This is a genomic window from Proteus sp. STS61-E (genome assembly GCF_040932335.1).
Classification (GTDB): Bacteria; Pseudomonadota; Gammaproteobacteria; order Enterobacterales; family Enterobacteriaceae; genus Proteus; species Proteus mirabilis_B.
On the sequence record NZ_JBFQGE010000007.1, the window covers coordinates 1 to 115,343 of the forward strand.

Here is a 115,343-nt window from a genome sequence, read left to right on the forward strand (position 1 = left end):
GCATTAAATAAGACGAGAAAGCCAACCCAATGGGTTGGCTTTTTTGCGTTTGGAAGTTTAGGTACTCTGAATAAAAAACTATTTTAATTGCTGATAAAGCAATGAACCCGCCGCTACTCCTGTAACATCGTAAGCAAAATCATGTTATAGAGAACAAATAAAGCTAAAACTGTTGTTACATTCCTCAATAAAATAACCACTCTTAACGTTGTTAAATCCTATTTATGGTACTCCATTGGTACGATCATCCTCTTCTAACATCACCTAATACCTAACATTCTGCTTTTTCAGCTATTGTTATCTTAGACATATCTTATTAGAAATAGATAATGAGGATATAAATACACTTTTTATTATTAAGTGTATTTCGTATTTAGATATTTTTGACGAGGATATTATTGTGGTTCCTGCTCTTCTGAACTTAATAAATCATAGTTTAAGAGGTTTTTATTCCCATCAATAACAGTTATTGATGATTTAGGCTGATAGCATTCATTTAATGGTGAATGGCACTTTTTGGGGGAATTATGTTCTATCCCAAGCCAGCTACTTAATAGCCAATAGTTATTTACTGTTGAATAAGGCTTATTTACTGCATCATCATTAATAATAGGTTTAATAGATGATGGGCTATACCAAATAAATAGGGGTATATCATAAGCTTCTTTTCGTGGTGTATTTACACCATGATGATAACGGATCTCTCTATTTTTATCGAGACGCTGTAAAGCGTGATCTGCAAAGTAGAGAATAGAAGCTGGTTTATCTTTGACTCTCTCGATGATGTCATTAATTAATTTATCAGTATAAGCGATAGAGCTGTCATAGCAGTTATCATCATCTTCTTGCGTGAATTTCTTTAAATATTGATTTGGAAATCGATTACATGCTGGTTCATGGCTACCATATGTATGTAAGATAATGAGTTTTTTCTGTGTAGAAGGCTCATTGAGAGCCTGATCTAAATAAGGAAGTAGCTCTTCATCATATCCGATAAACTCATTCCACTTTTTATTTTGAGCCATATTAGCAATAACAGAAATAACACTGGTTTTTTGATTACCTTCACCTTGGTTACTTAGCCAATATGTTTTAAATCCGGCGTGATTAGCGAGAGAAACAATATTATCAGCATAATGATTTTTATCCTGTAACTGCTCTAACCCTATATTTGAGAGTGAAATGGGTACAGAGAGAATAGTTACTGGTGCGGGAGAATAAACCTGATTGAATAGAATAAGATTACTCTTTTCTTTCATTAGGTTAGGTGTTGTATCATGCTGATAGCCATAAATTCCTAGATGATCTCTGCGAACGGACTCACCAAGGATAAGAATATAGATTTCTGTATTATCACTGTTTTTATTATATTGATACTCAACTTTCTGAGCAGCAATTTTTCTAATTTGGCGATTTTCATGAAAGGTTCGGACAAGTGCTGCGGCATTATAAAAAGGGGTATTTAGAAGAGTATATTCTGCAAGTAATTTACTTTTGTTATCGTTTCTTAATGCTAAGTTTTTATATATTGGAATAATGGCGATTAATATAACAAATGCAATCACACTTTTTTTTGTTGTTTTTAGATCAGAGACTCGAGCTGCTTTATGGATGAGAAAATAGTAAATGGCAAAAGCACATAGATAAAATAAGACATAGTACTTATTATAAGAGAGCATACCGACAGTTTCACTGCCGTTAGTATTAATAAAAGTTTCAGCAATAGATGATGAAAAAGCAATATCGTGTTCACGATAAAAAAACAGAGAAATAGAAAGGTTTAAAGCCCATAATGCACTAATAATGAAGGTTATTATTTTTCCAAAAACAGAACGATAAATACCACTACACATCAGCATAAGTAGCCAACCAATAAGAACAATATAGATTTTTTGTTCTATATGCAGCGTTGAACCACCTAATATTGCAGGTGCCATAGATAAGAAAAATAAAAGTGCGTAATGAGTTAACCGAGACATAATCTATTTAAAAACTACCACCTCTTCTTATGTAGAATAAAAAGTTAACCATTTACTTTTTGACAATACAAGCCTTGTTTGGCTGAAGTGTGTCTGAAATTGCTATTATTATGGCTATCCCTCACTATTTTGGGCTTTTTGAGTTTATTAATAAGCGATATAGCAAATAAGTTATGTTTGTTTTTGTTTGTAATTTATTGATTTTAATTTAATTTATCTTTCTATTTTTAATAATGAAATAACTAATAATAAGTTATTTAAATAATCGTATAGATATGTAGTTAAAGCTTAAAATTATTCTAAATAAGTAGATGATAGAAATATCATCGAGATTTTTATGACGATTGATGAAAATGTTGAAAATGAATAACCCCAAAGTTGAAAATTACTTTGGGGTTACTTTTATTTAGAAAGATAACATTATTTCAAGCTGTTAGTGTTGTTTACCTTGTTCAATGCCTAAGCCAATTTGAGAACGAATAAACTGTGCTTGGAATTTTGCTTTCTCCTGCTCACCTAAAGATGATTTATCTGTAATAGAGAAAAGCCATGAGACAACAAAAGCAATAATTATTGAGAATAATGCTGGATATTCATAAGGATAGATGGGTTTTTCATGACCTAAAATACTCACCCAAATTGTTGGTCCTAAAATCATCAACGTGACCGCAACTAATAGTCCAGACCATCCTCCTGCTACAGCACCTCGTGTTGTCAATCCTTTCCAATACATAGATAACAATATGATTGGGAAGTTACAGCTTGCTGCAATAGAGAAAGCTAACCCCACCATGAAGGCAATATTTTGCTTTTCAAATAAAATACCTAAACCAATAGCGACGATGCCTAAGATAACTACAGTAATTTTAGATACTTTTAGCTCTTGTTTTTCATCGGCGTGACCATTTTTAATTACATTGGCGTAGAGATCATGTGACACCGCAGATGCACCCGCTAAAGTTAGTCCTGCAACAACGGCTAAAATAGTGGCGAAGGCGACAGCTGAAATAAAGCCTAAGAAGAAATTACCCCCAACAGCATCTGCTAAGTGAACAGCCGCCATATTGGTTCCGCCAATTAAAGCGCCAGCGGCATCTTTGAACATAGGATTAGGGCTAACGAGTAAGATAGCGCCGAAACCAATGATAAAAGTAAGGATATAGAAATAACCGATAAAACCTGTTGCATAGAAAACACTCTTACGGGCTTCTTTTGCATCGCTAACAGTAAAGAAGCGCATGATGATATGAGGAAGTCCTGCAGTACCAAACATAAGTGCAAGACCTAAAGAGAGAGCAGATATAGGATCAGAAACCAAACCACCTGGGCTCATGATAGAGAACCCTTTTGAGTGAACACTAACGGCTTCTTTAAATAATGTGTTGAAATTAAAATCGACAGCTTTCATAACCATAACAGCCATAAAACTTGCACCTGCAAGTAATAAAATGGCTTTAATGATTTGAACCCATGTGGTGGCTAGCATGCCCCCGAATAGAACATATAGCACCATTAGAATACCGACGAGTACAACGGCAATATGATAATTTAAGCCGAAAAGGAGTTCGATTAATTTTCCGGCACCTACCATTTGTGCAATCAGATAAAGTGCAACAACAACTAGTGATCCAACAGCTGAAAGTGTTCTAACGGGTTTAGGGCTTAAGCGATAGGAGACAACATCAGCAAAGGTATAACGCCCTAAATTACGTAAGCGTTCAGCAATGATAAAAAGAATGATAGGCCAACCAATCAGAAATCCAATTGAATAGATAAGTCCATCATAACCCGAGGTATAAACTAGCGCAGAGATCCCTAAGAAGGATGCTGCAGACATAAAGTCACCGGCAATTGCCATACCGTTTTGAAAACCCGTAATTTTCCCTCCGGCAGTATAGTAATCAGCACGAGAGCGGGTACGTTTAGAAGCCCAATAAGTGATGTAAAGTGTTAATCCTACGAATATTAGGAACATTATAATGGCCTGAATATTCATAGGTTGTTTCTCACCTCCTTCTGTTATTGCGGTAGCGTAAGCAACCGTTGAGGAGAGGAAAAATAAGCTTATTGCATAGAGTAACTTTCTCATTTTTCTACCTCTTCAATAATTTCAGCGGTAAGTTTGTCGAACTCTGTATTGGCTTTAATAACGTAAATGCCTGTTAATAAAAATGAGGCGATGATTAAGCCCATACCAATAGGAATACCTCGAGTAATGTAGCTTCCTTCATACAGTGGCGTACCTAACCATTGTGGATAGAACGCAATAAGTAAGATAAATGAGACATACATAACGAGCGTAATAATTGAAAGTGTCCATGAAAAACGACTACGTTTATTAACCAGTTCTTTAAAGCGAGGGTTGTTTTCTATCTCTTGATAAATATTGGCATTCATCAGAGTTCTCCTCTATATAATTGTTTGGTTTATCACTTGATTTAGAGGCTTCAATCCCCCGCATTTCATGATTTTTAGGTAAGAGAGCCCAGCAAAGACATTTTCATGCCTTTGCTTTGTCGTATTACGTTTTTTAAATGACAGCTATTTGTTGTGTATTAAGCAGTGAGTGATAGAGACTGTTTTTCTTCTAACAGTTTCTCTACAACACCCGGATCAGCGAGTGTTGAGGTATCCCCGAGGTTAGTTGTGTCGCCAGAGGCAATTTTACGCAAGATGCGGCGCATAATTTTCCCTGATCGTGTTTTGGGTAAGGAATCTGTCCAATGTAGGATATCTGGTGTGGCTATTGGTCCAATTTCTTTACGTACCCAGTTGCGAACTTCAGTGTAAAGTTCAGGTGTTGGCTCTTCACCGTGATTTAAAGTGACATAAGCATAAATAGCTTGCCCTTTAATATTGTGAGGAATACCAACTACTGCGGCTTCTGCAATTTTAGGGTGTGCAACAAGAGCGGATTCAATCTCTGCTGTTCCTAAACGGTGACCTGAAATATTCAAGACATCATCAACACGTCCTGTTATCCAATAGTCACCATCTTCATCACGGCGAGCACCATCACCAGAGAAATACATACCTTTAAAGGTTGAGAAGTAAGTTTGTTCAAAACGCTCATGATCACCAAAAAGTGTTCTTGCTTGACCCGGCCAAGAATCAGTAATCACTAAGTTGCCTTCACAAGCCCCTTGTTGTACTTCTCCCATATTATCGACAATTGCTGGCTGAACACCGAAGAAAGGGCGTGTTGCTGAACCAGGTTTTAGATCCATGGCACCCGGTAATGGGGTTATCATGAAACCACCGGTTTCTGTTTGCCACCATGTATCAACGATAGGGCATTGGCTACGCCCCATCTTCTGATAGAACCATTCCCATGCTTCTGGGTTAATAGGTTCACCTACAGAGCCTAGAATACGCAGAGAGGTGCGTTGAGTGCCCTCAATCGCCTTATCACCTTCAGCCATTAATGCTCGTATTGCGGTAGGTGCAGTGTATAAAATATTGATTTGGTGCTTATCAACGACCTGAGCCATACGATTAACTGATGGATAATTAGGAACACCTTCAAACATAACGGTAGTGGCACCATTTGAAAGAGGACCATACAGTAAGTAGCTGTGTCCTGTTACCCAACCTACATCAGCGGTACACCAATAAATATCGCCTTCGTGATAATCAAAGGTGTATTTAAAGGTCATTGAAGCATAAACGAGATAGCCCCCAGTTGTGTGTAGTACACCTTTAGGTTTACCTGTTGAACCAGAGGTATACAGAATAAAGAGAGGATCTTCTGCATCCATAACTTCAACATCACATTCTGTGCTGACACCTTGAATGATTTCATCCCACCAAACATCACGTCCTTCAATCCATTGTTCGGTATGTCCTGTTCGACGAAATACCACTACATGATTAATAGGAGGGATATCGGCATGATTTAAAGCATCATCAACATTTTTCTTTAACGGGATAGCGCGACCCGCACGTAATCCTTCATCAGCTGTGATCACTAATTTAGCTTTTGAATCGATGATCCGACCTGCAACAGCTTCAGGAGAGAAACCGCCAAAAATGACAGAATGGATGGCTCCAATACGAGTACAAGCGAGCATAGCAACCGCGGCTTCTGGCACCATCGGCATATAAATCGCCACAACATCGCCTTTTTTAATACCTAAGTTTTTTAATACGTTAGCGAACTGGCAAACATCTTGATGGAGTTGTCGGTAAGTGATTTTTTTCGACTCATTCGGTGAGTCACCTTCCCAAATAATGGCGACTTGATCTCCTCGTGTTTTAAGGTGGCGATCAAGACAGTTTTGACTGATATTTAGCTGACCATCTTCAAACCAGCGAATGCGTACATGGCCTGGGTCAAAAGAAGTATTCTTTACCACGGTATATGGTTTTATCCAGTCAATAATTTTCCCTTTATCTGCCCAAAAGGCCTCTGGGTTTTTGATGGATAATTCATAATCTTTTTGGTATTGCTCTTTATTGATCAGGGCGTGTTCTGCAATGCTTGCAGGAATATGATGTTGGTTTATTTTTGTCATAATCGTTCTCCTCACTGTTGTTAATACTATGTCAAAAAGTCGTTAACAAAAGAGGGCAAATAAAGATTGTTTCTTTTTTGCGCAGAAGATCACGAATTAATGGAAATGCTTTTCATGGAATGTTCAATTAGTGCTAAAGCTGGTAGGGAATTATTTATCTACTATTTTCTTGTTTAATAGGATCATCGTTTGATAGAAAGCTTTTAAATTAAAATAATATACTGTGAAAATTAATTTAACCGTGCTGGATAAAAAAACCACAAAAATAATATGGATATGATAATGATTTTCATTAACGTTTTTTTCACTATAATGAAATGAAAAGATAAATCACATGGTGTGATCCAAGATAAAACAGCACTGGAGATTAATATGAGCTATACATTACCTGCACTGCCTTATGCTTATGATGCATTAGAGCCTCACTTTGATGAGCGTACAATGGAAATTCACCATACTAAACATCATCAAACTTATGTGAATAATACCAACACTGCATTAGAAAAGTTACCTGAGCTTGCTGGCTTAGAGATTGATGAGTTAGTTAAAAATCTTCATAAAGTACCAGCGGATCAACGTACTTTTTTACGTAATAACGCAGGTGGTCACTCTAATCACTCATTATTCTGGAAAGGTCTGAAGCTAGGTACTCAATTACAAGGTTCACTAAAAGACGCGATTGAACGTGACTTTGGTAGCGTTGATGCCTTTAAAGAGTTATTTGAAAAAGCTGCGGCTAGCCGTTTCGGTTCTGGTTGGGCTTGGCTAGTATTAAAAGACGATGGCAAACTTGCGGTAGTTTCTACTGCAAACCAAGATAGCCCATTAATGGGTGAAGAGTTAGCTGGTGCATCTGGTTACCCAATTGTAGGGTTAGATGTGTGGGAACATGCTTACTACTTAAAATATCAAAATCGTCGCCCTGATTATATTAAAGCATTCTGGTCAGTAGTTAACTGGGATGAAGCGCAAAAGCGTTTTCAGAGCAAAGCATAATTGAGTAGATAGTTTCCTTTCTCTTTTATATTTTCAATGCCGACAAATGTCGGCATTGTTTCTTTTGAACACTATCTTTACTATGAGTTATTCTTTTCTGTTTAGGTAGTGAGCTATGCGTTATTTTCCTAGTGTTTTTATCGGTAATGTCACAACAACATCTAATGGATTTACCAGTGCTATCACCAAAAGGCTGGTGGATGGTCATATCAAATTGACATCACTGGGATTAGAAGGTGATGAGCAAGCAGAAAAGAGTTTTCACGGTGGTCCTGATCGCGCACTTTGTCACTACCCTAAAGAACATTATCTTTATTGGGCTGAGCAATTTCCACAATTGACAGATTTTTTTCACGCCCCTGCATTTGGTGAAAATATCTCAACAACAGGTATGACAGAAGAGAATGTTTTTATTGGTGATATTTATCAGTGGGGAACAGCATTAATTCAAGTTACTCAACCTCGCTCTCCTTGCTACAAACTTAACACGGTGACAGAAGTCAGTAACTTTTCGCAAATTATGCAAGATAGTGGTTATTGTGGTTGGTTATATCGTGTTGTGAGCACAGGTGAAACAGGCAGTCATCATCCGCTTGTTTTAGTTTCAAGAAACAGTGATGTCTCTGTTAAAGAAGCGATTTCAATTGCTTTTCATATGCCATTCGATGAAGAGCTTTATCATCGTCTATTAAGTGCCGCCGGATTATCAGCTAGTTGGAGTAAAACTATGCAGTTAAGACTACAAAATCAAACCATTGAGAGTTTTAATCGGCGGTTATTTAAGGAATAAATAGTTAACTTATTGATAATTAATGTTGTTTTTAATAAAAATCAGCTTGTGGACTAATTTAACCTTGCATAAAATTAGCTTGTAGGCTAATTTTAAGTTAAGGAAAAGCTTGTGTTTGAGATTTTATACCACCCAAATGCTTGGAATGAAGTATTAGAGTTACCTATTCAAATACGAGTTAAATACGATAAACTTATTACTAAGATAGAGCACGATGCTCGTTTATTAAGAGAGCCTGATACAAAATATTTAGGGAATGGTCTTTTCGAGATCCGTACTATGGGTACTGATATTGCTAGAGGCATATGGATATACCATAAAAGAAATACAATTATTATGCTTCGTGTCTTTATTAAGAAAACACAAAAAATATCAAAGAAAGAGATTGAGATCGCCCAAAAACGATTGATGGAGGTGCTCAATGAAATTGAGAAGTCATAAAGAATTACATAATGAGATGATGGAAGATGAAGAATATCGTGTGGCTTGGGATGATGAAACACGCAAGGAAAAATTGAGAGACACATTGGCCCAATGGCGTAAACGCGATAATCTGACAAAAGCACAAGTTGCTGAGCGAATGGGTGTAACACCACCCGTAATTACCAGAATAGAAAATAATATTACTAAAGCGAGTGTAGATACCTTAGCGAGATATGCGTACGCTTGTGGTATTAAGAACCCAATAATCCCTCTTTACTGAAAAAAACACCTCCCTAAAAATGAACTGCACCCCAAAAGTTGGACACCAACTTTGGGGTGTTTTTTTATGTATTAACGAAAAATTACGGATGTGCAATAAATCCGATTGCGTCATAAACCTTGTCTAAGGTTGCTTGAGCGCGAGCTTTGGCTTTATCAGCACCTTCTTTCATGATTTTATTGAGCAGGGCTTCATCATTACGGAAAGTGTTAAAACGTTCTTGAATGTTGGTTAGCATTTCAGATACTGCATCAGCGACAGCACCTTTTAGATGACCGTACATTTGGCCTTCAAATTCAGCTTCTAATTCAGGAATAGTTTTACCTGTAACACCCGCTAAAATATCGAGTAAGTTAGACACACCTGCTTTGTTTTCAAGATCGTAAATAACACGAGGTGGCTCTTCTGAGTCTGTCATTGCACGTTTGATCTTTTTAGCTGCTGCTTTTGGATCTTCTAGCAATGCGATAACATTATTACGGTTATCATCAGACTTAGACATTTTTTTAGTCGGATCTTGTAATGCCATCACACGAGCACCGCCTTTTGGAATAAAAGGATCAGGTACGGTGAAGATATCGCCATAAATAGCGTTAAAGCGCTGAGCAATATCACGGCTTAATTCAAGGTGTTGTTTCTGGTCGATACCAACAGGCACTTGGTTTGTTTGGTAAATCAGAATATCTGCTGCCATTAATACAGGATAATCGAATAACCCTGCATTGATATTTTCAGAGTGGCGTGCTGATTTATCTTTAAATTGAGTCATTCGGCTCAATTCACCAAAATAGGTATAGCAGTTAAGTGCCCAGCTTAATTGTGCATGTTGTGGAACATGTGACTGAACAAAAATAGTACTTTTTTCTGGATCAATACCACAAGCAAGATACAGAGCCAGTGTATCTAAGGTTCTTTTTCTTAGCTCTTTAGGATCTTGGCGTACTGTAATGGCGTGTTGGTCAACGATACAGTAAATGCAATCATAGTCATCTTGCATTTGTACCCATTGACGTAGTGCACCCATATAGTTTCCGATAGTTAATTCACCAGAAGGTTGTGCACCACTGAATACAATTGGCTTTTGTGCCGTTTTTTCTACTGAAGTCGTCATTTTAATTCTGTTCCACAGTTGTCATTGGCGTGATATCGAGGATAGAAAGCAAGTCAGCAAAATTATCGAGAGTAAAATCAGGTTTACTGTCTGCAATAGATACGCCGTAGTTATAGCCGTAGGTTAAACCTACGCAAGGGCACTCAGCCGCTTGTGCTGCAATAATATCGTTGCGAGAATCCCCAACAAAAAGGAGTTCTTCCTTTTTAACACCAAATGTGCCCATTGTTAAATATAATGGTGCTGGATGTGGTTTTTTTTCTTTCACATCATCGCCACCTAACACTAAGGAAAAGTATTTCTCAATTTCCAGCTGTTGTAGTAATGGTGCAATAAATGGTGTTGGTTTGTTTGTCACGATACCCAGAGGAATATTGTGTGAAGCTAATACTTCAAGGGTTTCTTTAACGTGAGGGAATAAATCACTGCCTGTTTTGACTGAGGTTGCATAATGTTCATCAAAAAGATCACGCATCTCTTTTAACAAGGTATCAGTCACATCCTCGACACCTGCATTGTGTAAAGCGCGTGTTAGTAGCATATCCACGCCGTTTCCAACCCAGATAGTGACATTATGTTTGCCAGCTGGAGGGAAACCTTTTGCTTTTAATGCGTAGTCTGTTGCTTCTGTAAGACCGACAGCGCTGTCGGTGAGAGTGCCATCAAGATCAAAGGCGATAGCACGGATACCTTTGAGTTTTTTATCTGTCATTACGATACCTTTTCTAATTCACGGCGCATATTGTCGATAACATGCTTATAGTCTGGCTGATTGAAAATAGCAGAGCCAGCAACGAACATATCAGCGCCAGCTTGCGCAATTTCAGCAATATTATCGACTTTGACACCGCCATCAATTTCTAAACGAATGTCATAACCACCATCGTCAATCATCTTACGAACTTGGCGTAATTTATCGAGGGTATTAGGAATAAATGATTGTCCACCAAAGCCTGGGTTGACAGACATCAGCAGAATAAGATCCAATTTATCCATAACATAGTCGAGATAGTTTAATGGGGTTGCTGGATTAAGCACTAAACCTGCTTTACAACCACAATCTTTAATTAATTGAATAGTACGATCGACGTGGTCACTGGCTTCAGCGTGAAATGAGATATAAGTTGCACCCGCGTTTGCAAAATCAGGGATGATACGGTCAACGGGTTTAACCATTAGATGAACATCAATAGGTGCTGTAATGCCGTAGTTACGTAGAGCCTTACAAATTGGCGCACCAAATGTCAGATTAGGAACATAGTGGTTATCCATGACATCGAAGTGGACAACATCAGCACCCGCTGCGAGCACTTTTTCAGTATCTTCACCAAGGCGAGCAAAATCAGCAGATAAAATAGAAGGGGCAATCAGAAAATCTTTCATCGCATTCTCCAGACAACACTCCCATTGTCGGGAGGTGTTAACGATTATTTATATAAGGCAAGTAATTCGTTCACTTTGCTACGACCGAGTGTGTTGCTACTGATTGTTCTTCTGACTTTCACACTGTGTAGCTCTTTTGCGTCTACATACCACTCTTTTGTTAACGCAGTCTCATGATTTGATATTAACACGGGTATCTGTCTCTCGTAAGCCAGCATTGAGGCAAGTTGAGCCAGATGTTCCTGCTCTTGAAAACTAAAGCTATTTGTATGGTATGACGTGAAATTTGCAGTCGGTGATAATGGTGCATAAGGAGGATCGCAATAAACGACGGCACCTTTTTCTGCATTGGTCATAGTAGAAGAATAGCTTTGGCAAACAAATTCGGCTTTTTGTGCTTTTTCAGAAAACCAAATTAGCTCTGCTTCAGGAAAATAAGGTTTTTTATAACGACCAAAAGGGACGTTGTATTCGCCTTTTGAATTATAACGACACAGCCCATTGTAGCAATGACGGTTAAGATAGAGAAATAACACACTACGCTGATAAGCGTCCGTTGAACGATTAAATTCTTGTCGTAGTTGATAAAACTCTTCTGCGATATTCATTTGAGGGGTAAATAATAAGCGGGCATCCTTCATAAATTTTTCAGGATGTTGCTTTACCGTATTATAGAGATGAATTAGATCACTATTTATATCAGCAAGAATATATGAATCGTATTCTGTATTCAAAAAAACAGAACCGGCACCCATAAAAGGTTCAATTAAACAATTACCCTCGGGCAGATGACGTTTAATGTCATCTACCAAAGGATATTTACCACCAGCCCATTTTAGGAATGCGCGTTTTTTTTTCATGCCGTCCAAATTTCTCAATCGTTTCAGAGTCGCCGATTGTACTCTGTTTCAGACAGCATATCAGCGGTGAACTTCGTCTTAATTATTTTTTTAGATCCTGATGAACATGTTTCATCGGTCTAACCCAAGGTTGTTTTGCTTGCACTGGCGCTGGTAAAGAAGAAACGGCCTGTTTGGCTTCGCTTATATTACGATAATTTCCATAGATGAGTACATACCATGGATTACCGTTACGCTGTGTTTTGTAAATAGCGTAGTTTCCATTGAGGTTCTTTTTAGCGAAAGCCTCTAAGGTATCTTGGCGGCTTGCACCACTTAATTGCAATGTATAGTTAGTGGCAGGAATAGCACTTAAATTACCTGCTGATAATGAACCTGAAACAACAGGTTTAGCCGTTGTAGGCTTAGGTTGTGTTGTTGCTGGTGGTGTTACCGGTTTTGTCGGTGGTGTTTTTACTTCAGCCGGTTTTTGCACTGGTTGTACAGGTTTGGTAGCGGGTGGCTGTGTAACAGGCTGCACGGGTTTTGGTTGTTGTGCATTTAACTGCTGACTAGTCGCCTGATTAATACCCGCTTGTTGTTGATTTAATGAATCAACGATATCTCCAGGGATCTCAACACGTTGACCTTGTGAATCAATCATTGGAGGTAAATTTTGTGAAGGTGGTGTTGCAGGTTGTATATCTTGCCCAGAAATAGATTGAGGTGTTGATGGCTGATCATTTTCTGAAGGCGTAACGGATGACGGTTGCTGAGACAGATCGATATTTCTTTCTGTGTTGGTCGGAGAGGTAGGTTCAGTTGTTTCTGGTGATTTTAATGCTGAACTTATTGCGATAATTAGCAAAATAAGGACTAAAACACCTACACCAATCATCATCTGTTGACGGGATACAGAGAATCGTGCGTTTTTTAATGGATTGCTACGAGGTCGGTTGGTTCGACGTTCAGGTCTATCCGATGTATCAGGTTTGAGTGAATTATCACCCTTGGTTTCATTATCAGGTTTGAACTCGTCCATTATGCCCTCCGTCAGAGCGTCAAAAAGCGAAAAATATTCTATTCAGCCTTAGCCATTACCTCATAGTATAAGGATGAAACGCTTTTTCTGAAACGTTGCATTTGACAATATTAACCAGAATTTTCCTTAAATGAATATTCTGGTTTGTTTCTTGTCAGGTAATGGGGAGCTTAATTTGCATTAATGCAAGATGTTATCGCTTTGCGGACTTGTTCGCGAGTAATATCGGCACGTAATTCGGATTGACCGATGCCTTTTGGTAAAACAAGGTGTAATTTGCCACCAGATACCTTTTTGTCTCTCATCATATGAGGTAAATAGTCATCAGGTGTCATTTCAATAGGGCCGTTGACGGGAAGATTAGCTTTCTCAAGCAATTGAATAACACGTTGAGTCTCTTCTTCAGTGAATTGACCAAGTGCTTGAGATGTTCTTGCCGCCATTACCATACCTGCGGCAACAGCTTCACCATGCAACCAAACACCATATCCCATATGAGCTTCAATGGCGTGTCCATAAGTATGTCCTAGGTTGAGTAGTGCGCGTAAACCACTTGTTTCTTTTTCATCAGCAGCAACGACGTCAGCTTTTAGTTCACAGCAACGACGGATACAAAATGCCATGGTTTTAGGATCAAGAGCTAAGAGTTTATCAATATTATTTTCAAGCCAGATAAAAAAGTCTTTATCTAAAATGATGCCATATTTAATAACTTCAGCTAAACCCGATGAAAGTTCACGAGGCGGTAATGTGGCAAGACAATCGAGATCGATAACAACAGAAGCGGGCTGATAAAACGCACCAATCATGTTTTTGCCAAGAGGGTGATTAACTGCGGTTTTTCCACCAACAGAAGAGTCAACTTGTGACAATAGTGTTGTTGGTACTTGGATAAAGCGAACACCACGTTGATAGCTTGCTGCGGCAAAACCGGTTAGATCACCAATAACACCACCACCTAATGCGATAAGTGTTGTATCTCGATTGTGATTTTTTTCTAATAATGCAGTAAAGACATCATTCATGATCTCTAGCGATTTATATTGTTCGCCATCAGGCAAAATCACGCTATCAACCAAAACACCCTGTTTTTTTAAGGTGTCTGTTACCTTTTCTAAATAGAGTGGAGCAAGTGTCACGTTTGTGACTATCATAACTTGCTGCCCTGATTTTAAAGGTAAAAAGGTATCTTCTTGATGAAAAAGGCCAGAAGCGATGGTAATGGGATAGCTTCTTTCACCTAATGTGACAGTGATTTTTTCCATAACAGTGGCCTTCTTCTTATTGTCTTTACTTAACCTTATAAATAGCTGAATTTATTAGTTTTGTTCTAATAATTCAATTATTTGATTGGCTACAATTTTTGCACTCTGATCATCAGTATGAATAGTGATGTCAGCAATCTCTTCATAAAGAGGATTACGTTCTTCAGCTAATGTCTCTAGGACATCGCGCACAGGTTCAACACCTTGCAATAAAGGACGCTTTTTATCACGTTGGGTACGAGCGAGTTGTTTTTCAATATTGGTTTCTAAATAAACAACCACACCACGTGCAGATAGTCTGTTACGGGTTTCTCGCGATTTCACCGAGCCACCACCTGTTGCAAGTACAATGCCTTGTTTTTCAGTGAGTTCGTTGATTATTTTCTCTTCTCGTTGACGGAAGCCTTCTTCGCCTTCAACATCAAATACCCAACCTACATCCGCACCTGTACGCCGCTCAATTTCCTGATCGGAATCATAAAACTCCATACTAAGTTGTTGAGCTAACTGACGACCAATAGTGCTTTTGCCGGCACCCATAGGCCCAACCAGAAAGATATTACGTTTCTCTGCCATGTTTTTGGTATTACTAAGATATTCGTTAATGATAACCCGCCCCGCCAAATTCATTCAGCGACGGGACCTAAACTGAAATTTATGAGTGTTTATCTAATTCACACCTGATAACATTTGTTATCTACTCTCATAATAAGACTGAGTTCTTTCAGTAGATCGCTATAAAATAACCACATGCTGTCATAAGCGACAACATAGGATAAAAATCCCTTTGCCCACAGTACATAACAAAAACTACTAAAAAAAGTAATTATCTTTGTTGGCAACGCGGAGATTCTAACACAATTTAGTCGGAAAACCGCATCTGATAATATTGTCTTTTTCGTCATCAATCGATCAATATTACATATAAAAAGCCCTACCTCCAAGAATAGAGGAAGTGCATAAAATGTATCCGTATTTTTATTGTGATGTTTCAGGCTCACTCAAATTAGCTAACCCTTGTAAGCTAAATCGTCCTCATCGTCAAATCTATAAATACTGATTATAAGAAAAAACAATGAATAACTCTCAGTTTAATACTAGTAAAAAACATATAGTGCTTTGTATTTTATAATAAAAGTATTTATTGCATAAAAAATTAGATTAATTTGGGTGTAATAAAAATAACCAATTCATGGCGGCTGTGTTGATCTCTTTTATGACTGAAAAGTACGCCTAGTAATGGAATAGAGGATAAGAAAGGGATCTTTGCCGTGTGTTCTTGTTGTTTTTGCTGAAATATACCGCCTAACATAATGGTTTCTCCATCACGAATAGTCACTTCTGTGCTGATCTCTTGTTTATCAATAGACAGATGTTCACTTCCACCTTGAACAAGTGCAATGCCTGGTGTGTTTTGACTAATTTTAAGTATTAATCTTATCTTTTTATTTCTTTGAATTATGGGTGTTACTTCCATACCTAAGACCGCCTCTTTAAATTGAACTCGTGTAATTTCATTATCTCGACTGACATAGGGGATCTCCGTTCCTTGTTTGATGGAGGCTGTTTTTTCATGAGCGGTCGTTAGCCGTGGACTTGCAATAATAGATAACTGTTTTTCTTGTTCTAATGCGCTTAATTCAAGCTCTAATAGACGCCCATTAATTCTGGCAATATTAAATGCAATATAGTGAAGGGGATTTTTGGTATTTTGATGGAGCGATAATGCAGAAAGTGAAGGGGTTGATAACGCTGAATTAAGCGAAGAGGTTGTTGGAATAGCATTAGGTATTGTAGAGGCGGCTTCGGTTTGTGTTTTTAATGCTTGTAATCCCCATTGAGTGCCTAATTCATTTAAAGCATCCTGACTGCTACTCACAATATGTGCGGTGATATGAACTTGTTGTTGGGGAGTATCTCGTAATTTTAACCAATCCTCAATTTCAGACAGTGTCTTACTATTATCAACGATAGAAAGACTATTTGATTCACTATCTACAATAATGCGTCCCTGCTGACTAAGTAATGGAATAGTATGATTACTTAGTTGTTCACCTAATTTCTTAGCATCAGCATAATTTAATGGATAAAGTTGGTGATGTAATTCTTCTGGTTGTTCTGTAGTTGATGTTCGCTCTTCAATAAAGGTGGATGACATTTTTGCATCATCGATATTCTCAGGAAAGAAGGGATCTCTGGTGTGAGCCAAAATGGTGGTTGTCATACATAATATGACAATTAAAATTCCTATCTTCATGATATATCACCCTGAATTGCGCTAGGATAACTTAGCTCTGTCAGGCCCATTTGTACTGAAATTAAATGGGTTTCTATTGGAACAATATTCAGAGAAATAAGCGCTAAGCTGGTTTGATGAAGGTATTCCAATAGCGTTAAAAACTGAGAATAAGACAAAGTAAACGTAAGTTTATATAAAGAGTTAGGCGTGATTTCCCAAATCTCCGGTATAAAATGATAAGTCATCAATAAGTGTTGTAATTGCTCACTAACTGGAGAGGTATTTAATGGGATGTCATAATCTATTTGTTGTGCGATCAGTGAATTAATAGTAGGCATTGTTTCTAACGTACTTTGATGGTGATTAATGCGCTTTAGTCTTTGTGCCATTTCTACATGCTGTTGGGTTATCTCTTGCTGGTAGTCTGTGTAGATAAAGAGGTAATAAAATAGAAAGGCAATAAAAGGTATAATTAAGCTCAGTAAAGTGAGTTTCCACTTAGGTAAAAATGCAATAAATAACAACCATTGTGCATTTATTTTCATTGGCTTCCCTCATCTTCTTCATTTTCGTATCCTCGATTTTGCTCTTCTGATTTTCCGTTTAAATGTACTTCTGTGTAAGACGGATCAATTTTGCTTTGTTGTAAATAACCCAATGTTAAATAGGCTAAAGCTGGGTGACTTTTAATATTGGTAATAAAGGAGAGTGATTGTGTATTAGGGAGAGTGAGATGCAGTGAGAGTTGATTATCTGCTCCATCATAATGGTTAATCCAACCTGTTGAAGGAAGATGCATTTCGATAGCTCGAAAGAATTGAATGTAATGTAAATATCGCAGCCAGTTTTGATAATAGAGTGAATAGTGTTGATAGCGTAAAAGTGTCTGTTTTTTCTGTTCTTGATATATATCTAGCTGCTTTAGTAATAAATCTTCTTGTTGCTGTGTTTGGCGTTGTTGCGCTGTTATGAGTGTTCGCTTTTGTGTCAAATGGTAAGTGCAATAGCTACAAATAACGAAAGTGATTGTGAGCAATGATAGCGTTTGAGAAAGCCATAACCATGCTTTTTGTCTAAATAACCTGTGGCGCCAAGGTAGATAATTTATTTGATACATAACACCTCTTCAAGGCGTAATGCCAAACCGAGTGCAACAAGTGGAATGAGATCTTTATTTGACGTTGTTTTAAATAAGTCGTGGGAATGATTGGGCCAAATAGGCATTGACTGGCTAAAATATTCCTCATTCTCACCCGTTAAGTAACAGTGCTTTAATGACCAATGATATTTTTCTATTAGCTGGTCAATATATGCTTGTTGTTCTTGTTGGTTTTCATAGGCGATAGAGCCGTAATGGGGCATATTTTCATCAGATGATACCCAAAGTAGCATTTTGTTTTTACAGTATAAAAGTGGATCTTGAGGTGAGATATCAAGGTAAGTTGCTAAATAGCGTAGTGCACACGCAGGGGTATCAATCGCAGTTATTGTTAAGTTTATTCGAGAAAACAAGTCAATATACTTATCTAAAATCGTTTTATGGCACAGATGAATAGCGAGTTTCCCTTTATTTTGCCGATAATCAAAATTAACAGGGATTTTCGTATTTTGTGTGTAAGATGTGGCTCGTAGTTGCGCTAACCGATAACACGCTGCTGATGTGAGGGAAATAGCATGAGGCAGTGGAATAGTTTGATAGTTTTCATAAATATCCGGTAGCGAAAGCGTAACATTATTAATAGAGGGTAATTTTTTACGCCAATCTATTAGGATTTTTCTTAATTTTGTGTCATTTACATCGCCATTAAGAGGTAAAGGGAATTGCCAAAATGCACTGATCTTCCATTGTTTATTCTGCTGAAATACCAAAACTGCATTGATATGATGAGTGTTAATTTCAATACCAATCTGGTAATTGTGTGTTTCCATAAATGATATCCATATCTATTGATGAGTAATTGCCTATTTTCAAAGAGGCGTTACCTTTATACTACGCACTGTTTGTTTATAAACCGCCCAATTCACACTACATGGGAAATTTAAGGTGAAGTTCTTAAAATATTTTTTCATCTTCGTTTTTGCTTGCATAATTTTGGGAGCAGCCTCGATATACGGTATGTATAAGTATGTTGAGCCTCAGTTACCCGATGTCGCGACATTAAAAGATGTTCGTTTACAAACCCCTATGCAGGTATTTAGTGCAGACGGAGAGTTGATCGCGCAATACGGTGAAAAACGTCGTTTACCGCTAACATTGGAGGAGATGCCTCCTCAACTTATTAATGCCTTTATTGCAACAGAAGATACGCGTTTTCGTGAGCATCACGGTATTGACCCTATTGGGATCTCGCGTGCTGTTGTCGTGGCATTAACATCAGGACAGGCCTCTCAAGGTGCAAGTACCATCACGCAACAATTAGCTCGAAATTTCTTTTTAACACCTGAAAAGAAATTAATGCGAAAAATTAAAGAAGCCTTTTTGGCGATCCGCATTGAGAAAGAGCTTACTAAAGATGAAATTTTAGCGCTGTATCTAAATAAAATTTATCTAGGTAACCGTGCTTACGGTGTGGGTGCTGCGGCTTATGTTTACTTTGGTAAGAGTGTTCATGAGCTTAGCCTAAATGAAATGGCAGTGATTGCTGGTTTACCAAAAGCACCGTCAACACTTAACCCGCTCTATTCTTATGATCGTGCTTTAAAACGTCGTAATGTCGTTTTACAGCGTATGTATGAAGAGAACTATATCACTCGTGCACAGTATGAAAGTGCAAGAGCAGAGCCGATAGTTGCTAAATACCATGCACCGCAAATTGATTTCTCCGCACCTTATCTAACAGAGATGGTGAGAATGGAGATGTATGAGCGCTATGGTGAAAATGCTTACACCGATGGCTATAAAATCTACACTACGGTTGTTCGTAAAGATCAACTAGCAGCAGAAAAAGCGTTGCGTGACAATGTTATCGACTACGATATGCGTCATGGTTACCGAGGTGCTCAAGAAGTTTTATGGAGTGAAGGGCAAACGCCATGGGATAATGAAGCTATCACCAAGAAATTAAAAGGAATTCAAACTTATGGTCCTTTAATTCCGGCGGTTGTGTTATCTGCGGATGCTAAAGAAGCCAAAGTTATCTTAAAAACGGGCGACAACATTACGCTAGATTTAAAAGCGGTTCGTTGGGCTCGTAAATTTATTTCTGACACTTCTCAAGGTGCAACACCGACAAAAGTTGATGCCGTTGTCCATGTTGGTGAGCAAATTTGGGTACGTCAAAATAACGAAAACAGTTGGGTATTAGCGCAACTTCCGGGTGTTAATGCAGCATTTGTTGCATTAGATCCAATCAATGGAGGGATTATTGCGCTTGTGGGTGGTTTTGATTTTGAGATCAGTAAATTTAACCGTGTTTCTCAATCTTTACGCCAAGTCGGTTCAAACATTAAACCTTTCTTATATGCTGCGGCGTTAGATAAAGGGTTGACGTTATCGACACTACTTAATGATTTACCTATTAGCCGTTGGGATGCTGGTGCAGGTACAGATTGGCGTCCTAAAAACTCACCGCCAACTTATGCTGGTCCTATTCGTTTACGCCAAGGTTTAGGTCAGTCTAAAAACGTAGTAATGGTACGAGCAATGCGCGCAATGGGGGTGGATTATGCCGCTGATTATCTATTGCGTTTTGGTTTCCCTAATCAAAATATTGATAGAACAGAATCTTTAGCATTAGGTTCACCATCATTTACACCAATGCAAATGGTACGAGGGTTTGCTGTTATGGCAAACGGCGGATATCTCATCGAGCCTTATTATATCCAACGTATTGAAAATGCTGATGGTGAAGAGCTGTTTACTGCAAAACCGAAAGTAGCTTGCCCAGATTGTACGGATATCCCTGTTATTTACGGCGATACAATGCGTTCTATTGCGTTATCAGATGACTATATGGAAAACGTTGCTCAATCTAATAAATCTCAGCCTGAAACAGCTGAGCCTGAAATTGAATTAGAGCAAGCACCATTAGCTGAAACTGTAAAAGAAAGCCCTTATGCACCACACGTTATCAGCACACCACTGGCTTACTTAATGCATGATGCATTAAGAACAAACCTTGTGGGTGAACCAGGATGGTCTGGTACTGGTTGGCGTGCTGTTCGTGATCTTAAACGCCAAGATATAGGTGGTAAGACAGGAACAACAAACAGCTCTAAAGATGCGTGGTTCTCTGGATATGGTGCCAATATTGTTGCCACTGCTTGGATTGGTTTTGATGATAGTAGCCGCAATTTAGGTCGAACTGCTGCTAGTGGCGGTGAAGCGGGTGCTAAAACAGCACAACCTATTTGGAACGACTTTATGAAAGTGGCTCTGGATGGTGTGCCAGTTAATATGATGCCTGCACCAAAAGGTGTCGTCGCTGTTCAAATTGATAGAAGAACAGGAAAGCTGGCAGGTGATGGCTCTTCAATGAAAGAATATTTTATTGATGGGACTCAACCGACAGAAAGAGCAAAAAATGAAGTAGGAACACAGATTTTTGAGGATAATGGCGAGTCTAACGAGTTATTCTAATTAATCGAAAATAAAAACCGGATGTCAAAGTCCGGTTTTTTATTATCTACTTATTTTGTAATAGATAGCGATGGGCTAAGAAGAGAGCACTGACGCTACGAGCTTCTGTGAAGTCAGGATGGTCGAGTAAATCCATCATTTTTGCGATAGGCCAACGTATTTGGAACAGTGGTTCAGGTTCATCACCTTCAAGTTGTTCTGGATAAAGGTCATGCGCAATAACAATGTTCATTTTGCTAGAAAAGTAAGACGGTGCCATAGAAAGCTTTGCAAGTTCTATTAATGAATGGGCACCATAGCCAATTTCTTCTTTTAGTTCGCGGTTTGCGGCTTGCAGGGCATTTTCACCGGGATCAATTGCGCCTTTGGGAAAACCAAAATCGTAATTTTCGATACCAACGGCGTATTCACGAATAAGAATAAGATTGTCATCAATGATAGGAACAATCATAACGGCTTCACGATTAGCCGGTTTCATTCGCTCATAAGTACGTTTTTCTCCGTTACTAAACTCCAGATTAACGGATTGGATCTGAAATAATCGAGAACGGGCGATGTTATCAACGTTTAATATATTGGGTTTTTTAAGTTCTTTCATAACAGTCCCTGGCAGAATAGAGATTAACCTGAATTTAACACATTAATGACAAAATAAATCTAACAATTAGATTTAGCTTTTAAAGGAAAATTGAGTACACTCCGCTATCCAACCTAGTTATTTATTGATTTTTTGAGAATATTATTATTTATTGATTCGCTATTTTACCTGAAGATAGCGTTGTTAGCGGATATAAACTTGATAAGAGATATAAATTATAACGCGACAGCAAAAATATAATCTATTGTATTTAAATAAAAAATAGAACAAAAGAATAGGAATTGCCTTATGTTAGGCAGGGTTTTAAATTTGTTATTGTTACTACGCAGCATCAGTATAAGCATGGGGAAAAAATGAGATTATCAGTCATTATATTGGCTATCTTGATGATAAGCCTATTTATAATGGCCGCCTTTCTATTCTTTAAAAGAAGGCGGCTTGATGGCTCACATCATCTCCCATCCCTCGCTAAACCTACTTATCGCAAGCTCACTTCTGATGACTATGGGCTTATTAGTGATTATTTATCTTATTTTGGTACCTCTGATTTCTCTTCTGGCTATTCATTACAAAACTTCCCCGAGATGCCAGTTAAAGGCGAAGTCGTTACTACATTAAGAAATATCGTTAATCGCTTTGCGGGTTCTAGTGAAGGATTAAATCATTGGCGTTACTATATTGATGCTGTTGAAATTCATATTCCCCCACTGCTTGTTCCTTATCTTCAGCAAGAAAACGTTCTTGATGTTGTCTGCACCCCCTCGATCCCCATCGTTGTGGGTGTGAATGGTCATTTCTTAAAAGATGAAAAAATTCATTTTTCTGCTTTAAGTTTAAAGCAGCTTTCTGAGCCAATATTGGCAAATGGTTCATCAACAATTCAAAAGAATGAAGGTGATGCGGCTCACTTATTACAAATCCGAGAAGAAACAAACGAAGAATATCGATTACATAACTCATCTGGTTTTTGGGATGGCTCTTTTATTTGTATAGGGTTTACGTTGTGCCTAACAGCCTTAATGATGCCTCAAGTTTTTCTTCCTTGGATACTAGCGACCGGTAGTGCTTTTCTTGCTATTGGTGTTTTTCTGATCCACAACCCTTTGATCAAACCTCGTAAACAAGAAATCCACTGCTTTAAAGGACGTTTAAAGCGCTGGGGGCTTTTTGGTAACTTTGATCATGGGCAGGTAAAAAATGTTTCTTTAGGGGGGATTGATCTCATTTATCCGCCTCATTGGGAGCCTTATATTCAAAGCGATATTGATAAGGTGACTTATTTAGAAATGTACCCAAGTCATCATGTTGTAAAGCAAGGAAATTACCTTTCATTGCATGATGAAGAAAAAAATTATCCATATAAACGCTATATTAAAAATATTATCTTCGTTTTCTGGAGCCTGTTTATTATTGGCATGTTGTATCTCTATCAGCCTCTTTCTCTTTCAATGAAGCTCAGTTTTTCATGGCTTAAAGATACAGAACCTCACTTAGTCACCAATTTTACCGAGTTGGAAACAACTGATTTGCATGTCGGAGATATTATTCAAGCGAAAGGGGTTGGGATGTGTTACATGCCACCTAATTTATCAAGTAAGAATAATAAAACGATTTTTGCACCTTTTGATTGTTCGGGAATTTACTGGAATAACAGTAATCCAATGCCAATGCCTGAATCGAGCACGATAGAAAAAGCTGCTGCTTTATTGCATATGGTTGAAGAGCAATTACATCCTGTTTCTAATAACCGAGTTAACCCAAGTTTAGGGCAAGCTATTACTAAATCTGGGATGAACCTATTAGATAATTTTGATGGCATTGTGTTGAAAACACAGGATTTATGCCCAAGAGAAAACGAGTGTATTCGCCTTAAAATGGCGCTAGTAAACTTAAGTAATGTCAATGATTGGGCTGCATTAGTTCAACGAGCTGAAAGTGGTAAATTAACTGGAACCAATGTTTTATTGCGTGCAGTAAGTGCTGAGGCCTTGGAAAAGCTTATCGACACCACCACATCTTCTTTTATCTACCGAGAAATAGATAAAGCCGCAATACTGTTAAACAGTCCTCCTCCGGGTGGTGTGCTGTTAATCAGTGATGAAAGAAAACAGCTTGTTGATTACGCTTCAAGTTCAAACTCTGTGTTTGAACCTACTCCGTTAGAACAGTGGCGAGAACTACAACGTTTATCTGATATTTTATTGCATACACCTTTTGATACAGGTGGGGTAATAACTGGCATGGTTGTTGATGCGAATGGTACGTTACAGATATTTTTACATAGCCTGCCAGATTCAATGACGATGTTATATTACATCGGGAATACGTTATTATTGTTTATCGCTATTGGGTTCTTAATATTGAACCTATTTCTTATCATCCGGCGTCGGCGACAAAACAACCAACGCATGAATAAAATCAGTCTCTACTATGAGCACTGTTTTTATCGCCCTCCTCAGTAAGTCCCTTGTTGTGGAAGGCTATGTGTTTACACTATCGCCTTCATAAAGAAGTTGAAGTTAAGGAGAAAGGGATGAGTCAACCATCGCAAGAAAGTGGCGTCCGTTTAGATAAATGGCTCTGGGCTGCACGTTTCTATAAAACACGCGCTATTGCTCGCACAATGATTGAAGGTGGTAAAGTTCACTACAATGGTGTGAGAGGCAAGCCAAGTAAAACCGTTGAAGAGGGCGCTGAAATACGTCTACGACAAGGTAATGATGAACGGACGGTAACCATTCTTATGGTAAGTTCACAGCGACAAGGTGCTACGCAAGCACAAGCACTTTATTGTGAAACACCAGAGAGTATTGCTAAAAGAGAAAAAATTGCTCTAGCAAGAAAAATGAATGCGTTAACAATGCCTCATCCTGAACGTCGTCCCGATAAAAAGGAAAGACGCACCTTACTTCGCTTCAAACAGACAAATTTACAAGAATCGGATTAACCGATTCCCTGAAATGAGAGAAAATCATGTCTAAAAAAGACTCTTTATCACGTTTTTTATTTGAAAAAAACGCGGTACGTGGCGAATTGGTCAATGTGACTGAAACCTATCAATCAATGCTTGAAAATCACCATTATCCTGAGCCAGTTCAACACCTTCTGGGGGATTTGCTGGTGGCTACCAGTTTGTTAACAGCTACGCTTAAATTTGAAGGCGATATTACGGTTCAAATACAAGGTGATGGTCCTGTGCGACTGGCAGTGATCAATGGAAATAACAATCAACAAATGCGTGGTGTTGCGCGTATTGGGGATGATGTTAAAGCAGGTAGTAGCTTAAAAGAGATGATCGGGAATGGTTTTATGGTTATCACGGTAACACCTGAGAAAGGTGAACGTTATCAAGGGATTGTTGCTCTTGATGGCGAAACTATCGAAGCCTGTATTGATAACTACTTTAAGCAATCAGAACAGTTACCTACACGCGTATTTATTCGCAGTGGTACGCAAGCAGGAAAACCAGCCGCAGCGGGTATGTTATTACAAGTATTGCCAGCATCAGAAGAGTTCACCGCAGAACATACGGCTGAACATTTTGAATTGCTCACACAGTTAACACATACAATCAAGGCTGAAGAGCTATTTACGCTAGATACTAAAGAGATCTTACATCGCTTATATCACGAAGAAGATGTCACTCTTTATGATCCTCAAGTTGTTGAATTCCATTGCACTTGTTCGCGAGAACGTTGTGAAAATACATTAGTAACATTGTCGAAAGAAGATGTGAACCACCTGTTGCAAGAACAGGGGAATATTGATATGGAATGCGAATATTGTGGAATACATTACATCTTCACAGAGAATGATATTAATAATATCAATAAGTTGGGTGAATCTGAATTGCACTGATTCGATTTAGCAAGACCATTTTATCCAAAGGACGCTATTTTGCGTCCTTTTTTATTCAACAATATTTCTTTAGTTTTGTGCATTAGCTCTCGTTCTTAACATAAAAAAATTATAAATTTTCAAAATATTGATAACAATCGCTGTTAATTACTCGTAACACCTTAATATTATTCGTAGAAAGGTCTATTTATCAGGAGCGAAACTATGAGCGTTAAAGGTCTTACCCCTAAGGATCTCCAGCAGTACGGTATTAAGGACACGAGTGAAATCATTTATAACCCAAGCTACGAGCTGTTATTTAATGAAGAAACCAAGCCTGGATTAACAGGTTACGAGCGAGGCACTCTAACCTCGTTAGGCGCTATTGCCGTTGATACAGGTATATTTACTGGACGTTCTCCGAAAGATAAATACATTGTTCGTGATGATGTTACTCGTGACACCGTATGGTGGGCTGATCAGGGTAAAGGTAAGAACGATAATAAGCCACTTTCACAAGAAGTGTGGGCTGACTTAAAATCGTTAGTTACTAATCAGCTATCAGGCAAACGTTTGTTTGTTGTCGATGCGTTTTGTGGTGCGAATGCGGATACACGTTTAAAAGTGCGTTTTATCACAGAAGTTGCTTGGCAAGCGCATTTTGTTAAAAATATGTTTATTCGCCCTGAACAAGAAGAGCTGGAAAATTTCACACCAGACTTCATTGTGATGAACGGAGCGAAATGTACAAATCCAAATTGGAAGGCACAAGGTCTGAATTCAGAGAACTTCGTGGCTTTCAATTTAACTGAACGCATTCAGTTAATTGGTGGTACTTGGTACGGCGGTGAGATGAAGAAAGGTATGTTCTCTATGATGAACTACTTCCTTCCTCTTAAAGGTATGGCTTCTATGCACTGCTCCGCAAACGTTGGCGAAAGTGGTGATGTTGCTATTTTCTTTGGTCTATCTGGTACAGGTAAAACAACTCTTTCAACCGATCCTAAGCGTAAGCTAATTGGTGATGATGAACATGGTTGGGATGATGACGGTGTGTTTAACTTTGAGGGTGGCTGTTACGCAAAAACAATCCACTTATCAAAAGAAGCTGAACCCGATATCTATGGTGCAATTAAACGCGATGCACTATTAGAAAACGTGGTTGTGTTATCTGACGGCTCTGTTGATTTCGATGATGGCTCAAAAACAGAAAATACCCGTGTTTCTTATCCTATTTATCATATCGACAATATCGTTAAACCCGTTTCCAAAGCAGGTCACGCTAAGAAAGTCATTTTCTTAACAGCGGATGCTTTTGGTGTGTTACCTCCTGTTTCACGTTTAACACCAGAACAGACGCAATACCACTTTTTATCAGGTTTCACTGCTAAACTTGCGGGAACTGAACGTGGTGTGACAGAACCAACGCCAACATTCTCTGCTTGTTTTGGTGCAGCATTCTTATCTTTGCATCCAACACAGTACGCTGAAGTATTGGTAAAACGTATGCAAGCATCAGGTGCAAAAGCCTACTTGGTTAATACAGGTTGGAACGGTACAGGTAAGCGTATTTCAATTAAAGATACACGCGCGATTATTGATGCCATCTTAAATGGTGATATTGATAAAGCACCGATGAAAACATTACCAGTGTTTGATTTAGAGATCCCAACAGCATTGCCTGGTGTTAACAGCGAAATCTTAGATCCTCGTGATACTTATGCTGATAAAACACAATGGGATACTAAAGCAGACGATCTTGCCGATCGCTTTGTGAAAAACTTCGATAAGTATACGGATACCCCAGCAGGTCAAGCATTGACTAAAGTTGGGCCAAAACGTTAATTTTTATTAGTATAAAAACATGGTATGAATAAAAACACCAAACTCATAGGATGTGATTTTGGTGTTTTTTTTATTATTGAGATCTTTGAGATAAAAAAAATCCCTGAAATGCGAGAAGATTTCAGGGAATAGAAAAATAAAGTGAAATAGTTTATTAGAGAAAAAGTGGTTTTAGAGGGTGATAGCCCAACTATGCTGTTACAGGAGGTAAGTCAAACAGTAAGATTTCACTATCTTCATCACCAACGAAACGGATCATATCTTCATTAGCAATTGCCACACCATCACTGGTGGTCGCAATAATGTCATTAATCGTTATTTTACCTTTCACAACTTGTAGCCAAACATGGCGACCTGCTTCGGCTTTATATTGTGCTTCTTCACCTTTTTTCAGGTTCCAGCGCCATAACGTCATATCTTGGAAGACTTTTAAAGAGCCATCACGGGCATCTGGCGATAAAATAAGCTGTTTGTTTACTGTCGTATCAAAACGGCGTTGATCGTAACGTGGTGTGATACCGACGGTATTTGGCATAATCCAAATCTGGTAAAAATGCAGTCCTTTATCACTATTCGGATTATATTCTGAGTGAGTAATACCTGTACCTGCACTCATTATTTGAAACTCACCAGCCGGAACATTTTCTTTATTACCCATGCTGTCTTTATGCTCGATATTACCTTCAAGCACATAGGTTAAAATTTCCATATCTTTATGTGGATGAGTACCAAATCCTTCACCGGGTATGACGCGATCTTCATTAATAACTCGTAGTGCAGAAAATCCCATAAAGTCACGATCGTAATAATTTGCGAAAGAGAAGGTATGCCAGCTATCTAGCCAACCATGATTAGCGTGTCCTCTTTCATTTGCTTTGCGTAGATAAATCATAATGTGTTTCCTTCTCTGAAGTTGTTGAACACAGTTTACTCAATAGCGCAAAGTAAAAAAGCGGAGGAATTTAACCTGAGAATTCAAATAATTTGAATAAGAGGAAACAAAAACATCGAATAAGTTCTAGAAAAGAAAAAGCCAGCACCCGGCTGGCTAAAGTAAAACACTGGAAGCAATGTGAGCAATGTCGTTCTTTCATATGACCCTGAAGGTGGTGCATCTGAAAGTGTTATTGATGATAATAGTTCTCAGTATCATTTGTAAAGTCCTTTTTTTAAGCAAATTAGAAAAAAGAGCCAAAAAAGTCATAACTCACTGATTAACGAGTTATTTTATTTTAATAATTTTTTAAAACATTAATATAACCAAATAGTTAACAATATTCTTTATAGGGTCATTTATAGGAAAAAGAAGAGAAAATGCGGCATAAAACCAGAGAAAAGGAAAGGGTATAAGGTATTTTGGATCTCTACCAAGAAATACAAGAAGAAAAAGCCATCACTGATTGATGATGGCTGGTTTTTATTATGTATGACTTATAAGTTTAAAGAATTATAAAACCAATATTTATAACTTTAATATTTACAGATTTATTCATTATTACTCAACAAAAGTCGATTTGGATGTTGAGATAAGGCTCTGCGCACAGGCATAAGCTGAACTCCATGCCCACTGGAAGTTATATCCACCTAACCAACCCGTCACATCAACTACTTCTCCAATAAAATAGAGTCCTTTTACTTTTGTAGCTTCCATTGTTTTAGAGGAGAGGGTTCGAGTATCTACGCCACCCAGTGTGACTTCTGCGGTACGATATCCCTCCGTGCCATTGGGTTGAACTTGCCATTTTTGTAGTAACGTTGCAATTTGCGTAATACGTTCGTTACTAAGTTGAGTCAGAGAAATATCAGGTAACTGTTTATTTTCTATCATTATTTCAATAAAGCGCTTTGGTAATAAGCGAGAAAGCGTATTTTTTAATGATTGATTCGGATGCTCTTGACGTTTTTCTTGTAGAAAGCTTTCAAGATCAGTATTTGGAAGTAAGTTAATACTTACATACTCACCTGGTTGCCAATAACTAGAGATTTGCAAAATAGCCGGACCTGAAAGACCACGGTGAGTAAAAAGAATGTTCTCTTTAAAACTCGTCCCATTCTTTGCCGTCACAATAGCGGGTATAGCCACGCCAGATAGCTGGCTTAATTGCTCAAGTTGAGGTTTATGCAATGTAAAAGGAACCAATCCTGCACGTGTTGGTAAAACTGGAAGCCCAAATTGCTCTGCAACTTTATAGCCAAAAGGGGTGGCACCTAAACCGGGCATAGAAAGTCCGCCACTAGCAATAACCACCGAAGGCGTCGTAATAGTTTTTCCATCAACAAAAACAGCAAAGCCTACATCTGTTTTCTCTATTTGCGTGACTTCACTACGTAAGCGAACACTTACTTTCCCTTTTTGGCATTCAGTGAGTAATAAATCAACAATTTGTTGTGCTGAATCATCACAAAATAGCTGCCCTAGCGTTTTTTCATGGTAGGCAATGTTATGTTTTTGCACTAACTCAATAAAATCCCATTGTGTATAGCGAGCAAGTGCTGACTTACAGAAATGTGGATTCTCTGATAAGTATGCCGAAGGTTCGATATACATATTGGTGAAATTACAACGCCCACCACCTGACATTAGAATTTTACGGCCTGCTTTTTTACCATTATCAAGGACTAAAACAGATAATCCTGCTTGTCCTGCTAAAGACGCACAAAAAAGCCCCGCGGCACCTGCACCTATAATTACTGTATCGTATGATCCCACAATGATGTCTCGTTCTTGGTTTTCTCTGACTACTTAATCAATGATTTTCGCGTAAGATCAGAGTGTTTTTGTAAAATTATATGGAGAAATCTGCATTTTTCACCTAAATTCTTATTAGCAAGGAAAAAATTTGTCAGAAATTTACTTTTTTTTTATTTTTATTAATTAAATGATATATAAGGAATTATCTTAAAAAGGCTCTGATTTTCTTGGTTATCAAATCAAAAAAAGGTTAAATTTCGCTTCCACCGTTCGCATTTGTCGCTGATAATGCGCCGCGTTCATGTCCAACTAACTGGCTTAACGTCTATGCTACATTTGTTTACTGACCTAGAATTTCATACAGGTTTAATGTTGGTTTTAGCACTGTTATTTGTGCTATTTTATGAAGCTATTAACGGCTTCCATGATACCGCAAATGCGGTAGCAACTGTTATCTATACTCGTGCTATGCGTGCGCAATTTGCGGTCGTGATGGCGGGTGTATTTAACTTCCTTGGAGTTTTGCTCGGTGGATTGAGCGTAGCTTATGCTATCGTTCACTTGTTACCGACAGATCTTCTGCTGAATGTGAGCTCGGCTCATGGCCTTGCCATGGTCTTCTCGTTGCTGTTAGCCGCCATTATCTGGAACTTAGGTACATGGTATTTCGGTATTCCAGCATCAAGTTCACATACGCTGATAGGTGCTATCATTGGTATTGGTTTAACAAATGCTATCGTGACAGATTCGTCTATCGTTGACGCATTAAACATACCAAAAATGATCAGTATCTTCCTATCACTCATTCTTTCACCAATTATCGGCTTGGTTATTGCAGGCGCGATGATTTTCTTACTGCGCCGTTACTGGAGTGGTACGAAAAAACGTCGTCGTATTCACCTGACACCAGCTGAACGTGAGAAGCAAGATGGTAAGCGTAAGCCACCATTTTGGACTCGTACTGCACTGATTTTATCTGCAGTTGGGGTAAGTTTCTCTCATGGTGCAAATGATGGGCAGAAAGGTATCGGTCTTATCATGTTGGTATTAATTGGCGTGGCGCCTGCGGGCTTTGTCGTCAATATGAGTGCGAGCGGATACGATATCACCAAAACTCATGATGCAGTTGTACACTTACAACAATATTATGAGAAACACCAGCCAGCACTACAACATGCTATTGAGAATACACCAGTAGTACCAGCACAAGCTGATGCTAGTGATACAGATTTTCATTGTAATAGCGCAAGAACGCCAGTTGTTCTGAATCAAACAGAACAGATGCTTGCAGATATTAGCTCTTATGATGAGCTAACAGCAGACCAGCGTGCTCAAATGCGTCGATTACTTATGTGTATCGCTGATACCGCAACAGAAGTGGCTAAATTACCAGAAACTAGCGCCCAAGATGCACGGTTCTTAAAAACATTGAGTCGTGACCTGCTAAACACAGTAGAATATGCTCCGATTTGGATCATTATCGCAGTGGCATTAGCGCTCTCTATCGGGACAATGGTAGGTTGGAAACGCGTTGCAGTAACAATTGGTGAGAAGATTGGTAAAAAAGGTATGACTTACGCTCAAGGGGTTTCTGCTCAGGTAACAGCAGCAGTTTCCATTGGTGTAGCAAGTTATACGGGTATGCCTGTATCAACAACACAAGTTTTATCATCTGCAGTTGCAGGTACCATGATTGTTGATGGTGGTGGTGTTCAAACGAAGACAGTGAAAAATATTGCACTGGCTTGGATCTTAACATTACCAGTTAGCATTGGTTTATCAGGTTTACTTTATTGGATATCACTGACATTTATTGTGAATAGCTGATAACAGTAACTTACCCAAGTTTGTTTATAAACGGTGACTTTTAGTCACCGTTTTTTTGTTTTTGTCGCTACCAGAAAAGCATCGCAATTAAACTTGCGACAGCCAAAATACAAAAACGGCTAACAAGATAAAATTGCCGATAAATTCGCTCGCAACGCATAATAACTTCAGGATTATGATGGTTGATGTATTGGCGTTGGTTAATATAGCGGATAAGTCGTAACTGTTTTGAAAATTGCCCATGCATAGTAAAAAATCCATTGCCATCTACCGATTGGTAAAGCAAAGGATCAGATTGGCGCAATATGGTGAGTAATACCCGAATAGATGAGAAATAACGCACCATATTAATTAGGCAAAGAATACAGAGTGCCCAAAAGACTACAATGACATTAAACATAATCCCCTCCCTAGAATAATAGATTCTGAGATGAGAAAACCTTTACCAACAAAGGTTACTTTTTTCTCTAATTTAAGTTTAGGCGAAATTAAGCAATAAACAAAAGTGACTTTTTCAAGTTGTTTCCTTTTTCAGAAAAAAAGATAAAAAATAACTCTAAAAGGGTGTTTTTGTTGTTTTTTATACTCAATTCTCATTATTATGATGATATTGTCGGTGAATGACATCGTGCTAATCTAAAATGGTGTATATTGTTATTTATCGATAGATGCTTTCTTGATGAATTTGACATAAGTTGTGATCAAGACGACATCTAACTTTCATCTTAAAACGTTATATTTAATACATAGGATTTAGGCTTAACCGCCTTTCCAACCGATTAATCAGCTTATGGAAGGAGTTCACGATGGCTTATAAGCATATTCTAGTGGCAGTTGATTTATCCCCTGAGAGTAACGTCTTAGTACAGAAAGCTGTATCTATGGCAAAACCCTATAATGCCAAAGTTTCCTTAATTCACGTTGATGTTAACTACTCTGATCTTTATACCGGTCTAATTGATGTCAACCTCGGTGATATGCAACAACGTATTACTGATGAAACCCGTAACGCGTTAAAAGATCTCTCTGATAAATCAGGTTATGAAATTCAGGAAACCCTGAGTGGTAGCGGTGATTTAGGTCAAGTTCTGGTTGATGCGATTAAGAAATACGATATGGATTTAGTCGTTTGTGGCCATCACCAAGACTTCTGGAGCAAATTGATGTCATCAGCACGCCAACTAATTAATACTGTGCATGTTGATATGCTAATTGTTCCTCTGAAAGATGACGAATAATAATCGCTTGCTTGTTTAAGCAAAAAAAATGCCTGCTTATGCAGGTATTTTTTTGCCTAAAATTCCCATTTTTCCTGCTGTTAAATAGAGTCAACCTTTTTTTTTTGTCTAATTATGAAAAAAATGTCTTGAAGTGTGAATGTATTTTAATGATATATTCAAGAAGCAAAACAACATCAACCTCACAAAACCCAAAAATATTCCGAATAAATGAGGTTATGCCAACATCACATTACACAAAAAAGGAATAGCTGAATGAATATATCTGGCTCATTATCTTCGTTTTTAGAAGGGGTAGAAAAATATAACGCTCATCAGCCTGAGTATCATCAGGCGGTTCGTGAAGTTTTTACCACTTTGTGGCCTTTTTTAGAGAAAAATCCACAATATCGTGAACAATCATTACTTGAGCGCTTAGTTGAGCCTGAACGTATTATTCAGTTTCGCGTCTGTTGGTTAGATGATAAAGGGCAAGTGCAAGTTAACCGTGCATGGCGTATCCAATTTAACTCAGCCATTGGTCCTTACAAAGGTGGTATGCGTTTTCACCCATCAGTGAACCTTTCTATCCTAAAATTCTTAGGTTTTGAGCAAACATTTAAGAATGCATTAACTACATTGCCGATGGGAGGAGCCAAAGGGGGTTCTGATTTTAACCCTAAAGGCAAAAGTCATGGGGAAGTGATGCGTTTTTGTCAGGCATTAATGACTGAACTTTATCGCCATTTAGGCGCTAATACGGATGTTCCTGCCGGTGATATTGGTGTGGGTGCACGAGAAGTTGGCTTTATGGCAGGAATGATGAAAAAGCTGTCTAATAGCAATGAATGCGTCTTTACAGGTAAAGGCCTTTCATTCGGTGGTAGTTTAATCCGCCCAGAGGCTACTGGATACGGCTTAGTTTACTTTACTAATGCGATGCTTAAACGTCATGGTATGTCTCTTGAGGGAATGCGTGTGGCGGTTTCTGGTGCAGGTAATGTTGCGCAGTTCACTATCGAAAAATGTTTAGAGTTAGGTGCAAAAGTCATAACCGCATCAGATTCAGGCGGTACTGTGGTTGATGAAGCGGGATTTACTACTGAAAAACTAGCTCGTCTCACTGAAATTAAAAATAATTATGGTCGTGTTGAAGAGTACGCGAAAGAGTTTGGTTTAACGTATCTTGAAGGGCAACAACCTTGGGCTGTTTCTGTTGATATTGCTTTGCCTTGTGCGACACAAAATGAATTAGATTTAGAAGCAGCTAAAGTTCTTATCAAAAATGGTGTTAAAGCTGTTGCTGAAGGTGCGAATATGCCAACAACGATTGCAGCAACAGATGCCTTTATCGAAGCTGGTGTCCTTTTTGCACCAGGTAAAGCGGCTAATGCGGGTGGTGTTGCAACCTCTGGTTTAGAGATGGCGCAGAATGCGGCACGTTTAAGCTGGAAAGCAGAGAAAGTGGATGCTCGCTTACATCACATCATGTTAGATATTCACCATGCTTGTGTTAATTACGGTGGTGAAGGTAAGCAGACTAATTATATTCAAGGCGCAAACATTGCAGGCTTTGTTAAAGTCGCTGATGCAATGCTGGCACAAGGCGTACTGTAAATTTCATTGATTCTGAACGGGTGTTTAACACCCGTCAGATTTCAGACCAAATTCTTTTCCCTTATATGTAAGTGTTTACACACAAGGGTAAATATCAAAACGGTGATTTTTGGTTGTTACATTGGCATGTGCAGGCTGATTATTTAATGGCTCTGCATAATCGGGTCGTTTTACGACGACACGTTTTTTCGCCAAAGTGATTGCGGGTTCGAGTAATGCATCAGCATCTTCATCTGCACCGACTAAAGACTGAAACACTCGCATCTCTTTTTTTACTAATGCGCTTTTCGTCTTATGTGGATACATCGGATCAAGATAGACGACATCTGGAGGCGGTGTGATCTCAGCCAGTGCTTGGGCTGAAGAGGCATGAATTAACGTCATTCTCTCTTGCATCCATTCGCCAATATCCGCATCAAGATAAGCTCGCTTTAGGCCATCTTCAAGTAATGCAGCAACGACGGGATGGCGCTCTACCATTCTAACTTTGCAACCAATAGACGCTAATACAAATGCATCTCGACCAAGTCCTGCTGTCGCATCAACAACATCAGGTAGATAGTCTTTTTTTATCCCGACAGCTTTTGCCACTGCCTCACCTCGACCACCGCCAAATTTACGACGATGTGCCATTGTGCCCTCTACGAAATCCACATAGATGCCACCTAATTTTGGTTCATCTTGTTTGCGTAATTCAAGGTGAGTAGGCGTTAATACTAAAGCCATGATCTGCGTTTCGTCGTGAACTAGTCCCCAACGTTGCGCTAAATCAGATAAGGCGCTGTTATCAGCGCCTTCTTCACAAAGTAAACAGATATTCACATATCATCCTTTAATGCCGTAGCCTTTGAGCATAGCATCAAGTTTTGGCTCACGGCCACGGAAGCGTTTGAACAGCTCCATTGGCTCTTCTGAACCACCACGAGTTAAAATATTATCAAGGAATGATTGACCCGTTTCGCGGTTAAAAATACCTTCTTCAGAGAAGCGAGAGAAGGCATCAGCCGCCAGGACATCCGCCCATAGATAGCTGTAATAACCTGCAGCATAGCCACCGGCAAAGATATGGCTAAAGGCATGAGGGAATCGTGCCCACGGTGTTGAAGGAACAACAGAAACTTGCTCTTTCACACTGGTTAAGGTTTCCATCACGCGAGCTCCCTTAGCGGGATCATATTCAGCATGTAAACGGAAATCAAACAGACCAAATTCTAATTGGCGTAATACAAACATTGCTGACTGATAATTTTTTGCTTTAAGCATATTATCAAGCATTGCCTGTGGTAATGGTTCGCCAGTTTCATAATGACCAGAAATAAAGGCTAACGCTTCTGGCTCCCAGCACCAGTTTTCCATAAATTGGCTTGGTAATTCAACGGCATCCCAAGGCACGCCATTAATACCTGCAACATCAGCGGTATCAATTTGCGTTAACATGTGGTGTAAGCCATGACCAAACTCATGGAACAGTGTGGTGACTTCATTATGAGTAAACAGTGCAGGTTTATCACCTACAGGTTTATTGAAGTTACAAGTGAGATAAGCAACAGGGTTTTGTAGCTTGCCATCTGCATGACGCATTCTTCCCATGCAATCATCCATCCAAGCACCGCCACGTTTGTGTTCACGTGCATATAAATCAAGATAGAAGCTACCGCGTAAGGTGTTGCTTTCATCATAAAGCTCAAAGAAACGGACATCATCATGCCAAGTGTCGATGTCGTTACGCTCTTTGGCTGTTAAACCATAGATACGATGAACAACTTCAAATAAGCCACTTAAAGCACGTTGTTCTGGGAAGTAAGGACGTAGTTGCTCATCATCGATTGAGAATAGGTGTTGTTTCTGTTTTTCGCTGTAGTAAGCCAGATCCCATGACTCTAATTTATCAACGCCATAGTGTTCTTTTGCAAATTGAGTGAGTTCAGCTAACTCTTCTTCACCTTGCGGATGAGCTCGTTGTGCTAAGTCAGTTAAAAAGCTAAGGACTTGCTCTGGAGACTCAGCCATTTTAGTTGCAAGTGACTTTTCAGCGTAATTTTTAAAACCAAGCAATTGAGCGAGTTCGTGGCGTAGTGCGAGGATCTCGGCAATAATTTCGCTATTATCCCACTGACCTGCATTTGGACCTTGATCAGAGGCTCGCGTACTATAAGCGATGCTCATCTCTTTTCTAAGTTCACGATTATCTGCGTATGTCATGACAGGAAGGTAGCTTGGCATATCAAGTGTCAACAGATAGCCGTCTTGCTCTTTTGCTTGTGCGATAGCTTTTGCTGCATCAATAGCACTTTGAGGCATACCTGATAAATCTTTTACATCAGTAATTAATTTAGACCAACCCATTGTGGCATCTAATACATTATTACCGTATTTCGCACCTAATTCAGACATACGTGCGCTGATTTCACCAAAACGCTGTTGTTTCTCTTTTGGTAAACCGATACCCGATAATTCAAAGTCACGTAATGCGTTTTCAACCGCTTTTTTCTGTGGTTGAGTTAACGCATTAAAATCAGCACTTTCTTTAATTGATTTATAAGCTTGATATAAGCCTTCGTGCTGCCCCATCCATGTACTGAATTCAGATAGCAACGGTAAACTCTGCTCATACGCTTCACGTAGTTCAGCACAGTTTTTAACAGAATTTAAATGGCTAACAGGGGACCAAACACGAGAAAGTTTATCACCTGCTTCTGCCAATGGTTGGCAAAGGTTATCCCAGTTAAACTGAGTATTATCAGCCAGTAATTTTTCAACTGTTTCACGATATGCGGTTAAAACTTCTTTTAGTGCAGGAACAACATGTTCTGGTTTGATAAGGGAAAATGCAGGTAATCCCGTTGTGCTAAGTAATGGATTTGACATAAAAAACATCCTGTATTTTGGTTTGCAGTGACGTAAAACACACCACTGAGTTTATTCGTTATAGATAGTAAGATGAGGATGAAACTGTATAAGTTCAATAGTATCGCGGTAATTATCGGAGGTTTTACTCAAAAACGGGATTATTTTATTTGAAAGGGGTTTTATTGATTTGATGCACTTGGGATTAAAAATAATTCAGCGTATAATCATCCCGTTATTTCCTTTTGACCCATTCAAAAATGGAAGATCATCGTCCCCGGTGGGGCGGCTGGACTTCAAATCCAGATGGGGCCGCCAGCGGTCCTTGGCAGGTTCGACTCCTGTGATCTTCCGCCACTTCTTGTTTTTATCACTTCCCAATAAAGCCTCTTGTTATCTCTTTATCATATTGTTTTTTGGAAAAATAATAAGTTTATTCTCTATTTACCGTCACCCTTATTTTTTGGATAAACATGGTATATTGTTAGTCACGGTTTATTTATAACGTATAGAGTGGGGGCAGTGTAATGAGCGAAAATCTTCCTGAAGCACCACAGGGTGAATTTGTTTTATTTCGAAGTGAAGATGGTAAAACTCGCGTCGAATGCCGTTTTGAATCCGATACACTGTGGTTATCTCAATCCTCTATTTGTGAGCTTTACGGTAAAGCTAAAGCCACGATTAGTGAGCATATCAGCAATATTTTTACTGAAGGTGAGTTAGTTGAAGATTCAATTGTTCGGTTTTACCGAACAACTGCGGATGATAGCAAACAATACAATGTAAAGTATTTTAATCTCTCAATGATCCTCGCTTTCAAGCTTTCGTGATACTTTACTTCCTAATCTTTTATTAGGATAACTGACGGTTCATAACAACGAAAAGTATATTAAGAACCTTTCAGTATTAGTCGATCATTACAGGTTTTAGTTGAGCTAATTATCTAACTAGAAATCAGTCTTAGAAAAACCGGTCATTCCCTCTAGACCCATTTCGCGGCCTAATGCCGTCATTGGATGGACAATTACCAAGCCTCGCACAGCTTTCTTCAGCTTACCAATATCAGCCTGTTCTTTCTTAGTGATGAGGCGTTTGAATGGCATATTCTCTAATTTCTGTGCTTCTTTGCTTAGTTTATTGTTACGTACTGCCTTCAGACGAACAATTTCAGCTTCCAGCTCTACTTTTTCTTTCTCAAACTCTGCGTATTTTTCCGCTTCTTCCGTCAGTGAGATACTTGCCATTTTATGACTAATAAGGTCTAAACGGTCGCTAAGGAGTTTAATTTTTGCTTTTTCAATTTCTTTCATTATTAATTAACCGTGAACAAATTTCTTGTTGGCAAGTATACACCATTCTGTGTAAGAGCGTGAAAAGGGGAACCGATTGACTGCTTTACACCAAAGTAGACATTATCTTCACTATTTTTTCTTATTGAGCATCGACTTTAAATCAGCAAAAGGATTATAGGTTGCTGCTCCTACATCATCTTGTGCATCTTCACCAGCGACAACGGTTGTGCCGTATTGGTCTGCTTCTGTGTATTTAGAGTGTTCATGATCATGGCAAAACAGACACAATAACTCCCAGTTACTACCATCCTCTGGGTTATTGGTATGGTCGTGATCAATATGATGAACGGTTAGTTCACGTAAGTTTGAATAGACAAATTCACGCGCACAACGTCCGCATACCCACGGGTAGATTTTCAGTGCTTTTTCACGGTAGCCACTTTCTAACCGTGCATAGTTTTTTGGGATCAGAGCCATTGTTAGTATTACCTGTTATAAGAGAAAGTTTGACGATAGTTTTTCCAATATACTCTGAATGTACGGATAGGTTCAAATGTTGCTAAAACTACTCATCATGTGATTGCGAATACTTAAATATTCTATATTTATTTTTAAATCGAAAACTAGATATAAGTATTTTATTAGGTGCCTTTGTTACACCTAAAACTTATTGATCTAAATATCATTTTTATCTGATGGTTGAGATCGTTATAACGGAGTTTTTCCTTGAAATAAATTGCTCTATATTCAATATAAATTGATTAATTTTGTTGGCTCAACTCGTAGAAGATAAGATTATTAATACCTTATACAAAGTACATGTATTAGAAATCACGGTTATTATCTTAAAGAAAAAATTCAGTTTTCTATAGAAAGGAATTATTTGTGGAACATCACCATCAGCCTTTTGACGAAATAAAAAGAATTAATGAATTTGGTATTGAATATTGGTCTGCTAGAGAGCTTTCTAAGCTTTTGGAATATTCGGAATACCGTCATTTCATGCCTGTTTTAAACAGAGCTAAAGAAGCATGTCTACAGAGTAAACATAGGATAGATGACCATTTCGAGGATATTCTCGGTATGGTGAACATCGGATCTGGTGCACAGCGAAAGATAAAAGACGTCATACTTTCTCGCTATGCTTGTTACCTTGTGGTTCAAAATGGTGATCCAAGTAAGCCTGTAATTGCTTCTGGGCAAACTTATTTTGCTATTCAGACTCGACGACAAGAGCTAGTGGATGATGAAGTTTTTAAACAGTTACGGGAAGATGAAAAGCGTTTATTTCTGCGCAATGAATTGAAAGAACACAATAAGCAACTCGTAGAAGCAGCACAACAGGCAGGAGTTGAAACTAGAATTGATTTTGCGATATTTCAAAATCATGGTTACAAGGGACTATATGGAGGGTTAGATCAAAAAGGTATTCATCAGCGCAAAAATTTAGCTAAGTCTCAAAAAATATTAGATTATATGGGGTCGACAGAATTAGCGGCTAATCTATTTAGAGCAACACAAGCAGATGAAAAACTTAGGCGAGATAATGTGCAAAATAAGACACAGGCAAATAAAACTCACTTTGATGTAGGAAGAAAAGTTCGAGAAACTATTTATGAGCTAGGAGGCACAATGCCTGAAGATTTACCATCTCCTCAAAAAAGTATCAAACAATTAATTTCCACAGAAAAGAAAAAGCTTAAAAAATAGAAGTAAGATAAATATTTTCTCAAGTAGTGAAATTTTTAAATCAGTTTTCTTCAACATCTTTCCAATCTAATGCACTCTTAGAAATTACAGGTATAATTTCAAAAATTATTTAGCAGATTTAGGCATAAAAATGGCAAAACTTACCTTACAAGAGCAAATGTTAAAAGCAGGGCTTGTGACCAGTAAAAAAATGGCAAAAGTCCAAAGAACGGCAAAAAAATCACGTGTTCAGGCGCGAGAAGCAAGAGAAGCCGTAGAAGAAAATAAAAAAGCCCAGCTTGAGCGCGATAAACTGCTGAGTGAGCAACAAAAACAAGCAACGTTATCTAAAGAGTATAAAGCGCAAGTTAAGCAACTTATTGAGATGAATAGAATTACGTCAACAAAAGGCGATATTGATTTTAACTTCACTGACAATAATGTGATTAAAAATATCGTGGTGGATAAACTGACACAATCTCAATTGATTAGTGGACGTCTCGCTATTGCTCGTCTGGATAATGCAGATAAAACGGAATACGCAATTATTCCAGCCAGTGTTGCGGATAAAATTACACAAAGAGACGTGGACTGCATCTTGTTAAATAATGCACTTAGCGAGACAGAACAAGATGAAGACGATCCTTATGCTGATTTTAAAATCCCAGATGATTTGATGTGGTGATCAGTAAAGTAGCTTATTAGTTCAAAGGCATAGTCTGTATAAGCATTGTGCTTTATACTGCATCTGGAAATTTTTGTAGATAAACGATTAAGTAGGCGATAATGGCAATGAACGGAATAATCACAAAGTGGTTTGAAGATAAAGGTTTTGGATTTATTAAAGATGAAAACGGTGATAACCGTTATTTTCATGTGATTAAAGTTGCCAATCCTGCTTTGATAAAAACAGATGCAAATGTCACGTTTGAACCAACCACAAATACCAAAGGCTTGTCTGCTTACGCGGTTAAAGTGATCCCAGACAGCAAATACGTTTATATTGCAGGTGAGCGAGTTAAACTGACATCCATTAAATCATTTCGAATTTTTAGTGAAGATGTGCCCGCAGATACGCATATCAATAAAGAAAACACCGTACTTTCTGTCGGTACTTTAATGAATAGTATCAGACCAAAATCAGCGGATAACTCTAATAATATGCGCACGTTAAGAAAGCTTGCGATCACCACAATGCACGGAACAGAAATCGTTTTTACTGAAGATGAACTCGATATCGATGAAACAGTAAAAGCACTTAAACTGTAAATATCGATATTTAAAACGGGCTCTTGCTGTGCGCTTTTACTGGTGCTTGGCTAATGGGGTGAACAAAATGAAGTTCACTCGCATGAAGCATCAGTCGCGGAGTCCGTTCAGTTCCTTCCATTCCTTCAATTAAGCCTCCATCGCACCCACCATATAAATCACAACCTAAAATAGGATGTCCTATAAATTGGCTGTGAATACGAAGTTGATGCGTCCTTCCAGTTTCAGGCGTAAATTGTACCCGCGTTAAAGGCAATAACGTTCCATCTTCTAATGTATGATAAAAACGCTCAATAACGTGATAACGAGAGCGTGCTGGCTTGCCATTAATAGGGCAAATTGACATGCGTGGGAACAAAGCGGGATCTTTTGCAATCGGTGCATCAATTATGCCTTCATTATCACCCAAATGCCCACACAGTAGTGCATTATATATTTTGGTTACACTGCGCTGGCTAAATTGCTGACACAAAAGGGCATTGATTGCTTTATTGCGTGCCACAACCATCAATCCAGATGTGCCAAAATCAAGCCGATGAACAAGTGTACATCCCGGAAATAGCTTCACTAATCGATAATGTACTGAGTCTATATTTTGTGGATTTTTTCCTGATAAACTCAATAATCCTGTCGGTTTGTTGATAAGGACTAAGTGCTCGTCTTGATAAAGGATCTCGATTTCATCATGGCAAGGTGGAGCAATAAAAGTATCGATAATCGTAGACATCAGCTTATCCGCAAAAAAGAAGGAAGTGGATGATAGCGAATTTTAGGTTAACAGGCGAATGTAGAGATATACTCTTAGCCATTCGAATATGACGAGTATAAACGTTAATCCTTGGGGACAACTTATGAACAATGAAATCCACTTTAAATATTATGATATGGTCGAAGAGTATGCGATGGAGTCGACAGAGCCAGTTGCTGAAGCAGAAGAAGATGCGCTTGCTCTTTATTTCCAGTTGCTACTTACTCGATTAATGAATAACGAAGAAATTAGTGAGAACGCACAGCAAGAGATGGCAAAAGAAGCGGGTATTGATAAAAAACGCATTGATGATATCGCCATGTTTCTTAATCGCTGGGGTAACGAATAACACGTATTGAGCTCATTAAAAAATGGGCTCAATATTATCCTAATTCACAAAATACCACTCTGATCCTACATAACTGTATGATTTAACGTATACTCGTTATGCACTTTATTTCACATAAACTCGCAAAAAGAACAGAACTGCTTTTTTGATGTGTGCTGTTTTCATAAGATGTTTTAGATTAATTTATTGGGTGAGATATGCTGGATTTTTTAAAAAATTATGACAATTTAACCATCAGCGAAAAGAAAGTATTAAAATATCTCACCGATAATATTGCGGATATTCCGTATTTAAATATTAATGATTTAGTGGCTAAAACTTTTGTATCAAAAACGGTTATCATTAATTTATCGCAAAAGTTAGGGTTTAGTGGATTTAAAGAGCTTAAATTCCAAATTAATAATTATATTTTGACGAGAAATAAAGTCGAAAAGACTAATGCGGCATCTTATAAAAAACAATTAGAAAAAAATATTCATAAAACATTTACCTTAATTAATGAAGAACAAATTCAGGAGTGTGCAAAAACCTTACGCCATTCTAGAAATATTTTTATTGTCGCAAGAGGCACGAGCAAAGCCGTAGGGTATTACCTTGAGCACCTATTGTTTGCATTAGGTCTACATTGCTTTTTTATTAATGATTACAATTTATCTGATTCGTTTACGCGCCTTGTTAATGAAGACGACACAGTTATCTTTATCTCTCTTTCTGGTGGGACTAAAAAAATCATCGAGACAGCAAAAATTGTACAATTGAAAGATGCCAATATCATTAGTATGACGGCATTTAATACCAATGAATTAACCAGTTATGCGACTCATGCTCTATTTTGTTTTGCTGATAATCATGATACTAAAAAAGATGATACTAAATCCCGTATTGGTTTTTTTATGCTGGTGGATTTACTGATTAATGAGTTAGAAAATCTACTTTAAAAAGAGATAACAGTGCCTATATTTTATTACTAAATACTCTTTTTAATGATTAAAGCGTGAATAGTATTAATATATCTCGTTAGATTAATCATCGTTTATTCTAAAATAGCCTTTCTTTTCAATCTTACTTCCAAGTCCTAAAATAAATATTATTTAATAGAATAAAATGATTTATTCACTGTTCTTTATTAAGTCGATAATTAATAAAAAGACCTAAGTCATAAAGTATGACCTGAGATAATATTTAAAACCAGCGCGTCATTCATTTCCTATAATCCCTAAGATAGAGTACCTCGGTAATTCTTTTATATTCGAGAAGTCATAAGGAAAAAAATATGGCCAGGAAAAAGTTCAGCGAATCTATTCAGCGCTTTGGTAGAACCCTACTTCTACCTATCGGTGTATTGGCACCTATTGGTATGATCTTAGGGATCAGTGGTGCTTTAGTTCAGTCTTATATGATTGCACGCTTTCCTTTTCTAGGAAATGAAACAGTCAATGCTCTATTAGTTAGTATCCGTACTATTGCAGGTGTGGTGTTTGACAATATTCCTCTCTTATTTGCAATGGGTGTGGCATATGGTATGAGCCACAAAGATAAGGGGATAGCGGTCTTTGCCTCCGTTGTTGGCTATTTGACCTTGATAAGTACTATCAATATCTGGTTGGTATTGACAGGAAAGCTTGCTGATCCTGCGATTATGACGCAGGTGGGGCAAATCAAGGTGCTTGGTATACAAACCATGAATATCAGTGCCGCAGGGGGGATTATCACAGGATTAATTGCGGCATGGGCTACCGATAAATTCTATAACCTTGAATTACCGACTGCATTTGCCTTCTTCTCAGGGAAAAAATCTGTCGCCATTATTATGGTCGGATTGATGATCTGCGTAGGTGCATTACTGCCATTTATTTGGGAAGTATTAGTCATGGGCTTAACTAAGCTCTCGGCTGTCTTCTTAAGTCCTGTCGGACCTTTCTTTACTGCGGGTGGTGAACGTCTATTTATTCCATTTGGTTTACACCACGTCTGGAACGTTCTGTTTAGATTTACCGAAGCTGGTGGTTCTTATGTGATTGATGGACAAACCTATGTGGGCGTTGTTCCAGCAATGACAGAAGTGTTATTTAACCAAGGGCCAAGCAGTGAATATTGGGCAATGATGCCAAGCTTGACGCGTTTTATGGCTCAGCAACAAATGTTGGTAACGCTGTTCTTATTCCCAGCGATTGCATTAGCGATTTATAAAACCTCGAAAAAAGAGAACCGTGCTGAAGTTAAATCAATGCTGGTGACGATGGTCTTAACTGCAATGTTAGGTAACGTTACCGAACCGCTTGAATTTACCTTCGTCTTTATCGCACCGTTACTTTATTTAATTTACGCGATTATCGTGGGTATTGGTGCAGTTCTGCTCTCTTTTGCAGGTGTTGCGATCGGTTATATCCGAGGCACAGTCTTTGACTTCACTATCTTTGGTTTACTGTACGAGCACACGAACTGGATCTTCTTAGTGCTGATTGGTAGTGCGCTTGCTGTTGTGACCTACTTTATTTTCTACTGGGCTATCGTCAAATTCGATATCAAAACACCGGGTAGAGAAGAATCAAGCAATATGAAAAATACATTAATTAAAGAAAAACGTTATGGCGAAATTGCAGAGATTTTAATCCAAGCGTTAGGTGGCAAACAAAATATTCGTAATGTTGATAACTGTATTACACGACTACGTATCGACATTAATGAAGTTAATCAAATAGATAAAGAATTAATGTTGGAGTCTGGATGTACAGCATTCTTCTTTCCGGCAGCAAACCATGTCCATGTCGTTTATGGCCCTAAAGTCGAATTTGTTCGCAATGCTGTTGATGAAGCAATGAAGAAATAAAAGGATACATGATGAGAGCGTTATACGATTCTAAAAGTAAAACAATCGACGATCGCGGTATAAAAAATCTGCTGTCCAATGAAGCTAAATATTCAACTTGGTTGATGTTTGAAGCAATGTTAGCGCAAGCACAAGCTGAACACGGTTTTATTCCACAGTCTGCCGCTGATGAAATTAAAGAAAAGGCGATTATTGAGAATATCGATTTCGAAGAGATGAACCGCATTTATCAAAAAATCGGTCATGGCTTTGTGCCTTTCTTAAAAGTACTGGTGAATGCATGCTCTGAAGAGAGCGGTAAATATGTGCATTACGGCATTACCACGCAAAATATACAGCAAAGTTCACAGCTGTATATGATGAAAACAGTACACGATAAGTTCATGTTATTGTTGAGCGAAATTATTGAAAATTTATCAAATCTCGCTGAAAAAACAAAACATATGGTAATGGCAGGTAGAACGCACGGTCGCCATGCTATTCCTATCACTTACGGATATAAAGTTTCAGTGTGGATCAGTGATTTTATTGATTGCTACCAACGTATGAAAGAATGCGAAAAGCGAGTATTCACCATTATGATGGGTGGTGCAGTCGGTGCTTTTAACTCAATGCCTGAAGTGGGAATGAAAGTACAAAAACGCGTTGCTGAATTAGTGGGTATGCAAGCAATGGAAGTACCATCACGTAACCTAAGTACGCATAAATTAGAGTACATGATGAACTTGGCACTGATGGCAAATATCTGCCATAAAATTGGTGAAGAAGTTTATAGCACTACATTAGAAGAAATTGCTGAGGTTTCTGAAGGGTTTACAAAAGGCACTGTGGGTAGTAGCACGATGCCTCATAAAATTAATCCAAAATTGGCGAAAGGTATTATTGCTAACTCACAGAAACTGTACTCGTTACCTAATGTTGGTATGTACTCTGCGGTAAGACCTTATGAAGGTGACAGCAGTTCTTATATGTTATTCGATGGCTTAATTGAAGAAGCATTAGAATTAACAACAGAAATTTTATTAAGAACGGAAGAGCTTTCAAGAACCATCGTTCCTCATGAAGAGAGAATGCTACATAACGTGATGAGAAATAAGGGTTTAGATAATACCGAATACGTTATGATGAAAATGGCAGAAAAATTAGGTAAAGATAAAGCGCATTCACTGTTATATGAAGAAGCCATTAAAACGGCAGCAGACGGTGAAGATTTTTATACTAACCTGATGAAGAATGAAACCATCACAGCGGCCTTTAATGCTGATGAAATTAAGGCAATGCTTGATCCTCGTTCTTATATCGGTTTATCCGTTGAACTTGCTGAGAAAGAAGCGAAACGTGGATTAGCGATTTCTAAAGAAATTAAACAGAGCTATAAATAAAGTCATCAAGTATCCATAAGTAAGTCATTATCAGTTATATCAAGAGCCACTCTATTGAGTGGCTTTTTTACTTCTTAAAGAAAAAATTGTCTTTTTCTATAAAAAGAACGATATGTTCAAAAAAATAAAACAATGTTTTATATTTTTATTGATGGTTGTGTTTTTTATTGATATCGTGTCCCTATAAAAGTGATGCATTTTCACACATTATCATTAATGCCTATCAAGGCTAGGAATTGAGGTTCATTATGCAAACTCGTCAAAGCATTCATAGCGACCATGCCAAACAACTAGATACAGAAGGCCTGCGCCGCGAGTTTCTGATAGAAGAAGTTTTTAGCCCTAATAAACTGACGATGACTTATAGTCATATCGACCGAATTGTATTTGGTGGAATTATGCCGGTGGACTCTACACTCACTTTTTCTAATGAGTTAGGTAAGTCTTTTGGTGTCACCTATTTCCTAGAGCGCCGTGAATTAGGCCTTATTAATATTGGTGGCGCAGGTGTGATTACGGTTGATGGTACAAACTATGAAGTGGGCAAAGCAGAAGCCCTTTATGTAGGAAAAGGTGCTCGTGATGTCAGCTTTAAGAGTGTTGACTCTGCTCATCCAGCTAAATTCTATTATAACAGCGCGCCTGCACATACCACTTACCCAACACGTAAAATCACACAAGATCAGGCTTCTCCTGAAACATTAGGGGATGCAAGCACCAGTAATCGCCGTACTATTTATAAATATTTAGTTCCTAACGTATTACCGACCTGCCAATTAGTAATGGGTATGACTCAGCTAGAGGAAGGTAGTCTTTGGAATACCATGCCTTGTCATACACATGAACGCCGTATGGAAGTCTATTTCTATTTCAATATGAAAGATGATGCAGCGGTATTCCATATGATGGGTAAACCAGATGAAACTCGCCATTTATTAGTTCATAACGAACAAGCCATTATTTCACCAAGTTGGTCTATTCACGCAGGTGTTGGAACACAAGCTTATACCTTTATTTGGGGTATGGTGGGTGAGAATCAGGTCTTTAGCGATATGGATCACGTTGCGGTGCGCGATCTGCGCTAATCAGATAAATGTATTACTCATAATAAAGTAGCCACCAAGTATATGAATTGGTGGTACATATTTCCTATATTCGAGGTAATGGTATGATCCTGAATGCATTTGATCTGAAAGGTAAAGTCGCCATTGTAACTGGCTGTAATACAGGTTTAGGCCAAGGTATGGCATTAGGGCTTGCTCAAGCTGGTTGCGATATTGTGGGGATCAACCTTGTTGAACCGACAGAGACTATCGCTGAAGTAGAAGCACTTGGTCGTCGTTTTTTAAGTTTGCAAGCTGATGTGAGTAAAACGAACGAGTTGCCGGGGCTGGTGGATAAAGCCGTCGCTCATTTCGGACACGTTGATATTTTAGTCAACAATGCCGGTATCATTCGTAGAGAAGATGCGATTAATTTTACAGAGAAAGATTGGGATGATGTTATGGATCTCAATATTAAAAGTCTCTTTTTCATGTCACAAGCAGTGGCTAGAAAATTTATCGCTCAAGGCACTGGTGGTAAAATTATTAATATTGCATCAATGCTCTCATTCCAAGGTGGCATACGTGTGCCGTCTTATACCGCATCTAAAAGTGGCGTTATGGGCGTAACCCGTTTGTTAGCAAACGAATGGGCAAGTAAAGGCATTAACGTGAATGCTATCGCTCCGGGCTATATGGCAACAAATAACACCGCAGCTCTGCGTGCTGATGAAGAGCGTAATGCGGCTATTTTAGAGCGTATTCCGGCTGAGCGTTGGGGCGTTCCTAGTGACATGATGGGGCCTGTTGTTTTCTTAGCATCTTCGGCTTCTGATTATGTTAATGGTTATACCATCGCAGTTGACGGTGGTTGGCTAGCGCGTTAATACGCTATTGTTGAAGAAGGCGCCCAAAGGCGCCTTTTTTCGTTGAGCTGTGATAAGGGGGTTGCATGTTTTTTGAAAATTATTGGTTTGCCCAAGGTATTGGTGTTCTGGGGTGCCTTATTGGTGCAACTGCCTTTATGCAACGACAAGATAGCAAACTGAGATTTCAGCTCACGCTCAATGGCCTTTTGATGTCTATTCATTTCTTTTTGATAGGCTCAACAGTCGGAGCTATTAACTGTTTACTTTGTGCAATCCGAAATTGGGTATCGGGCTATTCGCGTAATATTGGGATCATGTTGATCTTTATTGCTTTAGCATGGTTTTTAGTGATCCCAAAAATCATCCATCCAATACAATTCTTAACGTTATTAGCGACGACATTAACAACCTATGCACTATTTCGCTTTAACGGTATTGTGCTTAGATTGTGTATGTTAACCAGTACGTTATGTTGGTTAACGCATAATATTTGGGCAGGTTCAATTGGTGGAATAGCACAAGAAAGCCTTTTCTTAGTTGTGAATAGCCGAACTATTTTTAAGCTCTATAAGGCGAAATTACAGGATTCGTGATGACAGAGATAAATAAAAAAATCCATTAATATATTATTAATGGATTTTCATTATAAACAAAGAGTTAGGTTTGATTTTTAAATGTTTTCAGCCAAGACATTGGTGTCTGTGTAGCTAAAAGGGTAGTCGTGGAAACCTAATCCAGCAGAAATATTTGCTGCTGCTTCATGTAATTGCGCGATTAACGCAACTTTATTCTCTTCTTGGAAACGAATTAAAGGTAGAGATAAAGAGAGGCCGGCAATAATTCTGCCCATACGGCTATAAATAGGCACAGCAAAACAACGTAAGCCATGTTCCATTTCTTCTTTATCTTCTGCGTAACCTTGTTTGCGAACTTGTTCTAATTCAACAAGTAAAGCATCGATATCTTTCAGTGTGTATTTTGTGAAAGGTTCAAAAGTCACATTAGCCAAAATAGCGCGAATTTCCGTTTCTGGAAGCCAAGCCAGCATAATTTTACCTAGCCCAGTGCTATAAAGCGGACGGCGACGACCAATGCGAGAATACATCTGTAAATTGTATTCAGAGTCTATTTTATGCAGATAAACAATGCTGTCTTCGTCTAATGTACCGAGATGAAGCGTTTCTTTGGTTAGTTTTCCAAGGCGATACATTTGCTCATCAGCAAGTTTAATCAAGTCTTGGTTTTCAAGTGCTTTTGCGCCTAACTCAAATAATTTTAAGTTAAGAGAATACTTATCTGTTTCACCTTCTTGGGAAACATACCCTAACGTTTTCATCGTTTGTAAAAAACGATAGACGGTGCTTTTAGACATCATGATCCGCAAGGATAACTCTGTCACACCAATCACTTTTTCCTCGCCAAGTGCTTGTAATATAGCGAATACTTTGAGTACAGAGGAAACTGAATCAGGAGTGTTTTCTATTTCAGACATTGTGAGTCCTAAAAAATGATTTATTGTTTCATTATATTTGAAATGCTACAAAAATTATAGCGATTAGCGATGATGATTCAATAAGCTTAACGATTTTTCATCATGTAACGTGTTGCTAATCACAGTATTTTTAAATGAAAAATATCTAAATTTGATATTTTTTATGTGTGTATCACTTTGAATTTAAAGTAGATAGAGATAAATAGCCGTCATGGTTCTGTGTATGCTATTGGGTATCTGAGCACGCGATAACATGATGAGTACTTTATGGCTTTTTATGGATCTTCTTTAAACTTACTTTTTTATGCATTTTGAAAACAATGACAATATCACAAAATTAATGAAATGTTGTTTTAAATCTTTTTAATTGAATCAATTTAAAATAAAATGACATCATTGCTAATGTGAAAATGGAAAGCGCTATGGCTATCAATGTGGCTGTTATTGGCGAATGTATGATTGAACTATCCGAAAATCAGGCGAGTATTGTACGCCATTTTGGAGGAGATACTCTTAATACTGCTGTTTATTTGACTCGCGCAAATCCTAATTTATCTGTTCATTATGTAAGTGCGTTAGGTACAGATCCAATGAGTAGTGCCATGTTAGAGCAATGGCAAAAAGAAGGCGTACATACTGAATTAGTCCAGAGATTAGACAATAAATTACCCGGACTTTATCTCATAAACACGGATAACCAAGGAGAGCGTACCTTCCATTATTGGCGTAACGATGCTGCCGCGCGATATTGGTTACGATCACCAAAAGCCCCAATGATTTGTCAGCAACTGCTTGATTTTGATTATATCTATTTAAGTGGTATCAGCTTGGCGATTTTATCTCCGGAAGATAGAGAACTGCTTTTACAGCAATTAGCTAAGTGTCGAGAAAAGGGTGTGAAAATCGCCTTTGATAATAATTACCGCGCAAGATTATGGGAAAGTCTCGATGCAGCGCAAAAAACCTATCAAGCTGTTTTGTCACTCACTGACTTGGCTTTTCTCACATTAGACGATGAATTTCTTCTTTGGGGGGATAGCGAAGAAGCACAATGTGTGTCTAGAACGATTGAATTTGGTGTTGGGGAAATCGTTATTAAAAAAGGCGCAGAACCTTGCCTCATTATACAGCAAGGACATTGTGATGAAGTTCCCGCCATAAAACTCGATAAGCAAAGTGTGATTGATACAACCGCTGCAGGTGATTCATTCAGTGCAGGTTATCTTGCTACGCGATTAGCGGGTGAGTCAGTTGTGATGTCTGCGCGTTATGCACACTTACTTGCAAGTACGGTTATTCAACATCGTGGTGCGATTATCCCAATAGTCGCGATGCCACATTCCTCAATAAAAGCGCCACTTATTCATTCAACGAGACACACTATGTCAACATTACTTGAACAACTTTCGGCACTAAAAATTATTCCTGTTATTGCAATTAAAAATGCAGATGATGTTGTCGCATTAGGTAAAGCATTAGTTGAAAACGGTATGCCGAGTGCTGAAATAACTTTTCGTACTCCTGCGGCTGCAGAAGCTATTCGACAGTTAAGAAATGAATTTCCGAAAATGATCATTTGTGCAGGTACAGTATTAACGAAAGCACAGGTTGATCAGGCAATCGAAGCCGGTGCGGATTTTATTGTGAGTCCAGGATTTAACCCTCGCATTGTGCAATATTGCCAGCAAAGAGGCATTCCTATTATTCCGGGTATTAACACACCAAGTTTAGTTGAAGAGGCAATGGAATTAGGCATCAAGCTATTGAAGTTTTTCCCGGCAGAACTTTCAGGCGGTATTGGCATGCTCAAAGCGTTGAGTGCTGTTTATCCTGTTTCTTTTATGCCGACAGGCGGAGTTAATGCCAACAATGTGAAAGATTACCTCGCATTACCTCGAGTTGTTGCTTGCGGTGGTACATGGATGGTGCCTTCAGATCTCGTTGATAATCAAAAATGGGAAGAAATAGGCGCTCTTGCTAAAGAAGCAATGGCAGCTTTGTAATTAAATTTAAACACGGATTTAAGAGGGTAACCTGATGATCACTGGAAATTTAAAGCAACTCGATGCAACAATGCTGCCGCCTGCACTGTTAAAATTACTTACTCAAAAAGAGTTATCGTTAAACGCTTTGCAAGAGAAGAGTGAAGGGACATATAACATTATTAATAATGATGTTTTTTATATTATTTCCACACCGACTACTGATCGTGAAGAAAACTTAAAAAGTGAGTTTCATGATCATTATCTTGATATTCAAGTTGTGCTTAAGGGGCAAGAGATGATCTCTACTAGCACAACGATTACTTATCCTCATCAATATCAAGAGACAAAACCAGATCTGATTTTCTTAGATAATCCACCTATTACGACACGTTTATTGCTCGATACCGGCGATTTTGCGATTTTTTATCCCGGAGAAGTTCATCGACCTACTTGTCAGGTACATGCTTCGCAAAAAATTAAAAAAGCGGTTTTTAAAATCAGCAAAACATGGCTGGCAACCCAGTAATAATAACTAGGATCTTCATCCTATTATTCCCCATTCTAAATATGATTATCGGCTACTTTCCTGCTTAATAAGTAGCCGATAATTCAGATTTCAAGCGAGTTTGTAGTTTATTCCAGAATATATATTTTCTATTTTTTTACCATTAAATTACCTTTTTTAGATAATTTAATACTATTTTATCAATAGGTTATTGTATTTATAAAATTAAAAATATAAAAGTGGTAATCTATTTTCAAAAAATAGGAACGCCATTTCATTTTCTTGAATTCGATCACTGAAATATCGTCAAATTCAAGTAGGATTAACACTATCAAAATACGCAAACCCATAAGGGGTTCACATGCATACAATGAATGTTTTGCCTAAGTTATCTCTTATCAGCACCGTTGTAGTCGCTAGTCTTTTTTTAGCGGGATGTGGTGAAGATGACAAAACAGATAGTCCTGTTATTTTGAAAACGGCTTTTAACCAATCTGAAAAAAATCCTCAATACAAAGCATTGGAAGATTTTAGTCAAAAATTAGAAGCTGCTACGGGGGGTAAATATAAACTCGAAATTCATCCTAATGAATTATTGGGTGACCAACGTGCTGCTCTTGAATTAGTTCAATCAGGTGCCATTCAATTGGCCGTGGTTGCCAATCCCCTTGTTGAAAACTACAACAAAAACTTCTCTGTTCTGGCGATGCCTTATATCTATAACGACTCAGAACACCAAAGAAAAGTTTTTACAGGTGATATGTTAGATGGCCTATTTAGCTCAACCAAAGGAAATGGTTTCGAGGTACTTACTGCCTATACCGCAGGTGCTCGTAGTATGTATGTGAAAGGAACACCGGTTAAAACACCTGAAGATATGAAAGGAAGAAAGATCCGAGTCATGCAATCTGACACTATGGTGAAAATGTTGTCTTGCATGGGTGGAACAGGTGTTCCTATGGGACAGGGTGAAGTTTATTCCGCTATCCAACAAGGTGTTCTTGATGGTGCTGAGAATAATGAAATCACTTATGCTGACTTAAAACAGTATGAAGTTGCACCGAATTTCTCTTATACCCGTCACGTCATGGTTGCCGACTTACTTATCGCGAATGAAGCATTCTTAAATAAGATGAGCCCTGAAGATCAGGCAACTTTCCGTAAGTTAGCGAAAGAAAGTACGGTTACTGAGTTTAATTTATTTAACCAAGCGTTAGACACTGCTCGACAATCTGCTATTAGCCAAGGTGCAACATTTACTGAGGTTGATATCAAGCCATTCCAAGAGCGTTGTAAACCGCTGCAAGAATCGATGCTGACCACACCAGAACAGAAAGATATCTACAATAAGATCCGCGCATTAGCCAACTAATGCCGTTTGTTGCAAGGGGCTAAGTTTTTAGCCCCTATTATAAGGATCAACCATGGAACCTTCAGAGAAATTACCCTCTTCAAACGACTCTAATACGCCTGTTGCAAAAAAGGATTTTTATACTTTTTTAACAAGCATTAAGCTAAAAATAGATACCATCGTCGCTTATTTTTGTATTTTTCTTGTGGGTTTAATGACGATATTGGTGACTTACCAAGTGGTGACTCGTTACCTATTTAACGATCCTAGTGCAGTCAGCGAAGTGCTTTCTCGCTACCTATTTATCTGGTTAATTTTGATTGGTAGTGCTTATGTATTTGGATTACGTGAACATATCGCGATTACGTTTATGCGTGATCGAATGCCCTATAAAGTTCGTATTTGCCTTGAAATTTTAGGTGAGTTTGCCACAACTGCTTTTGTGTTATTGGTACTCACTATTGGTGGTTACATCGGTATGAGCCGCCAAATGGGACAACTTGATTCGGCACTGCAAATCCCTATCGGGGTTATCTATGCAGCTATACCTATAAGCGGTGTTCTCTCTGTTTTCTATTGCTTATATAACCAATATGGATTGGTTAGACAACTTTCTTCAAAGCAAAAGGTGTAACCATGGATATTGCAATTGTTGTTGCCCTAGTCATGTTTATTGGTGCATTCCTTCTCTTATTTATTGGTACACCAATCAGCGTCAGTATTGGACTCTCTTCTTTCTTCGCTATGGCAATGATATTGCCTTTTGATGGCGCTATTTTAACATCAGCTCAACGCGTGTTTGTGGGGCTAGACTCTTTCGCTCTGTTAGCCATTCCGTTCTTTATTCTGGCGGGTAACTTAATGAATAACGGCGGTATCGCTATTCGCTTAATTAACTGCGCTAAGTTAGTCAGTAACTTTTTACCGGGACCTTTAGCGCAAACTAACGTTGTTGCCAATATGCTATTTGGCTCAATCAGTGGCTCTGGTGTTGCTTCTGCGGCTGCGATTGGCGGCATTATGTCCCCAATCCAAAAGAAAGAAAATTACGATCCCGCTTTTAGTGCTGCGGTTAATATTGCATCAGCACCAACGGGTATGTTAATTCCACCAAGTAACACACTGATTGTTTATGCCACTGTTGCAGGAAGTGTTTCGATTACAGCTCTGTTTATGGGTGGCTATATTCCCGGCATTTTATGGGGACTGGGTGTGATGTTAGTGGCAGGTTTTATTGCTAAACGTCGCGGCTATGTTGCTGAAAAAAATACCATGAAAGGACAAGCGTTTAAGCTCGTGCTTGATGCTGTTCCTAGCTTAATGATGATTGTGGTTGTTATCGGTGGGATCTTAGGTGGTATTTTTACTGCAACAGAAGCTTCAGCCATTGCAGTTGTGTACTCTTTAATCTTAGGTATGTGTTATAAAAATATCAAAATAAACCATTTGCCTGCTATTTTCTTAGCCACCGCAAAAATGACGGCAATTGTTATTTTGATGCTTGCAACATCATCCATTATGTCTTGGGTAATGGCATTTACTAAAATACCTGCCATTATCGCATCAGGCTTACTCTCTTTTACCGATAGTTTCTTAGTTATTTTACTGATTATGAACTTAGTTTTACTGTTGGTTGGTACCTTTATGGACCCAACACCCGCAGTGTTAATCTTTACCCCAATCTTCCTACCGATTTGTGCTCAATTTGGTATGGACCCTGTTCAATTCGGTATCATGATGGTGTTTAACCTTTCATTAGGTACGATAACACCGCCAGTAGGTCCTATTTTATTTACCGGTTGTAAGATAGGTGAAATTAAGATTGAAGGTGTAATTAGACCGCTATTGCCTTTCTTTGCCGTAATTATTCTTGTGTTGTTATTAGTGACATATATTCCTGCAATTTCTATGTTCTTACCTCAAGCAATGGGATTGGTTGGGTAATATTGATAAAACTGCTAGGGGAAAAAAGTAATATAAAGTATCCAAAATAAAATAAGCCGATAATAAAAAGCTGTTATAAAACAAGAAAAAAGAGAGGGTCATTTGACCCTCTCTTTATGTTTAATAAGCTGTTTTTATCGGGGATCTGTTTAGCCAATCAATCCATGAATTAAAATAATACCGATACAAATTGGACCAATATAACGCCACACCAGTAATAAGCTTTGACGTTTTAATCCAGTGATATTTTCAGGAATAAATGCATTCGCTCTACGTGACCAACCAAAGATCAAACACATTGCAATACCAAACAGTGGCATCAAAATATTGGAAGTCAGGTAATCCAACAAATCAAAGACTGTTTTACCCCCTAATGTCACATCACTCATCGGACCGAAAGATAATGAAACTGGAATACCCATCAGCATAATTGAGGCGGTAACGACTAATCCAGCACGACGACGAGTCCACTGAAAACGCATCTGCACATAAGCCACGATATGCTCGAGTAATGAAATTGCAGAGGTTAACGCCGCCATTAATAACAAGACAAAGAAAGTCACTGCTAAAATATTACCGCCGGGTAAGTTGGCAAAGTAAACTGGCATCGTCATAAAGGTTAAACCGGGACCTGCATTTGGCTCTAAGCCTGCGGCAGATAATGCAGGGAAAATCATTAATCCGGCAAGCACACACACCATACAAGATAAGATAACCACCCACATACTGGAGTTAGCGATACCTTTGTTGTCCGCTAAATAAGCACTGTAAGTGATATGAATACCTAAACCGATAGACAGTGAGAAGAAGGCTAATCCTAACGCATCTAATACGCCTTGTGGGGTTAACTTACTAAAATCAGGGTATAAAAATAATTTTAAACCTTCAGAAGAACCGGGTAAGCTGATGCCAACAATAATCAATAAAATCATGATGATAAATAACATCGGCATCATGATTTTAACGGCTTTTTCTAATCCACGTTGTACACCTGCTAAAACCACGAAACAGGTTAATCCAGCAAAGGCAAGGTGAGCCAAAATAGGCCATAAAGGATCACTAATAAAGCGGGTAAAAATACCGGTTAATTCAGCGCTATCGGTAATATTCAACTGCCCTGTTGCTGCCATAACGGTATAGCCAATTGTCCAACCACCGACAACACTATAGAAGCTATAAATACACCAAGAGCTGAATACACCAATAACGCCAATGATGACCCAATTGCGTCCCATCATTCTTTTAAATGCGTTAACGGCTTCAGCATGTGTGCTACTGCCTAAAATATTCTCAGCCAGTAATACCGCAAGCCCGATAACAAAACTAAATAACAAGAAGACAATTAAAAATGCGCCACCGCCATTATTGGCTGCGACATAAGAAAACTTCCAAATTGCGCCAATGCCGATTGCAGAGCCAGCGGCTGCTAAGATATGACCGACTCGTGATGTCCATTGTTGGCTCATTTTGCCCCCTGTGTTATCGAATGAGTGATAGAGGCTATTGCCATGCAGTGGCTTATTGGTAAGGCGTTGTAACTCATCATCCTAATGGTGAAACTAAACATCATAGAAACTCCCCTAAAAAACAGTTCCACCAGTAGGGGCACAACAAAAAGCCACCTTACTGGTGGCTTTTGCAAAAAAATGAACGTGCTCGGCCACCTAACGAAGGAGTAGTAGGTTTAGGCCTAAGAGTCGGTTGTTGGTGTTCATATTCATCTTTTTGCTCTTTATTGAAATGGATATAATCGCAATGCAATATGAAATATTGTTTTTCAAAATGCGTATTTATTATTTATATCATAAATTCAAACTAAAGAAATAAATTTTATTAGAATTCAGTATTAATTTTTATTTCTAAATGTTTCGCTGATGCTAATTGCTTAATTCCGTAATAAATTAGCCCTATTTGTGCAAAGTGAGCACCGACAAAAATGACGAAACGATTATCAAATATTATTTTGTTTTTGTATCTCATTGATTATAAATTGAAAATTAATTGGCATAATTCCTGCTTAGTTGAACGTTCTTTATGACTCTTTTACTCCCTAGTTAGGGGAAAGGATATCAAATGAACAAAATCAACTCCGTCTGTCCTTACTGTGGCGCTGGCTGCAAAATCAATCTCTGTGTCGAAAATGGTCGCATAATCAAAGCTGAAGGTGCCAATGGTGTCACCAATCAAGGAGAACTTTGCTTAAAAGGGCTCTATGGTTGGGATTTTCTTAATGACAATAAACTTCTGACAGCCAGAATACATGAACCCATGATCCGCCGACAAAAAGGGGCTGATTTTGAAATTGTGAGTTGGAATGAAGCGATTCAATATACGGCAAAAAAATTACTGGAAATAAAAGAAAAATACGGTGCGAAATCCATCATGTGTACAGGATCTTCTCGAGGTACAGGGAATGAAACCAATTTTGTGATGCAAAAGTTTGTTCGTGCAGTATTGGGTAATAATAATGTCGATTGCTGTGCACGTGTTTGTCATGGACCTTCTGTTGCAGGTTTACAAGAGACATTAGGCAATGGTGCCATGAGTAACTCTATTGCTGATATTGAAGATTCAGACTGTTTATTAGTCTTTGGTTATAACTGTGCTGATTCTCACCCTATTGTGGCGCGTCGGGTTGTAAAAGCGAAACAAAAAGGTGCAAAAATTATCGTTTGCGATCCTCGTAAAATCGAAACAGCCAAAATTGCTAATCAATATTTACCATTAAAAAATGGGACAAATATGGCGTTAGTCAATGCATTTGCGTATACGCTAATTGATGAAGATCTTTATGATAAAGATTATGTCAGCCGCTATACCGAAGGTTTCGAAGAATATAAAAAACAACTCGCAGATTATAGCCCTGAAGCAGTACAAGATATTGTCGGTATCCCAGCCATTGAAATCCGTAAAGCAATGCGCACTTATGCAGGAGCTAAAACAGCAACTATTATGTGGGGCATGGGAGTAACGCAATTTGGTCAAGCAGTTGATGTCGTCAAAGGGTTGTCTGGTCTTGCGCTATTAACGGGTAATTTAGGTAAATCGCATGTTGGCGTCGCACCAGTTCGTGGACAAAATAATGTTCAAGGTGCTTGTGACATGGGTGTTTTACCTAACATGTTCCCAGGATATCAATATGTCACTGATGAAAATACGCGTCAGAAATTCGCTAAGGCTTGGAATATTCCTGTTGAACAACTTGATCCTGAAGTGGGATATCGTATTACTGAAGTACCTCATTTAGCGATTGAAGGTAAAGTGAAAGCTTACTACATCATGGGTGAAGATCCTCTTCAAACAGAAGCCGATTTAGGCTTAGTAAGAAAAGGCTTTGAAGCCCTCGATTTTGTCGTAGTTCAAGACATCTTTATGACAAAAACCGCAGAGCAAGCCGACGTGATTTTACCGTCAACCAGTTGGGGTGAACATGCAGGTATTTTTACCTGTGCAGATAGAGGTTTCCAACGTTTTGAAAAGGCCATTGAAGCACGTGGCAATGTAAAACGTGACTGGGAAATCATTAGTTTACTCGCCACTGAAATGGGCTACCCGATGTCTTATGAAAATAATGAAGAGATCTGGAATGAAGTCCGAGCATTATGCCCACTCTTCTTTGGCGTCACTTATGAAAAATTGGCGGGTTTAGCGCATATTCAATGGCCTTGTACTGATATTGAAGATAAAGGGACACCTTATTTATATTCAGGTAACCAATTCACCACACCATCTGGTAAAGGCCAGTTATTCGCGACACCTTGGCGAGCACCTGCTGAATTACCAGATGCCGATTATCCAATGATCTTATCTACAGTGCGTGAAGTGGGGCATTATTCTTGTCGCTCTATGACGGGTAACTGTAAAGCCTTGGCATCACTTGCGGATGAACCGGGTTATGTTCAAGTCCACCCAGAGATTGCTAAAGAAGCGGGTATTCGTGATCAAGAAATTGTCTGGGTTGAATCACGTCGAGGTAAGGTGATGTCTCGTTGCAATGTAAATGAGACAATCAATAAACAAGCGATTTATATGACTTATCAATGGTGGATTGGGGCATGTAATGAGCTGACTCAAGATAATCTTGATCCTGTCTCTAAAACACCTGAAACTAAATATTGTGCAGCTAAAGTGATAAAAATTGCCGATCAAAAATGGGCAGAAAGCCAAGTTTCTCAACACTATCATACAATGAGAAGCCGCTTAATTAATTTAGTGGAGCAAGCAAAAACAGCGGCACATTAAGTTAAGCGTTGATTTAAAATAGAAATGGAGGCAATTAAGCCTCCATTTTTTCTCACATCTACTTTATAGAAGTAAAAGCAGTGTATTATTTTTGATTTACTTTGCTTTCTGCTTCTTTTTTCTCTTCTTCTAAAATCTCACGATACCAACGCGGGTGATGTTTTTTCGCCCAACCTCGAGTTACCCAACCTTCAATCATGCTACGAATCGAACCTTTTACCCAGAACGCGGCATAAGCATGAACAAACACCGTTATGATAAGCAAAATAGCTGACAATGAGTGAGCCAGTAAGGCAATGCGAATAACAGGGATAGAGAAATAGTCCGCGAAATAAGGACGCCAAATCATGATACCGCTAATGGTAAGCACGATAAGGCTGATACTTAGCGTCCAATAAATTCCTTTTTGACCCAAGTTATAATGCCCGATATCGCCGGCTTCTTCGTTTTGTAGCACTTTATGGATATTTTTTGCCCACACTAAGTCGTCTTTATCAACAAAGTTATGTTTTAAGTATCTAAAAAACATAAAGATAAAGAAGAACACCATCGCAACACCCGTGAATGGATGTAGTAAGCGCGAAAGTTGAGGTGTGCCTAAAATATTCATAAACCAGTTTAGAGATGGAAAGAAAAAACCCAATCCGCTAAAGGTAGTAAAGATAAAGAAAATCGCCACAACCCAGTGATTAATACGCTCTGAGGCAGTATGACGAAGGATTTTATCGCTTTTCTTCTTCATTATTTCTGCTCCTCTTTATTCACTGAATTTTGTGATGCTTCCATCTCTTTTTGTGCCTCTTCTTCATCTTCTTCTGTGGCGTGGTTAGGGCCAATACCTAAGTAATGGAATATTGCACCTGCAAAGGTGGCTGCAAAACCAACTGCCGCTAATGGTTTCCAAATACCTTTCCAGAATTTAACTGTTGAGCTAATTTCTGGGTTTTCTGGTAAGCCATGATATAAATTAGGTCTATCTGCATGATGAAGTACATACATAACGTGAGTTCCGCCAACCCCTTGAGGATCGTATAAACCTGCTTTGTCATAGCCTCGGGTATTGAGTTCTGCAACACGCTCGTTTGCAAGGTGAGTCATCGCTTCTTTAGAGCCAAAATGAATTGCCCCTGTTGGACAGGTTTTTACGCAAGCTGGCTCTTGACCGACTTCAACACGATCAACACACAGTGTGCATTTGTAAGCACGGTTATCTTCTTCATTAATACGAGGAACATCAAAAGGGCAGCCTGCAATACAATAACCACAACCAATACAATGCTCTGATTGAAAATCAACAATACCGTTAGCATACTGAACAATGGCACCTTCTGCGGGACACGCTTTTAAGCAGCCCGGATCAGCGCAGTGCATACAGCCATCTTTACGAATTAGCCACTCTAACTTGCCGTTTTCTTCAACTTCAGAAAATCGCATCACGGTCCACGATTTAGCGGTTAAATCCATCGGGTTATCATAAACACCGACGTTAAGACCGACTTTGTCACGAATATCGTTCCATTCTGAACAGGCAACCTGACAGGCTTTACAGCCAATGCAGGTCGTCACATCGATAAGCTTTGCTACTTCTTCTTTAAAGTCACGTACCTGTGGTGCTGGCGTGAGAGAATTGGTAGCAGAACGACGAATAATATCTTGAGATTGCAATGACATTAGTTTCCCCTTATGCCTTTTCGATATTGACTAAAAACGCCTTATATTCAGGTGTGAATGAGTTTGCATCACCCACAGATGGCGTTAATGTATTGGCAAGGAAACCTTTACGTGTTGCTCCCTCAAAGCCCCAGTGACAAGGAATACCGATAGTATCAACAACTTTGCCATTTATCGTTAGAGGTCTAATTCGCTTAGTCACCACGGCTTTGGCTTTGATATAGCCACGTTTAGCGCTGACTTTAACTTCATCACCTTGAACAATGCCTTTACGTGAAGCAAGTTGCTCACCAATCTCAATAAATTGATCGGGTTGTGCAATGGCATTAATTAATGAGTGTTTTGTCCAGTGACGGAACAATTCAGTAATTGAGTAGGTTGTTGCCACATAAGGGAATTCATCTGCTTTACCTAAATGTTCAGCATCGTAGCTGTATAAACGTGCAACAGGGTTACGAGAGACTTTCGGGTGCAGAATATTATCTTCTGTTGGCGATTCAAACGGTTCATAGAATTCAGGGAATGGACCATCAGCCATTTTATCAACAGCAAATAAGCGTCCCATACCCTCTGGTTGCATAATAAAGGGACCTACACCACTATTAGGCGCGGCATTACTATAATCTGGTACATCAGGGCCAATCCATTGATTACCATTCCATTTGATAAGCTGACGTTTTGCATCCCAAGGTTGACCTTGTGGATCAACAGATGCGCGGTTATATAACACACGACGGTTTTGCGGCCACGCAAAAGCCCAACCCGGTGTACAACCTAGCCCTGAAGGATCGGCGTTATCGCGGTTCGCCATTTGGTTGCCTTTTTCAGTCCAACAACCGGAATAAACCCAACAGAAACTTGCCGTTGAGCCATCTGATTTCAGTTGATGGAAACCATCAAGTTGTTGTCCTTTTTTAAACAACAATTTGCCTGTTTCATCAAAGATATCTTGCATGGCTTGACCATTCGCTTCTTTCGCCACTTCTTCGGGTTGCGGATCGTAAGGGTCAACGTAGTTCCAAGAAAGATTCATGATAGGCTCAGGGCAAACACCGCCTTCTTCACGATAAAGCTCGCGTAGACGCATCAATAAATGCCCTAAAATTTTACCATCGTGCCATGCTTGTGCTGGTGGTTTCGCGCCCGCCCAGTGCCATTGTAGCCAGCGACCTGAGTTTGCAATCGAGCCATTTTCTTCAGCAAAACATGATGAAGGTAAACGGAAGATTTCAGTTTGAATATCTTTTGGTGAGACTTCATTCATCTCGCCGTGGTTTTGCCAAAAATTAGAAGATTCAGTCACGAGTGGATCAATGACAACCATATATTTCAGCTTGGCTAATGCGGCGCTACATTTATTTTTATCGGCAAAAGCGGCTAATGGGTTAAAACCTTGAACGATATAACCATTCATTTTTCCATCGATCATCAATTGGGTTTGCGCCATGATGTCGTAGCTTTTATCCCATTTTGGTAACCAGTGATAACCCCATTCGTTTTGTGCCGTTGCGTGCTCACCCCAGAAGCTTTTTAGTAAGCTAATAAAGAAATCAGGGGTTCTTTTCCAGTAGTTAACTTGGTCTGCAACTACGGTTTTTGGTGTAACTTGAGATAAATAAGTCTCTAACGATGTCTGTTTTTCATTAGGCAGGGGCATATAGCCCGGTAGGTTTAATGATAATAAACCCAAATCGCTATAGCCTTGGATATTAGAGTGCCCACGTAATGCATTCACACCGCCACCCGGCATACCCACGTTACCTAATAATAGCTGGATCATACCTGCTGCACGGATAGTTTGAGCACCGCCAGTATGGTGTGTCCAACCGAGGGCATACAAAATAGTTGAGGTTCTGTCTTTTACACTGGTGGAAGCAAGAGCTTCACAGATATAGGTGAAATCTTCTAAAGGTGTACCACAAAGTGTAGTAACAATTTCAGGGGTATAACGTGAAACGTGCTGTTTTAAAAGATTCCACACACAACGAGGATGTTGCAGTGAGTTATCTCTTAATGCCAAACCATTCTCATCAAGTTCATAGTGCCATGAGGTTTTATCATAGCTTTGATTTTCTTTATCAAACCCACTGAACAGGCCTTCATCAAAGCTAAAATCTTTACGCACAATTAAAGAAGCATTGGTATAGGCTTTCACATATTCGTGCTGAATTTTATTGTGTTCAATAAGGTAATGAATAACACCTAATAAGAATGCAGTATCAGAGCCGGCACGAATAGGAGAGTAAAGGTCGGCAACGGCAGCACTACGGTTAAAACGGGGATCGACAACGATAACCTTCGCATTGTTCTTAATTTTAGCTTCGATAACCCATTTAAAACCGACAGGGTGTGCTTCAGCAGGGTTACCGCCCATGATCAGCACAACGTTAGCGTTTTTAATATCAACCCAGTTATTGGTCATTGCACCACGACCAAAGGTTGGCGCTAATGCTGCAACGGTTGGCGCATGGCAAAGTCTTGCCTGACAATCGATAGCAATCATGCCTAATGAACGAGAAAATTTATTATCTAAAATCCCAGTTTCATTACTAGCAGCAGAAGAACAAAGCATTCCAGTGGTAAGCCAGCGGTTAACTTCTTGCCCTTTTTCATTATGGGTAACAAAGTTTTCATCACGGTCTTTTTTCATCAGACGGGCGATTTTATCAATCGCTTCATTCCATGAAATGCGCTCCCACTTATCAGAGCTAGGTCTACGGTATTCAGGATATTTCAGGCGATTTTCACTGTGGATATAATCGACAAGCCCAGCACCTTTCGGACATAAAGAGCCACGGCTAACAGGGTGATCAGGATCGCCTTCAATGTGATAAATACTTTTATCGACATTCTTTGCACCATCCCCAAGGCTATACATCAAAATACCGCAACCCACAGAGCAATAAGTGCAGTTATTACGAGTCTCGACTGAACGTAATAATTTATATTGGCGAGCATTCGCAATAGATACTTCAGGTGCCAAGCCGAGTAATGCAGCAGATGTGCCTGCCATACCGCCAGCACAGATCTTAAAGAAAGACCTACGACTGATTTGCATCAGTGTCTCCTTGATAAATTGATAAATAACATCCGTCCCGGGCGTTTAAAAAACGTCCAGTAAAGATACGATTTCATTTTTCAATCATTCAAGACAGACCTGAGTATCGTTTTGTGAACTCAATGTGATGAACTACTACTTAAAATGACGCTGGTGATTATAACGAGGAAAAAAAATAAATCCATACTAACAATGCGGATACAAAATATATTAAAAAATAACAATTTAGTTTGATTTCCATCATGTTAAATAACCAATTTTTCAATTAACACACAAGATAAAAATGAGCATTTAACCGATTAAAAAGGCTCTTGAAATAAAACTCCATTTTTACCTGTGTCATGAAATTTTTTTACTGTAAAAGAATTAACATTATATTCTGCATAAAATCTCAATAATAATTTATTGAGACTGTTTTCTATTCTATTGTCAGATTTTTATTCCTAAATTTGATTTAAAGAAAGTTGTAAAAATATAAGATTAAAAAATAGACATTTTGATCGCCTTCACAATTCAGAAAAGATCGATTTGAAGTTTAACTCCGAAAATAATTATATATTGGAGTGATATTTAAGATACAAGAAAAACCCCTACTTGATGACAATAATAAGAGCTAATAAGTATGAACAGAATAAAGAAAATATCTTACTCCTGTCTTTCTGTAATGCTAGTGTCGGCAATATTCACGTCTACTAGTTTTGCAGAAAAACTGCCTAATTTACCTGTAACATTTAAAAGTGGTGCTGGAACAATCAGCGAAAATGTTATTTATGTTGGTTTAGGTACAGCGGGAAAATCATGGTATAAGCTTGATCTCAATCGTTCGACAAAACAATGGGAAAGAATAGCAGACTTTCCTGGAACACCAAGAGATCAATCTATTGCTCTAGAATTAAATAATGATATTTATATTTTTGGTGGAGCAGGAAAAGAAAATGAAAATAGCGAAACAATTAGTGCGCTTACAGATGTTTATCGCTATTCACCAAAAGAAAATAAATGGGAAAAGGTCAACACTCGAGCACCTTATGGATTAGTAGGGCATACGGGAGTTAATATTAATAATGATCAAGCTATTATTCTTGGTGGAGTTAATCAACAAATCTTTGACGGTTATTTCGTTGATTTAAATCGTACTAAATTGAATGAATCTGAAAGTAAAAAAATCATTAGTGATTATTTTAATAAGCCAGCTGAAGGTTATTTTTTCAATCGAAATATAATGGAATATAATGCTGAAAATAATCAATGGCGATTATTAGGTACTACGCCATTTAATGGAACAGCAGGCTCTGCATTAGCTTATGATGGCAATAAAATCACTTTAATCAATGGTGAAATAAAGCCAGGGTTACGCACCAGTGAAGTGCAAACCGCCACATTAAAAAACAATCAATTACAATGGAATTCTGTTGCTCAGAAATTACCCGATCCTATGTCTAATCAGCCGCAAGACGGTTTAGCTGGTGCGTTTGCCGGTTACAGTATGCACACTTTACTTGTTGCTGGCGGGGCGAATTTTCCGGGAGCTCAGGCAAACTATTCACAGCAACATTACTTTGCACATCAAGGATTAGAAAAGACATGGCATAAAGAAATTTATGGCTTTATTAATAATCAATGGAAAATCATTGGTGAATTGCCTCTTCCTCTTGGTTATGGCATTACTGTTTCACATGATAATTCACTTTATTTAATTGGAGGCGAAACAAATAAGGGTGAAGCTGTTAATTCAGTTATTACTTTAACGATGAAAGATAAACAATTAATTATTGAATAATCTCTTCCTAAATATAAATTAAAATAATTCATAAAGATCTCCTTTGCTAATTCAGGGGATCTCACCTTTTTGGAAAAATATTATGCTAAATAAAAAGAAGAAACTTTTATTGTCATGCTGTACTTTATTAATGTCATCTCAATTATATGCGACTACATTAGACTTTCGTCATGAATATGCAGACTCTACTCGAATTAATAAAGATAGAGTTGCATTTATTCACTCTTTTTCAAATGGTGTTGGTTTCTATATTGATGCTAGCGTTAAATCGGGGGGTGTAGATGGTGAGAAAGATAAACTGTTTAGTGATGTTGTTAATAATGCTATTGAAATGGGATTAAGTTATAACTATAAACTAAATAATCATATTACATTACAGCCTGGTCTTATTTTTGAAACTGTAACAGATACTTCTATATATAAACCCTATTTAAAAGCACAATATAACTTTGATAATGGGTTATATATTGCAGGACGTTATCGTTTTGATTATGCCCGTAAAACAAAACAAGGTGTTGATGATGAAAAAACAAATCGTCTTGATGGTTTTATAGGTTATAAATATAACAAATTTAAAGTGGAATATGATTATACTCAAATGTATAGCGACGCCATAAAATATGATAATAAAAAACGCAATTATGAGCATAACGTCGCTTTCTCTTATCAAATCAACAGTACTTTCACACCTTATATTGAAGTTGGCAATATGGCTGTAAGCCCTCTTAGTGATGCTCGCCAGACACGTTATCGAGTTGGGTTGCAGTTTCATTTCTAATTTAAGTTAAGTAATGCGGAATAAAAAAGAAGAAGAGTGGTGGAAACATCACTCTACTTTTATTTTATTTATTTATCAGTAAGTTGTGAGTCATTGATTATTGTTTGATCTTCTTCACAAATTACTGTTTCTCTGGTTGAGAAATTAAACTCCGTAAAATACTATAATTTGGAGTTACATTTCAAAAGAAGAGAACAGTGAGTTCAAAATGGCGCTAATTGAAAAGATGACTAAAGATATTCAACAAAAAGGTGGACTGATTGTGTCTTGCCAGCCTGTTGATAATAGCCCAATGGATAAGCCAGAGATTGTTGCTGCAATGGCTCAAGCCGCAGTAAATGCAGGAGCAATCGCAGTGCGTATTGAGGGAATTGATAATTTAAGAGCAACTCGTCCTCTTATTGATGTGCCGATTATTGGCATTGTGAAGCGTGATTTACCTGATAGCCCTGTAAGGATCACTCCGTGGCTTAGTGATGTTGATGACTTGGCTAAAGCGGGTGCCGATATTATTGCTTTTGATGGTACTGATCGTGTGCGTCCTGTACCAGTGAAAACACTATTAGAACATATTCATCGTTTAGGAAGATTGGCGATGGCAGATTGTGCCACCTTTGACGAAGGTATGTATTGCCAAGAGTTAGGCACTGAATTTATTGGTTCAACGATGTCGGGCTATACCGGTGGTGAGATACCAAAGCTACCTGATTTACAACTTGTCACCGCATTGGCTGAAAGAGGGTGCCGAGTGATTGCTGAAGGGCGTTATAACACACCAATGATTGCCGCAAGAGGAATGCAAGCTGGTGCTTGGGCTGTCACGGTAGGCTCTGCATTAACGCGCCTTGAGCATGTCTGTGATTGGTTTACTCAGGCATTAAAGTGGCAGCAGGAGTTAGATAAATGAATACATTAGCAATTGATATTGGAGGAACAAAAATTTCGGCGGCACTAATTAGTCGAGATAACCAATTGACACAACATACTCAGATAGCCACACCAGCAAGTGCATCACCAACGCAACTTTATAAAGCTTTAGTTGATATTACTACACCACTAAAAAGCTATGCAGATAGTGTTGCTGTCGCATCAACAGGGATTATTTGTAATGGCATTTTGACCGCATTGAATCCGGATAATTTAGGTGGACTAAAAGATTTTCCTTTAAAAGAAACACTCATCGCACTTACAGGATTGCCTTGTTGGCTACTCAATGATGCTCAAGCAGCTACATGGGCTGAATATGATCATCGTCGTGAAACGATTTCTGATATGGCATTTATTACTGTATCGACAGGTGTTGGTGGTGGCGTTATTCAACAAGGACAACTCTTTACAGGAAAACGAGGTATTGCAGGTCATTTAGGTCACACGCTTGCCGATCCTCATGGCCCACTTTGTGGTTGTGGTCGCTATGGTTGTGTTGAAGCCATCGCTTCTGGTCGTGCAATTGCGTCGCAAGCGACACAGGAGCTTGCTGGAAAAGATGCAAAAGCGATTTTTGCTGCCTTTCACCAGGGAAATTCACAAGCAAAATCAATTATTGAACGTTCAGCAAACACTATTGCAAATTTGGTGACCGATATTAAAGCCACAACGGATGCTGATTGTGTCGTTCTTGGTGGAAGCGTTGGGTTGGCAAAGGGATATATCGAACTCGTTCAAGCTGCCCAGATAAAGCAACCAGTTGCATTACAAGTGCCGATATTATCGGCTCACTATCATCATGATGCCGGGCTCTGGGGCGCTGTCCTTTGGGCTAGAGAGCAATAAAAAAACTGTCGTAAAACTTACCTTTTACCCTACATATGGCAGGACTAAAAAATGCAATTACATGATTTTGGTTTTATTAACTATGCAGTGCTGTTTGGTTATTTAGCAGCAATGTTACTCGTGGGTGTTTATTTCTCTAAACGCCAAAAAACAGCGGATGATTATTTTCGTGGAGGAGGTCGAGTTCCTGGTTGGGCTGCAGGGGTTTCTGTTTTCGCGACTACTTTAAGTTCTATTACTTTTATGTCGATCCCAGCAAAAGCTTATACCTCCGACTGGACTTTTATTATCGGGCAATATTTAGCTATCGCTATTTTGCCATTAGTTTTTTATTTTTATATTCCTTTCTTTAGAAAATTAAAAATCACTTCGGCTTATGAATATTTAGAAGCACGTTTTGATGTACGCAGTCGTTTATTTGCCAGCCTTTCATTTATGTTATTCCATATTGGTCGGGTTGCCATTATTACTTATTTAACTGTACTTGCTCTACGTCCTTTTATGGGTATCGATCCTGTTGTCTTAATCGTACTGATTAGCTTGCTCTGTATTATTTATACTTGGATGGGCGGCATTGAAGGTGTTATTTGGACAGACGTTATTCAAGGGTTATTACTTTCAGGTGGTGCAGTTCTTATTTTTATTATGATCTGCTTTAAAGTTGATGGTGGATTTACTGAGATTTTCACTGCAACATCACAAGCTGATAAATTCTTTCCTACGACTCAATTTCGTTGGAGTTGGACTGATAGCACCATTCCTGTTTTGATGATCGGTTTTTTATTCGCTAATATTCAACAGTTTACAGCAAGTCAGGATGTCGTGCAGCGCTATATTGTGACGGATTCCATTGAAGAAACAAAACGTACACTGATAACAAATGCAAAATTAGTTGCCATTATTCCTATCTTCTTCTTTGCTATTGGATCTGCCTTGTTTGTGTATTACAAACAGAATCCTAATTTTTTACCTGAAGGCTTTAATACAGGGGGGATTTTACCTCTGTTTATTGTGACTGAAATGCCTGTCGGTATTGCAGGATTAATTATTGCAGCTATTTTTGCAGCTGCTCAATCTAGTATTTCGAGTAGCTTAAACAGTATCTCAAGCTGTTTTAACTCTGATATTTACACTCGTTTAAGTAAATCTGAACGCAGCGCTGAACAAAAAATGAAAGTCGCAAGATTAGTCATTATTGTTGCTGGCGTCTTTAGTAGCTTGGCTGCAATTTGGTTAGTTTTATCTGATGAGTCCGAAATTTGGGATGCCTTTAATAGTCTGATTGGTTTAATGGGTGGCCCAATGACCGGTTTGTTTATGCTGGGTATTTTTGTCAAACGTGCAAATGCAGGTAGTGCAGTTGTCGGGATCATTGTCAGTATTATTGCAGTATTAGCTGCGCGTTATGGCAGTGATCTTAATTTCTTCTTCTACGGAGTGATTGGCGCGATGTCTGTTGTTATTGCAGGAACAATTACAGCACCGCTTTTCGCATCAGCAAAACAAATTTCATTAGATGATAGTGAAACATCAGGAAACTAATAGGGAAAAATCTATGTTATTTGGACACATATCAGATTTGGCTACAATGCCAGAAATGAATCCCGCATTGCGTGACGCGATGGAAAGAGCATTAGCGCTTGACCCTACTTCACTTGCTCCGGGTAGTTATAAAATCGATGGTGAAACGCTATTTATGAATGTAATGACGTTTGAAACACAGCCTCGTGAACAGAAGCGAGCTGAATTACACCAGCGTTATATTGATATTCAAATATTGCTTAGTGGTGAAGAAATTATTGATTTTGGTATACAGGGTTCTGCTCAAAATGTAACGCCTTATAATGAGGCTGATGATTATCAATTAACCGATACAATAATAGGTCAACAGACCTTAACGCTTTCATCAAGCATGTTTGCTGTTTTTATGCCTTATGAACCTCATAAACCGGGAATTTCGGCTGAAAAGGGTGCAAACACACTGAAGAAAGTCGTTGTTAAGTTAGATGTCACTGCATTGACTGACTAATAATTACTATTTTTATTAAGCGCTTTATTTCTGATGTATCAGTAAGTTGTATTCTGATGCTATTAAGGAATAAAGCGTTTTTTATTATCATATTATTGTATGAGCAAGGCTTTTTTTAACCTGTTGGAATTGGTACTCTTGTTGGCAGAATTTTTTTCCGTGTATCTTCTGCAACCAAGGATAATCTCCATGACAGAACAGGCAACGACTCGATTAAAGCCGGGTAAAATACTTGATACGCTAGGCGCAATGAAAAATAGTCTAACGCGAGTATCACAGCGTATTGCAGACTATATCCTGTTCCATCCTACAGAAGTTACTCAACTCTCTATTGCCCAACTTTCACAAGCAACAAAAGCGGGTGAAGCGACGGTTGTGCGTTTTTGTCGTACATTGGGTTATAAAGGGTTTCAAGATTTTAAAATGGATTTGGCGATTGAAATGGCGACCTCTGATAATGAAGAGTCGCCTATTCTTGATGCAGAAGTGACCCATCAAGACGATATCCATACCATTGGTTTAAAACTTCAAGCAACGATTAATAACGTACTATCAGAGACATTGAATCTGCTCGATATGAAGCAAGTTCAAGGTGCTGTAAATGCTTTATTATCAGCAAATTATATTTTTATTTGTGGTGTTGGCTCTTCAGGAATTACAGCCGAAGATTTAAAAAATAAGCTTATGCGAATTGGTTATCGTGTTGATGCTGTTACAAATAACCACTTTATGTATATGCAAGCTTCGTTATTAAAACCAGGCGATGTGGCTATTGGAATTAGCCATTCCGGTAATTCTCCTGAAACGGTCCATGCTCTTAAATTAGCCAAAGAAGCAGGAGCCAGCACGATCGCATTGACTCATAATTTAGGCTCACAAATTATGGAGTATGCTGATCATCATTTAATTAATGGTAACCGACAAGGGAAACTGCAAGGTGACTCTATTGGTACAAAAACAGCACAACTCTTTGTATTAGATCTTCTTTATACGCTATTAGTGCAAGCTCAGCCTGATATGGTTAAAGAGCAAAAATTGCGAACATTGAATGCGTTAAAACAGACTCACTCCGCATAAGTTTATCTCTACATTGTGTGATTTTTAGTGAAAATTGGCTAAAGATCACACTTTCATTTTTCTCTTCCTTTAATGCTCATTTCGTTATTGCGTTCTGAAGTATTGCTCCCTAATATAGAGTTAAGCTCCATAAAATTAATATAAAAGAAATTAACCTCCAAAGGAAGTTATCATGAACAAACTCTCTGGACTGATTGCCGCACCTCATACTCCTTTTGCAACTGATGGTAGCGTTAATTATTCTGTCATTGATGAAATAGCAAAACACCTAATTGCAAGTGGTGTGACAGGTGCTTATGTATTAGGAACAACAGGCGAAGGTATTCATTGTTCTGTTGAAGAACGTAAGAAAGTAGCTGAACGCTGGGTTAATGCAAGTCAGGGTAAACTTGATCTTATTATTCATACAGGTGCATTAAGTATTGCTGATACGCTAGAACTTGCTCGCCATGCCGAAACCTTAGATATCAAAGCAACATCCGTTATTGGTCCTTGTTTCTTCAAACCAGGTAATGTTGATGATCTTGTTGAATATTGTCGTTTGGCCGCAGCTAGCGCACCTTCTAAAGGTTTTTACTATTATCACTCCACCATGTCAGGTTTAAATATTGATATGGAAAAATTCCTACAAGTAGCGGGTAAAACAATACCTAATTTATCTGGTATGAAATTTAATTCCCCGGATATGTATGAATTCCAGCGTTGCTTACGCGTAGATGGCGGAAAGTACGATGTTCCATTTGGTGTTGATGAATTTATTCCTGCTGGATTAGCCTGTGGTGCATCAAGCGCTGTCGGCAGTACATATAACTATGCTGCACCATTATATCTTGAAATTATTGAAAAATTTAAAGCTGGTGATCATGAAGGCGTTACTGCTTGCATGGATAAAGTGATTGCGATTATTCGTGTTTTAGTTGAATACGGCGGTGTTGCAGCAGGAAAAGTAGCAATGCAGCTGCATGGTATTGATGTGGGCTCTCCTCGTCGCCCATTACGCCCAATGACAGCAGAGCAAAAAGCTGATGCATTAGCGAAGTTTAAAGCAGCTGATTTTCTGTAATCAATTTAGCTTTAATTTAATTATTTATAGATAGACCCATTTTTTAACATCTCTCCCCCTTTGATGTGACAGTGGCTTTTAGAAGAAAGCCACTTTTTTATTATTGACTCTAAAACTTGATTTTAAATGCCACTCAAACCAAAGTACGAGTTACTATTTTATTCTTATTAAGGTGTACGGATGGCATACGAATTCCTGACACAAGCAACACTCAAAAAACTGGCAACTGGCGAAATTTGGCAACGACAAGTTAATGATGAAAGTATTATTGATGTCAGCTTAAATGCAGGGCAATTAATAATTTCTCAGCCTGAAATTGAGGAAAGCTTTATTCCTTTTAGTCAAAAACTAATAGCTTATTGTGAACAGCTTGCGCTTAAGTTTCCATTTATTGAATTGACTCAACCACAAGAATTTCATTCCACATTATTAACAATTTTTAATCAACAAAATGAGCAGTTTAAACTGCAACGACCCGTATTATTATCGTGGTGTCATGAGATTGCAAAAATCTTTAATCAAATAAAAAGTATCGAAATTTTATTTAATGACGTTGTACTCACATCCAATGGCAGTTTGATATTAACGGGTATCTCAGAGGAATTAACACTTTTTAGGCAGCAAATTTATCAGCAAATCCCAATTGAGAGCGTGCTTCATAAAGACATTATTCATATCACACTTGGGCGATTAGGTGAAAATACGCCATCAGCAGAGATGAAGCAGCTTTATGATGAGCTAGAGCAAAACCGATCATTAATACATCATGCGATTAATACCCCTATTATTATTCGACATCCAAAATTTGTGGTAAGCAAAGGTTCGCTTTCATCTGAAGTGCAATTGGGTTTAACGATGGAATTTAATCAGTTATGGCCATTTCGGTGCTATTAATATTAAGTATTAAATGGCTATCACATCTTTTTGTGACTAAAGCGATATGGCTAATTAGTATATAATTCAGCAATTCTTTTTATTCGGATTATGTGTTTGGATTATGAATGTCAAATATCGTGCTGATGTAGATGGTTTAAGAGCGGTCGCTGTTATTCTGGTTATCCTTTTTCATTTGGATAACCGCTTAATTCCGTCAGGGTTTATTGGTGTTGATATTTTTTTTGTGATCTCTGGTTTTTTGATTTCGCTGATAATTAAAACTTCATTATCACAAGGTAATTTTTCATTTCGTGATTTTTATAATCGTCGATTATGGCGATTACAACCACTTTATCTTGTTGTATTAATTTCAGTTCTAGTGATTTCTGGGCTTTTTTACCTACCTAGTGATTATTTAGATATTACAAATAGCGAGAAATATGCCTCAGCCTTCCTCTCTAATAAATATTTTGCGAGAGCGACAACCAGTTATGCAGCGCAAGATGCACTCTTTTTACCGTTATTGCATACATGGTCTTTAGCGATAGAGTGGCAATGGTATCTTTTTTTACCTTTTGCGCTTTATTTTCTACATAAAATCAATGCAAAAGAAAGGGTTAATCATTTTTATCTAGTGGTGTTAGTCACTGCTATTTCATTTATTCTGGTGTTTTATTACCAAAAAGATCAACCGAAAAACTACTACTATTTTAGTACGCGGATCTTCGAATTTATGCTGGGAGCTTGTGTTGCCTACTTCCCAACAAAGATAAAACCTAATCAAAGAATAAATGACGTTATTAGCTTAATTGCGTTAGGTGTTATTGTTTGGGTTGCATTTCAAAACGATATTATTGCAGGTTATCCGAACCTTAATACGTTGTATGTTTGTCTTGGTGCTGCGCTAATTATTTATACCGGACAACATGGAAGCATTATTGAAAAAATACTCTCACTAAAGCCAATCGTGATTATCGGGTTATTATCTTTCTCTCTCTATTTATGGCATTGGCCATTATTTGCAGTTGCACGTTATATTGGTGTGTTTAATACAGAACTGCAAAAGGGATCGATGTTAACATTAACCTTACTGCTATCGATTAGCTCTTATTTTCTGATTGAAAAACCGTTTAGAAGAAAGCGCTTAGCCTTTAAATATTCCATCACTCTCTTATTAATTATTCCTATTTTATTTGCTTTTGGGCTAAATGCATTGAATGAAAAATATCAAGGTATTGGAGCAAGGCTTGGTCAAAATTACGTTAATTTAGAAGAAAAATTGAATCAGTTTGATTATCCCAATCGAACTAAATGTATGAATTTTGAAGCCACTGATCCAGATAAAATGTGCCATATTGGTGAAGTAGGAAGTCAGAAAAAAGCCTTTTTATTTGGTGATTCTCATGCAAATCATTATTGGGGCTTTATGGATATTTTGGGTAAAGACGCCAAGATAGATGTATATGCACAAGCAACTTCATCGTGTATTACGCTTCCTAATATTTATCTTTATGACTGGTCTAATCATAAAAATACAGTTTATCAACGTTGTTACGATCAAACGGCGAAATATTATCAACTTATCAAGAATAGCCACTTCGATTATGTAATATTTGGGCAAGTTTGGAATAACTACGCGTCAAATCATGTCATTAATAAGATAGGTGATGTTAGAACCGTTGAAGAGTCTCGCAAACGTGTTGAGAAAGCGATGCGCGAAGCGCTTGATATTATTATTGCCACAGGGGCTAAGCCTGTTTTTATTAAAACAGTTAATTCTATGCCAAGTAGCTTTATGACCTGTTTTTATGAAAATGCAAAATTAAGAAAGGATTTTGCAGATAATAACTGTAACCCAAAAAACTATAAAGGTGAGGGAAACACATGGATGAATCAGTTATTTGTTAAGTTAAAAAAGGATTATCCAACTTTAATTATCATCGATCCTAAAGATGTGCAGTGTGATAAAAATGTCTGTCTAACCGATATAGAAGGTGTGCCAGTTTATCGTGATGTAGGACATATTACAGACTATGCTTCAACAATCTTTGGCATGATGTATTTAGAGCGTTTTGGTAATCCGTTAGTCGTGAAAAATCCTTAACAAGACCATTAATCGATCATCAAAACAATAAAAAAGTGCGCAATTATCTTAGATAAAGCGCACTTTTTATTTTTGAATATATTAATGATCCAAAGAAACAGAATGAACATGTTCAAGCTGTTTTAATGAGCAATAAAATTCGGGTAAGGTAATTTTTTGCCGAACTAACAGTTTCAAGTTCACTTCAACGCGCTCTTTTTTAATATCGCGAATAGTCAGATTCTCAATGACATCTTTATGGCTTTTTAAATACTCAATTAAAAGAGGAACACCGCTTTCATGAGTAAATAACATGCGCACTTTGATCTTACCTAAGCGTTGGTTTTTCATCTGAAATAGCACCACTTGCGGGCTAAGTTGAATAGCCATAAAAAAGAGAACAGTCACAATCATGGCATGCCAATAAAAACCTGAGCCACAAGCAATACCAACACCTGCTGACGCCCATACTATGGCTGCGGTCGTTAGACCTGAAATTGCATCATCGCGTCGATGCAATATAACACCAGCGCCAAGAAAGCCGACACCGCTGATAATTTGTGCCGCTAATCTCATGGGATCACTACGAATATTGTCTGAAATATTGGCGTAATATTCTGCAGATTGAATAGAGACAATGGTTAATAAACAACTGGCAACGGCAATAATGACACAGGTTTTAAAACCGACAGGTTTTCCCTTTGATTCACGCTCTAAGCCAATAAGGCCGCCCAAAATAAAGGCGGCCAGTAATTTAGCGATACTTGATAGTGATAAAGGGCCAATGCTGCCAACAAACTGAATTAATGCGTCCATGGTTTGCTCCTAACGTTGGCCTATTATTCTAAGACTAAGGAGTTACTGCACCTTCTGGTGCTTTCTTATCTTCGTCATTTTTCTTTTTACTCACATCATCTTTAAAGAAGAAGATAAAGAATAGGGTGACAACGGCAGCAACGATTGCTGGATATATCCAGAATGTTGACCACTGTGGTAATGCAGCATCACCTGTTTCTGTTATGGTTGAATTAAAGATTTGACCACAAATAGTGGAAGCAAATAATAAGCCGAAACCATTAGAGACAATAAAGCGTAGGCCTTGTGCTTGAGCACGAATTTCCGGTTTGGCTTTGCGGTCAACATAGATATCACCAGCAGTAAAGAAGAAGTCCCAACATAATCCCTGTAGCATTAATCCGATAACGATAAAATAAAATTCAGTATTTACCGCGGCATAAGAGAAGAATATTGAGCGAATGATCCAGCTAACAGCACCTAAAAGTAATGTAATTTTGAAGCCAAACTTCATTAAGAAGAATGACAATACGAACATAAACAGAACTTCACAGGCTATACCTATTTGCATAATAGACGCCGCGTTATTAAAACCTAATGCTTTAATAAAAACGGGAATATAAGCGGAGTAAGCTGTTTTTGGGATCATTAAAATAAAGATACTAAACATTAAGATAGCGAAATAACGATCTTTAAATAATGAAAGCGCATCTAAACATAAAATATCACGAGTAGAGAATGGCTTACCTTTTGCTTTCGGTGGCGTGTTAGGTAAGGTAAAGCAGTAGAAACCAAGTAAAACACCCACAGCAGAAGCGATATACCAAGTCATCGTACTACCAGAGAAGCCCATTTCACCTAATATAAATCCGATAGCCATAAAACCAAACGTACCGAATACACGAATAATAGGGAAATATTTCACGCCATTAATATGGGAGAAACTAATACTATTTGAAAGCGCAGTTGTTGGATAAAACAATAATCCAATAATGAAAATTAAGAATAAAGTCATGCCACTGTTTTGTGCTTCAATAAATTGAGGAACACAAATAATGACTGCAGCATTAATTAAATGAAGGATGCCCATGACTTTTTGTGAAGCAAAGAAACGGTCAGCCACCATACCAATAAATAATGGGGAGATAATGGTAGCGACACCTAATAAAGCGTAGGCATTACCAATAATGCTTGCCATACCATAGCTACTTAATACCAGCCCCATAGTCATATTCCATGCACCTTGCATGAAATATTGCACAAACATCATTATCAGTAAGCGAGAGGTTATTTTCATATCCATCATCGTTCTCCTCTTAATTTGTTTCTAACGTTAATCCGTCGTAGGCAACGCGGATATTATGAGGAGCACAAACAGCTTCTAATTCGTGATGAAGCAATTTGCCGCTATGTGAAATATGCGAAACGGCAATTTGTGTATCTTGATGTAAACAACCTTGCTGTTGCAGTTTTTCTTTCGCTGCAAATACCGTTTCTAGGCTCATATGATTATCGGTACGATCTTTACCATTGAGTCCATAAGTACATTCAAAAACAACGATATCTAGTGGTTTGTTTTCTAACCATTTCCATGTTAATTCAGGGAACCAACCAGAATCATGCCCATAGAAAATAACCTTGCCATTTTTCTCAATATGATAAACATAGCAAAGTTCCCATTTCGCATGATTAGCGAGTAATGGTGTAATTTTATAGCCATTTCTTTCGACAGTAACAAAAGGAATTAAGCAGTGAAAAGCAAAACGCTCTTTGCTGTAACCAGGTAAAACTTCGATACAACCATTAATCGCACGATCATTACCAAAAATATGAAGAGGATGGTTAATTTCAAAACCATAACCTTCCATTCGGCTAAACAGATCGCCAACATTGAAATGATCCGGATGAGTGTGAGTGAATAGAAGGCTTTCAAAGTTGGTAGCATCCATTCCATCACGCATTAATTGGTAACTAAATGTAGGTGATACGTCGATTAACATAATGTCATCGACAATGGCAGAAGAGTGAGTTCTGATATCTTTCCCACCCAGTTCTCTTGCTTTTAGACAGTGTTCACAACGGCAGAAGGGATTGGGTATGCCTTCTGAGGCAGCCGTCCCTAAAAAATGAAGTTTCATAAGAAATCCCCTTATCCTATTGTTTTATTATGATTTTATTAATTATCTGGTGTTGGCTATCTATAAGTTATAGATTAATTTGAACGTTCCAATAATAAAATGATGAAAATCATTTGCCAATAAATGAAGATCAGATCAGTGATCTCATTCAAATTAAATTTCTTATCATATTGATTAATATTGATATAACTTTTAATTGATATTGATAATCATTTATTTTTGATAAGTAATAAACGCTTGTTTTATAAACAAATTAAAAATGGAACGTTCAAATCAATTAGCAGTAGTCGCGATAAATAATTCAGGTATGCTAGTGAAAGCAGAAATTGAGATGGAAAAAGGTCAATGGCAACGATTAAAGATATTGCAAAATTAGCGGGTGTCTCTCATGGAACGGTTTCTAACGTATTGAATAAACGTGGAAATGTGAGTGTTGAGAAAATTGAAGCTGTGTATCAAGCCGCCAAAAAAATGGGCTATCAATTAAATACGCAGGCTCAACTGTTAAGAACCAATAAAAGCCATAAAATTGCGATACTTCTACCTCAATTAGTCTCTGAAAAATATGCCGTTTTCTTTAATTCCTTAAGACAGTCTATTGCTCACTTTCCTGAGGTCACTTACGATCTTTTTTTAACCGATGATCTTGAAACCACAGAATTAGAGGCGTTACAGAAAATTGCAGCAGGTGGCTATAAACAAGTGATCACCGTTAGCTGTCTCAAAGATGCAAATATCTATTTTGACACGTTAAAATTACCGCCTTCTCAAGTTGCATTTGTTTATCGTGAACCTTTAAATACTCAACGATATTTCACACTCGATTTTGCTCAAGCAGCAGAAGCTATTTGCCAACAGATTGCAAAAACCACAGGTAAATTAGTGGGCATTTTTATGGGAAGTAGCGACTATGTAAATAATCAAAACTTTGCCAATGAATTACAAAATCGACTTTTAGAGAAGGCACCCAATAAGAAAAATGTGGTGCTTTGTGCGTCAGATGAAGAGAGTTATAAAATTGCGTTTGATTTCTTTTCTATGGAGCAAATCCCAGACATATTTATAGCTCAAGATATAGAGAAAGCACGTTATTTAACACAAGCCAGTTATTTCGGTAGTCATAATGATTGCCCACCTATCTTTGCATTGAGCGACAATATTCCACCTGTATTAAAAGGGTTGTATTACTTTCCAATGAATTACGCTCAACTTGGATTAGAAGTCATGGATGCATTAATGCAAGAAGAGGATGAAGGTGAAATAACTGAAAAGAATGTGACTTGTGTGCGTAATCAAAGTGACCATCTTTATACTTTAACTCCGGCGGTTATCAGTGAAGATAAAGCGGATATCAGCCTTAATTTACTGATTTTACCTAGCCCTTCAACCAGTGCATTAAAAAAGCTATTACCTCATTTTTATCGCCAAACAGGCATTAAAGTTAATTTAGCGATACACCCTTACGATGAAGTTTATCAAATATTAAGTCAGTTACATTTGCACCCATATTATGATTTATTGCGTATTGATATGGCTTGTTTTCCTTGGTTTGCAGAAAGAATATTACAGCCATTAGATAAAATCGGTAACGGATTAACAGACTTATTAAATAATTTTTCACTGCCTACTCAGCAGAAATTTAGTTTAGTGAATAATGTTGCTTACGCCATGCCTTTTGATGCCAGTGCGCAACTCTTGTTTTATCGGAAAGATTTGTTTGAAGATCCTATTTTAAAAAGAATGTATTACGAAAAAACAGGTAATGAGTTAACCGTACCGACAACATTTGAAGAATACGATAATGTGACGCAGTTTTTTACTGAACAACATGAAGAAGGGCAATTAAGTCGTCCAATGGGAGCTTCAACAACATTGGGTAGTGCAGGGCTGATCGCAACAGAGTATTTATTACGTTATTACGCAAAAGGCGGGTGTTTAATAGGAAGTCATAATATTCCTAGATTGGAAATGCCTTTAGCGGGTGAAATATTAGAAGAATATTTAAAACAGTTGTCGATCACAGAGAATATTCATAATAAGTGGTGGAGTGAGTCGGTTAGGCAATTTGAGCAAGGGCATCTAGCTATGCTTATCGCTTATATGAATTTATTTAACGACGTTGCTCATAGCAATATTTTACCTAAAACAGGTTTTGCACCTGTACCGGGAAGTATTCCGCAATTAGGCGGTGGCGTATTAGGGGTTTCGCGTTATAGCCAAAAATCACAATATGCAGAGCAATTTTATCGTTGGCTTTATTCCCCAATGGTTATGGATCACCTTATTTTATTAGGTGGAAACAGTAATCATCAAAATTTCAGCCATAACCAAGAAATTAGCCATCGTTATCCGTGGATGACATTGGCTTATCAAGAAATTAATAAAGGAATACGAGAATCATCAGTACCAAATGGCAAATTATTTAATTTACGCCAAGCAGAAACGATTATTGGGCAAGGTATTACTAATGTCGTTAATAATATTATGACGATAGACGAGACTATCGAATATATAAATCAGCGTTTGTTAATAGATACTCAAGGTGAGCGGTAAGGTTTTGATTTAACAGAAATAATAAGGATGTGGGATTTTTAAGAGCTTCATTTAGAGGCATTTATCTTCTTTTTAGGGAATTTTCTGTGGGCTTTGTTATTGATATATCGAATAATTTAGTTACTGTTGATCATGCACATAATGATTTTTGTGTTACAACTCCAAATGGAAATCCAGCTATTCTTTTTCTTGGAGATCTTAAAGTAACTTCTATTTTTTCTCGAACTAAAGGTAAACGAGATCGCTCTTTACCTGGTGATAATAGTCCAATGCTTTATGCTTTAAAGGGAATGCATGGTCTTATCACCAGACCCAGAGATATCGGAATGCTATGTCTTAGTTTTCGTCAAATATTACCCGCCTTTTTAAGTAACACATCCCAATGGGATTGGATTGTTCCTTTACCTTCAAGTAGTTCTGTGTGTAATCGATTTGCTAGCATGGTTCAAAAAAGAACTCAGATAGGTATTTGTCAGCCAAATGCTTTAGATAAAGTAACTTCAGCAGAAGTTTTACGTTGTACTCGAGATTTAAAGATCTCTTCAAAAGATAAAAGTGCTATTCACGAAGATGTTAAACGATTTATCTCATCAAATAGCCTAGAAACTCCATTTCAAATAAAAGCGATAAAGAGAACAAAATTACGTAAATATGTTAATCCTCTTATGTGGGGAAGTATTCTTTGCAGCACTAAGCCTCCACAACGAATATTATTAGTTGATGATATGATAACGACAGGAACATCTTTAGTGTGCGCAGAGAATATTATTAGAGCTCGTTACCCTAATGTGCGAATTGAAGCATTAACAATATTTGGCTCATCTCGAAAATGAGTATGGCTTGCATTACAATTACTATCAATATAGTATTTGTTCAAGAGCTGGTATGAGCGGCCCTGCTCTATAAATTATCGAACGTCGCCCGCGCTGCACCCTTGTATATGGTCAGATCGTAAGGATCAAAATGTATACACCTTAGGAAGCGGATAAGGCAACAATGCAAAGTTGTAAAATATTGCAAGTTTAGATCTGTATTGTTTAAGCAAAAAGCACCTATTTAAGGTGCTTTTTGTCGTTTAGGTGAGCTAATTTAAAGTAAGAATATGGCTTTAAAAGGGTAAGGACGATAATCAAGTAAGTCAGGATTGTAATTACTCGCCCGCTAATGCTCTTGGAAATAATAAGTTGTTTTCTAAGCTAATATGATTCATTAAATCGTCAATAAACTCATTAATACCATTATAAAGTACTCGCCATGTGGTGCAGGCTTCAGGTGGTGGTGTGACGTTTTTGGTAATAAATTTAATCACTTCAACAATTTCACCTGCATCATCATGTTCGTGTTCCATAACACTAATAGGGGCCCCAGCTTGGCTTCCCAATCCATTTTTTATCATAGGAAAGAGAATGCGTTCCTCTTTCATCATATGGCTTGTTAGTTCATCTAATAATAGCGTTAATTGACGAGATAACCCTTTAGGGACAGTCGGTTTTGCTTCATGAACTCGTTCTACTTTTTCTGCTTGTAGAATAAGCTCCGGTAATTGTGCTCTGTGTTTGTCATGATAACGAACAATAATAAAATCAATAATTTCACTCAATGGAGCTTGTCGCCAATCTTTTTCTAATGGCTGTTCTGAAAGGGCAATTAATTTACTTTCAATTTCATCAATGTTGAGTCCTGCTTTCTCCGCAGATTTGCTTAATGTTCTTTTTCCTCCACAGCAGAAGTCGAGGTTATATTGGCGGAATATGGCACTGGCGCCGGAAATGGATAGGGCCAGTTGGCCTAATGGTTGGTCACGTAAGTTCATAATATCCTCGTCATACTTCAAGTTGCAGCGTTGTTGACTGCATTCATTCGCACTAGTCACATACTTATGAGTATCTGTTTGTGTCTATTCAAGTTATAGCGTTGCTGATTTTTCTTAGCGATATCACCGCTTAAATTAAGCGGACAGTGCTCTTAATAAAGCAAAAGCTTCTTTTACTTGTTCTTCCGTTACGACAAAGGCGCGCAATACGTCGTTTTCATCAAAGCCTTTGGCGATAACACCCGATTGTGTTGTATTAATATTCCACGTTAAGTCATTACGAGCAGTTTCACCGGCAAGATGTAGTGGCATTAACGGTGTTTTCACCCGAATAATCATCGGTGGTAAATTAAGAGGTGCATTGTTTTCGCCCACAAGTGATTTTGCTAAATGCATTGCACTTAATTGTATTGGCTGTAAAAAGGGTAATAAATTACCGTTGATTTGTGCACAATCGCCCAAGGCATAAATATCGCTATTACTGCTTTGCAGATATTCATTCACAATAATCCCACGATCAGTATGCAAACCTGCAAGATGGGCAAGCTCTATATTCGGCGTGAGTCCTGTTGCGGCAATAACACAATCAACGGTTAATTGATGATGTCGATTAAATGTCGCTAAAATACCGTTGTCGGTTTGTGCTAATGACTGTAATGGTGATTTCAGCATTAATCGCACACCAATTTCAGTGAGGCTAGATTGCAAGCGGCCACTAAGATCGGAGGGGATCAGGGAAGATAATAATTGTCCTGAAATATCTGCAAGGATCACTTCTTTACCTGCCCGACTAAAGTCCATCGCTAATTCAGTACCAATTAAACCCGCACCTAAAATTAATACGCGCTTAGCTTGATGAATTTGTGCTTCATAAGTTCGATATTCTTGTTGGCTATTAAGCGTAAACATTAACTCATGACCCGAAATAGCAGGGCAATAAGTTTTAGCGCCAGTCGCTAATACCAATTTATCGTAATACCATTGCTCACCTTGAGTGCTCTGAATACGTTTTTCATCCGTATTAATATCAACAATTTGTGTATAAGGATAAATGGCTAGTTGATATTGTTGCGCAAAGTCTTCAGCTGTTTGTTTTGTTAGATCATCCGCATTTTGAGCCTGACTAATAACATGGCTTAAATCCGGCTTGTTATATTCATCAATGCTGTCTGAGGCAATGAGGGTAATGGGAATATCTGCATTAAATTTGCGAATATTTTTGACTAATTGGCGCGCGGCAAACCCCGCACCAATAATAACAATCCCATTATTGAGAAGATCTGTACTCATTTTGCCTCCTTTGCAAGCGCATCAAAGACATCTTTTCCTAATGAGCATTCAGGGCATAAGAAGCTATCAGGGACTTCACTCCATGGTGTATTAGGTTGAACGTTTTGCATTGGTTCACCTACTGCTGGATCGTAAATCCATTGGCATACACTACATTGCATACGTGGACCTAAATCGATAGCTTCAACACTTGTGGTAACTTCAGGTTGTGATGAGGTTGTACAACAAGATTGGGTCGCAGGAAGTGGCGCTAAAGCCCATTGACGTGCAATTTCACGGCCATACTCACGACAAATCTCTTGTGCTTGCATGTCTGGACGCCATTTGGTTTTTAGTGCTAGTGCGGTTTCAAATCCAGCATCCATCAAGCGGGTTTGAATACGGTCAACGGCACCGCCATTCCAACCATAACTCCCAAAAGCAGCGGCTTTCTTATTACGAAAACGTAAGCCCGTCATCTCTTCAAGCATGGCGGCGATTTTTGGCATCATGACATTATTCATTGTTGATGAACCAACAAGCACGCCTTTAGAACGAAATGCACTGGTGATAATGTCATTTTTATCACTTTTGGCGACGTTATAGCTTTTTACAAACACGTTAGGATCAATTTCATTGATACCTTGTGCAATGGCATCTGCCATCATACGGGTATTGTTAGACATGGTGTCATAGAAAATAGTGATGCGGTCTTCTTGATAGTCTGCTGCCCATTTTAGATATAATTCAACGATTTGTGTTGGATTATCACGCCATACCACACCGTGAGAAGTGGCAATCATATCAACAGGTAAATTAAAGCCTAAAATTTCATTAATTTTGGGTGTTACAAGGCGGCTAAATGGCGTCAAAATATTGGCGTAATAGCGTTGGCATTGCTCAAATAATTCTGTTTGGTCAACTTCATCGTTAAATAAACGTTCATCACAATAGTGCTGACCAAAGGCATCATTACTAAATAAAATCGCGTCACCCGTTAAATAGGTCATCATGCTGTCAGGCCAATGTAGCATAGGCGTTTCAACAAAAATCAGTTGCTTACCATTGCCAATATCAAGGCTATCGCCTGTTTTAACGATATTAAAATTCCATTCAGGGTGATGGTGATGACCATTGATTGAATCAATCGCATTTGCTGTGCAATAAATTGGGGTATTAGGAATAAAAGACATTAGCTCAGTAAGTGCGCCAGCATGATCTTCTTCTGCATGATTAATAATAATGTAATCAATCTCTTCCAGATTAATTTGAGCTCGTAAATTTTGTACAAACTCGCGACTAAATTTATGGTCAACCGTATCAATAAGGACATTCTTTTCTTCACGTATTAGGTAGCTGTTATAGCTACTTCCTAATAATGTTTTATATTCAGTGCCATGAAAATCACGAACTTCCCAGTCACGTTGTCCAACCCAATTAACATTATTTTTAACATGAATAGCCATTTTGTATTGTTCCTTCTCATTAATCTTTTCATAGGGATATGTATAGATATAATCAAGAAGCGTGCCAGTTTTTATCTTGTTGTTTTAAAATGACTTTTGTTTTTACGGTGATTTAAATATTGTCAATATGACTATCTTTATCATGTCAAAATGACCATAATAACAGTCATAATGACTATGAGGTGTTTTTATGGGCTTTTCCGTTGATGTGTTGGCTAAAATTGCCATTGAATTACAAAAAGATGTGGGTCATCAAGATAGATTTCAGCGACTGGTGACCACGCTTCGGCAAGTGTTAAATTGCGATGCAGCTGCGTTGCTTCGTTATGAGCCTCATCAATTTATTCCATTAGCCATAGATGGTCTTGTACCTGATGTTTTAGGTCGTCGGTTTTTACTTGAAGGACATCCTCGCCTTGAAACTATCGCGCGTGCGGGCGACGTGGTTCGCTTCCCCGCGGACAGCGATTTACCCGATCCTTATGATGGACTTATCCCAGATAGAGAACATTTAAAAGTTCATGCTTGTGTGGGATTACCATTATTTGCAGGGCAAGATTTAATTGGTACGCTAACACTTGATGGAATGGACCCTCATCAGTTCGATACTTTTAGTGATGAAGAATTACGTTTAATTGCTGCATTAACCTCTGGTGCATTAAATAATGCGTTATTGATTGAGCAACTCGAAAATCAAAATATGTTATTTACGCCAACCAATACGTTTAAGCCTACAGTAAAAACAGAAATTATTGGTTTATCACCTTCGATGATGCAACTGAAAAAAGAGATAGAAATTGTTGCACCCGCAGATATGAATATTTTGGTGAGTGGAGAAACGGGAACGGGTAAAGAGCTGGTGGTAAAAGCCATTCATGAAATGTCTAATCGTGCAGATAATCCGTTAGTCTATTTAAATTGCGCGGCACTTCCTGAGAGTGTGGCAGAAAGTGAATTATTTGGGCATGTGAAGGGAGCTTTTACCGGCGCAATTAGCCATCGTAGTGGTAAATTTGAAATGGCAGATAATGGAACTTTATTTCTTGATGAAATAGGCGAATTATCATTATCACTCCAAGCTAAATTACTGCGTGTCTTACAATATGGTGATATTCAACGTATTGGTGATGATCGTAATTTACGCGTTAATGTGCGTGTATTAGCGGCAACGAATCGTGATTTATGGGAAGAAGTATTAGCGGGAAATTTTCGTGCCGATCTTTTCCATCGGTTAAGCATTTTTCCTTTACATGTTCCGCCATTACGAGAAAGAGATGAAGATATTTTGCTATTAGTAGGTTATTTTTGCGAGCAATATCGTCAGCGTTTTAACCTCACGCAAGTGATTATTAGTCCTGAATTACGCCTTTATTTATTACACTATTCTTGGCCAGGCAATGTTCGTGAATTAGAACATACCATTCATCGAGCAATTGTGTTGGCAAGAGCTGGAAATAAAACCGATAGCCTTATTTTACAAGTTAGCCATTTTGCTTTAGGGGCTGAAAATCCAGTTCACTCTACTTCTCAAACATTACCTTCGGAAGAAAAGAATTTAAAAGAAGCAACAGATGAATTTCAGCGGGATTTAATTAAACAAGCATTGCTACGTAATAACCAAAATTGGGCGGCAACGGCGCGAGAATTATCACTCGATCCCGCTAACTTACGTCGTTTAACCAAACGATTAGGATTAAAGTCGTCATAATTTAAAAAGAAATGTCTTAAACGAAAAAAGGTAATTTGGGTGCGTGGTCCAAATTACCTTAAATAATTATGTTAGGATGATAAGTTGTTAATAAATTTCTATTTTCTGAATGCGTTCACCGTGATGGTTACCAGTTCTGTTAATGTGCTATAAAATTGGCCATACCCACTCATTTTTAATTTATTTAAATAGTGAGGTAGCCATGTGGTCAAATGAAGGGATAATAATTCATTAACCGCTTCTTCTCTGTTTTCCGATGCCAATACCGCTGCTTGAAATAACATCAAACCGATATGATCAACAGGCTCTGGAAAAGGCGTGTTTACTTTTAAGCGTTCCCGTTTTAAAAACTCACTTAGTGCAAGGGTAGAATCCCCTTGTAATAAGCCTTCAGGATCTAAATAGACTGAGCCCCAAGGGGGGGCTGGCAATGCATTAGGGCCAACAAAAAGATTTTGCCATTGGGTTTTTAATTGCTCTGTATCGATAGAAACGGAATCAATTAAACGTTCACACAAGCGGTTTTCAATTTTACAAGGCCACTGTGCTGCAAAATCCCCAGTTTTAAAAAAGTTGAGTGCCGTTTTATTGGTGTCATCATCAGGTGGGAATAAATAACAAATTCCCAATAAATTAAATGCAGCCGCATAATAAGAGAGTCTGCTCATAATTTTTGATACTTCCTTAAACAAACCCCAATGAATGAGGTTTGTTTTTTATTATTTAAACAACAAGCTCAATTACAATTAGTGAATTGAGTAGAAAACATAACGCAACATAAAGTCAGCGATAATCGCGATAACGCAACCAAGTGCAAAAATAGACTCGGTTGTTTTACCTTGATTTTTAGGGGCTAGGAATTTCACTAAACTATAGCCACAAGCCAATACTGCAAAGGTTGCTAAGATCCAGCATGTAGTACGTAATGAACCAATGGAGTAATACACTTGAATAGGTGATAACGGGAATGTCACCGATTTTTGGCTATATAACGTGCTAGTTAAATATTGCTCATAAAAAGGTTGATACAGTAATCGACCGATTAAGCTAAATGCCATTATTCCCCATAATTGCCATTTCCAGCGCATTGGGAAAGAGTCTTGTGGTATTTCAATACCTAACTTACTTCCTATGCGTTGTAATACTTTGATCAGCAAAAAGAAAATAGCAGCACCAAGCGTTAGCATCGCACCAAAGAACATCACGTAAGTATTAGGGTCCACCCATGTCAAAATGGAGGTATGGCGGTAAATCGATGCCATGCAATAAATATCAAATAATCCAATCAGAATGCTGGTGCTTAATAACAGCATTGAGAGTTTGCGAGTGCGCCAGAGCCATAAAAAGGTTAATCCTAGACAACCGACAAAAATAGCAGTGACGGCGACTTCACGACTTAGCCAAGCAGAAAAAACATTTCTAATGGCATTGGGGGCATTTAATGGCACACCTAAGTGAGTAATTGAAGCGATAGAGCCTAAACCAGCTAATCCACAAATAACAAATAAGGCTAACAGCATAAAACGATAGTAGCTTTCTGCATTGAGATAATGAGAAAGGCGACGAGCAAAAAGCCCTGTTGTTAGCGCAAGACCAATGGTCGCATTCATCATAAATGTGAAGATTAATAATGACCATTCGTTCATTTTCTTTCTCCCTTATTATTAATTCCGTCATTATTGGCACCCTGATGTGGGTTAATAACAAGGTTTGGATGCGTTATTTCAGGGGAAGGTAAACCCGTGACATAATCTAAATCGCCATAGCGTTCACGTAGTTCATCAATAGGACCAAATTGGATCGCACCTAACGGACAAGTCGCAACACAAACGGGTTGTTCACCTTTTTGCTGTAAATCGATACAAAAGTCGCATTTTGACATCTGTTTGGTTTCTGGATTCATTTGTGGCGCACCGTAAGGGCAAGACCACGCACAAGCACCACAACCGACACATTTGTCTGTATCTACCATGACAATGCCGTCGCCTTCACGCTTATGCATTGCTGTTGTTGGGCAGTTTTTAACGCAGATTGGGTCGTCACAATGGTTACAAGAGATAGACAACGTGTAAGCAAAGACATTATTGACCAGCGCACCTTTAGGATTGCGGGTATAACCGCCGCCAGTGATTTCATAAACACGACGAAATTTGCGTCCAACATCGAGGTTGTTTTTATCTTTACAAGCAACCTGACACGCCTTACAACCTGAACAGCGAGCGCTGTCGATATAAAATCCTAACTGTTTGTTGCTCACAGCGGGATAAACGATAAATTTACTCATGCTTTTGCTACCTCGACCAATAATGTTTGGTGAGCATTGCCGTGTGCCATTGCGGTGCTACGGGATGATGTTAATACGTTGGCACATCCACCTTGATCTATGCCTTTTGCATCAGGTTGCCACCAAGCACCTGCTTGCAAGGCGACGACACCAGGCATAATTCGCTGTGTTAATTTGACGGGAACCATCGTGATCCCACGATCGTTATACACTTTGACTTTTTCGCCTTCTTTGATGTTTCTATCTTGAGCATCTAACGGGTTTAGCCAGAGTTCTTGGCGCTGTACTTCTTGCAACCAAGGGTTGGCAAATTGCGTTGAGTTTGCGCGGTTACGCCCTTTCCATGTGATAAGTTGTAACGGGAATTTATCTGTTAACGTATCTTCAGGGCCCTCAATGGCGGGTACATAATGAGAGAGCGCAGGAATATCGACATTATTCATGTCATATAAACGCTTAGAGAAAATCTCAATTTTGCCTGATGGCGTTGGGAATGGATTATTCTCGATATCTTGGATATTTTTCTCAAACGCCACATTTTGAGTATGTGGACGATGTTTTAATAGATGACGACGTTTAACTAACAACTCTTTAAAGGTTGGAATACCGTCTTCAGGGCGTTTAATACTCGCGTCATCGACTAAATATTCAATCCAATCGCGATCAGTCTCTTTGCCTTCACTAAATTGCTCACCAACACCTAATTTATCGGCAACTTCACGTAACCAGTCGTAGTCAGTGCGGCGTTCAAATTCAGGCTCAATCACTTTTTCAGAAAGAATAATGTAGTCGCCATAGCTCCATGTACCACCGATATTCCAGCGTTCTAAGAAGCTGGTTTCTGGCAGTAAAATATCGGCGTATTTTGCACTTGGGGTTAGATAGAGATCACTACAAACGATAAATTCTACTTTTGATTCATCTTCAAGTACTTTTGCAGCATGAAGAATATCGGTATTTTGGTTGGTCATGTAGTTACCCGCCATTGAGAAAATCATCTTGATTTCAGTATCAAGTTTCTCGGCGTTCAGTAACCCATTTTGTGGCGTGACTAAATTCTTATCTTCACACGCTTGTACCCAGTTGGTGATATTGATTTTCGCTTTTACTGGGTTAGTTAATAGGCTTGGCCCTGCAATGGTTTTACGCAGTTCAGAGTTTAATGCCATGCCATAACCCGCAGCCCAACCACCACGAACACCCACATTACCAGTGATAGTCGCAAGTAATGTCGCACCCCGCGCCGTCCGTTCACCACAAATATGACGTTGAGGACCCCAGCCTTGCATTAATGCCGCCGGTTTTGTCGAAGCATATTCACGAGCTAATTGCTTGATAGTATCTGCTGGTACTTTAGTGATGGTTTCAGCCCATTCTGGGGTTTTCTTAACACCATCTTTTTTACCCATTAAATAGGCAACTAAAGACTCATTTTCACCTACACCTTCAGGCATTTGGTGTTCATCAAAGCCAACTGTGTATTTATCGATAAAGGCTTGATCGTGCAGATTTTCGCTTACGATGACATACATCATCGCATCCATCATGGCGTTATCTGTCGTTGGCAGTAACGGGACCCACTGATCAGCTAAAGAAGAAGCGGTATCTGAATAACGCGGGTCAACGACAATAAATTTAGTGCCGTTTTTCTTCATTTTTTGGAAGAAATGATTTGAATGACCAAAAATAGTTTCGTTAGGGTTATGACCCCATAAAATCACAAGAGGGGTATTTTCTAACGTATCGAGTGTGCTACCACTGGCAGCTGTACCGTAAGTATAAGGAGTGACCGCAAGGGTATTACCGTTACTGACAGAGTGATAGTTTTCCAGAAAACCGCCTGTGATATTAAACAGACGACGTAACATATTCGCACCAGAGAAAATACCGCCAGTCACACCAGTACTTAAACTCACAAAGCGAGATGCTGGACCATATTGCTGGTTAATACGTTGCATATTTTGCGCAATAAGGGTGGTTGCTTCTTCCCAAGTGATACGTTCGAATTTACCTTCGCCACGTTTACCCACGCGTTTCATTGGGTATTTTAAACGGTCTGGATGATAGACAAATTTACGATAACCACGGCCTCGTACACAGGCACGCATAATTGGCATTTCTTCATCTAAATCAGCATCTGGGCGTGTACTAATACGGGTAACTTTGCCGTCTTTTACATGGGCACGAATGTCACATTTACCGCCACAGTCAAAGCTACTGCAAGTTGAAACAACGCGCTCACCATCTTCGGTTGTTATTGATTTTACTGGGATAGCGTTATCAGTTGTCGCAGCAAAAGAGTTTGATGCGAGAAAAGGAAGGGTGACTAATGCTGAGCTCGCTTGAATAAAGTGACGGCGGCTAACATCGTTGAGAATGCTCTTTGTATCACTATCGTGATCGGACTGATTGCTCATAATGAACTCTACCTTAAACATAATAGGCGGATCCCGATATACCCGATACTTGATATAAAGAATGTGCGTGATTTTTCTAGGCTATGAATAAAGGGAATGTCTGGTATCCGCTGCATTATTATTGAATGCATAGATAATTGCAGAATGCTCGAAATAACATCTGCGAGAGGGATAGTAGTTGATTAATCTTTTGCCAACATTCTAAAACCAGACAATGACATTTGAATTTCAGCCTATTTACAAGGGGTGTTAAAAGCTCGTTTTTTGATTGTTAATAGGGTTTGTTAAATAGATATCAAGAAGGTTTAAATTTCACATAAGGCGTTTTCGTTGTTTATTTAAATATATAACGATTTTAATTATATAGGTCATTATTTGCCAGTGTGTAGAGTGTGGGATAACTGCTATATTAAAAGAACGAAAATAAAAAGAGAGTGACCAAAATTGTGAGAAATGTACCTTTAAAAAGCGTTGATTCACTTGACCGAGATGTTATTGCGCTGGGTACAGACTATTTGCCCAATACGTTGTTAGAAACGCATCAACATCGTCGAGCTCAATTTTTATACCCTGCAACGGGTTTAATTGAAGTGAGTACAGATGATGGTGAGTGGGTTATTCCACCGTCTTGTGGGGTGTGGATCCCACCAGAAACTGGGCATGAAACTCGTATGTTAGATGTGAGTACTCGAAGCTTGTATATCGAGCCTTCTGCTGCTCCTCGTCATAGCAAACAATGTGAAGTTGTCAGTGTTTCCCCTCTTTTTCGCCAACTATTGCTTGAAGCCGTAGATGTGCCCGCAGAATATGATAAAAAAGGGCGAGATGGGCTTTTAATGCAGTTAATCTTATGTGAATTAGCGAAAGCAAAACCGTTACCGTTTTTTGCACCTATTCCACAAGACAGTAAATTAGCTAAATTATGTCGTGATTTTATTCGTAACCCAAAAATAGATTCTTTACCGCAACAGTGGGCAGATAAATTACATAAAAGTGAGCGCTCTTTTAGCCGCTTTTTCCGCCAACAAACAGGAATGTCATTTTCACAATGGCGACAACAAGTCTGTTTATTGAATTCATTAACACAAATCTTATCGGGACGCGGTATCACCGAAATTGCCTTTGATTTGGGTTATAACAGCGCTGGCTCATTCTCGACGATGTTTAAAAAACAGATGGGACAATCACCTTCTCACTTTAGTATGGATGCACTGGATATCGATAGGTTTTAGTTGAGTACTCTATCGTTATAAAAAACGCGTCATTTAGACGCGTTTATTTTGCAAAAATCACTTCACAATTTAAGCTATTTTTGTCCTTACAGAATTACGCAAGCAATAAGGCAGGGCGACTAAGCTAAGTGCGGTAATAATTGCCGTCGCGGTTAACACCACGAAAAAGGCATTTTCAAAGGCTAAATTTGCTTGAGATATCACAAGAGAAGCCATGTCATTGGGTAACTTCTCTGCCACAATCAGCGCTTCATCTAAACTGTCATATACCGCATCATCAATGGTTAATGAGTCTGGTAACATCAGTTTTAAGGTGTATACCGTACTCATCAAACTGCCCATAAATGTCACGCCAATCACACTACCGAGCTCATAAGCTACATCTTCAATGGATGCCGCCATTCCCGCTTGTCTATCTGCCACACTTAACATAATTGATGTCGATGCGGTGGTAAAAATAATACCTAAACCAAAGCCGATTAAGAATAAGCTGCCGATTAATACCATTGGAGATGTTGTTTGATAAACAGCAATTAACCACAGATTTCCCACTAAAGTAAGCATAAATCCGGCAATAATTAAGCGAACTTCACCTAAACGCACCAAGAAATAACCTGCCAATGGAGAAGCCAGTACAGAGCCAATAGGAATGGGCAAAATGACCAACGCTGCATTAAGTGGGGTAAAACCTGCGACAAGTTGTAAGCGTTGGCTGAGCAGTAATTCAATACCCACAATGATCACCATAGAAAGCACGGCCATTAAAATACCGATACTAAAAAAGCGGTTTTTAAATAGCCCAAAATCAATCATTGGGTGAGTTTGTTTACGCTGACGTAAGGTAAATAGAGTGAGAAAGATCACGGCAATCACTGTGGCAATCGTGGCTTCACTCCACTGTGTATAAGGTTTTCCTATCTCTTTTAAGGCATAAATAGCGCTGATCAAACCCACTAAAATCAATATTGAGCTTAAATAATCAATTTTATGATCACCATGTCCTGAAAACGTAGGGATAAGCCAAAAAGAAAACGGTAGTACAAAAAGAACAATGGGAACGTTAATTAAAAATACAGAGCCCCACCAAAAGTTATTTAATAAAATGCCACCAATTAAAGGCCCTAACGCCGCACCGCCCGAAGCAACAGCAGACCAAATACCAATCGCAATAGCACGCTCTTGTGGATCGCTAAAAACTTGGCGCACTATTGATAGTGTTGCTGGCATACTCATTGCCGCGCCCACAGCTAAAAAACCCCGAGAAGCGATTAAAGCGGTAGCTGAAGGTGAAAATGCCGCGCACAATGAAGCGAGTGCAAATAGCGGTAATCCACTAATAAATAATGTTTTATGACCAATCCTATCTGTGAGCATACCTGCTGCGGGTAATAATCCAGCAACAATTAATGGATAAGCATTCATTATCCAAAGTTTCTCTGATGCACTTGCGTTTAAATCATGAGTTAAACGTGGTAATGCGGTATAAAGCACTGTTACATCAACAACAATGAGAAACAGCATGCTAGATACCAAAAGTAATACTATCCAACGTTTATAATCTTTTATCATAGAAATCTCAGTTATTTTTATGTGTATTATTTTTACTAGCGGCTATAATATAAATCCATACAATCGTATTGAAAAGGGGTTTTTTATGGGACGTCAAAGAACTATTGATAGAGAAAAACTACTAGAAGCTATCTTCGACATTGTGATGGAGCAAGGCGCAGCAGCGTTAACGATTGATACTGTTGCAAAAAAAATGGGGATCTCAAAAGGGGGCGTTCAATACTGTTTTAGCAGTAAAGAGGCGATGATTGATGCAATGTTTGATTTCTGGGAAGAGAGTTATGAAACTCAATTCAATAAGATAGTTGAAAGTGATAATTCCCCTGACAATCGTGTTGCTGCACATATCCATGCCACACATCATCACGATAAAGTCTCTTTTGCCAAAGGCGCTAGTTTGATGGCGGCGTTGCTACAAACTCCAGAATATCTACAAAGTACTAAAGAGTGGTATCAACAACGATTAGCCGGTATCGATACGACAACAGAAGCGGGAAAACGCGCACGATTGGCATTTTTAGCAACAGAAGGTACCTTTTTACTGCGTTATTTTGGATTAATGGATATTGATGATAATGAATGGCAATCTATCTTTGAAGATATTGATTCAGAGTTACTTCAGCAAGGGAAAAGGCAATAAAAAAGCACGCTGTTAATGAGAAGAACAACATGCTTTTTATTGAAGATAATCGGCTAAATGGTTTTAGTAATACGTTGTAATTAGTAATACATAGCAATTAGCTTATTATCGAGCTCTTTAACGTCAACGGGTGTGTCGAAGATATCTTCGATAATATCTGCTTTCATGATCTCTTTGGGTGAACCGTGATAATACAGTTGTCCGTTACGCATGGCTAAAATATAGTCAGAGTAAACAGAGGCAAAATTGATATCATGAATAACGATAATAATAGTTTTTCCTAATTCATCTGCGGCTTTTCGCAGAAGTTTCATCATTATTACCGCGTGTTTCATATCAAGATTATTAAGCGGTTCATCAAGCATGACATATTCAGTATCTTGACATAGCACCATTGCAACATAGGTACGCTGACGTTGCCCACCCGATAATTCATCTAGATAGCGATGACGAAATTCAGTCAGATTTAAAAAGGCGAGTGACTCATCAATCACTTTTTTATCATCGAGCGTTAAACGCCCTTTGCTGTAAGGATAACGCCCAAAGCCAACTAATTCTTCTACGGTTAAACGACTAACAAACTGGTTTTCTTGGCGCAGTATTGAGAGATTTTTAGCAAGAACATCGCTATTAGTTGCAGCAACATCCATACCGTTAACGCTTACCATGCCACTTTCAGGAAGTAATAAACGTCCAATAACAGAAAGTAGTGTGGATTTACCCGCGCCATTAGGGCCAATGATCGAAGTAATACCGCCACGTTGAATTGTTGTTGTTATATTATCGAGAACGGTTGTGTCTTGATAACGTTTTGATATTTTGCTGATTTCAATCATATTAAAGTCTTCTTAACACCAAATAGATAAAGAACATCCCACCAACAAACTCAATCACAACAGAAAGTGTTCCTGTCATTTTTAAGCCATACTCTAAAACCAGTTGCCCACCGATTAAGGCGATAGTACCCAGTAGGAAGGCTACTGGCATCAAGAAACGATGCTGGCTGCTGCCACTGATATGATAAGCAAGGTTAGCCACAATTAAACCCAAGAAGGTTAATGGACCAACTAAAGCGGTAGAAACGGCAACTAAAACAGAAATCAGTAACAGAATATATGTGGTCTGTTTGCGGTAATTAATACCGAGGTTAATGGCATTTGCTTGCCCTAATGCCATTACATCAAAGCTATAACGCATACGCCAAAGTAAAATACCAACAACCACAATAATCGCTAAGGCACAAAAGATAAGATCAGGCGTGGCGCGGGTGAAAGTGGCAAACATGCGACCTTGTAAGATGGAAAACTCATTAGGGTCCATCAAGCGTTGTAATAATGTGGCAGAACTGCGAAATAGAGTCCCTAAGATAATCCCAATCATCAGGACTAAATTAATGTTAAAGCGTACTGAGCTAAACAACCAACGATAAAGTACAACCGAAAATAGCACGAGCAATGTCGATTCTAAGAAGAACTTTGATAGGTTCAGCATCCACGATGCAGGCATATCGCCTTCAAAGAAGACAAACACGGTTTGTAGTAACACAAATAGGGCTTCTAACCCCATAAGTGAAGGTGTCAAAATGCGATTATTGGCAATGGTTTGAAACAGAATAGTCGAAACACCAGCAGCAAACGCCACCACAATCATGGTGAGAATAATGTAAGCGCGGTGAGTCAGAATATAAGAGATATTGCCGTTTAGGTTTATCGTCATAAATAACACAATGGATAATAACGATGCCCCTAATAATAACCAGATACGAGACATGGGTGAAAGGCGCGTTTTCTTATGTTCGACAGCGCCAGTACATTTGCTAATTATGGATGAATTAACTTTTTGCATAACGTTGCTGCTTTAGTAGTAAGAAAAGGAAAATAATGGCACCCACAGCCCCTAAGATAACGCTGGCAGGAATTTCAAATGGGTAGCGAATAAGGCGACCAATCACATCACACAGTAAAACAATCGCGCCACCACTTAAGCAAACCCAAGGGATGGTTTTACGGATATTATCTCCCATCACTAAGCTCACCAGATTGGGCACAATTAAACCAAGGAAAGGCAGTGCACCGACAACAGAAACCACAACACCACTGATAAGCGCGATAATCGATAACCCTATTATCATCACTTTGCGGTAATTCAGTCCTACGTTAATGGAGAACTCTCTCCCCATTCCGGCAACAGTAAAGCTATCCGCAACCCAACACGCCATAATTGCCAGCGCACCGACAAGCCATAACAGCTCATAACGGCCTTGTAGCACACTTGAGAAATCGCCACTAGTCCATGCATCTAATGATTGCAGTAAATCGAAATACACCGCTAAGAAGATGGTGAGTGCGCCAATAACTGCACTGAGCATAATGCCGACTAAAGGCACTATCAGTGTTGTTTTTAAGGTGATCCTTTGCAGAAGCAACATAAACAACAAAGTACCAAGCAGGGCAAAAACAGTGGCAACCATCATTTTGGTAAAGATGCCAGCAGCAGGAAAGAGCAGCATGACGACTAATAAACCAAGACTTGCAGATTGGGTGGTTCCGGCAAGAGAAGGCTCAACGAAGCGGTTTTGGGTGAGCAGTTGCATAATTAAGCCTGCAACACTAATGGCTCCACCGGCGAGTAATAATGACAGGGTTCTTGGGACACGGCTGATAAAGAAGATATCGCGCATATCGGGATCAGAAAAAAGCGAAGCAGGAGTAATATCTCCTGCGCCGACAAATAGACTGATCATTGAGAGGATAGCGATACCTCCTATCCCCAATGATAAATGGAACGTTTTCATTCAGTTACTTTATTTTTTTTGATCCAATGCCTGATTAATTGTATCCATTAAGCGAGAGTAAGTTTGGATCCCGCCAGAGATATAAATGGAACTTGCATCAAGATAGATAACTTGGTCTTTGTTCCAAGCGTTTACTTTTCTGACCAGTGCATTATCAAGAACTTGTTGAGCTGGTTGTGAATCTTCACGACCAATTGCTGCATCACGGTCAATAACAAACATCCAATCTGGGTTCAGTTTTAACAGTAATTCAGAGTTAACGATGTTGCCGTGAGAACCTGGGCTATCAAAAACATAAGCCGGTTCAAAACCTAATACATCATAGATAAAGCCAAAGCGAGAGCCTGGGCCATAAGCAGAAATTTTACCGCCACTGACTAAAACCACCATTGCTTTACCTGCATCGGGTGTTTTGGCTTTTACGGTATCAATTTTGCTATGGAAATCAGCCAGTAATTTTTTAGCTTGTTCTTCTTTGCCAAAAATTTGACCTAATGTTGTTGTGCGTTCAGCAAGGCTTTCAACGAAACGTTTAGGATCGATATCCATTGAAATCGCAGGTGCAATTTCACTTAATTTTGCATACGCATCACGAGCACGACTACCACTTAAAATTAAATCAGGTGCTGTTGTGCTGAGCTTTTCATAGTTCGGCTCAAATAATGCACCTTCATTGATATAGTCGTTCGGATTGGTGTACTTCTCTAAGAATTTTGGTAAATGAACATTCGTTTGTGGAAGACCAACAATAGAAACACCCAATGCATCAATAATGTCGAGGGTTTCCATATTCATCACAACCACTTTTTGTGGATGTGCAGGGATTTCAGTTGTCCCTTGGAAATGTTCAATCGTGAGAGTTTGTTTCTCAGCTGATTGTGCTGTTGATGTGTCTTGAGCGTTATCACAACCTGCGATAACAAGTGAAGAAAGCAGTAAAAACAGTGGGCTTAATGACTTTTTAAACATTCTCTTTCCCATATTGTTGCAACACGAAATAACACGGATCTTTACAGCAGTGGCCTAAATGTCGATCCACAAAGAAGACGATAATACCATCAAAAGTATAAAGAGTAATGATACTAATTCACATTCTCATAATAATAAAGGATTAACTTGACTAAAATGGCGAAATTTTGCGAGTGGTCATCGGTGTAAATAGAAAAGACAAATTTCGTGACGTGAAAGAACTCTTCAGATTATTTGCTCAATTTGTGAAGAGTGTCAAAAGAGTAGGTCAAGGAGAGACAATTCTTAACCTATAAGAAATATCGTTAACTAGTATCATTGCGTATACTTCATTCAAGCAGAAACAATCCTTATTTTAATCTTACTTCGGTTTCTGTACTGACACAGTAATGAATACACAAGAGAAAGCCTTGTTATCTCTAGGGTAAATCGTTGTCAACTCAAGAGGGTTTTATGCAAAAGAAATATATTTACTTATTTTGTTCTGCTGGCATGTCAACATCTCTTCTCGTGACCAAAATGCGAGCACAAGCAGAAAAATATGAAGTGCCTGTGGTTATTGAAGCATTTCCTGAAACCTTAGCAGCACAAAAAGGACAGGATGCAGATTTGATTTTACTTGGTCCACAAATTAGCTGGATGTTGCCTGATATCCAAAAATTACTCCCTAATAAACCGGTCGAAGTGATCGATTCTTTGTTATACGGAAAAGTAGATGGCTTAGGTGTGTTAAAAGCCGCTGTCGCCTCTATTAAAAAAGCATCTGCAACAACAAATTAATTTTATTTTTTATTTTTTTATTATTTCTATTCCAGTCAAAGAGCGAATTTTTCAGCAAGCCGAGCAATTAGCGGCATTTTAAGGGTATTTTTCTATGAGTAAGTTTATTGGTTCACTTGAAAAGGTACTCCTTCCTTTTGCGGTTAAAATTGGAAAGCAACCTCACGTTAATGCAATTAAGAATGGCTTTATTCGTTTAATGCCGTTAACCCTTGCAGGGGCAATGTTTGTACTTATCAATAACGTTTTTCTTAGTTTTGGTGATGGCTCCTTCTTTTATTCTTTAGGTATCCGCCTTGATGCATCAACAATAGAAACGCTCAATGGTTTTAAAGCCATAGGGGGGAATGTCTATAATGGTACATTGGGGATAATGTCGTTGATGGCGCCGTTCTTTATCGGAATGGCATTAGCAGAAGAGCGTAAAGTTGACCCGATTGCGGCAGGTTTACTTTCTATTGCTGCTTTTATGACGGTCACACCTTATAACGCAGGTGGTGCTTATGCAGTAGGCGCTAATTGGTTAGGTGGGGCAAATATTATTTCAGGTATCATTATTGGTCTTGTTGTGGCTGAGATGTTTACCTTTATTGTGCGTCGCAACTGGGTTATCCGTTTGCCTGATAGCGTACCGGCTTCTGTTTCACGTTCGTTCTCTGCATTAATTCCCGGTTTTATTATCTTATCAATTATGGGGATTGTTTCGTGGGGATTAGCGACGTATGAAACGAACTTCCACCAAATTATTTTAGATTCTATCTCAACACCATTAGCATCAATGGGCTCAGTGGTTGGTTGGGCATACGTTATTTTTACCTCTCTGCTGTGGTTCTTTGGTATTCATGGTTCACTCGCACTTGCTGCACTTGATAGTGGTATTATGACGCCTTGGGCGTTAGAGAACGTCTCCATCTATACTGAATACGGTTCAGTAGAAGCTGCACTTGCAGCGGGTAAAACGTTCCATCTTTGGGCGAAACCGATGTTAGACTCCTTTATCTTCTTAGGGGGTACAGGGGCAACACTGGGGCTTATTATTGCAATCTTTATCGCCTCTCGTCGTGCCGATCATCGTCAAGTGGCAAAACTGGCACTGCCAGCAGGTTTATTCCAAATTAATGAACCGATTATTTTTGGTCTGCCTGTGATTATGAACCCAGTGATGTTTATTCCATTTATTCTTATTCAGCCTATTCTTGCCGCTATTACTGTGACTGCTTATTACTTAGGGATAATCCCACCAGTGACAAATATTGCGCCGTGGACAATGCCAACTGGGCTAGGTGCTTTCTTTAATACCAACGGTAGTATTGCGGCACTGTTATTAGCACTATTTAACTTAGGTGTTGCCACACTGATTTATCTTCCTTTCGTGATTATTTCAAATAAAGCTCAAACTGAAATTGAAAAAGAAGAAAGTGAAGAAGATATTGCCAATGCATTGAAATTTTAAGTGATAGAAAACACAAGTGCAGAGGTTTCTCTGCACTTGCCAGTGTCAAAGAGGAAATATGATGTTAGATATTGAAAATGCCGTTGATAGCAGTGCAACTGATGATGAATTTGAAGAGATCATCATGGGGCTTATCATTAATTCAGGTCAAGCTCGTAGTGTGGCTTATGGCGCATTAAAAAAAGCCAAAGAAGGTGATTTTGATGGTGCTAGAAAATTAATGGAACAGTCTCGTGAAGCATTAAATGAGGCGCATAAAATACAGACTCGTTTAATTGGTGATGACCAAGGTGTGGGCAAAACAAAAGTCAGCTTGGTATTAGTTCACGCGCAAGATCATTTAATGACATCGATGTTAGCCAGAGAGTTAGTGACGGAATTAATCGAGCTACATGAGAAGATAAAATAAGATGAATACTGTGGTGGAGTCATTGAGAGCACAAAGCGAAATACGCATGGTCTATGAAGATCAGCTATTTAATGGCAAAAACTTTCATGTCTTTATTTATAATAAAACAGAAAGTGTCAGTGGATTGCATCAACATGATTATTATGAATTCACCATTGTATTAACAGGGCGCTATTATCAAGAGATTAATGGTAAAAAGATTTTATTAGAGCGGGGTGATTTTGTTTTTATCCCCATCGGCTCTCATCATCAAAGTTTTTATGATTTTGGGGCAACACGCATTTTAAATGTGGGAATTAGTAAAGCCTTTTTTGATAAACATTACCTCTCGTTATTGCCTTCTTATTTTATCGCTTCACAAGTTTATGAATTAAAAAATGAGTTTCTTTCCTATATTGAATCGGTCATTGGCTCATTAAATTTCCGCCATACCGAATTTAATGAATTTATTGAAATTGTCACCTTTAATGTGGTGAATAGATTACGACACCATCGAGAAAATAGAACGCAAGATGATATTCCTTTATGGCTAAGAGAGACTGTAAGCGAGATGCATGACAAACAAAAATTTGGCGAAAATGCACTGGTTAATATGGTAATGCTATCAGGAAAATCACAAGAGTATTTAACTCGAGCAACTCGGCGTTATTACGATAAAACACCAATGCAAATTATTCATGATATTCGAATTAATTTTGCTAAAAAACAATTGGAAATTACAAACTACTCGATAACAGATATTGCTTTTGATGCAGGTTACAGCAGTCCAAGTTTATTTATTAAGACATTTAAGAAAATAACTTCGCTGACCCCAAATAGTTATCGGAAAAATTTATACAGTATTAAAGAAACGAACTAATTCATTATTAAGCGTAAGAAATTAATCAACAATAAAGATTAATTTTATTGAAAATAGAGAGAAAGAAGAAAATAAGCTTATTTTCTTCATGGCTCTTTACGCCTTAATTTCGCCATTAATACACAAATAACAGCACTATTACGCTGTATGGGAGTATTTTATGAGTCATAAATTAAAAGTCGTTACCATTGGTGGTGGAAGCAGTTATACGCCTGAATTATTAGAAGGTTTTATTAAGCGTTATCATGAGCTACCAATCACAGAATTATGGTTAGTGGACGTTGAAGAAGGGAAAGAGAAGCTTGATATTATTTTTGAGCTTTGCCAGCGCATGGTAAAAAAAGCGGGTATTCCTTTAACCATTTATAAAACACTTAATCGCCGTGAGGCATTAAAAGAGGCTGATTTTGTCACAACACAATTGCGTGTTGGTCAATTGAAAGCAAGAGAGCTTGATGAATCTATTCCTTTAAGTCATGGCTATTTAGGGCAAGAAACCAATGGTGCTGGTGGTCTATTTAAAGGCTTGCGTACTATTCCTGTTATTTTCGATATTATTAAAGATGTTGAAGAAATTTGCCCTAATGCGTGGATCATTAACTTTACCAATCCAGCCGGTATGGTAACAGAAGCGGTTTATCGTCATACCAACTTTAAGAAATTTATTGGGGTTTGTAATATTCCAATCGGTATGAAGATGTTTATTACAGATGTTCTGAAGCTGACAGAAAAAGATGAACTCTCCATTGATTTATTTGGCTTAAATCATATGGTGTTTATTAAAGATGTCATTGTAAATGGTCAATCCCGTTTTCCTGAATTATTAGACGGTGTGGCTTCAGGAACATTAACCGCAGGCTCTGTGAAAAATATTTTCGACCTACCATTTAGTGAAGGTTTGATCCGTTCTCTTAATATGTTGCCATGCTCTTATTTGCTGTATTACTTCAAGCAAAAAGAGATGTTAGCGATTGAGATGGGAGAATACTATAAAGGTGGTGCTCGCGCTAAAGTAGTACAAAAAGTCGAAAAACAACTATTTGAATTGTATAAAGATCCTGATTTAAATATCAAACCGAAAGAGTTGGAATTACGCGGTGGTGCTTACTATTCTGATGCAGCCTGTGAAGTGATTAATGCTATTTATAATGATAAACAAGCTGAGCATTATGTGAATATTCCTCATCATGGTCATGTCGATAATATTCCAGTAGATTGGTCAATTGAAGTGACGGCTATTTTAGGGCGTGATGGCGCTAAACCTCATCCACGTTTAACGCATTTTGATGAAAAAGTGATGGGATTAATTCATACCATTAAGGCCTTTGAAATCGCGGCGAGTAAAGCAGCTATTAGTGGCGAATTAAATGATGCTTTATTAGCAATGAACTTAACACCACTGGTACTTTCAGATAAAGATGCAGAAGTACTTACGCGTGAAATGTTATTAGCGCATAAGGCACATCTACCTAATTTTGCTAAAGCAATTGCTGAGTTAGAAAAAGCCTCTCATTAATTGTCGGTAGAGAAAAATAAGTAATAAGGAGACAGAATGGCTGGTTTATTAATTGTGAATGCGGATGATTTCGGGCTTAGTAAAGGTCAAAACTACGGCATTGCAGAGTGTTTTCGTCATGGTGTTGTTAGTTCAACAACGGCACTTGTCAATGCCGAGGGAATTGAACACGCAGCACAATTGCGCCATGAGTTGCCCGGTTTAGGTGTTGGGCTTCACTTTACTTTGACGATGGGTAAACCGCTGTCTCCTTTACCTTCTTTAACGCGTGAAGGTGTATTAGGAAAATGGGTATGGCAAATGGCAGAAGAGGGCGATTTACCGCTTGATGAAATTCGTGTTGAACTTAAAGCACAATATCAGCGTTTTATTGAGATCTTTGGTTGTGCGCCAGACCATATCGATAGTCACCATCATGTGCATATGTTTAAGCAAATTTTCCCTATTGTGGCGGAGTTTGCCAAAGAAAAATCATTACCGATGCGTGTTGATAGACCACTTGCACACAAAGAAGGGATTGATACCCAAGGCGTGATAAGTAGCGATGGTTTTGATAGCCAATTTTATGGTGATGAAATCACTCAAGCGTTATTTTTAAAGGTACTTGATGAATCGAAAGCACGTCATGAACATTCTATTGAAGTGATGACACACCCTGCTTTTGTGGATAACCCATTGCGAGCAAGTGGTTATTGTTTTCAGCGCCTAACAGAGCTTGAAGTATTAACAGATAGCGCATTAAAGCACGCGATTTTGGAAAGAGGTTATCAGTTAGGAACGTATCAAGATTTAATGTAGTGGGTTTTTAGACAATCGGAGTCTGTGTTATTCCCTGGTGTGAGTCTTTGGAAATTATAATTTAAATTGTCTTTTCGCCTCTGTTTTTAATTAGACAGAGGCATTTTTGTTTTTACGTGTTTTCATTAAGTAATAATGTAAGTGCATCAGAAACATAACAATAAGATTGTGGTGCAGTGAAACCAGTTTCTTTTAGTTTTGCGAGAGGGATCGGTTTTTCATATTCAATTATCTCTTTTAACCAAATTAGGATTCCTTTTTTATCATCAACAAGGTAGTTTTCTAATTCATCGGCTGAGATGGCAATTTTATCTAAATAGGATCGTTTGATTTCGCTCTTAGTCGCTTTTTCTATTTTTTCGATATAAGCATGACCTGTAATAGATTTTTTAGGCGATGAGCTATAAATATACATTTTATTATTTTGTATGAAATTTAATCCTACTGATTTTCGAAGTTCTATTACTTTATTACCTTCATAAATTTTTTTAACGTATTTAGGTTTAATGCTAATAATAATTTTTTTCATTTTAATAAAGGATTTATTTAGATGACTCAAAGTTTAGCGTTTTGGATTGAAAATTCAATAGAGAATAGAGAAAAACAACCGGTTATTGAACTTCATTTTAATTATTGGCATCTTTATGATGAAAAGGTTAATTATTTAGATGTTGGTATATTATTAAAAGGGAAAGATAAATTATTTAATTCTATAAATGTTTACTTACCATTCAATTATAATGAAAAAAGTTACATTGATAGCTTAGGTGATAAAATAACTGAAAGTGAAAAATTACTTTCTGCAATTTTTAATAATGATGTAAAAAGCATTACCCCAATAAGGGAGTGTAGTGCAAAGCATATTATCTTTTCTGATCTTGATAATAACAATGAAATACTTTTTTTTACCAATTTATCACATGGAACATCAGAAAATAGAGTCTCTATTCAAGTGCATAGCGAAAATGGTAAGCATGGAACTATTATAAAATTCTCTAAATTAATATTTAACTGTCAAAGTAAACACGAAGCTAAAAATTGGTATTTTAGATTTAGATATATTCTAGAAGGGAAAGATTTAGAAAATATATCCAGAGAATACAAATCAAAAGACTCAATCATTACACATTATTTTGAAAAGAGCGAAATAGTGGATTTTAGAGTTAATGAATCTCGTAATTTACCGAAAACAATAAGAGAAAAAATAGCAACTTGTAGAGATATTAGTAATATTCATTTCTTTTTAATTAGAAATGAATCATCAGAATTTAAAATGGGTCATACAGCATATAATCGGTGCCGAATTTTAGAAGAAAATGTGTGGAATGATTATCTCTTTAATCAAGGTGAAAAAATTAGAACTAGAATGTTGATTTATCAATGGAAAACGAATGCACATACACATGTAGAATGTTTTTCAGCTTTTGCTCGCTTCTTAACAAGAAAAGTAGGAAAAAAAGAAGTGAGTTGGATTATTCTTTGGATAGTTTTTTTAGGCACTGTGTCTAGTTTATTAGCAACAAATATTATTTATCTATTCTCATAACTATAAATTAATCTCCTTATAAGGAAATGAGACAGTTATATGAAAAATATTAATTATTCTTTTTTATGTATGCATAAAGACAATCTTTCTTTATTACAGATAAATTTATTTTTAAAAGAGCTAAAAATACTATATCCAAATTTTAATTATTGGTTAGAAAATAAATTTTATAAACCATCATATGATACCCAACGAAAAATCATTATTGCTCATAATGGTGATCTATTATTAGGTGTTGCATTACTAAAAAAGAGTACTGATGAGAATAAAATTTGTACACTTTACACTTCACCTCTGTATAAAGGACAAGGGATTGGTAGCCAATTAATTGATTTATCATTGCAGTATTTTGATTCACCAGATGTACTGATCACCGTAGCACAAGAAAAATTGATAGAGTTGACGCCTATTTTAAAGTCAAAGGGCTTTACTTTTACATCAGCAAATAAAGGAATGTATCGACCTGATAGTACGGAATTATTCTTTAATTTAAGATAATCATTGAATACTTAAAAAATTTATTGTTCTTTGAATTTAATAATAAAATAAGCACATATCATAAAATAATATGTGCTTTATATTAATTAAAAACGATAACCAATATTAGCAACAAAACCATCTAGAATTATCTTGTTATCGGTATCTTTGAATTTAAAACGGCTATTTTCATACCCAAGAGAAATAGAAACCATCTCTGCTGGGTTAACGATTAAACCAGCACCCCAACTAAATGCATTTTTCTTTATTTTCTTTAATTCTGAATTATCAGATTTAAATTGAATTTGGCTCATACCCGCAGTGCCGTAAACACTAATAAACTCATTTAAACGTAGTGTAGGACCTGCCATTACAGAATAATAACGTGCATTCACATCTTTAAAAAAAGTATTAACTGGCTTATTCAGATCATATTCATTTTGAGCATATGTTGCGGTTGCTAAAATACCAAACTGTGAATTGATTTCTTGGCGAATAGAAAAAACACCACCATGTATCGGGTTCTGTCCTGCCATTTTAACTTGTGCATAACCCGCTGAAATTGTAGTTTTATCTAATTTAAAATCGTTTTGAGCATAAACAGAAGAAGTCGCTAATAAACCAGTTATAAATAAAGTTGATAGTAAATTTTTTTTCATTAGTTATATCCCATAAGTAAAATAATAAGAACACGTTATTAAGCGGATGGGATTATAATAATGAGTTTATTTTTAATGGAATAAAAAATAGCACTCTTATTTAAATAAGGTTGTTTTATTAAAGTGCTCTATTAATTATTATATAATTAATAATATATAAAAAATATAAATCACTATTTAAATATATAAATTATAGTAATCAAAATAAAAGGAAAAGGCTCTCTAAATAATAATAGAGAGCTTTTTTAGATTTATTTAAGTCCTAAATCACTTTGTAAACTGAGTACTTGATTTTGTAAGTTCTCTAATTCAAGCTGTTTTTCCATCACTGATTTTGATGGGTTATTTTGTGCCGCTTTCATTTGCTTATCAATTTCATTGATCTGCTTTTGAATATCATTTTGCCCTTTGGTTTTTTGGCGAATTTGATTTAACAGATTATTCATTGATTGATTTAATGCACGTTGACTCGCTTGTTTACTTTTTAGATCTGCATTGGTCTGCTGTTTTTCTTTTTCAATGGCGGCAAGAACGGCTTTAAACTCGGTGTTTAATGCTTGTTCATTACCTAAAATCGCTTTTTTTTGTTCAATGCGATTGTCATAAGTCCCTGAATAATTACAGTTAAATTTAGTAATTATACTGACATCACCCGTTGTTGGATCACAATCAGCGGGATTGGTGACACAACCGCTTAAGAGTAAGGTCATGCCAACAAGGGAAAGAGGTAAAAATTTCATTATCATCCTTTTTAACGTTAACTAAGTTTTATTGCTGTACGTTGGGTATAAAGACTATCAAGTTCTTCTTGTAAAGAGGTTACTTGTTGTTTCATCCCATTGATTTGTTTATCAAGCTGTGCTGTCTTTAGGCCATCTTGACGACTTTGCGCAGCGATATCACGCCATTCACCTTCACGTTTTTTCATATCCGCTAAACGAGAACGCAGTGCTGCGATATTGGCATCAATACCTTTTAATTGTTTTTCAGCTGTGGCTTTATTAAGGCGTTGTTGTTTCATATCTTGCTCAATTTTTGCCAACGCTCTTTTATCGTCGTTGATTACGGCTCTTGCGGTATTTGAGGCACTTTGTAGGCGCTGATTCTCTTTTTTTACATCCTCTATCATCGAGTTGAGCATTTCTTCTTTCGAGGCATAGTTTTGGCGCTTATTGTCTAAATAGGCATTTGCACCAATACCGACACCACAACCCGCGACCGCCGCGATAATCATACAGGCGCCTTTGTTATCAACATTAGCGACTAGGCAACTTAATGCGCCAATAGCGGCACCACCAGCACAAGCCCCAATGCCAGATTTACTGAAAAACTCCATATCACTGTTATTTTTCAAACGTGGATCAGCACCGCTATTACTTTGACATCCTGATAAGGCAAGTATGGCACTAATGCCAAGTACCGCCATGAGTCGTTTATTCATACCACACCTATCCCAAAGTCTCTGTTATTGTTTTTTGCACGCTTCAAGCCATTCGTTCCGTGAAACTTTACCGTTAGCCCAATATCCTTGGAGTCCCTGCATATACGTTGAAAGGTACGTATTTAAATTTGATTTGCCTCTGGCTTCCATTAATTGACGTACAACGTCAACTTGAGGTTTTACTAAAGAGGCATCATACGTTGTTGCCATATCCACTAATGTGTCTGCGTAATAGCTCACAACGAAGTCGAGGGTTTTCTTATGTTCGTTAACTTGCTCTTGACGTCGTTCACATGTGGCATCTTTTGCGCCTGCAGGGCAGTTTTTCTCATGCAGTGCAATTAATCGATCATAGAACTCGCCATCATCTTTTAATTTGGTACATAAAAAAGCGCCTAATTGCAGTGAAGTACGGATAGCTTGATCACGTTGCTCATCACGCAGTTGTGCATTTGCTCGTAATGTATTTTTTAATTCAGCTAACTGTTTTTTCAGCGCTTCATCTTGTACTTGGGTTGAGAGCGTATTCAGGCTATTAATGGAATTATCGCTATTAGTTTTTGAGTTATTATTCGCTGGTTTCTCATTCCCTAATTGTTGCCACTCTTTTTCTATCTCTTTAATTTTGTCACGTGATGTCAATGCAGGAGCAACAATGGCTAAACGAAAACCTGTATATTTGTTTTTATTTGCACCAGTGTTGGTGTAATAAGGCTCTTCTTGACGCCATGAACTGCGCATATCGCTTTCTGGGGTAAGATAGCTACCACCGCGCACAATAAATCCACCCGCTTGTCCGTGTAAGCGGTCGAGTTTATTTAATCTAAAAGGCTCAAACATCATTTCAGCGACATTACCTAACATGTCATGTAAGCCTAATGGATTGGGTGATAACAAACCGGTGAGCTGTAATGAGCCATTAGCGGATTGACTACCCGCAGACCAAATATAGTTTTTGGTGCCTTCTGGCATTGGGAAACGCATATCACGAAACTCTGAAGCTGATACTTTTAAACCGCCACGTGCCGCAAATTCCCACTCAGTTTCTGTCGGTAATCTTGCGAAACCTTTTGCGCCATCTTCAACAGGTAACGCTTCGGGATGATTGCTTCTTAGCCATTGGTTGTATTGGTCAGCAAATTGCATCGCTTCATACCAACTGATATTCACTTTTGGTAAACGTAATTTATTTGAAGCAACAGGGCACTCTTTACCATTAATCACGCTCTGCATGGCGTTATATTGCAGGTCGGTAACGGGGTATTTCGCCATAAGGTAGTAACGACCTTTTTCTTTGCCTTTTAATGGAAAGCTACCCGCAATATGTTCTGCTCGAGATTGTTCTAAATAGCCCCATTCATCACCTTCTTGCCCTAAGGTCACACTGTAATCTTGTAATGGCTGGCTTAAGGGTATGGTTACTTGGCGAAAAACCATTGAACCTTCGCAAGGGAAAGGCAAAGTAACATCATCAGGCAAAGCTTTAGGGTTAACAAATTTATCATCCCATTTGGCAGATGCGGTAAAACTGCTAGATAACAGCGCGAATGATAAAGTTAGAAGCGATAAATTAAATTTCACGTAAGCTCTCCGCAGGTTCAATCGAAACGGCACGCAGTGCGCCGATACTTGCCACTATTAAGGCGACAAGTAAGGCACTGCACATGGCAATCAATAAATCCCAAAACGTTAACTGACAAACAAAAGCTTGTTCAGGTAAATGTGTGCCTAATAATGTGGTGAATAAGGCGCTACCGATGCCATAAAGCCCAAGGGCTAAAATAAAGGCAACGCTTGTTAATAACAGTGCTTGCAACACGATGTATAAAGAGACTGCAAATTGACGAAAACCTAATAGGCGTAATACCGCCATGTCTTTACGTTTACGGTCAATATTGGCAAGGAATGCGCCAATTAATGAGGCTATACAGCCTAATAGTGATACCCAAGCAATCACGGAAAAAATAACGTTAAGGACGTAGCTGATTGCTTTTACAGAGTCTATTTGGCTTTTTTGTGTCATTACATCAATGTGTTGTTGTCTAAACCAATCATCTAGTGGTGCAATGGCATCTAAATTTTTTGCATAAAGGCGAGCTTTAGCAAACTGAGTTCTTGGCTTCGCTTCAAAGCCTTCTGTTACGCCAAAAAGAGGTGCTTGATAACCATCACGGTAATCTTCCATTGCCACTAAAACATCAAGAGAAACAAAGGCTGCCGCTCTTGAGAATTTGCTATCGCTGATAATGGCGGCAATAGTAAAGGTACGTTTGGCTCGTTCATTGACGCCATTAAGCTTACGGCTGATAAATAAGCGCACACTATCGCCTACATTTGCTTGTAATTTTTGTGCTGCATTAGCAGAGAGCACTAAGGTGTCGGCATTTTGGGGAATTGCGACACCCTCTAATAAGGGATCGTTTTCTGCTGTCGGGATAACTTCAGCATTATCAATAAAACGTTGCCCATCAATCACAATATCGGCTTGAGTGTTTAAGCTACGTGTTAATGGGATAACAAATCGAACCTCATCTTTACGTGCAATATCATTAAACCAATTTTGTGGATAATTACCATTGCCTAACATACGTATTTCAAGGTTACGCGGATCATTGAGGAGTTGGTTGTGAAGTTGCGTCACAATACCGTTTTTTAGCCCAAACAGCAGTAGCAGTGGTGCGATAACTGAGACTAAAGAGAACACAATACAGAGTGCGACTTTGCGATCATAAATTAAGTCGCGCCAAGCGAGTGAACTGAGTAAGCCAAGGCGATTGGGATTAGTGTTATTGTTTGATAAAGACACTACCGCCCCCTTGTAGTTGTGCGTGATAGTGGCTAAATCCAAAACGCTCGACTAAAGACCAATCGTGACTGACAACCAGTGCAGAGATATCGAGCTGTTTTACTATTTCAACAATCAATGCATACAACGCTTGCGCATTATGAGGATCGAGAGCGGCTGTAGGCTCATCAGCAAGTAATAGAGCGGGCTCATGGGCGATAGCACGAATAAATGCAGCGCGTTGACGTTCACCAATGGAGAGTTGGCGAGGTAGACGACTCAGTAAAGGGCGTAATTGCAGATGGTCAATGGCGTGATCAAGCCAAGCAGAGTGCGGTGTTAATCCCAGCATCTTACGAGGTAATTGAATATTTTGCATGACGGTTAAAAAGGGAAGTAATCCGCCACTTTGGAGCATAAAACCCAATTTCTCCGCACGTAATGAAGCGAGTTGAGCTTGTTTATTACTTAACACCGCTTGTGTGATAATTAAATCGTCACCGAGTTGAAAATGAGTTAATTCATCAGGGCGTAAGATTAACCCTATCATTTCCAATAAGGTACTTTTACCACAACCACTTAATCCCGTTAGCGCGCCGATTTCCCCTTTTTCAAGGGTTAATGAAGGAAGCGCAACACGAAAACCATGTTGCGCATCACCACGCGTAATTGCCATGCCTTCAATCTGGATCATTAAGGCAAGTTTTCCAGTGGAACAGGATAAACGTGATCGCGAGGATCGCTTTGTGGTGCAAGGGATATCCAACGATCAACATCTTCATTATAACGTTGATAGTATTGTAATTTCGTATTTAGTCGGCGGATAAATTTCTCTTGCGCAAGACCATCCCAGCTTTTCCATGTCTCTTCATCTAAGCCAAGTACTTCACTTAAATAAGGGAGATTTTCGACATATTCACCCAGTAAGCCCATTTCACCTAATTTGGTTGCTGAACCTTGTTTGATTTGATTTGGATCGTTCCCCATCGTGGCGGCAATTGATCGTAAATCAGCAAACATATTGTCAGGAGAGATCAAACCTTCATTAGCTGCATTCACGATTTTTTTCATCACATCACTTAAATCGCTCAGCTCACTTTTAGTCAGTAAAACCTGCACTTCTGTTGTTGGGATATTTTGCTGTAATAAATCCCGATCACTTATCCATGCTTTAAAGACAGGAGGTGCTTTTGTACCTTGCTTCTCACCTAAATAAGCTAAACGCATTGCATAGCCTAAATCGTGTGCATCATTCAGTAAGGTATCTGTCTCTTTATTCTTGCTATAAGTAGGATCGGCATTTAACGCACTACCCACGGTGGCTTCGCCACGATAAGCGGTTTGAATTTGAGTGGTTACAGCGGTTGCTAAGCTGTCTACCATACGACCAAAACTATTCACATCCCCAGAGTTGATAGGGTAGTAAAGCGATTTGTGTAAGAACGGATTAAGCGTTAATGCTTCATATTGCGCTTGTGCAGATGCGTGATTTTTTGCACCTGATGGCGTTTTTAAATGCAGTGTATAAAGTGCAACACCGCGATAAGCTGCTTCTTGGCGAATTTGCTCTGCGTCGAGCTTAGTGGATGAAAGAGGATCATCTCCCGTTAATGCACCTGCATCGGTGATTAAAATAACGTAACGCGCACCAAAACGTGTCCAATCAACATCATCAAGCGCTTGCATTACACCGGCATAAGCATCTTCATCAAAACGACTACTTGAGACTTTGGCTTGGCGTAATTCTTTAACTTTATTTAGGAAATCAGGACCGTCTTTTACATCATTAGGATTTACAAACATTTTGCTGTCGTATTCCAATGCAGGGACGGCTTTGGTATTAGAGCGAAATGCTACTAAACCAAATTTTACCTT

General features: G+C 38.3%; 103 protein-coding genes, 1 tRNA gene and 2 pseudogenes (1 of these 106 running past the window's edge). 54 read left to right on the top strand and 52 right to left on the bottom strand.

Annotated features, from left to right (window positions below; all coding sequences use genetic code 11):
• Nucleotides 1–395: 395 nt before the first annotated feature.
• The 4 genes from AB4J89_RS15110 to acs all read right to left on the bottom strand — a co-directional run bounded on the left by AB4J89_RS15110 (nt 396) and on the right by acs (nt 6,493).
• The gene (locus tag AB4J89_RS15110; protein WP_088494193.1) at nt 396–1,979 is read right to left on the bottom strand and encodes a phosphoethanolamine transferase; all 1,584 of its coding nucleotides are present in this window, start codon (nt 1,977–1,979) and stop codon (nt 396–398) included.
• 433 nt (nt 1,980–2,412) lie between these two features.
• Nucleotides 2,413–4,068: a cation acetate symporter gene (locus AB4J89_RS15115; protein WP_368469792.1), complete on the bottom strand. Its 1,656-nt coding sequence runs from the start codon at nt 4,066–4,068 to the stop codon at nt 2,413–2,415.
• A complete protein-coding gene (locus AB4J89_RS15120; protein ID WP_088494195.1) occupies nt 4,065–4,376 on the bottom strand; it encodes a DUF485 domain-containing protein in 312 nt (103 codons plus the stop codon). The genes AB4J89_RS15115 and AB4J89_RS15120 overlap by 4 nt, the downstream gene beginning before the upstream one ends.
• Before the next feature lie 158 nt (nt 4,377–4,534).
• Nucleotides 4,535–6,493, bottom strand: a complete 1,959-nt coding sequence (gene acs / locus AB4J89_RS15125; RefSeq protein WP_088494196.1) for an acetate--CoA ligase — start codon at nt 6,491–6,493, stop codon at nt 4,535–4,537.
• Between the two features lie 372 nt (nt 6,494–6,865).
• Between acs and sodA the strand changes: the two genes are divergently transcribed.
• The 4 genes from sodA to AB4J89_RS15145 all read left to right on the top strand — a co-directional run bounded on the left by sodA (nt 6,866) and on the right by AB4J89_RS15145 (nt 8,982).
• Nucleotides 6,866–7,489, top strand: coding sequence for a superoxide dismutase [Mn] (gene sodA, locus AB4J89_RS15130; RefSeq protein ID WP_075672604.1), 624 nt, complete (start codon nt 6,866–6,868; stop codon nt 7,487–7,489).
• Between the two features lie 115 nt (nt 7,490–7,604).
• A complete protein-coding gene (gene yiiM, locus AB4J89_RS15135; RefSeq protein WP_088494197.1) occupies nt 7,605–8,279 on the top strand; it encodes a 6-hydroxyaminopurine reductase in 675 nt (224 codons plus the stop codon).
• A 111-nt stretch (nt 8,280–8,390) separates the two neighbouring features.
• Nucleotides 8,391–8,720 (top strand): type II toxin-antitoxin system RelE/ParE family toxin, encoded by a 330-nt coding sequence (locus tag AB4J89_RS15140; protein ID WP_088494198.1) that lies wholly within the window; start codon nt 8,391–8,393, stop codon nt 8,718–8,720.
• Nucleotides 8,701–8,982, top strand: a complete 282-nt coding sequence (locus AB4J89_RS15145; RefSeq protein ID WP_088494199.1) for a helix-turn-helix transcriptional regulator — start codon at nt 8,701–8,703, stop codon at nt 8,980–8,982. The genes AB4J89_RS15140 and AB4J89_RS15145 overlap by 20 nt, the downstream gene beginning before the upstream one ends.
• Before the next feature lie 82 nt (nt 8,983–9,064).
• Here the strand turns inward: AB4J89_RS15145 and trpS are convergent, their stop codons facing one another.
• The 11 genes from trpS to AB4J89_RS15200 all read right to left on the bottom strand — a co-directional run bounded on the left by trpS (nt 9,065) and on the right by AB4J89_RS15200 (nt 18,790).
• Complete coding sequence (gene trpS / locus AB4J89_RS15150) at nt 9,065–10,093, bottom strand: tryptophan--tRNA ligase (protein WP_075672602.1); 1,029 nt, start codon at nt 10,091–10,093, stop codon at nt 9,065–9,067.
• A gap of 1 nt (nt 10,094) precedes the next feature.
• A complete protein-coding gene (locus tag AB4J89_RS15155; RefSeq protein ID WP_088494200.1) occupies nt 10,095–10,805 on the bottom strand; it encodes a phosphoglycolate phosphatase in 711 nt (236 codons plus the stop codon).
• Nucleotides 10,805–11,476 (bottom strand): ribulose-phosphate 3-epimerase, encoded by a 672-nt coding sequence (rpe, locus tag AB4J89_RS15160; protein WP_099076132.1) that lies wholly within the window; start codon nt 11,474–11,476, stop codon nt 10,805–10,807. Before rpe ends, AB4J89_RS15155 begins: the two co-directional genes overlap by 1 nt.
• Before the next feature lie 44 nt (nt 11,477–11,520).
• On the bottom strand, nt 11,521–12,336 hold the full coding sequence (dam, locus tag AB4J89_RS15165) for an adenine-specific DNA-methyltransferase (protein WP_075672599.1): 816 nt from the start codon (nt 12,334–12,336) through the stop codon (nt 11,521–11,523).
• Between the two features lie 82 nt (nt 12,337–12,418).
• Nucleotides 12,419–13,357, bottom strand: a complete 939-nt coding sequence (locus AB4J89_RS15170; RefSeq protein WP_088494202.1) for an SPOR domain-containing protein — start codon at nt 13,355–13,357, stop codon at nt 12,419–12,421.
• A gap of 170 nt (nt 13,358–13,527) precedes the next feature.
• The gene (gene aroB / locus AB4J89_RS15175) at nt 13,528–14,622 is read right to left on the bottom strand and encodes a 3-dehydroquinate synthase (protein ID WP_088494203.1); all 1,095 of its coding nucleotides are present in this window, start codon (nt 14,620–14,622) and stop codon (nt 13,528–13,530) included.
• 54 nt (nt 14,623–14,676) lie between these two features.
• A complete protein-coding gene (gene aroK / locus AB4J89_RS15180; RefSeq protein WP_036914409.1) occupies nt 14,677–15,198 on the bottom strand; it encodes a shikimate kinase AroK in 522 nt (173 codons plus the stop codon).
• 580 nt (nt 15,199–15,778) lie between these two features.
• The gene (pilQ, locus tag AB4J89_RS15185) at nt 15,779–16,879 is read right to left on the bottom strand and encodes a type IV pilus secretin PilQ (RefSeq protein ID WP_311755550.1); all 1,101 of its coding nucleotides are present in this window, start codon (nt 16,877–16,879) and stop codon (nt 15,779–15,781) included.
• Nucleotides 16,876–17,406 carry a hypothetical protein gene (locus tag AB4J89_RS15190; protein WP_368469799.1) on the bottom strand — a complete coding sequence of 177 codons (531 nt, stop codon included), beginning with the start codon at nt 17,404–17,406 and terminating at the stop codon, nt 16,876–16,878. The genes pilQ and AB4J89_RS15190 overlap by 4 nt, the downstream gene beginning before the upstream one ends.
• Nucleotides 17,403–17,978: a fimbrial assembly protein gene (locus tag AB4J89_RS15195; RefSeq protein WP_368469801.1), complete on the bottom strand. Its 576-nt coding sequence runs from the start codon at nt 17,976–17,978 to the stop codon at nt 17,403–17,405. The genes AB4J89_RS15190 and AB4J89_RS15195 overlap by 4 nt, the downstream gene beginning before the upstream one ends.
• Nucleotides 17,966–18,790 carry a hypothetical protein gene (locus AB4J89_RS15200; RefSeq protein ID WP_368469803.1) on the bottom strand — a complete coding sequence of 275 codons (825 nt, stop codon included), beginning with the start codon at nt 18,788–18,790 and terminating at the stop codon, nt 17,966–17,968. The genes AB4J89_RS15195 and AB4J89_RS15200 overlap by 13 nt, the downstream gene beginning before the upstream one ends.
• Nucleotides 18,791–18,905: 115 nt before the next feature.
• Here AB4J89_RS15200 and mrcA point away from each other — a divergent pair, with 115 nt between their 5' ends.
• The gene (gene mrcA / locus AB4J89_RS15205; RefSeq protein ID WP_270756979.1) at nt 18,906–21,440 is read left to right on the top strand and encodes a peptidoglycan glycosyltransferase/peptidoglycan DD-transpeptidase MrcA; all 2,535 of its coding nucleotides are present in this window, start codon (nt 18,906–18,908) and stop codon (nt 21,438–21,440) included.
• A 46-nt stretch (nt 21,441–21,486) separates the two neighbouring features.
• Here mrcA and nudE read toward each other — a convergent pair whose 3' ends face one another.
• Complete coding sequence (gene nudE, locus AB4J89_RS15210) at nt 21,487–22,038, bottom strand: ADP compounds hydrolase NudE (RefSeq protein WP_088494209.1); 552 nt, start codon at nt 22,036–22,038, stop codon at nt 21,487–21,489.
• Between the two features lie 353 nt (nt 22,039–22,391).
• Here nudE and umoB point away from each other — a divergent pair, with 353 nt between their 5' ends.
• The 4 genes from umoB (at nt 22,392) to pckA (ending at nt 27,720) form a co-directional block, all read left to right on the top strand.
• Nucleotides 22,392–24,500, top strand: a complete 2,109-nt coding sequence (gene umoB / locus AB4J89_RS15215) for a flagellar biogenesis regulator UmoB (protein ID WP_088494210.1) — start codon at nt 22,392–22,394, stop codon at nt 24,498–24,500.
• A gap of 71 nt (nt 24,501–24,571) precedes the next feature.
• Entirely contained in the window at nt 24,572–24,985 is a 414-nt protein-coding gene (hslR, locus tag AB4J89_RS15220; protein WP_088494211.1) for a ribosome-associated heat shock protein Hsp15, read from the top strand.
• A gap of 26 nt (nt 24,986–25,011) precedes the next feature.
• A complete protein-coding gene (gene hslO, locus AB4J89_RS15225; protein WP_368469806.1) occupies nt 25,012–25,896 on the top strand; it encodes an Hsp33 family molecular chaperone HslO in 885 nt (294 codons plus the stop codon).
• Nucleotides 25,897–26,100: 204 nt separating this feature from the next.
• A complete protein-coding gene (gene pckA, locus AB4J89_RS15230) occupies nt 26,101–27,720 on the top strand; it encodes a phosphoenolpyruvate carboxykinase (ATP) (RefSeq protein WP_088494213.1) in 1,620 nt (539 codons plus the stop codon).
• Between the two features lie 190 nt (nt 27,721–27,910).
• On the opposite strand, the gene AB4J89_RS15235 is transcribed toward pckA, so the two are convergent.
• Nucleotides 27,911–28,612, bottom strand: coding sequence for a pirin family protein (locus AB4J89_RS15235; RefSeq protein WP_088494214.1), 702 nt, complete (start codon nt 28,610–28,612; stop codon nt 27,911–27,913).
• 603 nt (nt 28,613–29,215) lie between these two features.
• On the bottom strand, nt 29,216–30,430 hold the full coding sequence (locus AB4J89_RS15240) for an NAD(P)/FAD-dependent oxidoreductase (protein ID WP_368469809.1): 1,215 nt from the start codon (nt 30,428–30,430) through the stop codon (nt 29,216–29,218).
• Between the two features lie 309 nt (nt 30,431–30,739).
• On the opposite strand from AB4J89_RS15240, the gene pitA reads away from it, so the two are divergent.
• Nucleotides 30,740–32,239 carry an inorganic phosphate transporter PitA gene (gene pitA / locus AB4J89_RS15245; protein ID WP_368469811.1) on the top strand — a complete coding sequence of 500 codons (1,500 nt, stop codon included), beginning with the start codon at nt 30,740–30,742 and terminating at the stop codon, nt 32,237–32,239.
• A gap of 67 nt (nt 32,240–32,306) precedes the next feature.
• Here the strand turns inward: pitA and uspB are convergent, their stop codons facing one another.
• The gene (gene uspB / locus AB4J89_RS15250; RefSeq protein WP_075672586.1) at nt 32,307–32,639 is read right to left on the bottom strand and encodes a universal stress protein UspB; all 333 of its coding nucleotides are present in this window, start codon (nt 32,637–32,639) and stop codon (nt 32,307–32,309) included.
• 406 nt (nt 32,640–33,045) lie between these two features.
• Between uspB and uspA the strand changes: the two genes are divergently transcribed.
• Both uspA and gdhA read left to right on the top strand, forming a co-directional pair.
• Nucleotides 33,046–33,477 (top strand): universal stress protein UspA, encoded by a 432-nt coding sequence (gene uspA / locus AB4J89_RS15255; RefSeq protein ID WP_023583131.1) that lies wholly within the window; start codon nt 33,046–33,048, stop codon nt 33,475–33,477.
• A 255-nt stretch (nt 33,478–33,732) separates the two neighbouring features.
• Nucleotides 33,733–35,073, top strand: coding sequence for an NADP-specific glutamate dehydrogenase (gene gdhA / locus AB4J89_RS15260; protein WP_088494217.1), 1,341 nt, complete (start codon nt 33,733–33,735; stop codon nt 35,071–35,073).
• Between the two features lie 75 nt (nt 35,074–35,148).
• Here the strand turns inward: gdhA and rsmJ are convergent, their stop codons facing one another.
• Entirely contained in the window at nt 35,149–35,895 is a 747-nt protein-coding gene (gene rsmJ / locus AB4J89_RS15265; protein WP_088494218.1) for a 16S rRNA (guanine(1516)-N(2))-methyltransferase RsmJ, read from the bottom strand.
• Nucleotides 35,896–35,898: 3 nt separating this feature from the next.
• Nucleotides 35,899–37,941, bottom strand: coding sequence for an oligopeptidase A (prlC, locus tag AB4J89_RS15270; protein ID WP_088494219.1), 2,043 nt, complete (start codon nt 37,939–37,941; stop codon nt 35,899–35,901).
• A 241-nt stretch (nt 37,942–38,182) separates the two neighbouring features.
• On the opposite strand from prlC, the gene AB4J89_RS15275 reads away from it, so the two are divergent.
• Nucleotides 38,183–38,277, top strand: a tRNA-Sec gene (locus AB4J89_RS15275).
• Nucleotides 38,278–38,447: 170 nt separating this feature from the next.
• A pseudogene (locus tag AB4J89_RS15280) lies at nt 38,448–38,735 on the top strand (hydroxyacid dehydrogenase); the annotation flags it as partial.
• 132 nt (nt 38,736–38,867) lie between these two features.
• On the opposite strand, the gene AB4J89_RS15285 reads toward AB4J89_RS15280, so the two are convergent.
• Nucleotides 38,868–39,230 carry a YibL family ribosome-associated protein gene (locus AB4J89_RS15285; RefSeq protein ID WP_194951477.1) on the bottom strand — a complete coding sequence of 121 codons (363 nt, stop codon included), beginning with the start codon at nt 39,228–39,230 and terminating at the stop codon, nt 38,868–38,870.
• Nucleotides 39,231–39,341: 111 nt separating this feature from the next.
• The gene (gene yajD / locus AB4J89_RS15290; RefSeq protein WP_006534437.1) at nt 39,342–39,689 is read right to left on the bottom strand and encodes an HNH nuclease YajD; all 348 of its coding nucleotides are present in this window, start codon (nt 39,687–39,689) and stop codon (nt 39,342–39,344) included.
• Nucleotides 39,690–40,097: 408 nt separating this feature from the next.
• Between yajD and dinD the strand changes: the two genes are divergently transcribed.
• From dinD to AB4J89_RS15305, 3 genes are all read left to right on the top strand, one after another.
• On the top strand, nt 40,098–40,922 hold the full coding sequence (gene dinD / locus AB4J89_RS15295) for a DNA damage-inducible protein D (RefSeq protein ID WP_088494221.1): 825 nt from the start codon (nt 40,098–40,100) through the stop codon (nt 40,920–40,922).
• Nucleotides 40,923–41,052: 130 nt separating this feature from the next.
• The gene (locus AB4J89_RS15300; RefSeq protein ID WP_088494222.1) at nt 41,053–41,586 is read left to right on the top strand and encodes a DUF2058 domain-containing protein; all 534 of its coding nucleotides are present in this window, start codon (nt 41,053–41,055) and stop codon (nt 41,584–41,586) included.
• Nucleotides 41,587–41,687: 101 nt separating this feature from the next.
• Nucleotides 41,688–42,170, top strand: a complete 483-nt coding sequence (locus AB4J89_RS15305) for a cold-shock protein (protein WP_088494223.1) — start codon at nt 41,688–41,690, stop codon at nt 42,168–42,170.
• 10 nt (nt 42,171–42,180) lie between these two features.
• Here the strand turns inward: AB4J89_RS15305 and AB4J89_RS15310 are convergent, their stop codons facing one another.
• Entirely contained in the window at nt 42,181–42,897 is a 717-nt protein-coding gene (locus tag AB4J89_RS15310; RefSeq protein WP_088494224.1) for an RluA family pseudouridine synthase, read from the bottom strand.
• 124 nt (nt 42,898–43,021) lie between these two features.
• On the opposite strand from AB4J89_RS15310, the gene AB4J89_RS15315 reads away from it, so the two are divergent.
• The 7 genes from AB4J89_RS15315 (at nt 43,022) to AB4J89_RS15345 (ending at nt 49,984) form a co-directional block, all read left to right on the top strand.
• Nucleotides 43,022–43,267 (top strand): DUF2543 family protein, encoded by a 246-nt coding sequence (locus AB4J89_RS15315; RefSeq protein WP_088494225.1) that lies wholly within the window; start codon nt 43,022–43,024, stop codon nt 43,265–43,267.
• A 197-nt stretch (nt 43,268–43,464) separates the two neighbouring features.
• The gene (locus AB4J89_RS15320; protein WP_088494226.1) at nt 43,465–44,205 is read left to right on the top strand and encodes a MurR/RpiR family transcriptional regulator; all 741 of its coding nucleotides are present in this window, start codon (nt 43,465–43,467) and stop codon (nt 44,203–44,205) included.
• 335 nt (nt 44,206–44,540) lie between these two features.
• Nucleotides 44,541–46,097: a PTS transporter subunit EIIC gene (locus AB4J89_RS15325; protein ID WP_088494227.1), complete on the top strand. Its 1,557-nt coding sequence runs from the start codon at nt 44,541–44,543 to the stop codon at nt 46,095–46,097.
• A gap of 11 nt (nt 46,098–46,108) precedes the next feature.
• Nucleotides 46,109–47,479 carry an adenylosuccinate lyase family protein gene (locus tag AB4J89_RS15330; protein WP_088494228.1) on the top strand — a complete coding sequence of 457 codons (1,371 nt, stop codon included), beginning with the start codon at nt 46,109–46,111 and terminating at the stop codon, nt 47,477–47,479.
• Between the two features lie 248 nt (nt 47,480–47,727).
• Complete coding sequence (gene kduI / locus AB4J89_RS15335) at nt 47,728–48,564, top strand: 5-dehydro-4-deoxy-D-glucuronate isomerase (RefSeq protein WP_088494229.1); 837 nt, start codon at nt 47,728–47,730, stop codon at nt 48,562–48,564.
• Nucleotides 48,565–48,647: 83 nt separating this feature from the next.
• A complete protein-coding gene (gene kduD, locus AB4J89_RS15340; protein ID WP_088494230.1) occupies nt 48,648–49,409 on the top strand; it encodes a 2-dehydro-3-deoxy-D-gluconate 5-dehydrogenase KduD in 762 nt (253 codons plus the stop codon).
• Nucleotides 49,410–49,474: 65 nt separating this feature from the next.
• The gene (locus tag AB4J89_RS15345; RefSeq protein WP_368469819.1) at nt 49,475–49,984 is read left to right on the top strand and encodes a YgjV family protein; all 510 of its coding nucleotides are present in this window, start codon (nt 49,475–49,477) and stop codon (nt 49,982–49,984) included.
• 77 nt (nt 49,985–50,061) lie between these two features.
• Here AB4J89_RS15345 and kdgR read toward each other — a convergent pair whose 3' ends face one another.
• Nucleotides 50,062–50,883 (bottom strand): DNA-binding transcriptional regulator KdgR, encoded by an 822-nt coding sequence (gene kdgR / locus AB4J89_RS15350; protein WP_088494232.1) that lies wholly within the window; start codon nt 50,881–50,883, stop codon nt 50,062–50,064.
• Nucleotides 50,884–51,305: 422 nt separating this feature from the next.
• On the opposite strand from kdgR, the pseudogene AB4J89_RS15355 reads away from it, so the two are divergent.
• The 6 genes and pseudogenes from AB4J89_RS15355 to AB4J89_RS15380 form a co-directional block, all read left to right on the top strand.
• Nucleotides 51,306–52,220: pseudogene (locus AB4J89_RS15355) on the top strand (sugar kinase); the annotation flags it as partial.
• Between the two features lie 45 nt (nt 52,221–52,265).
• Nucleotides 52,266–52,886 carry a bifunctional 4-hydroxy-2-oxoglutarate aldolase/2-dehydro-3-deoxy-phosphogluconate aldolase gene (locus tag AB4J89_RS15360; RefSeq protein ID WP_166540488.1) on the top strand — a complete coding sequence of 207 codons (621 nt, stop codon included), beginning with the start codon at nt 52,266–52,268 and terminating at the stop codon, nt 52,884–52,886.
• A gap of 34 nt (nt 52,887–52,920) precedes the next feature.
• Complete coding sequence (locus tag AB4J89_RS15365) at nt 52,921–53,394, top strand: YhcH/YjgK/YiaL family protein (RefSeq protein ID WP_368469821.1); 474 nt, start codon at nt 52,921–52,923, stop codon at nt 53,392–53,394.
• Nucleotides 53,395–53,734: 340 nt separating this feature from the next.
• Nucleotides 53,735–54,745 carry a TRAP transporter substrate-binding protein gene (locus AB4J89_RS15370; RefSeq protein WP_088494234.1) on the top strand — a complete coding sequence of 337 codons (1,011 nt, stop codon included), beginning with the start codon at nt 53,735–53,737 and terminating at the stop codon, nt 54,743–54,745.
• Between the two features lie 52 nt (nt 54,746–54,797).
• Nucleotides 54,798–55,358, top strand: a complete 561-nt coding sequence (locus tag AB4J89_RS15375; RefSeq protein WP_194951469.1) for a TRAP transporter small permease — start codon at nt 54,798–54,800, stop codon at nt 55,356–55,358.
• Between the two features lie 2 nt (nt 55,359–55,360).
• A complete protein-coding gene (locus AB4J89_RS15380) occupies nt 55,361–56,668 on the top strand; it encodes a TRAP transporter large permease (protein ID WP_088494236.1) in 1,308 nt (435 codons plus the stop codon).
• A 149-nt stretch (nt 56,669–56,817) separates the two neighbouring features.
• Here AB4J89_RS15380 and AB4J89_RS15385 read toward each other — a convergent pair whose 3' ends face one another.
• Nucleotides 56,818–58,134 (bottom strand): sodium-dependent transporter, encoded by a 1,317-nt coding sequence (locus tag AB4J89_RS15385; protein WP_088494237.1) that lies wholly within the window; start codon nt 58,132–58,134, stop codon nt 56,818–56,820.
• A gap of 607 nt (nt 58,135–58,741) precedes the next feature.
• Between AB4J89_RS15385 and fdhF the strand changes: the two genes are divergently transcribed.
• A complete protein-coding gene (gene fdhF, locus AB4J89_RS15390) occupies nt 58,742–60,910 on the top strand; it encodes a formate dehydrogenase subunit alpha (RefSeq protein ID WP_368469824.1) in 2,169 nt (722 codons plus the stop codon).
• Between the two features lie 85 nt (nt 60,911–60,995).
• On the opposite strand, the gene fdoI is transcribed toward fdhF, so the two are convergent.
• The 3 genes from fdoI to fdnG are packed head-to-tail and all read right to left on the bottom strand — an operon-like array spanning nt 60,996 to nt 65,639.
• Entirely contained in the window at nt 60,996–61,655 is a 660-nt protein-coding gene (fdoI, locus tag AB4J89_RS15395) for a formate dehydrogenase cytochrome b556 subunit (RefSeq protein ID WP_088494239.1), read from the bottom strand.
• Complete coding sequence (gene fdxH / locus AB4J89_RS15400) at nt 61,652–62,581, bottom strand: formate dehydrogenase subunit beta (RefSeq protein WP_368469826.1); 930 nt, start codon at nt 62,579–62,581, stop codon at nt 61,652–61,654. Before fdxH ends, fdoI begins: the two co-directional genes overlap by 4 nt.
• Nucleotides 62,582–62,591: 10 nt before the next feature.
• The gene (gene fdnG / locus AB4J89_RS15405; protein WP_368469828.1) at nt 62,592–65,639 is read right to left on the bottom strand and encodes a formate dehydrogenase-N subunit alpha; all 3,048 of its coding nucleotides are present in this window, start codon (nt 65,637–65,639) and stop codon (nt 62,592–62,594) included.
• Between the two features lie 622 nt (nt 65,640–66,261).
• On the opposite strand from fdnG, the gene AB4J89_RS15410 reads away from it, so the two are divergent.
• From AB4J89_RS15410 to AB4J89_RS15455, 10 genes are all read left to right on the top strand, one after another.
• Nucleotides 66,262–67,419, top strand: coding sequence for an N-acetylneuraminate epimerase (locus tag AB4J89_RS15410; RefSeq protein WP_368469830.1), 1,158 nt, complete (start codon nt 66,262–66,264; stop codon nt 67,417–67,419).
• 82 nt (nt 67,420–67,501) lie between these two features.
• Nucleotides 67,502–68,197, top strand: a complete 696-nt coding sequence (locus AB4J89_RS15415; protein WP_088494242.1) for an oligogalacturonate-specific porin KdgM family protein — start codon at nt 67,502–67,504, stop codon at nt 68,195–68,197.
• Between the two features lie 208 nt (nt 68,198–68,405).
• Nucleotides 68,406–69,104, top strand: a complete 699-nt coding sequence (locus AB4J89_RS15420) for an N-acetylmannosamine-6-phosphate 2-epimerase (protein ID WP_368469832.1) — start codon at nt 68,406–68,408, stop codon at nt 69,102–69,104.
• A complete protein-coding gene (locus tag AB4J89_RS15425; RefSeq protein WP_311755534.1) occupies nt 69,101–69,970 on the top strand; it encodes an N-acetylmannosamine kinase in 870 nt (289 codons plus the stop codon). Before AB4J89_RS15420 ends, AB4J89_RS15425 begins: the two co-directional genes overlap by 4 nt.
• A gap of 51 nt (nt 69,971–70,021) precedes the next feature.
• Nucleotides 70,022–71,512 carry a sodium:solute symporter gene (locus AB4J89_RS15430; RefSeq protein ID WP_088494245.1) on the top strand — a complete coding sequence of 497 codons (1,491 nt, stop codon included), beginning with the start codon at nt 70,022–70,024 and terminating at the stop codon, nt 71,510–71,512.
• Nucleotides 71,513–71,525: 13 nt separating this feature from the next.
• Complete coding sequence (gene nanQ, locus AB4J89_RS15435; RefSeq protein WP_088494246.1) at nt 71,526–71,999, top strand: N-acetylneuraminate anomerase; 474 nt, start codon at nt 71,526–71,528, stop codon at nt 71,997–71,999.
• A 189-nt stretch (nt 72,000–72,188) separates the two neighbouring features.
• Entirely contained in the window at nt 72,189–73,076 is an 888-nt protein-coding gene (locus AB4J89_RS15440) for a MurR/RpiR family transcriptional regulator (protein ID WP_088494247.1), read from the top strand.
• A gap of 172 nt (nt 73,077–73,248) precedes the next feature.
• Nucleotides 73,249–74,139 (top strand): dihydrodipicolinate synthase family protein, encoded by an 891-nt coding sequence (locus tag AB4J89_RS15445; RefSeq protein ID WP_194951460.1) that lies wholly within the window; start codon nt 73,249–73,251, stop codon nt 74,137–74,139.
• 180 nt (nt 74,140–74,319) lie between these two features.
• The gene (locus tag AB4J89_RS15450; RefSeq protein WP_368469835.1) at nt 74,320–75,033 is read left to right on the top strand and encodes a hypothetical protein; all 714 of its coding nucleotides are present in this window, start codon (nt 74,320–74,322) and stop codon (nt 75,031–75,033) included.
• A 103-nt stretch (nt 75,034–75,136) separates the two neighbouring features.
• Nucleotides 75,137–77,119, top strand: coding sequence for an acyltransferase family protein (locus AB4J89_RS15455; RefSeq protein ID WP_088494250.1), 1,983 nt, complete (start codon nt 75,137–75,139; stop codon nt 77,117–77,119).
• Nucleotides 77,120–77,200: 81 nt separating this feature from the next.
• Here AB4J89_RS15455 and AB4J89_RS15460 read toward each other — a convergent pair whose 3' ends face one another.
• From AB4J89_RS15460 to AB4J89_RS15470, 3 genes are read right to left on the bottom strand one after another with little or no spacing between them, the layout of a single operon-like run.
• Nucleotides 77,201–77,914: an MgtC/SapB family protein gene (locus tag AB4J89_RS15460; protein ID WP_088494251.1), complete on the bottom strand. Its 714-nt coding sequence runs from the start codon at nt 77,912–77,914 to the stop codon at nt 77,201–77,203.
• Nucleotides 77,915–77,948: 34 nt separating this feature from the next.
• A complete protein-coding gene (locus tag AB4J89_RS15465) occupies nt 77,949–79,196 on the bottom strand; it encodes an MFS transporter (RefSeq protein ID WP_088494252.1) in 1,248 nt (415 codons plus the stop codon).
• Nucleotides 79,197–79,209: 13 nt separating this feature from the next.
• Nucleotides 79,210–80,031: an MBL fold metallo-hydrolase gene (locus AB4J89_RS15470; RefSeq protein ID WP_088494253.1), complete on the bottom strand. Its 822-nt coding sequence runs from the start codon at nt 80,029–80,031 to the stop codon at nt 79,210–79,212.
• Between the two features lie 345 nt (nt 80,032–80,376).
• On the opposite strand from AB4J89_RS15470, the gene AB4J89_RS15475 reads away from it, so the two are divergent.
• Entirely contained in the window at nt 80,377–82,584 is a 2,208-nt protein-coding gene (locus AB4J89_RS15475) for an extracellular solute-binding protein (protein ID WP_088494254.1), read from the top strand.
• A gap of 86 nt (nt 82,585–82,670) precedes the next feature.
• The gene (locus AB4J89_RS15480) at nt 82,671–83,417 is read left to right on the top strand and encodes a phosphoribosyltransferase (protein ID WP_311755531.1); all 747 of its coding nucleotides are present in this window, start codon (nt 82,671–82,673) and stop codon (nt 83,415–83,417) included.
• Nucleotides 83,418–83,734: 317 nt separating this feature from the next.
• Here the strand turns inward: AB4J89_RS15480 and ytfE are convergent, their stop codons facing one another.
• The 3 genes from ytfE to norV form a co-directional block, all read right to left on the bottom strand.
• Complete coding sequence (gene ytfE, locus AB4J89_RS15485) at nt 83,735–84,397, bottom strand: iron-sulfur cluster repair protein YtfE (protein WP_088494256.1); 663 nt, start codon at nt 84,395–84,397, stop codon at nt 83,735–83,737.
• A 135-nt stretch (nt 84,398–84,532) separates the two neighbouring features.
• A complete protein-coding gene (norW, locus tag AB4J89_RS15490) occupies nt 84,533–85,687 on the bottom strand; it encodes an NADH:flavorubredoxin reductase NorW (RefSeq protein ID WP_088494257.1) in 1,155 nt (384 codons plus the stop codon).
• The gene (gene norV, locus AB4J89_RS15495; protein ID WP_098941608.1) at nt 85,684–87,132 is read right to left on the bottom strand and encodes an anaerobic nitric oxide reductase flavorubredoxin; all 1,449 of its coding nucleotides are present in this window, start codon (nt 87,130–87,132) and stop codon (nt 85,684–85,686) included. Before norV ends, norW begins: the two co-directional genes overlap by 4 nt.
• 190 nt (nt 87,133–87,322) lie before the next feature.
• Between norV and norR the strand changes: the two genes are divergently transcribed.
• Complete coding sequence (gene norR, locus AB4J89_RS15500; RefSeq protein WP_368469840.1) at nt 87,323–88,840, top strand: nitric oxide reductase transcriptional regulator NorR; 1,518 nt, start codon at nt 87,323–87,325, stop codon at nt 88,838–88,840.
• 98 nt (nt 88,841–88,938) lie between these two features.
• Here norR and dmsD read toward each other — a convergent pair whose 3' ends face one another.
• From dmsD to AB4J89_RS15520, 4 genes are all read right to left on the bottom strand, one after another.
• Nucleotides 88,939–89,508 (bottom strand): Tat proofreading chaperone DmsD, encoded by a 570-nt coding sequence (dmsD, locus tag AB4J89_RS15505; protein WP_368469842.1) that lies wholly within the window; start codon nt 89,506–89,508, stop codon nt 88,939–88,941.
• A gap of 78 nt (nt 89,509–89,586) precedes the next feature.
• Nucleotides 89,587–90,486, bottom strand: coding sequence for a dimethyl sulfoxide reductase anchor subunit family protein (locus AB4J89_RS15510; RefSeq protein ID WP_368469844.1), 900 nt, complete (start codon nt 90,484–90,486; stop codon nt 89,587–89,589).
• On the bottom strand, nt 90,483–91,124 hold the full coding sequence (locus tag AB4J89_RS15515; protein ID WP_075673997.1) for a DMSO/selenate family reductase complex B subunit: 642 nt from the start codon (nt 91,122–91,124) through the stop codon (nt 90,483–90,485). The genes AB4J89_RS15510 and AB4J89_RS15515 overlap by 4 nt, the downstream gene beginning before the upstream one ends.
• Entirely contained in the window at nt 91,121–93,541 is a 2,421-nt protein-coding gene (locus AB4J89_RS15520) for a DMSO/selenate family reductase complex A subunit (protein ID WP_368469846.1), read from the bottom strand. The genes AB4J89_RS15515 and AB4J89_RS15520 overlap by 4 nt, the downstream gene beginning before the upstream one ends.
• A gap of 446 nt (nt 93,542–93,987) precedes the next feature.
• Between AB4J89_RS15520 and AB4J89_RS15525 the strand changes: the two genes are divergently transcribed.
• Entirely contained in the window at nt 93,988–94,773 is a 786-nt protein-coding gene (locus AB4J89_RS15525; RefSeq protein ID WP_088495979.1) for a helix-turn-helix transcriptional regulator, read from the top strand.
• A 69-nt stretch (nt 94,774–94,842) separates the two neighbouring features.
• On the opposite strand, the gene AB4J89_RS15530 is transcribed toward AB4J89_RS15525, so the two are convergent.
• Nucleotides 94,843–96,342, bottom strand: coding sequence for an MFS transporter (locus AB4J89_RS15530; protein WP_368469849.1), 1,500 nt, complete (start codon nt 96,340–96,342; stop codon nt 94,843–94,845).
• 85 nt (nt 96,343–96,427) lie between these two features.
• Here AB4J89_RS15530 and AB4J89_RS15535 point away from each other — a divergent pair, with 85 nt between their 5' ends.
• Entirely contained in the window at nt 96,428–96,982 is a 555-nt protein-coding gene (locus tag AB4J89_RS15535; RefSeq protein WP_088494263.1) for a TetR/AcrR family transcriptional regulator, read from the top strand.
• Between the two features lie 80 nt (nt 96,983–97,062).
• On the opposite strand, the gene AB4J89_RS15540 is transcribed toward AB4J89_RS15535, so the two are convergent.
• From AB4J89_RS15540 to AB4J89_RS15555, 4 genes are read right to left on the bottom strand one after another with little or no spacing between them, the layout of a single operon-like run.
• Nucleotides 97,063–97,818 carry an ABC transporter ATP-binding protein gene (locus tag AB4J89_RS15540; RefSeq protein ID WP_088494264.1) on the bottom strand — a complete coding sequence of 252 codons (756 nt, stop codon included), beginning with the start codon at nt 97,816–97,818 and terminating at the stop codon, nt 97,063–97,065.
• A gap of 1 nt (nt 97,819) precedes the next feature.
• Nucleotides 97,820–98,827 (bottom strand): iron chelate uptake ABC transporter family permease subunit, encoded by a 1,008-nt coding sequence (locus tag AB4J89_RS15545; RefSeq protein WP_088494265.1) that lies wholly within the window; start codon nt 98,825–98,827, stop codon nt 97,820–97,822.
• Nucleotides 98,814–99,776 carry an ABC transporter permease gene (locus tag AB4J89_RS15550; RefSeq protein ID WP_075674003.1) on the bottom strand — a complete coding sequence of 321 codons (963 nt, stop codon included), beginning with the start codon at nt 99,774–99,776 and terminating at the stop codon, nt 98,814–98,816. The genes AB4J89_RS15545 and AB4J89_RS15550 overlap by 14 nt, the downstream gene beginning before the upstream one ends.
• A 9-nt stretch (nt 99,777–99,785) precedes the next feature.
• Nucleotides 99,786–100,745 carry a siderophore ABC transporter substrate-binding protein gene (locus AB4J89_RS15555; RefSeq protein WP_311755527.1) on the bottom strand — a complete coding sequence of 320 codons (960 nt, stop codon included), beginning with the start codon at nt 100,743–100,745 and terminating at the stop codon, nt 99,786–99,788.
• Nucleotides 100,746–101,198: 453 nt separating this feature from the next.
• Between AB4J89_RS15555 and AB4J89_RS15560 the strand changes: the two genes are divergently transcribed.
• The 6 genes from AB4J89_RS15560 to chbG all read left to right on the top strand — a co-directional run bounded on the left by AB4J89_RS15560 (nt 101,199) and on the right by chbG (nt 106,560).
• Nucleotides 101,199–101,525: a PTS sugar transporter subunit IIB gene (locus tag AB4J89_RS15560; protein WP_069369489.1), complete on the top strand. Its 327-nt coding sequence runs from the start codon at nt 101,199–101,201 to the stop codon at nt 101,523–101,525.
• Between the two features lie 94 nt (nt 101,526–101,619).
• Nucleotides 101,620–102,978, top strand: a complete 1,359-nt coding sequence (chbC, locus tag AB4J89_RS15565) for a PTS N,N'-diacetylchitobiose transporter subunit IIC (RefSeq protein WP_088494267.1) — start codon at nt 101,620–101,622, stop codon at nt 102,976–102,978.
• 61 nt (nt 102,979–103,039) lie between these two features.
• Entirely contained in the window at nt 103,040–103,387 is a 348-nt protein-coding gene (gene chbA, locus AB4J89_RS15570) for a PTS N,N'-diacetylchitobiose transporter subunit IIA (protein WP_088494268.1), read from the top strand.
• A gap of 1 nt (nt 103,388) precedes the next feature.
• Nucleotides 103,389–104,246: a transcriptional regulator ChbR gene (gene chbR, locus AB4J89_RS15575; protein ID WP_088494269.1), complete on the top strand. Its 858-nt coding sequence runs from the start codon at nt 103,389–103,391 to the stop codon at nt 104,244–104,246.
• Nucleotides 104,247–104,406: 160 nt separating this feature from the next.
• The gene (locus AB4J89_RS15580) at nt 104,407–105,762 is read left to right on the top strand and encodes a 6-phospho-beta-glucosidase (protein ID WP_368469854.1); all 1,356 of its coding nucleotides are present in this window, start codon (nt 104,407–104,409) and stop codon (nt 105,760–105,762) included.
• 36 nt (nt 105,763–105,798) lie between these two features.
• Nucleotides 105,799–106,560 (top strand): chitin disaccharide deacetylase, encoded by a 762-nt coding sequence (chbG, locus tag AB4J89_RS15585; protein WP_088494271.1) that lies wholly within the window; start codon nt 105,799–105,801, stop codon nt 106,558–106,560.
• A gap of 112 nt (nt 106,561–106,672) precedes the next feature.
• Here the strand turns inward: chbG and AB4J89_RS15590 are convergent, their stop codons facing one another.
• Nucleotides 106,673–107,089, bottom strand: a complete 417-nt coding sequence (locus AB4J89_RS15590) for a hypothetical protein (protein WP_088494272.1) — start codon at nt 107,087–107,089, stop codon at nt 106,673–106,675.
• Nucleotides 107,090–107,110: 21 nt separating this feature from the next.
• Between AB4J89_RS15590 and AB4J89_RS15595 the strand changes: the two genes are divergently transcribed.
• Together AB4J89_RS15595 and AB4J89_RS15600 are read left to right on the top strand one after the other, a co-directional pair.
• A complete protein-coding gene (locus AB4J89_RS15595) occupies nt 107,111–108,106 on the top strand; it encodes a hypothetical protein (protein ID WP_088494273.1) in 996 nt (331 codons plus the stop codon).
• A 39-nt stretch (nt 108,107–108,145) separates the two neighbouring features.
• A complete protein-coding gene (locus AB4J89_RS15600) occupies nt 108,146–108,604 on the top strand; it encodes a GNAT family N-acetyltransferase (RefSeq protein WP_088494274.1) in 459 nt (152 codons plus the stop codon).
• Nucleotides 108,605–108,690: 86 nt separating this feature from the next.
• Here AB4J89_RS15600 and AB4J89_RS15605 read toward each other — a convergent pair whose 3' ends face one another.
• The 7 genes from AB4J89_RS15605 to AB4J89_RS15635 form a co-directional block, all read right to left on the bottom strand.
• Nucleotides 108,691–109,242, bottom strand: a complete 552-nt coding sequence (locus tag AB4J89_RS15605; RefSeq protein WP_349474280.1) for an Ail/Lom family outer membrane beta-barrel protein — start codon at nt 109,240–109,242, stop codon at nt 108,691–108,693.
• 251 nt (nt 109,243–109,493) lie between these two features.
• Nucleotides 109,494–109,982, bottom strand: coding sequence for a hypothetical protein (locus AB4J89_RS15610; RefSeq protein ID WP_368469857.1), 489 nt, complete (start codon nt 109,980–109,982; stop codon nt 109,494–109,496).
• 17 nt (nt 109,983–109,999) lie between these two features.
• On the bottom strand, nt 110,000–110,683 hold the full coding sequence (locus AB4J89_RS15615; RefSeq protein WP_088494275.1) for a hypothetical protein: 684 nt from the start codon (nt 110,681–110,683) through the stop codon (nt 110,000–110,002).
• A 24-nt stretch (nt 110,684–110,707) separates the two neighbouring features.
• Nucleotides 110,708–112,264: an SUMF1/EgtB/PvdO family nonheme iron enzyme gene (locus AB4J89_RS15620; RefSeq protein ID WP_193775140.1), complete on the bottom strand. Its 1,557-nt coding sequence runs from the start codon at nt 112,262–112,264 to the stop codon at nt 110,708–110,710.
• A complete protein-coding gene (locus AB4J89_RS15625) occupies nt 112,254–113,489 on the bottom strand; it encodes an ABC transporter permease (RefSeq protein ID WP_088494276.1) in 1,236 nt (411 codons plus the stop codon). Before AB4J89_RS15625 ends, AB4J89_RS15620 begins: the two co-directional genes overlap by 11 nt.
• A complete protein-coding gene (locus tag AB4J89_RS15630; RefSeq protein WP_368469860.1) occupies nt 113,470–114,162 on the bottom strand; it encodes an ABC transporter ATP-binding protein in 693 nt (230 codons plus the stop codon). Before AB4J89_RS15630 ends, AB4J89_RS15625 begins: the two co-directional genes overlap by 20 nt.
• A protein-coding gene (locus AB4J89_RS15635) for a vWA domain-containing protein (RefSeq protein ID WP_368469862.1) crosses the window boundary here: on the bottom strand, nt 114,162–115,343 show its 3' portion. Its footprint extends 822 nt past the window's final position; the window shows 1,182 of its 2,004 coding nt (coding positions 823–2,004); its start codon lies off the right edge, out of view — the gene reads right to left on this strand; it ends in the stop codon at nt 114,162–114,164. The genes AB4J89_RS15630 and AB4J89_RS15635 overlap by 1 nt, the downstream gene beginning before the upstream one ends.

Excerpts from the sequence above, each read along its gene's own strand:
- AB4J89_RS15110 (WP_088494193.1), bottom strand. The coding sequence starts at position 1,979 with ATGTCTCGGTTAACTCATTACGCACTTTTATTTTTCTTATCTATGGCA.
- AB4J89_RS15115 (WP_368469792.1), bottom strand. The coding sequence starts at position 4,068 with ATGAGAAAGTTACTCTATGCAATAAGCTTATTTTTCCTCTCCTCAACG.
- AB4J89_RS15120 (WP_088494195.1), bottom strand. The coding sequence starts at position 4,376 with ATGAATGCCAATATTTATCAAGAGATAGAAAACAACCCTCGCTTTAAA.
- acs (WP_088494196.1), bottom strand. The coding sequence starts at position 6,493 with ATGACAAAAATAAACCAACATCATATTCCTGCAAGCATTGCAGAACAC.
- sodA (WP_075672604.1), top strand. The coding sequence starts at position 6,866 with ATGAGCTATACATTACCTGCACTGCCTTATGCTTATGATGCATTAGAG.
- yiiM (WP_088494197.1), top strand. The coding sequence starts at position 7,605 with ATGCGTTATTTTCCTAGTGTTTTTATCGGTAATGTCACAACAACATCT.
- AB4J89_RS15145 (WP_088494199.1), top strand. The coding sequence starts at position 8,701 with ATGAAATTGAGAAGTCATAAAGAATTACATAATGAGATGATGGAAGAT.
- trpS (WP_075672602.1), bottom strand. The coding sequence starts at position 10,093 with ATGACGACTTCAGTAGAAAAAACGGCACAAAAGCCAATTGTATTCAGT.
- AB4J89_RS15155 (WP_088494200.1), bottom strand. The coding sequence starts at position 10,805 with ATGACAGATAAAAAACTCAAAGGTATCCGTGCTATCGCCTTTGATCTT.
- rpe (WP_099076132.1), bottom strand. The coding sequence starts at position 11,476 with ATGAAAGATTTTCTGATTGCCCCTTCTATTTTATCTGCTGATTTTGCT.
- dam (WP_075672599.1), bottom strand. The coding sequence starts at position 12,336 with ATGAAAAAAAAACGCGCATTCCTAAAATGGGCTGGTGGTAAATATCCT.
- AB4J89_RS15170 (WP_088494202.1), bottom strand. The coding sequence starts at position 13,357 with ATGGACGAGTTCAAACCTGATAATGAAACCAAGGGTGATAATTCACTC.
- aroB (WP_088494203.1), bottom strand. The coding sequence starts at position 14,622 with ATGGAAAAAATCACTGTCACATTAGGTGAAAGAAGCTATCCCATTACC.
- aroK (WP_036914409.1), bottom strand. The coding sequence starts at position 15,198 with ATGGCAGAGAAACGTAATATCTTTCTGGTTGGGCCTATGGGTGCCGGC.
- pilQ (WP_311755550.1), bottom strand. The coding sequence starts at position 16,879 with ATGAAGATAGGAATTTTAATTGTCATATTATGTATGACAACCACCATT.
- AB4J89_RS15190 (WP_368469799.1), bottom strand. The coding sequence starts at position 17,406 with ATGAAAATAAATGCACAATGGTTGTTATTTATTGCATTTTTACCTAAG.
- AB4J89_RS15195 (WP_368469801.1), bottom strand. The coding sequence starts at position 17,978 with ATGTATCAAATAAATTATCTACCTTGGCGCCACAGGTTATTTAGACAA.
- AB4J89_RS15200 (WP_368469803.1), bottom strand. The coding sequence starts at position 18,790 with ATGGAAACACACAATTACCAGATTGGTATTGAAATTAACACTCATCAT.
- nudE (WP_088494209.1), bottom strand. The coding sequence starts at position 22,038 with ATGAAAGAACTTAAAAAACCCAATATATTAAACGTTGATAACATCGCC.
- umoB (WP_088494210.1), top strand. The coding sequence starts at position 22,392 with ATGAGATTATCAGTCATTATATTGGCTATCTTGATGATAAGCCTATTT.
- hslR (WP_088494211.1), top strand. The coding sequence starts at position 24,572 with ATGAGTCAACCATCGCAAGAAAGTGGCGTCCGTTTAGATAAATGGCTC.
- hslO (WP_368469806.1), top strand. The coding sequence starts at position 25,012 with ATGTCTAAAAAAGACTCTTTATCACGTTTTTTATTTGAAAAAAACGCG.
- pckA (WP_088494213.1), top strand. The coding sequence starts at position 26,101 with ATGAGCGTTAAAGGTCTTACCCCTAAGGATCTCCAGCAGTACGGTATT.
- AB4J89_RS15235 (WP_088494214.1), bottom strand. The coding sequence starts at position 28,612 with ATGATTTATCTACGCAAAGCAAATGAAAGAGGACACGCTAATCATGGT.
- pitA (WP_368469811.1), top strand. The coding sequence starts at position 30,740 with ATGCTACATTTGTTTACTGACCTAGAATTTCATACAGGTTTAATGTTG.
- uspB (WP_075672586.1), bottom strand. The coding sequence starts at position 32,639 with ATGTTTAATGTCATTGTAGTCTTTTGGGCACTCTGTATTCTTTGCCTA.
- uspA (WP_023583131.1), top strand. The coding sequence starts at position 33,046 with ATGGCTTATAAGCATATTCTAGTGGCAGTTGATTTATCCCCTGAGAGT.
- gdhA (WP_088494217.1), top strand. The coding sequence starts at position 33,733 with ATGAATATATCTGGCTCATTATCTTCGTTTTTAGAAGGGGTAGAAAAA.
- prlC (WP_088494219.1), bottom strand. The coding sequence starts at position 37,941 with ATGTCAAATCCATTACTTAGCACAACGGGATTACCTGCATTTTCCCTT.
- AB4J89_RS15285 (WP_194951477.1), bottom strand. The coding sequence starts at position 39,230 with ATGAAAGAAATTGAAAAAGCAAAAATTAAACTCCTTAGCGACCGTTTA.
- yajD (WP_006534437.1), bottom strand. The coding sequence starts at position 39,689 with ATGGCTCTGATCCCAAAAAACTATGCACGGTTAGAAAGTGGCTACCGT.
- AB4J89_RS15300 (WP_088494222.1), top strand. The coding sequence starts at position 41,053 with ATGGCAAAACTTACCTTACAAGAGCAAATGTTAAAAGCAGGGCTTGTG.
- AB4J89_RS15305 (WP_088494223.1), top strand. The coding sequence starts at position 41,688 with ATGGCAATGAACGGAATAATCACAAAGTGGTTTGAAGATAAAGGTTTT.
- AB4J89_RS15310 (WP_088494224.1), bottom strand. The coding sequence starts at position 42,897 with ATGTCTACGATTATCGATACTTTTATTGCTCCACCTTGCCATGATGAA.
- AB4J89_RS15315 (WP_088494225.1), top strand. The coding sequence starts at position 43,022 with ATGAACAATGAAATCCACTTTAAATATTATGATATGGTCGAAGAGTAT.
- AB4J89_RS15320 (WP_088494226.1), top strand. The coding sequence starts at position 43,465 with ATGCTGGATTTTTTAAAAAATTATGACAATTTAACCATCAGCGAAAAG.
- AB4J89_RS15325 (WP_088494227.1), top strand. The coding sequence starts at position 44,541 with ATGGCCAGGAAAAAGTTCAGCGAATCTATTCAGCGCTTTGGTAGAACC.
- AB4J89_RS15330 (WP_088494228.1), top strand. The coding sequence starts at position 46,109 with ATGAGAGCGTTATACGATTCTAAAAGTAAAACAATCGACGATCGCGGT.
- kduI (WP_088494229.1), top strand. The coding sequence starts at position 47,728 with ATGCAAACTCGTCAAAGCATTCATAGCGACCATGCCAAACAACTAGAT.
- kduD (WP_088494230.1), top strand. The coding sequence starts at position 48,648 with ATGATCCTGAATGCATTTGATCTGAAAGGTAAAGTCGCCATTGTAACT.
- AB4J89_RS15345 (WP_368469819.1), top strand. The coding sequence starts at position 49,475 with ATGTTTTTTGAAAATTATTGGTTTGCCCAAGGTATTGGTGTTCTGGGG.
- kdgR (WP_088494232.1), bottom strand. The coding sequence starts at position 50,883 with ATGTCTGAAATAGAAAACACTCCTGATTCAGTTTCCTCTGTACTCAAA.
- AB4J89_RS15360 (WP_166540488.1), top strand. The coding sequence starts at position 52,266 with ATGTCAACATTACTTGAACAACTTTCGGCACTAAAAATTATTCCTGTT.
- AB4J89_RS15365 (WP_368469821.1), top strand. The coding sequence starts at position 52,921 with ATGATCACTGGAAATTTAAAGCAACTCGATGCAACAATGCTGCCGCCT.
- AB4J89_RS15370 (WP_088494234.1), top strand. The coding sequence starts at position 53,735 with ATGCATACAATGAATGTTTTGCCTAAGTTATCTCTTATCAGCACCGTT.
- AB4J89_RS15375 (WP_194951469.1), top strand. The coding sequence starts at position 54,798 with ATGGAACCTTCAGAGAAATTACCCTCTTCAAACGACTCTAATACGCCT.
- AB4J89_RS15380 (WP_088494236.1), top strand. The coding sequence starts at position 55,361 with ATGGATATTGCAATTGTTGTTGCCCTAGTCATGTTTATTGGTGCATTC.
- AB4J89_RS15385 (WP_088494237.1), bottom strand. The coding sequence starts at position 58,134 with ATGAGCCAACAATGGACATCACGAGTCGGTCATATCTTAGCAGCCGCT.
- fdhF (WP_368469824.1), top strand. The coding sequence starts at position 58,742 with ATGAACAAAATCAACTCCGTCTGTCCTTACTGTGGCGCTGGCTGCAAA.
- fdxH (WP_368469826.1), bottom strand. The coding sequence starts at position 62,581 with ATGTCATTGCAATCTCAAGATATTATTCGTCGTTCTGCTACCAATTCT.
- fdnG (WP_368469828.1), bottom strand. The coding sequence starts at position 65,639 with ATGCAAATCAGTCGTAGGTCTTTCTTTAAGATCTGTGCTGGCGGTATG.
- AB4J89_RS15410 (WP_368469830.1), top strand. The coding sequence starts at position 66,262 with ATGAACAGAATAAAGAAAATATCTTACTCCTGTCTTTCTGTAATGCTA.
- AB4J89_RS15415 (WP_088494242.1), top strand. The coding sequence starts at position 67,502 with ATGCTAAATAAAAAGAAGAAACTTTTATTGTCATGCTGTACTTTATTA.
- AB4J89_RS15420 (WP_368469832.1), top strand. The coding sequence starts at position 68,406 with ATGGCGCTAATTGAAAAGATGACTAAAGATATTCAACAAAAAGGTGGA.
- AB4J89_RS15425 (WP_311755534.1), top strand. The coding sequence starts at position 69,101 with ATGAATACATTAGCAATTGATATTGGAGGAACAAAAATTTCGGCGGCA.
- AB4J89_RS15430 (WP_088494245.1), top strand. The coding sequence starts at position 70,022 with ATGCAATTACATGATTTTGGTTTTATTAACTATGCAGTGCTGTTTGGT.
- nanQ (WP_088494246.1), top strand. The coding sequence starts at position 71,526 with ATGTTATTTGGACACATATCAGATTTGGCTACAATGCCAGAAATGAAT.
- AB4J89_RS15440 (WP_088494247.1), top strand. The coding sequence starts at position 72,189 with ATGACAGAACAGGCAACGACTCGATTAAAGCCGGGTAAAATACTTGAT.
- AB4J89_RS15445 (WP_194951460.1), top strand. The coding sequence starts at position 73,249 with ATGAACAAACTCTCTGGACTGATTGCCGCACCTCATACTCCTTTTGCA.
- AB4J89_RS15450 (WP_368469835.1), top strand. The coding sequence starts at position 74,320 with ATGGCATACGAATTCCTGACACAAGCAACACTCAAAAAACTGGCAACT.
- AB4J89_RS15455 (WP_088494250.1), top strand. The coding sequence starts at position 75,137 with ATGAATGTCAAATATCGTGCTGATGTAGATGGTTTAAGAGCGGTCGCT.
- AB4J89_RS15460 (WP_088494251.1), bottom strand. The coding sequence starts at position 77,914 with ATGGACGCATTAATTCAGTTTGTTGGCAGCATTGGCCCTTTATCACTA.
- AB4J89_RS15465 (WP_088494252.1), bottom strand. The coding sequence starts at position 79,196 with ATGGATATGAAAATAACCTCTCGCTTACTGATAATGATGTTTGTGCAA.
- AB4J89_RS15470 (WP_088494253.1), bottom strand. The coding sequence starts at position 80,031 with ATGAAACTTCATTTTTTAGGGACGGCTGCCTCAGAAGGCATACCCAAT.
- AB4J89_RS15475 (WP_088494254.1), top strand. The coding sequence starts at position 80,377 with ATGGCAACGATTAAAGATATTGCAAAATTAGCGGGTGTCTCTCATGGA.
- ytfE (WP_088494256.1), bottom strand. The coding sequence starts at position 84,397 with ATGAACTTACGTGACCAACCATTAGGCCAACTGGCCCTATCCATTTCC.
- norW (WP_088494257.1), bottom strand. The coding sequence starts at position 85,687 with ATGAGTACAGATCTTCTCAATAATGGGATTGTTATTATTGGTGCGGGG.
- norV (WP_098941608.1), bottom strand. The coding sequence starts at position 87,132 with ATGGCTATTCATGTTAAAAATAATGTTAATTGGGTTGGACAACGTGAC.
- norR (WP_368469840.1), top strand. The coding sequence starts at position 87,323 with ATGGGCTTTTCCGTTGATGTGTTGGCTAAAATTGCCATTGAATTACAA.
- dmsD (WP_368469842.1), bottom strand. The coding sequence starts at position 89,508 with ATGAGCAGACTCTCTTATTATGCGGCTGCATTTAATTTATTGGGAATT.
- AB4J89_RS15510 (WP_368469844.1), bottom strand. The coding sequence starts at position 90,486 with ATGAACGAATGGTCATTATTAATCTTCACATTTATGATGAATGCGACC.
- AB4J89_RS15515 (WP_075673997.1), bottom strand. The coding sequence starts at position 91,124 with ATGAGTAAATTTATCGTTTATCCCGCTGTGAGCAACAAACAGTTAGGA.
- AB4J89_RS15520 (WP_368469846.1), bottom strand. The coding sequence starts at position 93,541 with ATGAGCAATCAGTCCGATCACGATAGTGATACAAAGAGCATTCTCAAC.
- AB4J89_RS15530 (WP_368469849.1), bottom strand. The coding sequence starts at position 96,342 with ATGATAAAAGATTATAAACGTTGGATAGTATTACTTTTGGTATCTAGC.
- AB4J89_RS15535 (WP_088494263.1), top strand. The coding sequence starts at position 96,428 with ATGGGACGTCAAAGAACTATTGATAGAGAAAAACTACTAGAAGCTATC.
- AB4J89_RS15540 (WP_088494264.1), bottom strand. The coding sequence starts at position 97,818 with ATGATTGAAATCAGCAAAATATCAAAACGTTATCAAGACACAACCGTT.
- AB4J89_RS15545 (WP_088494265.1), bottom strand. The coding sequence starts at position 98,827 with ATGCAAAAAGTTAATTCATCCATAATTAGCAAATGTACTGGCGCTGTC.
- AB4J89_RS15550 (WP_075674003.1), bottom strand. The coding sequence starts at position 99,776 with ATGAAAACGTTCCATTTATCATTGGGGATAGGAGGTATCGCTATCCTC.
- AB4J89_RS15555 (WP_311755527.1), bottom strand. The coding sequence starts at position 100,745 with ATGTTTAAAAAGTCATTAAGCCCACTGTTTTTACTGCTTTCTTCACTT.
- AB4J89_RS15560 (WP_069369489.1), top strand. The coding sequence starts at position 101,199 with ATGCAAAAGAAATATATTTACTTATTTTGTTCTGCTGGCATGTCAACA.
- chbC (WP_088494267.1), top strand. The coding sequence starts at position 101,620 with ATGAGTAAGTTTATTGGTTCACTTGAAAAGGTACTCCTTCCTTTTGCG.
- chbA (WP_088494268.1), top strand. The coding sequence starts at position 103,040 with ATGTTAGATATTGAAAATGCCGTTGATAGCAGTGCAACTGATGATGAA.
- chbR (WP_088494269.1), top strand. The coding sequence starts at position 103,389 with ATGAATACTGTGGTGGAGTCATTGAGAGCACAAAGCGAAATACGCATG.
- AB4J89_RS15580 (WP_368469854.1), top strand. The coding sequence starts at position 104,407 with ATGAGTCATAAATTAAAAGTCGTTACCATTGGTGGTGGAAGCAGTTAT.
- chbG (WP_088494271.1), top strand. The coding sequence starts at position 105,799 with ATGGCTGGTTTATTAATTGTGAATGCGGATGATTTCGGGCTTAGTAAA.
- AB4J89_RS15590 (WP_088494272.1), bottom strand. The coding sequence starts at position 107,089 with ATGAAAAAAATTATTATTAGCATTAAACCTAAATACGTTAAAAAAATT.
- AB4J89_RS15595 (WP_088494273.1), top strand. The coding sequence starts at position 107,111 with ATGACTCAAAGTTTAGCGTTTTGGATTGAAAATTCAATAGAGAATAGA.
- AB4J89_RS15600 (WP_088494274.1), top strand. The coding sequence starts at position 108,146 with ATGAAAAATATTAATTATTCTTTTTTATGTATGCATAAAGACAATCTT.
- AB4J89_RS15605 (WP_349474280.1), bottom strand. The coding sequence starts at position 109,242 with ATGAAAAAAAATTTACTATCAACTTTATTTATAACTGGTTTATTAGCG.
- AB4J89_RS15610 (WP_368469857.1), bottom strand. The coding sequence starts at position 109,982 with ATGAAATTTTTACCTCTTTCCCTTGTTGGCATGACCTTACTCTTAAGC.
- AB4J89_RS15615 (WP_088494275.1), bottom strand. The coding sequence starts at position 110,683 with ATGAATAAACGACTCATGGCGGTACTTGGCATTAGTGCCATACTTGCC.
- AB4J89_RS15630 (WP_368469860.1), bottom strand. The coding sequence starts at position 114,162 with ATGATCCAGATTGAAGGCATGGCAATTACGCGTGGTGATGCGCAACAT.